Here is a 112276-nt window from a genome sequence, read left to right as displayed (position 1 = left end):
AAAACGACTTCGAATGAAGTCGCTCGTATTGAAACTTGGATGAATCACTATCCAAGAAAAATGTTCAAGTATCAGACACCTTTTCAGATGTTACAGGGTGGCTAGATTAAATTTGCAATTTGCCATTCTAAAAAAATATAGTAAAAATAAAAAAATGCCGTGAAACTTGTTCCTGAAGCTAAGACAAAACCAATAAAAAACTATAACGAAGAGACTACTGAAAATTCATAAGAAATGGATCATTTCTTTTTACAACCATTAGGAAAAAATACAGAAAAAACGAAATTAAAACGTCTTTTACTCACGAGTATTGTTGTGTGCAATCTCGATTGATCCCTTTGATTAAATTGTACGGGAAACAGTACTTCATGTCAAAAATACGGTTTGATAATTAGTGAACAAAGCAAAGAAAAAATGCCCTGTCAGAGCTGACAAAAGGCATTTTTACTGGGCTGTCAAAGTTTGCCACTGCACATCGCGTGTCATTCGTGGAATAAAAGCGCGGATTTCATCTTCATTGTAGCCGATCAACAATTTGTTGTTGTCCGTGATGATTGGTGCTTTGAAACACTCTGGATTTTCGTTGATAATGTCCAGCAATTCATCAAATGATTCTGATTCATCAACGAGCGTTCGGATATAGTGCGAATTGGCGGTGTTTGTCCCGCGGTTTTGTGTCTTGAGCTGGGTGACACCTTCGTCAGTCAATGACAAAATGTGAACCAATTCTTTCATCTTCAAATCCTTCAAATGAACCGTTTCAAAGGGAATTTTGTAGGCTTTTAACCATTTCAATGCAGAGCGGCAACTTCCAGAACCAGACTTTACAAAAACTTTAATCATGCTTGTTTCTCCTTTTTAGTGAGGCGTGAGCCTGTTTTGTAATATAAAAATAAATTAGATAATTTATTTGTTATATATATTATAACATAGTAATTTTAATAAACCTTAAAATAATCCAAAATAAACGAAAATAATTGACTTTGGTGAATTTTGTGGTATAATAAATTTATAAATAATTGATATATACCAATTTGCAATAGATTGATAAACAAAGGAGACCACAATGGAACTTATCGTTGTTAAAAGCCAACTCGAAGGCGCAAAAAAATGTTTTGATTTACTGAATGAAGCAATGGTTGGCGGGGCTAAGACGCTTGGCCTTGCAACAGGATCAACACCTGTCGAATTCTACAATCAAGTGGTTAATTCAGGACTTGATTTTACAGACATGACTTCTGTCAACCTTGACGAATATGTCGGACTTGATGGTTCAAACGAACAATCTTACCGTTATTTCATGAACAAACACTTCTTTGAAGAAAAACCTTTCAAAGAAAACTTCTTGCCCAATGGTAAAGCAACAGACCTTGAAGCAGAAGCGAAACATTACGATCAGATTATCGAGACGCATCCTATTGATTGGCAAATCCTTGGTATTGGGCAAAATGGACACATCGGTTTCAATGAACCTGGCACACCTTTTGAAGCAACAACGCACGTGGTTGATTTGACTGAATCAACAATTAAAGCCAATGCACGTTTCTTCGAACACGAAGATGAAGTGCCAAAAAAAGCCATTTCCATGGGACTTGCAAGCATCATGAAATCTAAAAAGATTGTTTTGATGGCTTATGGTGAATCAAAAGCAGAAGCAATCAAAGGCATGATAGAAGGCGAAAAAACAACGGCCCTTCCTGCATCAATTCTACAAGACCATGCACATGTGATTGTCATTGCTGACGAAGCAGCCGCATCACTCTTATCAAAATAATGATGATAAAACAAAAAAACTGAGGTTTTCCTCAGTTTTTTTTATTTTCGTTTTTATTTTTGGCGATAAATACGGTGATTATCTTTGATTTCTTCAATCGAATAATCTGCATCATCAGCAAATTTTGTATTGTGATTAAAGTCGATTTTTTCTTCAAACATGGCTTCGTAAGCTTCAATCGAAAGCTTGACACGGCTGTTTAACAGGGCTTCATGCTCAGTTTTACGCAAATGTTTTTCAAATCCAGGGACAAGAGTGGCAGTGAAAAATTCGGCTACCGTTCCTGAACCGTATGAAAAGAGACCAATTTTATCGCCGGCACTCAACTGCTCAGAGTTTTCAAGTAAAGAAATCAAACTCAAATACAATGAACCAGTATAGAGATTTCCAACGCGACGGTTATAAACAATGCCACTTTCAAATTGTGCCATCAAGTACTTTTGAACAGCTTCTGGCTCAGTTTCTAATTTTGGAAGCAGTGCTTTTTTACCCATTTTTGTATATGGCGTATGGAAAGCAATGGCTGCAAAATCAGCAAAATGCGCATCGTTACGGCGACAGTATTCGTCCCAAACTTGGCTGAAGGCATCAATATAGACAGAATTTGAAAACTTACCATCAACACTTGGATAAGCTTGACCAGTTGGACGCCAAAAATCATAGATGTCTTGGGTCAAGGCCACATTGTCCGCATTTAAGGCTAAGATGGCAGGATGACTACTGATGAGCATGGCAACAGCCCCGCCCCCTTGAGTAGGTTCACCACCAGATTTTAAGCCATATTTTGCAATATCAGTCGCAATGACCAATACTTTGCGATCAGGGTGCAAGGCAACGAAATCATGAGCCAATGAAAGACCTGCAGTAGCTGCATAACAAGCTTCTTTCATCTCTACAGACCGTGCAAACGGCTGAATACCTAAGAGTCCATGAACCACAACAGCACTCGCTTTGGATTCGTCAACACTTGATTCAGTAGCAACAATCACCATATCAACCGCTTTTTTATCTTCTGGGCTAAGAATTTGATCCGCAGCAGAAGTCGCAAAAGTGATAATATCTTGTGTAATCGGATTGACCGCCATCTGATCTTGACCAATTCCGATATGGAATTTGGCAGGATCAACATTTCGCGCAATCGCAAGGTCGGTCATATCAACATAATAATGTGGTACGAAAAAAGCAAGTTTATCAATACCAACAGTAGTTTCAATATTTTTCATAGCCATATTATAACATAAATATGATCAATAAAATGCACACAATCGATTTCGATTTTGTTTCTATTGTAAAACGAATGAAAAACAAATGAGAGATTTAAAAGGATTAAAATAGAATTTTTCTGTTATAATATGAGTGGAAAAGAATTTGAACGTAGAAAGAATAGACATTTTTAATGATGAATGAAACAGTTATTTTAGATAGTTGTCGTACGCCAATGGGCAAGTACAATGGGATTCTGAGTGATTACAGCAGTAGTCAGCTCGCAAGTCAGCTGGCAAAACAGTTGCTTGAAAAAAATCCTGTCGCCAAAGCTGCCGTTGACCAAGTCATTTTTGGTTCTGTTATCACAGCCGGTCAAGGTCAAAACATTGCGCGTCAAATCTCTATCAAAGCTGGACTTCCTGTTGAAGTCCCAGCCATGAGCATCAATGAAGTGTGCGGCTCAGGCATGAAATCAGCCATCTTGGCTAATCAATCCATCTTACTTGGAGAGTCACAAGTGGCTCTTGTAGGTGGCGTTGAAATCATGTCTAAAACGCCGAATGTCAGCACTGACAAGAATAATCAAGAACTGTCAGCCATGACTAAAGACGGCCTTCTAGATGCTTTTTCTGAACAACTGATGGGCAATACAGTTGAAGTGATTGCCAATCAGTATGGCATTACCCGAGAAGCCATGGACGCATTTGCCTATGCTTCACATCAAAAGGCGCTTCAAGCCAGAGCAGCTGGAAAATTTGACGCAGAAATCGTCAGCATTGACCAAGCAGTTGAGGACCAATGCCCACGGCCAGATACATCGCTTGAAAAATTGTCCACTTTAAGAACAGTTTATCAAGAAAACGGAAAACTTACCGCAGGAAATTCATCTCCTGTCAGTGATGGCGCAAGTGCCATTTTACTGGCTTCAAGTGAATTTGCTGCTCAAAATAATTTAGCTGTCTTGTCAATTATGAAAGCAACAGCAGAAGTTGGTGTAGAACCAGAAAACATGGGAATTTCACCAATTAAAGCCATCAACAAATTACTTAAAAAAGTGAACTTATCTGTTGATGACATTGATTTATTTGAAATCAATGAAGCATTTGCAGCGTCAAGCCTTGTCATTGAACAAGAACTTGGTCTTTCAAGTGATAAAGTCAATATTTATGGTGGCGCGATTGCCCTTGGACACCCGCTCGGAAGTACTGGAGCGCGCATGCTTGGAACTCTGAGTCATCAGCTCAATCAAGAAAACAAACGTTACGGCGTTGCCAGCCTCTGTATCGGTGGCGGTCTCGGACTAGCTGTTTTACTTGAAAATCCAAATGTAATATAAGGAGAAAGCCCAGAATTCTGGGCATTTTTTAAAAAATGGAAAAAAAATTCTATCAAATGACAGCCAAAGAGCGAATGGCAACACTCCAGATTTCTGAGGAAAGCCGTGAGACGCTCAAGAATATGGCACTTGATCCTCTTGTTGCAGACAATCTCATCGAAAATCAAATCAGCGAATTTGAAATTCCAATGGGAATTGCCCAAAACTTTGTCATCAATGACCAAAGCTATCTAGTGCCAATGGCGACAGAAGAACCGTCAGTCATTGCTGCTGCTAGCAATGGTGCGAAAATGGCTCAAAATTTTCATGCGGTGATTACAGAGCGACTCATGCGTGGGCAAATTGTCTTTTATGACGTGGAAAATCCGTCAGCGCTGACAGCCTTTATTGGACAGCAAGAAGCGGCTATTTTTGAAGCTGCAGCATCAAGTTACCCTTCAATCATCAAACGTGGTGGCGGTTTACGCAAACTTTCCACACGTGTTTTTGAGGAGGGATTTGTCTCTGTTGATTTTCAGATTGATGTCAAAGATGCCATGGGTGCCAATATTGTCAATGCCATTTTAGAAGGGGTAACGGCTTTATTTCACGACTGGTTGCCAGAGGCAAATATTTTATTTAGTATCCTGAGCAATTATGCGACGGAGTCTTTGGTCACGGTCAGCTGTGATATTCCAGTAGCGGGCTTATCTAAAACAGGTAACGGCTTAGAAGTGGCTGAAAAAATTGAAAAAGCATCGCAATTTTCAAAACTTGACCCCTACCGTGCGGCCACACATAATAAGGGCATCATGAATGGGGTTGAAGCAGTTGTGTTGGCAACGGGGAACGACAGTCGTGCCGTCAATGCGGGAGCGCATGCCTACGCCGCCAAATCTGGTCGCTATGAAGGCTTCGCCACATGGACAGTTGAAAATCAAGTGCTTCATGGCCAGTTAACCCTGCCACTTCCTGTAGCAACGGTGGGTGGAGGCACAAAAGTGCTTGCCAAAGCACAAGCCGCTCTTGATATTTTAAAAGTAACCAAAGCAGAAGATCTGGCCAAAATTATTGCAGCAGTTGGACTCGCTCAAAATTTAGCAGCCTTGCGCGCCTTAGTATCGGAAGGCATTCAAAAAGGGCACATGAGTTTGCAAGCCAGAAGTCTTGCCATGTCGATTGGTGCAACGGCAGCCGAATTGCCAGTTTTAACTGAAAAATTACGCCAGTCAAAATTGATGAACCAAGCCATTGCACAAGAATTGCTCAATCAAATTAGAAAACAAGACTAGTTCTTGTTTTTTGTAGAAAAAAGAATACAAAAGCTTGTATTTTGTTTGCAAATCAATTTAAATTGCGTTATGATAAGTTGGAAAAATTCAAATTGATGCCGCCAGTCACTAAATGAAGTGTAAAAAAATTTAGAAAATGGCTTGTATCAGATGACAGAAGGTCAAAAATTGAAAAAGAAATACTTATTCATGACTTTATTATTGACGGCGTTGATTTTTGGACTTGGTGCACCTAAAGCAATGGCTGCAACCATGGATTTCACGATCAATCCGCAAATCCCAAGCAATCAAGCCAATCCTGGCGAAGGTTTTTATGACTTGCTCATGCCGACGCCAGGAAGTCAGGAAAATTTGCAAATTGTCTTTAAAAATGTCAGCAAAAAGACAGTGACGGTTGAAACAGCAGTGGCTTCTGCCACAACAGCCACCTCAGGTGTCGTCCAATACACACCAAATAATATCAAAGCTGACAAAACACTGAAATATGACCTCAAATCACTCGTGCAAATTCCGTCAGAGATTACACTTAGTCCTGACCAAACCAAAATCGTTACGGTCAAGGTAAGTATGCCAAGCGAGAGTTTTCACGGGATTATCGCAGGTGGGCTGACCTTCAAGGAAAAAGGCAACAGTCAATCGACCAGCTCAAATAAAGGCATCATGATTACCAATGCCTATCAGTACATGGTCTCAGTCTTGATGCGCCAATTTCACGACAAGCAAGCGCCTCAACTGGTGCTGAATAATGTGGTTGCAGGCCAAGAAAATGCCCGAAATGTCATCAGCGTCAATCTGGAAAACACTGCAGCTTATTTCTTGAACAACATGAATGTCAATGCGCAAGTCGTTGGCCTCGATAACAGTTCGCTTAAATATAGCTTCAAAAATTCAGCCATGCAAATGGCACCAAACTCAAACTTTAACATGGCCATTCCCGTCAGTTTGCAAGGCGCTCTGACTGCCAATCAATACTCAAAACCGCTCCAAGCTGGAAAATATCGCATGACCATGACAGCTTATGGCCAAGAAGACAGCGCAGGGAGCTACAGCGCTCCTGACACGACAGGAACCACCCAGCACTATGATTATCGTTGGACTTTTACGAAAGATTTCACCATCACACAAGCCCAAGCAGCAGCGCTCAATAAAACGGACATGTCGCTTCCAAAACCCAATTATTTTTGGATTTATGTCATGAATGGCCTGGCAGTTGTTTTAGTTGCAGCATTTGTCACTTTCTTTGTGGTCTCACGCAAGCGTAAAAAAGCACATGCCAACGAAAAAGACCAATTACAAGCCAAGATTGATGCCATGCAAAAAGAATTAGAAGCAAAAAATAAAGATTAGGGCGCAAGTCCACAAAAAAAGGGCGGGAGTCCTTTTTTTGTGGACTTGTCAGAGCTGACAAAAAGGAAAAACAAGCTGTAAGCTCTTACTTTTGTTTGCAAATGTAAATAGTTTGTAAAAAACTTGTTAACAAATGTCAATACAAATAGGTCTAAAACTCTTGACATTTTTCATGAAAGGTTTATAATTGTCAATGCGTCGAACGTAATAAATAGATGACTCCGCACAGTCCGGGCTTAATACACCAGAAATGAATTTTGAAGCCCACGGGAAAGAGGATTAACACCAACACATGAAAAAATCACTTAAAGTAGCTTCACTTTCAACTCTCGCTTTAACCGTATTAGCATTAGGCACAGGCCTTGCAAGTGCAGATACTTTCGCTACACCTGTTACGACAACAACATCAACAGGTAACACAACTCCTGTCAGCTTGACTTTCCAAGCTGGTAACCTTCAACTGACTTCAGCTCCATCATTTGCTACAACTTCAAACTTGAGCATTCTCTCAAACACAACTTCAGAAAACTATACCATTCCTGCAGGTACAACAACACCAACGATTGCTGTTAGCGACTTGACAGGTGGAACAACTGGTTGGACAGTTTCTGCTCAAGCATCAACATTGACAGGTGCAGGTTTGACAACTATCGGTGCTGGCAACTACTTGACATTGAACATGGGTGCATTGACTGCCTCAGGTTCAGCTTCTAAAGTTGCAGCAGCAACATCAGCTACACAACTGACAACTGACGGTGCAACAACTGTTCCCGTTCTTACTGCCAGCGATGACAGCAACCAATCAGTCAGCCAAGCTGTAACATCAGCAACTTTAACAACTGGTGCTGGACAAGTTATAAATGCAGGTCACTACACAGGAACCATCACTTGGACGATTTCAAACGCTGCAGGTACTGTCAAATAAGCTTGATCAGATCATCAGCTGAAAACGAAAAAGCCGAAACGAAAAATGCTCCGAAGAGATTTACAAATGCAATAAAAATTAAAAAAGCGGCCAAATACAATCGGTCGCTTTTTATGAAATAAAGGGGCAGCCTCAAAAAGAAATGCAACAGGCTTGTAATTTATAAACTACTGGACTATAATAAAATGGAATAGAAATTTTTACCGCACTTATTTATCAAGAAAAGAAAAATGAAAAGAAAATTTAGAGAAGGAAGCGCATGAACCAAAACAATCGAAAAAAATGGAAATACGGCATCTTTATTTTCGTCTTATTATTGTTGCCACTTTTAGGACTGGTGAGTCCTTTTTTCCAAAATCAATCGCAAGCCCAAACCCTCTTGTCAGGGAATTTTGGAGGCGTGTCTTATGTTTTGGACGGGACAACAGGACAACTGACCATCAGTCCCAATACAAGCAGTAGTAATTATGCAGCGGGTGTCATTCCGACCAACAGTACGGATAGTCCAACTTACTATCCTTGGGCATACAATAATAATGTCAAGAGCATTGTTTTCACGTCAGGAACGACATATACCTCGCAAGCCAATGCTGATTATCTCTTTGCCAACATGCCAAGCCTAACCAGCATCAGCACCAATAATAGCTTGAACATGGTCTCAACGCCATATGCTTACCACTTGTTTGACGGCGACACAGCACTTGCTGCAACGCAAGCGGCTAAAACCAGTGGCACCACATCGACTTGTGCCGCAGTAGCAGCACAAGCAGCGACAACAACGACGCCTGCCATAGATGCCGTTCTTGCCAGTACTGGTGTTTCATGGTCAGTTTCAGGAGGCACTATGACTTTAGGCGCTGGAACATTGCCCACCAATACCAATGATGACCCGACCTTCTGGCCTTGGTATGATAATTCTGCTATAACCAAGATTGTGGTCGGCGGAGCAGCAGCAGGAGGCACGGTCTCAACGTCAAATAGCCTCCAAGGCAATCTCTCCATCGGCTATCTGTATGCCAACTTGTCAAATCTTGCAAGTATCCAATCGACAAATGGTGCAAACGACTATTTCAATGGGATTTTGACGGGTTCAACAACAACAACCGAAACCATGAACGACGTCGATAACATCATGATTAACGACACCAATCTGAACTTGAACCCCGTTGTCGGAACCACAGGCTCAACGACTTATACTTCGGCCATGGCATCCATCTCAAACGGCGTCATCACACTAAATGCCGTTGCACAAGCAAATAATGTCACGGATGACCCTACTTTTTACCCTTGGTACGGCGACTCAAACATCACCTCATTTACCACCAATGCCACATGGGTAGCTTCAAACGGTGTGGTCAATGCCAAAGGTGGAACGGCAGGCGGTTCAGGAACCATGGTTTCATGGACAACGGACGCTTCCTTTATGTTCGCCAATCTGCCAAATCTAAGTGTCTTTAACAAATGGATTACGCTTGACCTTTTGACAGGGCCAGCAGATGAAAGCTTCTTACTGGCAAACGACCAAAAATTCACAGGAAATCCGGGCTTAAACTCAAGCTCACTTGCCAATGTCAATGACTATTTTGCCACAGGTAATTCAACAGCTGCAACCATTGCGGGTGGTAATGGTATGATGTACATGCAGTTCAACGTTGTCAATAACGGGGCAAAAAACATGACCATTGCCTTAAACGGCATGATGCAAAATGACGCCCTCATCACGTCATTCTATTCGGCAACCAACTCAACGCCATCAGGGCATGGCTGTGTCCTTGATATGAATAGCATGTTCCAAGGGGACTCAAGTCTTGTTGCGGTCAACTTAGGTGGTGGCTTCTTGCTTGCCACAGGTGCAACATACAACACCATTGTGGCAGGTGCCACAAACCTCATGTCCTTTGTCGGAGTTTCTGGAACCAATACAGACTTTCTTGATGTCATCAACAATGCAATCACAGCTAATGGCGGGACAAACAATAACGGGACTGGTTCTGCAACCATCACCTCAACCGTCGAAGTCAGCGGTACAAAAGGCGCAATCTACACTGGTCAAACCTTCACACCAGGTTCCAATCTCTTGATGGCACAAGATGCCAATGGTGTCACTTACAAATGGCCAAGTAGCAGTTTACTGGTTGCGTACAGTACGACAAGTACTGGGACTTTTTCAACCTTTGAGCCGGGTGGTTCGTCGGCAAGCACGCTTGCTTCAATCTTGCCATCCAGTCTCTTTAACACAACGACAGGGATTGCCAAAGCCACAGGTACCTTATATGTCGAATACCAACTTTCAGTTGGTGGAAGCGTTGTGGCGACCAGTACGGCACAACCTGTAACCATTACTGCCAACCAAGCCAGTCTGCTTGCAACTGCAAGTACGTCTATCTATACCGGCTCGGCCGAGGCAGCTGCCTTTACGCCATTGAGTTTGGTGACAACGGCGACTGACTATGCAGGAACTTCGATTGATGACAGTTCGCACGTCAGCTATACGATTACCAATAGCTCAAGTGTAGCAGTTTCGACTGCGACCATGCTTGCGACGCCAGGTACTTATACCATTAACTATAGCTTGGCAGATACAACGGGTAATCCCATTGTGAGTAGTACAGGGGCGGTTTTGACGGCCAGTGCACAAGTCATCATTAAAAATGATCCAACTTTGACTTATGCCAACAGTCAAAATGCTTCTGTTGTGCTACAAAAAGGGGCAACCTATACGCCACCAACCTTTGCATACACCGGATACAATGGTGAAACGACAGGACTCAATGTTGTCTTGACAGCAACATCAGGCCCGACTGCAAGTCTTGATACTTCAACGACTGGCGTTTATTATTTGACTTATAGCTTAGAAGACGCTTCTGGAAATCTTCTCTATAATAGTGCCGGAAATGCAGTTAATCTGACACAGACCGTCACGATTGACGCGTCAACCATTCAAGCCATCAGTTCAAGTAGTATCGGTGATGCGGATACGAGTTTTGATCCATTGAGTTTGGTCAGTGCTACAGATGTTTCCGGCAATGCAGTAGCAAGTTCAGCCATTAGCTATACTTATAACTTGGTCGGCTCATCGAGTCTGTCAGGAACTCAGGCGGATTTCGCAACCAATTATGCCACATGGTTGGGAAGCTCAGGCACTCAAAGCGGTACGATGACCTTTACTTATAGCTATACAGATACGGCGACAAGTAAGGTCTTGACCGCAACAGCCACCGTTACCGTCTTAAATGACGGCACCTTATTTGAAACGAATAATTCAACGACTGATAATACGCTTGGCCCAGCAACAGCTTCAACATGGAACCCACTTGTTTTGATTTCTAAAATCACAGATACAACTGGCAAGACCGTTTATAGTACAACGGTTGGTTCAGGAACGGTTCCACCAACCAGCTTGTCATCAAACATTAGCTATACGATTTCAGATGCGAAAGGAAATCCTGTAGCTAATGTTGCCACCATGCTCAATCAGTCAGGAACTTACAAAATCACTTATACCTATAAGGATACAGCGTCCAATACTTTGATTGCCACCTCAAATGTGCAAGTTCAAGAAGGCTTATTCTTAAATACAGCACCTTCCTTTAACTTATCCTCGGCTTCGACCACAATTACAGGAACACCAATTACGGTCAATGGCACAGCAAATGGTAATTTGACCATCGTCAATTCGCCTGCCACAAGCAATGGCTGGAGTCTTGATGCAGCACTGTCTTCATTTACTGGGACAGACAGTTCAAACACAGTGTGGACTTTGAGTGGAACAACCTTAAGTTTTAACATTGCCAACAGTCAAACCGTTACGAATGGCCCAACGGTCATCACATCAAATGGGACGTCTAAATCAAGTTTAGCAGGTGATGGAACGTCAAGTACCTTGATTTCCGCACCTGGTAGCACAGGCATTGGCACAAGTACATTCACTGTTTCTTCACCTAGTTTGCTGATTTCAGGAAGTGACCTCTATAATATTGTCCCTGGTGTCAATTATCATGCTACGATTACTTGGACCATTTCCGATTCAGCAACCGTTGTTAATTAAAGGAGGGCGAAATGTCAAGAGCATTTGTTTTAGTTGGTTTTCTGATATTAGTTGTGGTTTATGGATTTTCCATTGCCAAGATGACTTATTATGAGTGTCCCAACTGTTAGGCACATTTTAAACGAAATGCTTGGGATTTACTCAAACCACATTTCTTTGGCAAACGCGAAGAAAGCTGTACACAATGCGGACAAAGAGCCATGATGCTTCGGCATTTTGGAAAAGAATAAAAGTAAATCTTTCGGGATTTATTTTTTTAATCAAAATGTTTACGTTTGTAAACAAAAGGTGTATAATAGAAATAACAAAACAGAAAAAGAAAAAGAGGATTAAAAATGAAAATTGGTGTGATTTCAGCAACAGGAAAACTTGGAAAAATGATTTTTGATGAAGCTGTCAAAAATGGAGATGATGTGACAGCTATCATTCGGGATTCCAAAAAAGCAGAGCAATTTGATGGCAAGGTTATTGTCAAGGACATTTTTGATTTGGAATATGAAGATTTAGCTCCATTTGATGTGATTGTTGATGCTTTTGGGACACATGGCCCAAGTGCCATGCATCTTCATACAGAAGTGATTGAAAAATTGGCCTCAATCCTTGAAAATAAACCCAATCGTTTGATTGTTGTTGGTGGTGCAGGAAGTCTTTATGTCGATCCTGAGCATCGCACGCAATTATTTGAAACGGACGGTTTCCCAGAAGCCTTTAAACCAATGGCCATGGCACAATCAAAAGCACTTGATCTTTTGCGGACTTACGCCTCAGTTAATTGGACATTCATTAGTCCAGCTGCCGATTTCCGATATGATGGAAAGAAAACAGGCAATGTTTTGGTAGCCGGCGAAGAATTTACTTTAAATAGTAAAAAAGAGAGTCAAATTTCTTATATTGATTATGCCGTAGCTCTATTGGAAGAAGCAAAAGCTGGTCGTCATCTCAAAGAAAGAATTTCATTTATCGAAAAATAGGCCTGTCAAGTTTTTTTCTTGACACCTTATACAAATCGTGTTATACTAATAAATGTAAAAATAATTCTAAAGAGGAACATAAACATGTCTGTAAAAATTCGTTTGACTCGTATGGGTTCTAAGAAAAAACCATTCTACCGTATTAACGTTGCTGATTCACGTGCACCACGTGATGGTAAATTCATCGAAACAGTTGGTACTTACAACCCACTTATCGCTGAAAACCAAGTTACTTTGAAAGAAGAACGCGTTATGGAATGGTTGAGCAAAGGTGCTCAACCATCAGATACAGTTCGTAACATCTTGTCTAAAGCTGGTGTTATGAAGAAATTCCACGACCAAAAATTTGGCAAATAATTATTAAAAACCGCTTTTAATGCGGTTTTTTTGAAAAAAACATCATTTGGATTTAACGAAGGTTAAATTAGAGTAGAGGAAAGAAAATGCAAACAGATGTTAAAGATTTAGTCTTGACTATCGTCAAGCCCCTTGTGACACAACCTGATGAGGTTTCACTTGAAATTGTTGATGGCGAAGAATTTGCTGAATACCATTTGAAAGTGGCTGAAACAGATATTGGTCGCATTATTGGCCGTCAAGGTCGTATTATTCAAGCCATTCGTACCGTCGTTTACTTTGTTCCTGTTGAAGGAAAAAAAGTGCGTCTTTTGGTGGATCAATGATAAATAGAGCAGTCCTCTTTTGAGTGCTGTTTTTTTATTGAAAAAAGAAAAAAGCGTCAAAAAAAGTGTTATAATGAGTGAACTAACTTGAGAGGATACCAAATGAAACTACAAGAACAATTCATTAAAGCAAAAGATGGACATGACATTCGCGTTGACATTTTTGAGCCTGAAACACAGGCCAAAGGGATTGTACAGCTGGTGCATGGTTTTGGCGAATATATCGGCCATTATGTGACCGTGATTGATTTTTTTCTTGGGCAGGGTTACATTTGCGTCATGCATGACCAAAGGGGACACGGGGCTTATGCAGCAAAAGATCCAAGTCAAAGAGGCGTTTCTAAAGCTTATGGTCTCTTTTTAGAGGATTTGGCGCGCGTGCGGGATTTGATTGCACAAGATTTTGAGGACTTGCCTGTTTACTTGATGGGACATAGCATGGGGGGCAATATCGTCTTGAATTTTTTGCTTCGTCAAGAAGAAAATCAACAGTCTTATGAAAAAGTGATTGTCGAGTCGCCTTGGCTTGACTTGGCAGAACAACCACCTAAAATGGCTCAAAAAATGGCTGCAATCATAGGAAAACTCAATCCGAAAATCCGTGTGCATGCGGGGCTTCGCGTGGATTTGATTGCGCATGATGTTGATATGGTCAAAAGTGTTGTTGATGATGGTTATTTCCATGATCTGCTTTCTTTGCGTCTTTTTACGCAGATTAAAGAAGCAGGCCAATTTGCCTTGGCGCATGCCCAAAACATTCATGTGCCACTGTTACTGCTCGGTGCTGAAGAAGATGGCATTGTTTCAATAGCAGCCATTCGTCAGTTTGCTGCAACAGCAAACCCCAATATCACTTATCTGGAAATCAAAGGAGGCTATCATGCCTTACATATCGATACCGAAGCGGAAACGACCATGAAAAAGATTTTGGAATTTATCCAAGCTTCAGAAAAAATACAAAAAAATAAGCTAAAATGAGACTAGGACATCTGCTTTAAAAATGATATAATATAGGATATGACTAAATTTTACAATGTGGGAACAATCGTGAACACACAAGGGCTTCAAGGTGAGGTTCGTGTGATGCCAACGACAGATTTTCCTGAAGAACGTTTTGCAAAGAACTCTGAACTTGCTTTGTTCGATACGAAAGACCAAAAAATGCTTGATTTGAGAGTCAAATCAGGAAAAGCTTATAAAAATATGTATCTGGTTAAATTTTTTGGCTATGATCACATCAATGACGTTGAAAAATTGAAAGGAATGAAATTAAAAGTTGCCGAAGAAAAGCTGTCAGCGCTGACAGATGGCGAATTTTATTATCATGAAATTATCGGTTTGGATGTCTATGAAAACGATGTGTTGCTTGGCCAAATTTCTGAAATTTTGCAACCGGGTGCCAATGATGTCTGGGTAGTCAAACGCAAAGGGAAACGTGATTTGCTCTTGCCTTACATTCCACCTGTTATTCTGAAGGTTGATGTGGCTGCAAAACGCGTCGATGTTGATGTAATGGATGGTTTGGACGATGATGCGACAAGTGAGGGTGACGAGGCATGAGAGTAGATATTTTAACCCTCTTCCCTGAAATGTTCGCCCCACTTAACCAATCCATCGTTGGAAAGGCCCAAGAAAAAGGCTTAGTAGAAATTCATACCCATGATTTTCGCGAAAATGCCAGCAATAAGCAAAGACACGTTGATGACATGCCTTACGGTGGCGGTCAAGGCATGCTTTTGATGCCACAACCCATTTTTGATACCATGGATAAATTTCCTCATGAAAATGCACGGGTCTTGCTCATGGACCCTGCAGGTAAGAAATTTGACCAAAAAATGGCAGAAGAACTTTCCAAAGAAGACCAATTGGTCTTTATTTGTGGGCATTATGAAGGCTATGACGAACGCATTAAGTCTGTCATTACTGACGAAGTGTCTTTAGGGGATTTTGTTTTGACAGGCGGAGAAGTGGCAGCCAATGTCATGGTTGATGCAGTCGCACGTCTCATTCCAGGTGTGCTTGGAAAACAAGCCAGCTATGAAGACGACTCTTTTTCAAGTGGCTTGCTTGAGTACCCGCAATACACTCGACCAGAAGATTTTCGTGGCATGAAAGTGCCAGAGGTCTTGATGTCTGGCCATCATGAAAACATCAGAAAGTGGCGCTTGACGGAAAGTTTAAGAAAAACGCTTGAACGCCGTCCAGATTTGCTTGAAAAATACGATGCCAATGAAGAAGAAATAAAAATTTTAAGAGACTTACGTCAATCAAGCAAAGCATCTGATGATGTGGTAGAATGAAGAGGTCTAAGAAATGAAATCTGAGGAAAATGGCATTGAAAGGAATCAAAATTCTCCTTTTTTAAATTATATTTGGGATTTTGATGGTACCCTTTTCAATACGTATCCGACGATGCTCAAAGCATTGAAAATGGCGATGGACAAGCACGACATTCATTATTCAGGAGATTTGGCAGTTTATATCAAGCAATTCTCGATTAAACAATTTGCCGAAAACTATGGCAATCCTGCATTTTTGGAGGATTATCATCAGCTTGAACATGACTTGCAAATGCAGACGCCGCCTGTCTTTTATGCTGAAATACCGCAAATCTTGCAAAATATCGTGGCAGACGGTGGTCAAAACTTTGTTTTGAGCCATCGTGATGCAACAACTTATGACTATTTAGGAAAATGGCAAACTTTATTTACCGAAATTATTACTTCAAAACAACCATTTGCCAGAAAACCTAGCCCAGAAGCATTGCTTTATTTGCTTGAAAAATATCAGTTGGACAAAGCAGTAACAGTCATGGTTGGCGACCGTCCGCTTGATGTTGAAGCAGGAAAAAATGCCGGTATTTCAACACTTTTGTTAGACGAAAACGACTTATTCGGCCAAATTGCCGATATAAAATATAAAAAATGGAGCGAGTGGAAATGACTTTAGTTATTGAACGTGAACAAGAATTTGTGAATCAGTTTCATTATGATGCACGCAACTATGAATGGGAAAAAGAAAATGGCACACCTGAAACATCATTGAATGTGCAATTTCAATTGGTTCCTGTGGAACAATTAGAAAAAGCAAATGACGGTGATACAGGAATTCACACCATTTTGACCTTCATGATTCCTTTGGAAAATATCGTAATTTCAGGCTTTGTTAGCCAATTAAATTACGTACGCGACCGCAAAATTGAAGAACAAGATGAACTTGTTCAAGAAGAAATGACACAGTTGGCTTCACCTCTGTTTGATTTGTTGAAACGCATGGTTTATGAAACAACTGAAGTTGCCTTAGACCAACCCGGAATTCAATTAGAATTCTAATTTATTTTTATTTCATCAGTACTGATGAAAATATACGGAGTTATTATTATTAAATGAAATTAGCCATTATCACAGATACGTCGGCAGAAATTGCTGATAAGTATAAAAAACGTGACGATTTATATGTGCTGGAAATCCCGATTTCGATTGATGGTGTGGATTATCAGCCTTCACAAATTGCAAATGAAAAATGGTTTGATTTGATGAAATCAGCCAAAGATGTACCGAAAACTTCACAGCCTTCTGTCGCAGCGTTGGAAATCTTACTTCACAAGCTTCAAGACGAGGGCTACACTCATGTGCTTGGCATGTTTTTGCCAGCCGGAATTTCAGGCTTTTATGCCAATGCCTTTTATTTACAATCTGAATTTTCAGACATGAAAGTTGAGTTTCCTGAAACTTATATCACTTCAAGCCCATTAGGTTATCTGGTTCAGACTGCCTTTGATGGCCTTGATGCTGGAAAATCTTTTGAACAAATCTTATCTGATTTTAAATTCCAAAGAGATAACGACAATGCTTTCATGTTGGTTGACGATTTGAAATGGTTGGCAAAAGGAGGACGTTTGTCCAATGCTTCAGCTTTTGTTGGGACATTGATGAACATTAAACCTTTGTTGCAATTCTCTGAAGAAGGTGAAGTTGTCGTTTATGACAAAGTTCGGACGACCAAAAAAGCCCTTCAGGCCATGAAAAATCTCTTGATGGAAAAAACAAAAGACGGCGATTATAAGATTTACGTTTTAAATGCTGGAGGAGATCTTGCTCACGCAAAAGAAATGTATGATTTTACATTGGAACAAGGCTTTACAGATGTTGAATACACTAGCTTTGGCCCAGTAATTGCCACTCACCTTGGTGTCGGTGCGATTGCTGTCGCTTTGACCCCAAAAATTAAAGCATAAAGCGATAAACGTTTCATTTGTCATGGGCAAAGAAGCGTTTTTTCTAAAATAAAGGAGAAACAAATGATTAAAGTAATCATTGCGGGTTACCGTGGAAAAATGGGTTCTACTGCTGTAAATATGGTTTTAGAACAAGAAGATTTTGAGTTGGTCGCTTTATTTGATACACGCGCAGACGTGACAGAAGCATTTGGTGTGCCTGTCTTTACTGACAAGAATGAACTTTTAACCGTTGAGAGCGATGTCTGGATTGATTTCACACAACCTGGTGTTGCTTACGAACACACACGTTTTGCACTGGAACACGGCATTCGTCCTGTTGTTGGTACGACTGGTTTTACTGATGAACAAATCAAGACTTTGACAGAAATTTCAAGAAATCAAAAGATTGGTGGCCTGATTGCACCTAATTTTGCATTGGGAGCAGTCTTACTCATGCAATTTTCAAAAGTGGCCGCAAAATATTTCCCAGATGTTGAAATCATTGAATTGCACCATGACCAGAAAAAAGATGCGCCAAGTGGAACGGCTGTTAAGACGGCCGAATTGATGGCAGAAGTCCGTCAAGAAAAACACCAAGGAGCAAGCGATGAGATTGAAAGCATTGCTGGTGCCAGGGGTGCTGATTTTGAAGGCATGCGCATTCATTCTGTCCGCCTGCCCGGTTTGGTTGCACATCAGGAAGTCATTTTTGGCTCAAAAGGAGAAGGCTTGACTCTTCGTCATGACTCTTATGACCGTGTGAGCTTTATGACTGGCGTTGCTTTAGGTGTTCGCCAAGTCATGACCGTGTCTGAGTTGAAATACGGTTTGGAACATTTCTTAGATTTGTAAAAATGAAAATCATCAACAGATGATTTTTTTATTTTGTAAAAAAATTTTAAATGCTTGCAGTTAACCTTGAGACATTCGGCTTGGCGTGGATTTGTGCTATAATAGAAGTTATGAAATTAGAAATGATACCTCAGGAGTTCAAGCAGGCGCTTCCTGTTTTAGAAAAAATAATTGAACACGGGTATGAAGCCTATTTCGTGGGAGGCTCTGTCCGTGATGTCTTGCTCGGACGAGAAATACATGACGTGGATATTGCCACCAGTGCTTACCCAGAAGAAATCAAAGCCATTTTTCCTTATACCATTGACGTGGGCATTGAGCATGGAACGGTCTTGGTTTTAGCTGGAAAAACGGAAGCCGAGCATTATGAAGTGACAACCTTTAGGACAGAAAGTCAATACACAGACTATCGCAGACCAGATCATGTTGACTTTGTCCGTGATTTATCCGAAGATTTGAAAAGAAGAGATTTCACAATCAATGCTTTTGCTTGTGGCATTGACGGAGAAATTGTCGATTGTTTTGATGGCTTGACGGATTTGAAAGAACGTCGCATTCGCGCAGTCGGAAAAGCGCAAGAGCGGTTTAACGAAGATGCACTTCGGATTATGCGTGCCATGCGTTTTGCTGCCAGTCTTGATTTTACGATTGAAGAAGAAACTTTTGTGGCCATGAAATCACACGCGCCACTCTTAAATAAAATCTCGGTCGAGCGTATTTTCATCGAATTTGACAAATTATTGCAAGCCAAATCTTATAAAAAGGGGCTTGAAGCCCTCATTCAATCGGAGGCTTGGAAATATCTGCCCGGATTTGATAAAAGAGGCTTGGAAGCTTTGCTGTCAGAGCTGACAGAAGGCTTTGTCTTTGAAAATTCGGCACAGGCTTGGGCAGCCTTTATGGTACGCATTGACCAGGTGGACGTGGTTCAATTTTTACGGCATTGGAAAGTGCCAAATGATTTTATTAAGGACGTGTCCCTGCTGACAGAAGCCTATCAACTTGACCAATGGACGCTTGAAAGTCTTTATAAATTTGGTTTGAGACGTGCCGAGTTGGTTGATGATTTGAAAATCGCCGAAGGCAAACACATTGATAAAGAGATTGCCAAAAAACTGGATGCCGCCTTACAAATCCATGATAAATTTGAATTGAAAGTCTCAGGAAACGACTTACTTCAAGCCTTTCCTGATGATATCAAACCCGGACCAAAATTAGGTTTCATTTTGAAGGAATTGGAAGTCAAAGTGGTTCGCAATGAATTAGTCAATACGCAAGCTTGTTTATTTGACTACATCAAAAATAATTGTCTGTCTCGCTGAAATAGGCGTCAAACAGCACTATAAATTAAAGGAGTAACTATGAAAATTGAAGACCGCCGCAAAGGCTCATGTACAACAATTTTAGTCGGAAAAAAAGCATCTTTGGATGGATCAACCATCATCGCAAGAAATGACGATGGTCATGAAGCACTTGATCCTCAACGCTTTGTTGTGGTAAGTCCAGAAGAACAACCCCGTCATTATGAAGCTGTTTTGTCAGGACTGACCATTGATTTGCCTGAAAATCCAATGGCATATACTTCAACTCCAAACGCTGTCTTGAAAGATGGCATTTGGCCAGCCGCTGGTATCAATTCAGTAAACGTGGCCATGTCAGCAACAGAAACAATCACGACCAATTCACGTGTTTTGGGACTTGACCCTTATGTTGAAGATGGACTTGGAGAAGAAGACATTGTAACCCTTGTCTTGCCATACATCCATTCAGCTCGTGAAGGTGTTATTCGTCTTGGCGAATTGTTGACGACTTATGGAACGTATGAACCCAATGGGATTGCATTTGCTGACCATGACGAAGTCTGGTGGTTGGAAACCATCGGAGGACATCATTGGGCAGCCGTGCGCATTCCAGATGATGCCTATGTTGTGGCACCAAACCGCATGAATATTGACAGCTTTGACTTTGACAGCGAAGATACTATAGCTTCAAGTGATTTGAAAGCCTTTATCGAAGATAATTTGCTCAATCCAGATGATTTGGGTGGCTATGAAACACATTACAATTTGCGCCATATTTTCGGTTCAGATTCAATCAAAGACTCTGTTTACAATAATCCAAGAACCTGGTACGGTCAAAATGTTTTAGGTCAAAAATCAGATGACCCACAAAACGGTGATTTGCCATTTATCTGCCAAGCAACAAAGAAAATTTCTATCGAAGATGTTAAATTTGTCTTGTCAAGTCATTTTGAAAATACAAAATACGATGTTTACGGCACGACAAATACCAAAGAAGAAGGAAAACTCTTCCGTCCAATCGGGATTAACCGTAACCACAGCGTTCACATTTTGCAAGTAAGAAACAATGTCCCTAAAGCAGCAGCTGGTGTACAATGGCTTGCCTTTGGTGCCAATACTTTTAACCATGTGGTTCCTTTCTACACAAACATTTCAGACACACCTGCAAGCTATCGTGATGCTAAAGCCACATATGACCCAACGAACATGTATTGGTTGAGTGCCACAACAGCCGTTCTTGGAGATACCAACTATAATTTGTTTGTTGACTTGCGTGATACCTATGCTTTAAATACCATGGGTAAATTTAGAAACATCCAAAACACGACTGATAAAGGCCTGTCAGCACTGACAAGTCCAGAAGCAATCACTGCTTATCTGACAGAAGCCAACGAAAAACTGGCAGCTGCAGCAGTTGAAGCACAAAACGAATTACTCGGACGCATGGTTGTTCTCGGTTCAGCAAACATGAACCTCCGCTACGACTTTAACGACTAAACAGTCTCAAAAGATAGAATTTTTCTATCTTTTTTCGTTGCCCTTTTTATGAGGTTTAATTTAATAGCCACTATAGCAATTTGTTGAGATTTTGTTTATAATAGTATCTATAGAATACGCGAAAAAGATAAAGGACGGATATGCTAATTTCAAATAACGAAGGAACAATAAATGCATTTAATATTTGGGTAGAAGGTTCAGGATATGACCGATATAAACTTGTGTCATTGAAAGGAAGTCATTATCTTGTTGACTTTGAAACGCATAAATGGCTTATGACAGCTCCTTGGCTGAAATGGGAATTTTCAGTAAATGCTTTGAAGATAACCGATCAACAATTTAATATGTTGAAATACAAGGAGGAAAACAGAATTAGTGGAGGAAGTTCAGCATTGGCATTAGGCTTTCTCCCATTTACTAAGATAATAACTAAAGAAATAATAGCATTACCTCCAACTAATAATTTCGTTATCCTACTGATGGCTATTGCTTTTCCTTATTTACTAAGATTGGTGCTATCGTCGTTCGAAAGATATCGGATGGCTAAATTTATGAAAGTAAAAAAAATAGCCTATACTGGAAAAATCCTTATTCAGAAATCTGAATGGAATCAGAATTATAGAAAAAACTATATTCCGAGAATGCTTTTTGGGTATGGATTATCCCTGATGACGATATTTATTTATTTCACTTATCCAGTTACAAGTGTATTGATTTTAATTATATTACCTCTCTTGATTTTAATAGTAATTTCCCAGGCGAATTCTAGACCATTTTCTTATATGAAATATTGTTATATAGAAAACGTAAATAATTAGAGGAAAAGCATGTTAACAGAAAGACAGCAAATTTTTTATAATAGAATTTCTGAATTATTAACTTTATCAAGTTCAGCAAAACTTAAAGAAAGGAATGTCCTTTTTTTAGCAAAAAATAATATTGAGATGGGGCAAAGTTTTAAATCAACTATTTATCGAATGAGTACTGATTTGTTAGAGTTATCAACTTATAGCAATTTAAGCCTAGATGTCCAAAAGCTTTTAGATGATTTAATTCAAGTTTATGACATTGAACTGCCTGACAAAGAAACGAAAGAGAAATATATATTAGTTAAGGGGAGAAGTCCATATAGTAGTCATTGGGAAAAAAGAGAGAACTTAAAAAAGAATAACAAAGCAATCCGCTTTAGCAAGGTTGAAATAATCAAAGGAGTTTTAATTTCAATAGTATTAGGAGTACTACTGTTCTCTCCGTTATTAAATAATTTGCAAAAAGTCTTAGGAAGTGTATTGTTTTTTTCACTGCTTTCCTTGATTATATTTTTGATGATGCTTTATTTTATCATACATGGAAGAAGGTTATAACTCAAAACTGGACAATAAAAATCTCAGTAAGGGTAATAAGGAACAACTTGTAAAAAATATTTCAAAAGCCGCTGAATGGCTTAAAAACTAGGAGGGGAAATACGATGAGATTATACATTAAAGGAAACTTCAACAAAAAAAACAGACTTGCATATCGTGACCTTGCGGAAAAAATGTGGTTTGACGAAAAAAATGGGAAAGAGCTTGAAATTTCACATGCTGGAAACGATGAAACCCTACAAGAAGATTATTCATTATCCCTCGCTAATGATAAGTGGTTAAATGATTATCGTTGGAATAAAGTTGGAAAAACGTTAACGGATTTCTCTCAAAAGCATGACCACATTACTATGGAATTTGAGGATACACAAGTTACCGACTATCACTCAAAACGAGAATTTCTCATGATAACAACGGAATTTTTGGAAACACTAACTGTCGATAAACGCGCGATGTATATTATGGCAATAGAAGTCGCAAATGCTGTAAATGGCCCAATTAGTGAAGACGATAAAGAGACATGGCTAGGTACTGAGGCGTTCGAAGGAATGCATGAAAAAACACTATCGCTTACTTATGACGAAGCGAATGAGCTTAGTCTTGTAGAAATTAAAACCATAAAGGCTGTTGACGAGCTTTACTATCAACAATTTGACAACGACTAAATAGTATCAAAGATAGAAGTTTTCTATCTTTTTTTGTTGCCCTTTTTTCTTGGTTGTATTTATGTTAGAATAGAAAGATATGAATTTTTTAAAGCATTAAGGAGCATATTTTGAAAAAATTTAAAGGAAGAATTGCAATTTTAGCGGCTATTTTCTTAGCGACTTTCATGACTTCGGTTGAGGTCACGATTGTTACAACAGCCATGCCAACCATTATTTCTGAGTTACACGGCTTAGAAATTCAAAGTTGGGTATTCTCGGTCTATCTGTTGGTTTCTGCCATCACAACACCGCTTTATGGTAAGCTATCAGATAATATCGGACGTAAGAAAATCTTCATGTTTGGCTTAACCATGTTTATCATCGGATCATTTATGTGTGGTTTCGCCAATAGCATGATGACATTGATTATCTATCGGTTAATTCAAGGAATTGGTGCAGGTGCAGTCATGCCTCTGACTTTCACCATTATTGCTGATTTATTTTCTTATGAAGAACGTGCAAATGTGCTGGCTTTCAATAATACGGCTTGGGCCATTTCGGCTTTGGCAGGGCCATTGCTTGGTGGCTGGATTGTTGACCAACTTAGCTGGCATTGGGTTTTTTTCATCAATGTCCCTCTCGGAATTTTGACCATTTTATTGACGGCTTTTGGATACAAAGATTTGCATGCCAAAGCCAGTAAAATCGATATGGACTGGTCAGGGCTTGCCAGCTTGTCTGTTCTTTTGGTCTCACTTTTGATGATTTTCCAAGTCCTTGGCACGACGCCAATCAACTGGGTTATGGAGGCTGTTTTACTTATAGTATTTATTCTCTCGATATTTTGGTTCATCCATAGTGAGAATAAAGCGGCTGACCCTATTTTCCAGTTTAGTCTCTTTAAAAACCGGACTTTTAGCATTCAAATCTTGGTTTCCCTGTTGCTGTCTGGTGCCTTGATTGCCTATAATATTTACTTTCCGATTTGGTTGCAAGCCATTTATCGGGTACCCGCTTTCTTAGCTGGTTTGACCTTGACGCCAAGTTCGGTCATGTGGATGATTTCAGGTTTCTTTGTTGGCTTTTTGATGCGTAAATTTATTGCCAAATATTTGTTCATGGTCATCACAGGTCTTTTGACCTTGGTTTCACTTCCTTTAATCTTTGTTTCTGTCAATTTCTCTATGGTTTATTTTTATATCATTGCAGGGATTGTCGGTGCATGTATGGGAATTGTTCTGACCATGTCAACATTGATAGCGCAAAATTTGGTTCCGAAAGAAAATATCGGGCTTGCCAGTTCGATGATTGTACTTGGTCGGACACTTGGGCAAGCCATGATGACGGGGATTTTTGGCCTTGCTTTTTCACTTGGTATCAACAGCGGACTTGGAAAACACCCTGAATTGAACTTCCAACAGGTCAATGAATTTATCAGTTCTTCGACCGCAAATGCAGTAGCAGCTCAATTTACGACTGCTTTAAATGCTGTGGTTCTGGAAGCCATTCACCATGTTTTCTTTATTGTGGCAATTCTCTGCGCCTTGACCTTTGTCGTTTGTAGCTTTGAAAAAGTAAAAGCTCAAAATGAACTTTAAAAAAGCCATTTACGCTTTATAAGTAAAGCTTATCCTTGCACACAAGTGCCTTAAGGATAGGCTTTTTATGTTATAATGATAAGAGCTGATAAGAAAAAATTAGAACTGGACAGAAAAAAATGGCAGATTTTATTGCACAAAATTTAACGAAAAGTGTTGGAGAAAAAACGGTTTTTGACGGCATTGATTTTATCATTCATGACCTCGATCGCATTGGACTTATGGGGATCAATGGCACAGGAAAAACAACCTTGCTCAATGTCATTTCGGGGCAGACAGGTTTTGATGGTGATGTGTCACCATTTGAGAAGCCGTCAAATTATAGCATGACATATTTGACACAGGAGCCTGATTTTGATGATGATGCCACTATTTTGGATACGGTGTTAGATGACCATTTGCCTCAAATGCGTGCCATCAAAGCTTACGAAACTATTCTGTCAGAGCTGACAGAAGGCAAGATGCCCCAATTTGAACGTATTCAAGCAGACATGGATCGCTTGGACGCTTGGAATGTGGAAGCAGATGTCAAAACCGTCTTGACCAAACTCAATTTGCCAGATGTCAAAAGCAAAATCGGCTCCTTGTCTGGTGGGCAAAAACGCCGTGTCCAACTGGCTCAAGCCTTGGTTAATCCTTCAGACCTGTTATTGTTGGACGAACCAACCAACCATTTGGACGTTGAAACGATTGCATGGCTGCAAAACTATCTGAAAAATGCCAAGAGAACCGTTTTGTTCGTGACCCATGACCGTTATTTCTTGGATCAAGTAGCGACACGTATTTTTGAGCTGGATCATTCACAATTAAAAGAATACCAAGGCAATTATCAAGATTATATAGCAAAAAAAGCAGAAGATGAGGAACGTGAAGCTGCCAGTTCACACAAGGCAAAACAGCTTTACAAGTCTGAACTGGTCTGGATTAGAAAATCGCCTCAAGCGCGTGGTACCAAGCAACAAGCACGTATTTCACGTTTTGAAGATTTGAAAGACAGCCTTCAAACTGAAAAGGCGCTGGGCGATTTGGACATGAATATTGCCAGTAGCAGACTTGGCAAAAAAGTCATTCATTTCAAAGATGCTAGCTTTAGTTTCCCAGATCGTCCAATTTTTAAAGACTTAGAGCTGATTGTTAAACCGCATGCGCGTATCGGGATTGTCGGCGACAATGGGGTTGGAAAATCAACCTTGCTCAATATCATTGCAGGGGAGTTGAGCTTGTCATCAGGCTTGCTTGAGATTGGTGAAACGGTCAACATTGGTTATTTTAGCCAAGAAGTGCGAGGACTTGACGAAAACAAGCGCATCATCAATTTCCTCGAAGAAGTGGCTGCCGCTGCGCATAATACATCAGGAGAAAACATCTCCGTGGTCAACCTGTTGGAGCAATTTTTATTCCCCCGTAGCACGCATGGCACATTGATTTCAAAACTTTCAGGTGGCGAAAAGAAACGTCTTTATCTTTTGAAAATCTTGCTTTTGCAACCTAACGTTTTACTGTTAGACGAACCAACCAATGACTTGGATATTGCTACATTGACAGTTCTTGAAAACTTCTTGGATCAATTTCCAGGCGCAGTTTTGACCGTCTCCCATGACCGTTATTTCCAAGATAAAGTCTCAAATGAACTTTTAGCCTTTGAAAATGGAACAATCGGTCATTATTTCGGCGCTTACAGCGATTATTTGGCTGTTAAAGCAATGGAGAAAGAAAGTGAAAAGGCGGTCAGCGCTGACAAAACGGTGCAGACTAGCCGGCCAGTCCAAAAAGACGCGACAGGTGCAACAGCCAAAGTCAAGTTGACCTATATGGAAAAGAAAGAATGGGAAACCATCGAGGACAGCATTGCGGAACTCGAAAACCGGATTGAAGAAATCGATACCGAGATGAACGAAAATGGCTCCAATAGTGGTCTTTTATTAGATTTGCAAAAAGAACTCGACCAAATCACCAAAACACTCGAAGAAAAATACGAACGCTGGGAATATTTATCTGAACGTGTATGATATTTTCAGTAGAGTAAAAATATGATGTGAAATTATCGATGATTTTCAATGAAGTGAAAATAAAAAAGTTCTAACTGAGAATAAGCAAAATCCTAGATTTACACAAGAAGAGCTTGCGGAATCAATTAAGTTAATGCGAGATTTTATCAAGAAAATTCAAAATGACCTTTAACGAAAAAATTCCCTACATTATTTCAACTAAGTTTCATGGTACAAATCCAAAATTTTTACGTATCATATAGTGGAGGACTGACAAATGAAAGAAAAACAAGATAATAAGATATTTCAAATCCGAAATTCTACCGCAGATTTTTTAATTTTTGCTAAGGAAAATGGCGTTGATAACATTGAAGTGCGAGTTGAAGATAATAATGTTTGGATGACGACGGAATCTTTAGCAAAATTATACGGTAAAGGGCGTTCAACGATTTCAGAGCACTTAAAAGCAGTTTATGCTGATAATGAGCAAGATGAAAATTCAACTTGTCGGAATTTCCGACAAGTTGCTAGTAATGGTAAAACCTATAATTTTAAATATTATAATTTGGAGGCAATCATTGCAGTTGGCTATCGCGTTAAATCCGATGAAGCTATTCATTTTCGTCAGTGGGCAACACGAGTCTTGAAAGCATATACCACGCAGGGATATTTGTTAGACAAAGAACGACTTAAAAATAATGAAATTTTTGATGAAGATTATTTTGAACATTTGCTGGAAGAAATTCAAGAAATTCGAGCGAGTGAGCGCAGAGTCTATCAAAAAATCACAGATATTTATGCTTTGAGCTTTGATTATTCACCACAGAGTTATCTTGCTCAAAATTTCTTCGCAGTTGTACAGAATAAACTTCATTTTGCGATTGTAGGACAGACTGCGGCAGAAATTATTTTTAATCGTGCGGATTCTGAAAAAGAACATATGGGGCTTGCGACTTGGAGAAATGCACCAAATGGAAAAATTGTAAAATCAGATGTTTCTGTGGCTAAAAACTATCTTTCTCAGCTTGAAATTAAAGATTTGAATGAAATCGTGAGTATGTACTTGGATTATGCCACACGACAAGCACGTCGGAATATTCCGATGAGTATGCAAGATTGGCAAGAAAAATTAGATGCCTTTCTGCTGTTCAACGATGAAGAAGTGCTAAAAAATGCTGGGAAGATTAAAGCAGAGGTCGCAAAATCTTTTGCCGAAAGTGAGTTTGAAAAATTTCGTGTGAGGCAAGATAAAGAATATTTATCTGACTTTGATAAATTATTATTGGATTTTGAGGACTAAAATTTGCTTTTTATAATTCTAGTCCATCAAAAGTGGCTCCACTTAACCAGCCAATGTTATTAAGTTAAAGCTAAAAAATCTCAACACGAAACTTATCGGTTGAGATTTTTCTTTTATTTATCGCTGTTAAGAAATAGTATTGCTTAACTGACGTTTTTCTATTTACAAATGAAATTTGGCTTTCAATTTTTTCATAGCCAAGTAGCGATTGCGGGCTTGGTGCATTGATTTTGCACGTTTGGGATTTTTTTTGAAAAAATCTTGATGATAGGCTTCCGCTGGCCAAAATTTTTCACTGTCCAAAATAGGAACCACGATAGGAGCGTTCCAAATGTTAGAAGCTTCCAGTTTTTCTTTGCTGGCTTGTGCAATCTTACGTTGTTGATCATTGTCCACAAAAATGGTTGGCCGGTAATTGTCTCCACGGTCATAGATTTGACCGTCCATGTCAGTTGGGTCAATCAGTGTCCAATACAGTTCGACCAAGTCTTCATAGGAAATCAAGGCATTATCAAATAAAATCTCAACAGCCTCGGTATGCCCACTGTATTTTCCAGTCACTTGATCATAAGTCGGATCATCAATATGTCCGCCTGTATAGCCGCTGGTAATCGAAATGATGCCCGGTTTTTCCTCAAAAGGTTCAACCATACACCAAAAACACCCGCCTGCAAATATTGCTTTTTCAATCATGTTCGCACCTCTTTCTTTAAGCCATTATATCATGAGACCGCTTTAAAAATGATATAATGAGCTCATGGAAAAATGGGATAAGACAGAACTTTTAAATGAACTGTACAATTTAATTTTAAGCAAACACATTCGTACGTTTGAGCGCCAATGTTTACTTGAAACAAAAAAAAATTGAGGCCCAAGTGCCAATCAACAAGGCCTTACGAGAGCTTGAAGTCATGCTCCGTCCGCTTGCGCTTCGCTATACTTTGACTCCAATGGTCACAGACTTTTATCATAAAATAAGTGATGATGGACTATTCGGTACAGGAGTGGGCCGTGTTTTATGATAGAATTGAAACCAAATAAATTCAAAAAAATTGAGTTCTTTAATAATTTGTTGTTTACTTTTAAAGTATCATTATAAACTAATTACATTAGGTTGACTCTCATACTGAAAAAATAACGTTATGCAATTTTTTGGGGGTACTATGTTGAAATAGCTTCTATCCTATGTCACATATATGTTACCACGTATAAAACGACAATTCATTTAGCACGAATATTTATATTAGTTAATTCTAGCTTATTTTTATCTTCGCTTTTTTTATGTATATCACATCATTCCAGTAGTTTGTGAAGCTGTCAGTAGGCCAGGACACAGTGTTGAGGCACCTGAATTTATCTAGCAATCTACGATTGCAAGTAATATTTTTTATTGTGGATGTAAAAAAATAGATCGAATTTCTAGTAGCCTTAACTCTCAAAATATCACACATATTTGAATGTAATTAAAAATACATACAAATATGTGTTGTAGTATTAAAAAGCATATGTTATAATTCATATATCATATTAACTACAAGTGAGAAAAAACGGAGAAACATAAATGACAAAATTAGTAAATTTTTATCTCAACACTCCAAACTCAGAAAAACTTCCACGGCTTTCTCGATATTTTAAGGAAGAAAATATGCTAGAAAGAGAAAATAGAATTTGGGTTATCAATTTAGCCATAAAAGAACTGTTTGACAAGTATGAAGATGAACTCAAAGAATTTGAAGAAAGAGTTAATTAAAGAGTAGAAGATGATTGCTATTGCCCCCAAAACATAGACTTTTCAAAAATGGAAAGTCTTTTCTTATTTCAAATTTGTTTATGATTATATAAATTATATTAGTAGTCACGTTTTACAATCAGGAAGAACCAGATAATATAGATTTTTGTGAGGCGATCTATGCTCCCAAAAATTTTAGTACGAATGTAATAATAAATGAAGTTAAAATCAGAATTATTTAAAGAATCCAAATATAATTCAAGTTTTCAGTAAATAAATCTTTATCATTCGGGACTTAAAAATTGATGTGTTTGAGAAACTTTATCTTAATCTTTCCCTAGATTTGTTTAACAATGAAATAATTCATAGTGACTCCATAGCTTCACCTTATCAATCAAATATAAACTCTCCAAATCTTACCGTACTACTTAAAATTCACTACATTATCAAGTCTTTGAGGTATAAAAAAATTTATATGACTACACAGGCGTCGATAAATTTTTTAGTTTACTAAAGCAGCAAGTATGAATTAGGCATGCATTTAATACTTATGATAAATTTTATAATGTGATAAGTTATTGTTTAGATAACGACAATGGTCCAACAATATCAGATATTGGTGGCCTCCATTATTTGATCGAGAATGGCCTTTTTACAGAAAATTAAATTTCTAAAGCATTTGTTATTAAATGACACGCACTGAATATTAAGAATCTCGGATATTTATTTAGAGGTACGACTGGTATTATAAAAAGCAGAAAGCTTTGAAAAATCATTATGACAAGCGAAATATAAACAAGCGCATACAGTGATTATTCAAGCTTTTTAAGCTTGAATTGTCTTAATATCTGGAATGAAATGGATTATTTGTTGTAAAGAACCGTAAATAGGCTTATATTTACTTCAAGAAAGGCCAAAATCTGATTAAAATGTAATCTAAACTAATGAACAAATAATTATTGAAAAAATTTCGTGGTAATAATACCTGAAGCCAATGAGTAATACTTAGTGACTTAGACGAAATTTTTGAAAAGTATTGAGATTATTCGTGAAATTATTGATAAGTCTGCTATATCGCTCAATATTATCTTGGATAGAGATTTAGTGGGTATTACTTTTGAAATATTTCACAACAGACAAGGGGCGTGAATTCTAAAAGGTCGGTTAATGTGTTTTATTGGAATGCTGATCCCAAACTAGTGGAAATTATATAAGACTATTTGCTGACTACTGTCACAAGATAAAGCAAAACGACTTCAGGCGAAGTCGCTCATATAGAAACTCGGATGAGTTATCATCCAAGGAAAAATATTTAAGTATCAGACCTCAATTCAAAAATTGTGGTGACTAGATTTAAATTATACAATACAGTGTAATTTAAAGTGGAGGAAATAAATAAGGATCATTATAATCCTAATATTATTCCTTATTATAGTTAGAGCATTAATGAAAAAAATTATTTACCATTGTGTTTACTTATGGTATGTAAATTTTTTGTGTGTTAGTCCTCGTTAGGATAGAAGTATTCCAATTCCCTAAGTACTTGCCACATTTCCTTATCCTGTGCTTTAGCTAAGGCGTCTATATCTCTTAAATTTAAGCTTGTTGAATTAGTCTGGGTCTTATTAAAGGATTGATGGAGAGTAGTATAACCATAACCAGAATCTTTTGCTACCCCATAAATTGTAAGAGAATTGTCTTTTAAATATTTTTTTAAGTTAAAATTCAAATAATAGTGTACCTCCTAAATTATTCTATGATATAAATTATATCATATTGCTACAGTGATATGATATAAATTGTATCATATCACTGTAGCAATATGATGTGAAATGCTTTCAGTCATTCATAATTTAAAATATGTAAAAGCCAGACAGTTAATTTTAGACTGAAAGTGATAATCTATGTAAAAATTGACGGGTGAATGTGAATAAGAATACCAATAATTTCAATTGAAATATGCTCATCATTTTTTTATAACCATCTTTATTCTAGGTGTAGGTGATATATAATTATTATTTAATATATTTATTTATTTCCTTTATTATTGTTCTAATATCATGAAAAAAGAAAAAAGACACAAAAATTAGTTTCGTTTAAACAAATCAAACAAAAAATATATAGACACAAAAAAGAAACAATAATGAAAAAAATAAATAAATTATTAAAAAAAGTGAATATTCAGAAAATATTTTTATGTAATATTCATGTATCGATTATTCTCATGCAAAATACACTTCTTGTGTGCTTATTATATAGATATTTTGCTTTTTTTGAAAGATATTAAATTCAAAAAAAGCAAATAAATACAGTTTTACCAATGCTTTTCAGCTTGTTTATAAAAAACAGAATATTTTATAAAATAATTAGTAATTTACTATTGTGTTTTTAAAAAAATATGGTACATTGTAATCATATAACACAATTATGTCATATGTTTGTGTTAAAATAGCTATTTAAAAAATAAAAATTTTGAGGAGGTAAATTACAAAATAATTAAAATATAACAAGAAAGGAAAATGTTATGAAACAGAAATGTCTAAATTATTTAAGCCTCTTAGTAATTTTGCTAAATTTTATTCCAGGGGTTTTGTTTGGAACTAAAGTAGTTTCAGATACCTTAAAAAGCACGTCAGATAATATTGAACTAATTAGTGCAAGCAACCTAAAGGTATCATACAATGTTACTGAAACAACCGAAAGGAATCTCTGGGAAGTTAAGTATCAAATAATTGATACTGATTTGATGTCTAAACAAAAACTGAAATTTAGTTTTAACTCGGATGCAAACTTGACTATCACTTCAAGTAATAATTGGAGTAATACGAGCCAATCAACATATAACTCAGAATTTACCCAATCGGAAGAAGGTACATTTCAAGTCTCATCGACTAAAGATATAGAAAATATTTTCCTAAGTATTCAGATGGATACTCAAAAAATTATCGGTAAAAATACAATTGTTGATGAGGATGTTTTGTCTGCTGATGTTGGAAAAACTTATAAGCTAAGTATTCCTGAGCAGACAGAAGAATCTAGATCTCAATCAGAAACATCATTTTCATCAGAGTCGAAATCTAGTACATCCACTCGTGAGGGGGCAACAAATAGCAGCACAAAGAGTGAAAAAAGCCAATCTTCCTCAACAAATTCAAGTGTAAAAATTACTCAATCTGTAGTTTATCCTTCAAACTTTGCTCTCAGTACTACACTTTCTGCGACACTTTTTGAAAATTTTTCACCAAAGTATACTCAAGATTCCACTGGAACATATCCCACAAATAGCTGGACATCTACTGGAAATACAACTGTAGTCAACCACCAAGGAAATAAAAATGCTTCAAGTACTTGGGATGGACTTACGAGTTGGAGTGGAGATCCTACTAATCAGACAAATTCATATATAGAATATGGAGGTATAGGGAGTAATGCCGATTTTGCAATTCGTAAATACGCAAAAGAGACAAGTACTCCAGGGTTGTATGATGTCTACTTAAATATTCGTGGAAACACACAAAAGAATATCAAGCCCTTGGATATTGTCCTCGTTGTTGACATGTCCGGATCTATGGAACCCGATAGGGCATCTGCAACACGAGCGGGAGTTAAACAATTCCTTCAGGCAATTCAAGATGCGGGATTGGGTGCGTATGTTAATGTAGGGTTAGTTGGATTCTCTAGCCCAGGTGAATATGCCACAGGAGCTAACGGTTATATTACAGTTCCTATGTCTAATGTATCAAATTCACAAGCAACAAGTATCAATAATAAGCTAAATGTAACTTTCTCAGGAGGAACATTCACACAGTTAGGAATTCGCCAAGGAACACAAATGCTACAAAGTGACACAAGTGGTCATGATAAAATGATGATTCTTTTAACGGATGGTGTCCCGACGTTCAGTTACCATATTAATAGTGCAGTTAATGAAAATTCTGTTGTTTTTGGTACAACATTCAACACGACGATTGAAGCTCAAGGTTTTACTTCTAAGTTTGTAACTCCTTATAATGTTTCAGGACAATCAATACCAGATACATGGGCAGCGACTTTGGGTGAAGCTAGATTATCAAAGAATAGTGGTATTCAGCTACATACACTGGGGATTCAACTTGGCCCAGATACTTCTAATAATGTAACCTATTTATCGACTGGGCAAGTAAGGGCGAAAGCTTCACTGATAGCATCTCCAGCTAAATATGAAGATGCACAAACATCTTCTGATATTCAAACGTATTTGATGAATCAAGCGAAAGATGTAGTTAGTAGTTTTAATACCGTAATAAATGGATCAATTTCGGATCCTATTGGTTCACAATTTATTTATAACGGAACCCCAGATATAAAGAGTGTTGGAACCACGGCAGTGACAAGCCTACCTAGTGTAACAGTAAGTAACGGCACACTAAGTTCTTCAGGAATCAATCTAGGCTCAGGTCAAGAAATTCAAATTCACTATCAAGTTCGACTTAACACAGAAACGAGTGATTTTGTACCAGGTCAATGGTACCAGATGAATGGTAGAACAACCTTTGCACCTAATATTGCGAATCCGGACAACAAAGTTGACTTTGGTGTTCCATCCGCAAAAGGTGAAGGTGTAAGCCTTACATTTAATAAAACTTGGGAAGAATATGATGGTGACACCTCCCTACGTCCATCAAGTATTACATATCAAGTCACTCGAAAGAATACCACGCAAACAAATGCATGGCAATTAGGATATATTGATGTCACCGGAACAAACCAACAAAACAGTTGGACGGTAACTACACAACAATTGGCAACTATAAAGGGTGGACAAAAAATTCTATGGTTACCTAAATACAATACGAATGGAGTCGCATTCACTTACTCCATCTCTAACGAAATTTCCGTACCTGGTTATGATTCTACTCAAGTAGATGCAACAACGTATAAAAATGTGAAACAATTTATCCCGCTTCAACTTACAGTTACTAAAAAAGATAATCTTGGAAATAATCTTCCTGGAGCAAAATTTAAGTTAACTTTGAATGGTACAGAAATTACAGGGACTACCGATTCAAATGGGTATACTTTTAAATACTCAGGACTTAAACCAGGCACCTATACTCTAGAAGAAACACAAGCACCTGATGGGTACACGATTTTAACCAAGACATTCACAATTGTTATCCAAAGCAACGGTAAAGTTTTAGTAGATAATAAAGAAGTTACTGTTGATAATCATAATATTCAAATTAATGTAACAAACCAGATGAAAGGTGTTTTACCTCAAACTGGTGGATCTGGTCCAATTATTTACTGGATTGTTGGAAGTTTGTTATTCATAATGTTTATCATCACTGGATTATTTTATCTTAATGGTAAACGCAAGAATGTGAAATAAAAACTTTTAAACATAATGTAATTAATTGAATTGTACCCGGAGTAAAAAATAAAAAATAATAATAATAATAATTCAAGCTTATTATTGGAGGATAGTATGAAAAAACCAAAATTTATCAAAGTAGCACTTACTTTGTTACTTGGAATCTCGGCCCTTGCTGCTACCCATAATATGGGATATGCCGATGATACCGTTACCGACACAACCACTAAAATTACGATCAATAAATTGATTTGGAATGACCAAGCACCAGCCGATTTTCAAAATACTGGGGAAACCATGACTTTTGATGGATCAGCTACTCCATTGAATGGATCCGAATTTACTGTTTATGATGTTTCATCGAAATATTATGAATACATTGCAGGAAGCGACCAAAAAACTGCACTGAGTAAGATTCAAACAGACGCTGCACAAGGTGCTCCGACTTATGCAACAGTTGTTACATCAAAAGTGACTGCTGGTGCAGGGCAAGCTGTCTTTGACAACTTACCTATGAAGACAACAGATGGTAAATACAAAGTATATCTCTTCTTGGAAACTAAAACTCCAGATAATATCACAGTTACGAAGTTGTCTGCTCCACTTGTCATCGCACTTCCAATTTACAAGTTAGATGCCAATCAAAAACCAACAGATACGCTTAATACAAACATTCAACTTTATCCAAAAAATGTAACTTCAAAGGATACTAAAGAGTTTGTCAATGTGGGAAGCTTTAGCCAAGTTACAATAGGTGATCAAACATTTGCGAACGTTTCCACTGGTGATACCTTAAACTATGCATTGACTGTTAATATTCCTGCTAACATTGGTAACCCAACAGCCGTTACTAGCTACAAAGTTTCCGATACACCAACAACTGGCTTAGCTTTAGTAAATGGAACTGTTGTAGTAACTGGCCTAACTGCAGGCACTGATTATAATATCACTTATGTAAATGGCGGATTCACAATTGACTTTGTTCTCACAAGTGCGAAAGTTAAAGCTCTTGCAGGTCAAAAATTGAAAATTACTTATGACATGAAGTTAACTGCAGAAGTAGATCCAAACTCACTTGAATCGAATAAAGCCAATGTTCAAATTAACAATGGCCCTAATCAAGAAATCACACCTCCAACACCCGTTGGTACAGGTGGATACCAGTTTGTTAAAAAAGATGCAAGTACTGGCAAAACACTTTCGGGTGCTGAATTTGTAATTGCGAATAAAGACCAAACTAAATTTGCCAAATTCCAAAGTGCAAAAAATTCCAGAGGCGAATATGTATTTGACCAATGGGTGACATCGAAAGCTGATGCAACGACAGTCGTTTCAGGTTCTGATGGTTCTTTCAAAGTAATTGGACTTACAAACGGGGATTACGTTCTTAATGAAACAAAAGCCCCATCGTCTGATTATGTTTTACTTAAAGATGGAACAATTACGTTCACTGTAGAGCATGGAAAATATGGTTCAGCCGTGTTAGAAGTTAAAAATACTCAAAAAGGATTGCTTCCATCAACCGGTGGTGCAGGAATCCTTGGATATCTTGCACTCGGCTTGCTTATGATTATGGTTTCAGTGCTTTGGTATAGAAAAAAAGGTAAAATTGCATAAAGGTTCGATTTAAGAATAAACTGGGGCCTTCCCAGTTTATTTTTTAATAAGATATTAAAAATGACTATGGAGGTAAAATGAAAAACCAAAAAAATGGAAAAAACTCGATAGTTATTAAATTAATTATGCTTTTACTCTTCGTTTCAGGCATATTAGTTATATCGTATCCATTTATTTCTAATACTGTTAATAATTTATACGACCAAAGTGTGATTACCAATTATCAAAAAGAGTATTCTAAGTTAACTGCTAAAGAAAAAAATGAACGACTAGCTGAGTTGGAAAGTGAAAACAAAAAAACTGATAAAAGAAAATGCTTTAACGAACATTCCAGGAATGGGAGATGTTAAAGATCCATTTTCTTCAGGAAAAGAAAAAAACAAATCAGTGACTGAAAAATACTTGAATTCACACTTAATTGGAGCAATATATATTCCTAAAATCGATGTGAGTTTACCTTTATACGATGAAACGAATGATGTTTTGTTAGATGAAGGAGCTACTGTATTGCAAGGCTCATCATTTCCTATAGGTGGGGATGGTACCCACTCAGTCATTACTGGTCACAGCGGTGTCCCCGAAAAGAAATTATTTACCGATTTAGATAAATTGAGTAAGGGAGATAAATTTTATATCGAAGTAGAAGGCAAAAAGCTGGCCTACAAAATTGTCAAATTTAAGACAGTTCTACCTAATCAACTGGACAGTTTAAAAATTGACGCAAATTTAGATCAGGTTACCCTTGTAACTTGCACACCTTATATGGTTAACACCCATCGATTATTGGTCACCGGCGTCAGAACTACATATGTGAACAATGAAACGACCAGTCAAATAAAAAATATTAAATACAAGCATATCAAACAGATGATAATAATTTTAGCATTGATATTCTTGATATTTGTGATATTTATATGGATTGTTGTGAAAAACTGCTTAGGTCATAATAAGGCAACTTAACGATAAGTAATGTCACAATCCTGTTAACTAAAGTTCAAATAGTATAGTTATAATGATAACAATGAGGATATCATGTATTCTTAAAGATGTTATAGAGTGGCTATTAAAAATAGATAAAATAATTTTAGTATATTATCTAGTACTTTTGAAATACAGATGGTTCTTTTGAATAGAACATCATTTATAAATTGGGAAGGAACTAAATTATGATATAATGTTCTCATAACTGTTTCTAAAATAATTATTTTTTTAAGAAGCACACGAACTCAAGCTCGGTGCTTTTATAAATTGAGAGAAGACTGAACTTAATTTAGGGATGAAAGTATTCGAGTTGTTCAAACTTTGATAAAAGCACGGACTTATTTTATATATACGGTCTTCCGTTTTTAACTGTTTTATTATAGGTAATATTTTGTGATAGAATACAAATAGTAGGATAAATGAAAAAATAATTATGAATGAGTTAAAATTCAAACAAATTTAGAATGAAGGAAAACAAAAATGGCTTACGCAGACCAGATTTTTAAAGGAAACATCCAAAATATCTTAGATAATGGTGTTTTTTCAGAGCAAGCCCGTCCAAAATACAAGGATGGTAAAACAGCAAATAGCAAGTATATCACAGGCGCATTTGCTGTTTATGATTTAGAAAATGGTCAATTTCCAATTACAAGTTTACGACCCATTCCAATCAAAAGTGCTATTAAAGAATTGATGTGGATTTATCAAGATCAAACCAGTGATTTGAGTGTTTTGAAAGAAAAATATGGTGTCAATTACTGGGACGAATGGGAAGTCGGAACGACAGGAACTATCGGTCAACGTTACGGTGCGACGGTCAAAAAATACGACATCATTGGGAAACTTTTGGCAGGTTTAGAAAAAAATCCCTGGAACCGCAGAAATATCATTAATTTATGGCAATATGAAGATTTTGAAGCTACTGAAGGCTTGTTGCCATGTGCTTTTCAGACCATGTTTGAAGTAAGACGTCAAGCCGACGGTCAAATCTATCTTGATGCGACCCTAATCCAACGCTCAAACGATATGTTAGTCGCGCATCACATCAATGCTATGCAATATGTGGCACTCCAAATGATGATTGCGAAACACTTCTCTTGGAAAGTCGGCAAATTCTTCTATTTTATCAATAATCTTCATATTTACGACAATCAATTTGAACAAGCCAACACATTATTATCACGTACACCGAGTGAAAAAGAAGCCCGTCTGGTTCTGAATGTACCTGACGGAACCAACTTCTTTGACATTAAGCCAGAGGATTTCGAACTCGTTGACTATGAACCAGTCAAACCACAATTACGCTTTGACTTGGCAATCTAATAGAGAAAGCTAAAATGACCAAATTACTTTTTGATATTGACAACACACTGCTTGATTTTGACCAGGCAGAATATGCTGCTTTAGGAAAAATATTTGAGGCCTATCAAATTCCAGATACGGAAGAAAATAGAGCCATTTATGACCGTGAAAACAAAGCCCTTTGGCTCCAGCTTGAACAAGGCAATCTTTCACGTGAAAACTTGATTGCGCAACGCTTCGTTCGCTTTTTTGAGGCGCTTGAGCTTGTTGGAGATTTCGACGGGCCTGCTATCGATGAAGCCTATCAAACCTATCTTTCACAGGGCCATCAACTGATGGAGCATGCGCAAGAGCTGCTTGACCATCTGTCTGAGACAGACCATCAGCTCTATATTGTTAGCAATGGCTTGTCACGTGTTTCGAGACCACGAATTGAGGCTTCGGGTATTTTACCTTATTTTTCAAACGTTTTTATTAGCGAAGAAGTAGGCGCGCAAAAACCGAGTTTGGCCTTTTTTGAGCATGTTTTTGATCAGATTGACTTTGACTCAAAAGACGAATTTATCATCATTGGGGACAGTTTAACCTCTGACATTCAAGGTGGTAAGAACGCAGGTATCACAAGCATTTGGTACAATCCCAAAGGACAGACTGCTGATCAGAACATCACAGCAGATGTCGAGATTTCGGATCTCTTAGACCTCTTGTCAGTACTGACAACAAAATAATAAATGAAAAACAGCTTAGGCTGTTTTTTTCTTTTGTAATTAATGAACTGGCTTAAACGCTAAAAATATGGTAGAATATATTTTATAGAATACAGAAGCTTATAAAAAAAACTTATGAAAAATTATCATTAAATTTGAATGAAAGCCTCATGATTGGACGAAATTTGGCTGATTTATTGTGCTATAATTCAAAGAATAAAAAAGGTGAGGTGATGCATGAATAAGCGACTAAATAAAAAAAGAATGAAAACAATTCCCTTGCTCGTCCTTATCATTATCATGATTGGACTGAGCTTTTTACTTGGCAGACAAAGTGTTGCGGCTCAAAAAAGGAGCACACAAGGAAAAACAATCGCCTCATCAAGTAGCAGCACAACAAAGATAATAACAGCAACAAGTACAAGCAGTAGCGTCATCCCGACTTTTTATATCACGGGTTCAGGAGGAACTGCTCATCCGTTAGACCGGCTTATTGAGGGCATGTTTCCAACCCTCAGCCCGCAAAAAGACTGCTTAAATTTACAAGTTGACATTTCTAAAAATGATAAATTGAACGTATCTGGTAGCATCAATCCGCTGGATAAAACGCCGATTATCGAGTTTGCTACTGTTAAAGGAACCATCAGCGGTGAGATTTATGCTAAAGCCATCAAAGTGGCCATGGATTATTTGGTCAGCAAATACCATTACCAAGCCATCAATTTGGTCGGTTATTCGTCTGGGGGAACTGGAGCAATCTACTACATGATGGATTATGCCAATGTAGCCAACTTGCCTAAAGTCAAAAAGTATCTTTCACTTGATGGCGAATACAATACGGAAGCACATTTTCAAGTGGGCGAGACTTTGACGTCGCTTTTGACCAATGGTCCAATTCTAAAAACGCCCATGTATGATTATATCGCTGCCCATTACAGCTAAATCAGTCCAGAGACGCAAATTTATCTCCTAGAAGGAAATTGGAATACTGCTGAACAAACGGACGGCGCTATTCCTTGGGCAGATACTTTTTCCATTTACCATTTGTTAATGGCAAATAAAAATCCTGTTTCCATTTACCTTTATCCGACCCAATACAAGCACGGTCGAGTGGTTTTAGAACCATTGGTTCAAAACTACATCAAGAAAATCATTTATTAAAGGCGAAATGGAGCAGTTGAAAATGAGTCAAGGAGAGAAATAAGAAGAGGTTATAAAATATGAAACATCAAGCATTCTGGAAATACATAGCAAAAACGCTCTTTTATTTTATCATCATTGTCGTTTTACTTTATCTCTATTCATACAGCCATACAGGTGGAGCGCACTTTATTTATAACGAATTTTAAACACCAAAGGGGGAAAAGAAATGACACTATTAGAACAAATTTTTGAAGTTGCCAAACAAAATCCAGATCAGATAGCATTATCAGAAAGTAGTCAAGATTATAGTTACAGCGATTTATTTCAAGCGATTGAAGCAATTTCAAACCAAATAGATGAGTCCCAAGGATCAAGTCGTCCAATAATGGTTTTAGGTAAAAATGACTTCTTGACTTTAGCTAGTATGTTGGCTGTTTCTAAGACAGGGCGTGCCTATATTCCGATTGATGCGCATACGCCACTTGAACGCGTTGAAATGATTGTGAATGCTTCAAAACCAAGTCTCATTTTGACGACAAGCCCAGTAGAAGAAGACTTGAAAAAGCTGTTGGGGCACACCTTGGCTATCTCTTATCAAGGCCAACCTGATTTTGATTGGGAGCAAGTGGACTTGCGCAAAAGTGTCTCAGGAAATGACAGCAACTATATCATCTATACATCAGGGACAACAGGAATTCCCAAAGGTGTTGAAGTGACGCATGATAATCTAGCTTCATTTACAGACTGGATGAACCAAGATTTCCAGAAAATTGAACATAATCATTTCTTGGAACAGGCCTTATACAGTTTTGATTTGTCTATTTTTTCAATTTATCCCTGTTTGACGACAGGTGGAACTTTGGTTTCTCTATCACGAGAGGAAACAACAAACTTTAAACGCTTGTTTGAGCGAATCAATAACAGTGAAATCAATACTTGGATTTCAACACCTTCATTTGTCGATATTTGTTTGCTTGATCCGTCATTCGTTGCCGAAAAGCACCCTGATTTACAACAATTTATTTTTTGTGGGGAAGAATTAACGGTTAAAACGGCAAAAAAATTACTGGAACGTTTTCCAAATGCCGCCGTTTATAATACTTATGGGCCAACGGAAGCAACAGGCGCAATCAGCCAGCTTTTATTGACGCCTAAACTCCTTCAAGGATTAGACCGAATTCCATTGGGCTATGCCAAACCTGGTGTCGAAGTCAAAATCTTGGACGGAGAATTGATTATCGTGGGTGATTCAGTTGCCAAAGCTTATTTTGAAAATCCTGAAAAAACCAAGCAAGCTTTCTTTGAAATTGCTAATCAAAAGGCTTATCATTCGGGTGACGTTGGAAGTATTGACGCTGATGGCTTGCTTCATTATCAAGGCAGACTAGATTTTCAAGTCAAATTCAATGGCTTTAGAATTGAATTGCAAGATATTGAAGCACACTTGCTTCGGATTGAAGCCGTTGAAAAGGCGATTGTCCTACCAAAAACAGACCCTCAACATAAAGTGGTTGGCTTAGTTGCTGTCTTAAAGGCAAGCCAAAAATTTGAAAACAAGGCAGAAGAACGGGCATATAGTAAAAGTTTAAAGGCAGAACTTTTGAAAAGTATCATGGATTATATGTTGCCCACACAATATGTCTTTGTAAATGACTTTCCACTAAACGCTAACGGAAAAATAGATAGAAAGCTGCTTGCGGCGCAAGTATTGGGTTAAAGCAATGCAACCTTATTCATCGCCTTTCTATTTTGTCTATTTGGGCTTGGCATTGTTGCCGATTGTGATTGCTCATGCGTTTGGGAAAAAGCTCATGTGGTATCAAGTCCTTTTTACCATCGCTTTTTTATGGCTTACCTTTTCTGGAACCATGTCCTTGTGGGCCTTGCTATTCTTTGGAGGATTTGAAACAGTCCTCATCAAGTTTTATGAGCACTATAAAGTAAAATGGAAGAAAAATCAATTCTCTGTCTTTCTGACCGTTTTACTCTTATCGATTTTTCCATTGTTTATGGTCAAATTAACACCTTTGATTGATCCAGCTCATCCGCAATCGCTTTTTGGATTTTTAGGAATTTCTTATGTTACTTTTAAAACGGTAAACATCATTTTAGAAATTCGTGATGGATTGATAAAAGACGTGCCACTCAAAGAATATTTCTATTTTCTTTACTTTTTCCCAACGATTTCATCTGGCCCAATCGATCGCTTCAGACGTTTTCGCAAGGAAATGGAAAGCCCCTTGACTAAAAACTATCCAGACTTGCTTGGAAAAGGAATTTTCTATATTTTTCAAGGTTTCTTGTATAAATATATCATTGGCTATTTGATTGACACGTATTTTTTACATCATTTAGCTATACAAGCGACGCTAAGTCCCAGTTTTCTAAACATGACTGGAAGTATGTATGCTTACGGGCTTTACTTATTCTTTGATTTCGCTGGCTATTCGCTGTTTGTTATTGGTGTGAGTGCCATCATGGGATACGATATACCGCATAATTTTAATCGGCCATTTATCGCCAAAAATATCAAGGACTTTTGGAACCGTTGGCATATGACTTTAAGCTTTTGGTTCCGTGATTTTGTGGCCATGCGGTTAATGAAAACCATCATGGTCCAGAAATGGACTAAAAATATGGTGACGGTAGCGACCTGTGGTTACTTGGCTTCAATGGGCTTAATGGGCTTTTGGCATGGTTTTACCTGGTACTATATTGTGTATGGTTTCTATCATGCCTTCTTGCTGATTGGATATGATGCTTGGCTCAGATGGAAGAAAAAGAGAGGCTTGAAAATTCCTGCCAATGCATTGACCAATGGCATTAGCATTTTTATTACTTTTAATGTTGTATTTATCGGCTTTCTGATTTTTTCAGGAATTCCGAACGATGCACTCATGTATGCGATGCATGTGAAAATTCCGCTTCCTAACTTTTAAAAATAAACGATTCAAGGAGAATTAAAAATGGAAAATGAAGTATTAGACGTCATCGAAAGCGTATCTGGAACAGATGAATTTCGAGATGAATTGGACATGGACTTGTTTGAAGAAGCCATATTGGACTCGATGAAGGCTATCATGCTGATTATCGAACTCGAAAACGCCTTTGATATTAGCTTGCCACCAAGTGAAATGGATCGAGAGGACTGGAATACTGCTAATAAAATTATCCTGCGCATAAAGGAAAAAATAGATGAAAAGTAATAAAATTCTGAAAGAACTTGCACCGCTCTTATCGGCATTTCTTTTAGTCTTCTTATTATTCTTTCTCCCTATCAATGTGAGTCCCAAATTTTCACAGAAAGAATTGTCAGAATTTGCGGCTGACCCGGGAAATCGGTTAAATTTTATTGGATATGCAGAAAAAGAACAGGCTTTTGCCAATCCCAAGCTCTTACCCATATTAGGTTCCTCAGAACTGGAACATGTCAATCCATATCATCCGACGGCGTTCTTTAGTCATTATCCGTCTAATTACACGCCCTACTTGGTTGGAATGCCAGGCACTTCATCTCTAACGCATAGTTTTTATCTGACTTCGATTGCTAATCAAATGAAAAATAGGAAAATTGTTTTCATCATTAGTCCGCAGTGGTTCACGCAAAGAGGCCTTTCTGAAACGGCTTTTGAGCAATTTGTTTCCAAAGGAGAAATCTACGCTTGGTTGGCTCAAGCCAATCCGAAAGACAGCAGTAGTCAGTATCTTGCCCGTCGGTTATTAGCCTTCAAGGGCAGTACTGATGATGCTTTGATTAAGAGTTGTTTAGTGTCATTGAGTAAGGGAAAAGCGATTGGGGCAACTGACAAAGTTATGGTTCTTGCGGCGGATCAATTTTGGAAACGTGAAGACAGTTTGTTTTCTCCGCTCAGTGCAGAAAGAAGCAAGCTAGTTGACGGTCTCGGACAAGCCAAAAAAGACGCGGCTCTCTTACCTAATGTACAAAATAATCCTTTACTGAGTGAATTAGCGGTTGACTATGCTCAAAAAAATCAAAATAATAACCCATTTCAAATCAATAATAAGGTTTGGAATACTAATCTTGGACATCGTTGGACCAAGTTGAAAGACTATCAAAAGTCCGTAAGCTATTTGCAAAGTCCGGAATATGCTGATTTTCAGTCTTTACTGAATGTTTTTGCCAAAAATCATGATGATGTTCAGTTTATCATTCAGCCGGTCAATGCCAAGTGGTACAATTATACGGGACTTTCCATCTCAATGCTAGAAGATTTTAGTCGTAAGATAACAGTTCAGTTGAGAAGTCAAGGGTTTAATAATATTGTGGACTTCACCAATCAATATAAGACCCCTTATTTTATTGGCGATACCGATCATTTTGGCTCATTAGGCTGGTTAAAAGCAAGTCTTTCTATTCAACAATTTATGAAAGAAAAGGCTGTTTATCCGACTTATAAACTTGATAATCAAACTTATCTTTCTCATTCTTGGGCCAATCAAAAATAAAAGCACTTTTTGTGCTTTTTTATTTTAAGAAAAGCTTATCTGCACTTATTCCAAAAGAAGATCAATTCGTGTTATAATTAGAAAGACAAAGAAAGCCTTTTCTTTTTTACCGCTCAATCAAATAACTAAATTTGAAATTTGTGACAAAAGTTAAAAAGGGCAGCTTACAGCTTTGGATTTCTGATAAAATAGAAAAGAAATAAGAGGAGAATTTATGTCATTACTGACCATTGATATTGGAGGCACATCCATCAAATCTGCTGTTTTTACGACTGGTAAATTGAGTGAAAACGAAAGTTTTAAGACTCCAGCAACACTTGATGTATTTTATGAGCGTTTGACAGCTCTTGTCAGTGCTTACAAGGAAAAATATGATTTGGAGGGCGTTGCTATCAGTGCTCCAGGTGCTGTTAATAAGCAAACGGGCGTGATTGAGGGAGCAAGTGCCCTGCCTTATATTCACCATTTTAATATTCATCAGGAACTAGAAAAGCGGTTCGGTTTACCCATCTCTATCGAAAACGATGCCAACTGCGCAGCACTTGCCGAAGTCGAATTTGGTGTAGCTAAAGGCTTGAGTAACGTTTTATTTCTTGTTTTGGGGACAGGCGTTGGCGGAAGCGTGGTGATGAATGGCAAAGTACATCACGGCAAGCATTTGTTTGGCGGTGAATTTGGTTTCATGATAATGGATGATGAACATACCTTCTCAGAACTTGGAACAACGGTTCGCATGGAAGATCGTTACACTCAACGTACAGGAACGAAGCTGACGGCGATTGAAATTTTTGATTTGGCTTTTTCTGGCGATCCTGTTGCCAAATCTGAGATGGATATATTTACATTCAATGTGGCTAAGGGCATTTACAACTTGCAATACTCTTTTGACCCCGAGTTAATCATTATTGGCGGCGGTGTTTCACAAGCAGATTGGCTTATTCCAGAGCTTGAAAAGCAATTAAGTGTCATTCTTGAACGGGTTGGCATGGCACCATTTATGCCAAAATTGGCAGTTTGTCATTATCGTAACAATGCCAACTTGATTGGAGCTGCGGTAGATTTTAAAAAAACTTATGAAAAGGACTAACAGATGAAATTAGGAAGTATTGAAGCAGGCGGAACAAAATTTGTGCTGGCAGTTGGGAATGAAAAATTTGAATGTGTCAAACGGGTTCAAATTCCAACCACAAGTCCAGACGAAACCATTCAAAAAACGATTGCCTTTTTTAAAGAAAATCCAGTCGATGCCCTCGGGATTGGCTCTTTTGGGCCGATTGACATTAACAAGAAGCATGAAACTTACGGCTTCATTACTAGTACGCCAAAGGTGGGCTGGAAAAACGTTGATTTGTTAGGTCAATTAAAAATGGCGCTCCAAATTTCGATGGCATTTACGACAGATGTCAATGCGTCAGCTTATGGTGAAATGATGGCAACTAACGAAAGCAGTTTGGTTTATTTTACAATCGGTACAGGAATTGGCGGTGGTGCCGTTCAAGAGGGACATTTTATCGGTGGTGTTTCGCATGCTGAAATGGGACATCAACTGGTTAAACGTCATGCGCAAGATTTGGATTTTGCAGGGGTGTGTCCTTATCATCAAGATTGTTTGGAAGGACTTGCGGCGGGGCCTTCTGTGAAAGCACGAACGGGCATTACTGGTGAGGATTTGCCTGCCGATCATCCTGTTTGGGATATTCAAGCTTATTATATTGCTCAAGCGGCAATGAATGCCACCTTGACTTTGGCGCCTGCAAAAATTGTATTTGGCGGTGGTGTCATGGCAAAAGAAGGCATGCTTGCGCGTGTGCAAAAGGAGTTTGTCAAACTTTTAAATGCCTACGTGGCTTTGCCTACGACTGTTGAAGAATATTTGGTTTTACCAGTGATTGCGGATAATGGTTCTGCAACGGTTGGGAATTTTAGACTTGCAAAAAATGAATTAAAATAAAAAAGTCCGAAAGGACTTTTTTATTAGCTTCTGTCAGAGCTGACAGAAAAGAAGTTGTTGATTTATTTAAAATCGTGGAAGTTCAAACATAGAATCCTGCTGTTTATTACAATTTTTAGTTTGAAGGTGTGTCTCCAAAATCGAGTCATGAATGGCTTGTAACCTTTCTTGCTTGCCATTTTTTGTCGCGTAGAAATAGTCATAATTTGAATCTAAGTAACGAATAACTTGCTCAACGGACTCCGTTGTTCCGTCAGAAAGTTGGACTTTGGTGATGATTTCCTTGTGAGTTAATGTGTCAGTACTGACATGAATTCCTGTAATTTGATAAGCCATTTTATTTCCCCCTATTATAATATAGCTAAAATCCACGATTGAATTTCATTTATATAGTATAACACAATTTTACGGAATTGAAATCGGATACATTTAGAAATGTTACAGGAGATGAAGTGATGAATTTGTGAAATAAATCATAAAATGTCATGAATTAGCATTTTTTGTGTTAAAATAGGACTATTGTAATGATAAATGTAAGATATTAGGAGTAACACGATGAATAGTATTATCAACTGGGTATCAGAACTTCCCTTGTGGCAAGCGACTTTGTTTATGTTTGCAGGCGTTTTTTGCCGCGCGCAAACGACATTTTGGATTGGAAAATTTGCACATCGCGGCATTATCAAGACAAATTGGGGCAAGAAAAAAGTCGATAGTGAGGATAAGATGGGTATGCTGATTCTCAAGAAATACGGCTGGCCGATTATTCCTCTGAGCTTTTTAACCGTTGGCCTTCAGTCTGTTGTCCAGCTTGGCGCAGGACTTTTGGATTGGAAATGGCTGAAATACACGCTGGCTGCATTGCCAGGTTATGTGGTTTGGGCCTTTGTTTATGCCTTTGGCGGTTTGTCTTTATTTAATTCGATTGTTAAAGGTTCCATTGGTCTTTTGATTACTGCCGTTATTGTCATTCTTGCTTTTTTACTGATTGGCAAAATTATTGTGAAAAAATTCAAAACCAATTAAAAACGCGTGGGCGTTTTTTTTCGTTTTTCAAACACCTCTTTTTCCTTAAAATTTGGTAAAATAATATCAATCTATAGAATACAAAGGTTAAGGAAAATGAATTATTTTTTGGGATTTTTACTGCGTCGGGGCATTGACAGTTTGCATCTGTCAGCACTGACAACATTGATTTTATTGGTCGGTTTGTTGATTACGTTTGCTTTATTTAGACGGGCAAAAAAAGTGAAGAAGCTGCAGCATTTATTGTACGGACTTGCCCTAACACTCGCAGCCGCCAGTCTTTTGACAAGCTTTTTCTTGCCTGAGCAACTTCAAAGTTTATCCGCCTATAGTCCCGCTTGGCTGCGCCCGGCTGTTGCACTTCCGATTGCTTTTATGATTGGGCTGGTTGCCCTCTTGATTGGACTGGTCAGAAGTAAAAGTCGTTATTTAATGCATGCGGTCGCTTTTAGTTTGGTGGGTTTATTTACGAGTGGAAGTTTGCTCTATCAAAGTTTTACCAGTCCTTTGAGCAATTTTGCAAGTGGCATACAGACAGCGAGTGCCAGTACGGCTTTGCTGAATTCGACAGCGATCAGCTATGGAAAACCGTCTGATCCAATGCCGACTCAAAGTCTTGCGCAGTCTGTTTTAAGTGCTGCAATCAAGAAAAATTTTGGCTCAGCCACGATCAGCTATGACAACCAAGGTTCTTTTTATATCAATGGCGATAAGGCAACTTTGACAAAGCCAACGGCGACTACAGCAGCATTTATTAAAGGTGGACACCTGAATGGATTGGGTCAGTTAAGTGGCTCAACGGCTGTCTTAATTCATGCCATGCACGCCGTCAGAGATACTTACACGAGTACTTGGAAACCTGCAGGCTATGCCCAGATGAAATTAACTGCACCAAAATACGGCAATTATCTTTACAATCGTGGACACTCGATTGGTGATGTTTTGGTGGCTGGCTGGTCATCTGTCAGCGCTGACAAAAATCCTGCCCAATACTCTAATGCAAGTCTTTCCAATCCACATTTTGCTGCAACAGCTTATAATCCCTACAATGTAACCTGTCAGACCTCATGGGCAAATCAAGCTGACGGCGGTCAATTTGGCACCGTCGGTTACGGACAAAATTATTTTGAAGGGCTTGTCAGAGCTGACGAAACAAATAATGCATCTGTCAAAATCGCTTACTCGGTTACTCCACTCTATGACGGAGCAAATAAAGTACCGTCAGGCAACTGGATACAAGCGGTATCGAGTGACAGCAAAGTTAACATCAATGTCTTTATTCCAAACGTCCAACCTGGCGTTGCCATCAATTATGCCACAGGAGTTGGGACAGTAAAATAAAATAAAAGAAAAGAAAAAGAACGTGTAAAAACATGTTCCTTTTTTATTGCATATTATCTTATTGCCACTCAACAGTAGCAGGTGGTTTACTCGTAATATCGTACACGATACGGTTGACGTGGTCCACCTCATTGACGATACGAACGGAAATCTTTTGAAGAATATCCCATGGCAAACGTGCAAAGTCAGCAGTCATTCCATCGATAGAAGTAATGGCACGAATGGCGATTGTATAGTCATAAGTACGACCATCACCCATAACACCAACTGAACGAACGTCAGTATTGACAGTGAAATATTGCCATACATCACGTTCAAGACCAGCTTTAGCGATTTCTTCACGCAAGATTGCGTCAGATTCACGAACTGTTTCCAGTTTTTCTTCTGTCAAATCACCAAGGACACGAATGGCAAGACCAGGACCAGGGAATGGTTGGCGCCAAACGATTTCGTCAGGCATACCGAGTTGAGTTCCCAAAGCACGAACTTCATCTTTAAACAAAGTGTTTAAAGGTTCGATAAGTTGGAATTGCATATCTTCAGGCAAGCCACCAACATTGTGATGAGATTTGATGGTTTGCGCAGTATCAGTTCCAGACTCGATAACGTCAGTATAAAGTGTTCCTTGTGCAAGGAATTCAATACCGTTCAATTTTGTTGCTTCATCATCAAAGACATAAACGAATTCGTTACCGATAATTTTACGTTTTGTTTCAGGGTCTGAAAGACCTTCAAGTTTGTCCATGAAGCGTTTTTGAGCGTCAACTTTAATAATGTTGAGTCCAAATTTTCCACCGAGAGTTTTCATGACTTGATCAGCTTCACCTTTACGCAAGAAACCGTGGTCAACGAAGATAGAAGTTAATTGATCCCCGATTGCTTTTTGCAAAAGGACACCAACAACAGAAGAATCAACACCACCTGAAAGACCAAGCAAGACTTTTTTGTCCCCAACTTTAGCGCGAATGGCTTCGATTTGCATTTCGATGAAGTTCTTCATTGACCAATCGCCTTTAGCACCACAAATGTTCAATGCAAAGTTACGCAAAAGGTCGTTTCCGTAAATGGAATGACGGACTTCAGGGTGGAATTGAATGCCGTAAAATTGACGTGCTTTGTCTTCAACAGCAGCATAAGGGCTGTTTGGACTTGTGGCAACAATTTCAAAACCTTCAGGAATAGCAGTGACTTTATCGCCGTGACTCATTAAAACTTGTTGTGGGCTTGGTGTGCCAGCAAAAAGTTTTGATTCTGTCTGCAATTCAATCATGGCTTTACCATATTCACGGTCGCTCGCAGCTTCAACGTTTCCGCCGAGTTTATAACTCATGAGTTGCATACCGTAGCAAATCCCAAGAATGGGAAGACCAAGTTCAAAGATTTCGGGGTCAATATCAAATGAGCCTTCATCGTAAACTGAATTTGGGCCACCAGAAAGAATAATTCCGACAGGCGCGATTTCACGAACTTCAGCAGCCGTAATCTTGTGGCTCTTGAGTTCAGAGAAAACACCAATTTCACGAATGCGACGAGAAATCAACTGGTTGTATTGTGAACCGTAATCTAGAACGATAATGGTTTCTAGTTTGTGATCTAACAAGGGAACCTCCATAAAAAAATACAAAAAATCATGTCAGGCATCATTTTTTGTTAAAAATTAGCTTCTTTTATTTTACCATAAAAGCACGAAAAGCACTTGATTGGAGGTCAGTGCTTTGAATTTTATTCTTTGATAATGACTGTAAGTGCTGACATTAAAATTTCTTAAGAAAAATTTTATCAATATGATGATTGTCAGTTTTGTGCAAGATGATTTCGGCGCGACTTTTGGTCGGCTCAATATACTGATGAAGATTGACACGATTGACTTTGACCCAAGTATCTCTTGCCAAATTTTCAACCTCATGATAAGGGAGTTTGGTAAATTGGTGATAATAGTTGGTCTCATCTTTTTCGGCCAGTTTTAAAAGGCTGTCAAAGCGTTCCAAGTACCATTTCTCAATCAATTCTTCATCTGCATCCACATAAATGGAGAAATCATAAAAATCACTGACATAAAGCATTTGATTTTGCGGACTTTGAAGGACATTGATCCCTTCGACAATCAGAATGTCAGGATTGACAATGCTTTGCATTTGGTCGGGTAAAATATCATAAATTTCATGTGAATAAATCGGAACCTGACAATCTTCGCCATTTTTGATTTGGTAAAGAAATTCAAGCAAGCGTTCCATGTCATAACTTTCCGGGAAGCCTTTTCGGTCCAGCATTTGCTGCTCAATCAAATACTGGTTTGGAAAGAGAAAACCGTCAGTGGTGACAAGCTCAACAGAAAGCTTTTTAAAGGCACGTGACAGCAGAAGTTGCACAAGTCGCGCCGTGGTTGATTTTCCGACAGCAACAGAGCCAGAAATTCCAATAATCAATGGCGGTGTTTTGACAATTTTCTGCAAGAATAAACCCTTTGAAAAACTCATATCTTCCAGATTTTTTTTGTACAATCGAACCAGATGAACCAATGGTAAATAGACATCTTGAACATCTTGTAGTGAGATTTCATCGTTTAAGGAGCGGATACTTTCTAATTCCTCTTTTGTCAGCGGCGCAATCGACGTTTTATACAAATTTTGCCATTTTTCACGGCTTATTTCGTCAAAATTAGTGAATTCATTCATGCCTCTATTCTATCACAAACTAAATTTTTTTAGCCGATTAAAAGTTGGTCTCCACCGTTTGAACATCAAAGCCAAAGCGCTTACGTATTTTTACCTTGTCAGCACTTACAAAAGAAAGCAAATGTGCTATAATGATAACAAATTATTGGAATAAATGGAGAAAAAAATGAAAAAAGATTAGTAACGGGAGCTTTCATATCTTTGCTTTTGCTCAGTGTCAACCCTGTCAGCGCTGACACGAGCAGTAGTTCTTCAAGTTCAAGCTCAAGTAATTCGAGTTTGACTACATCAGCTTCATCAGGAACTAAAGAAGCAGATGGGCAAAGCAGTCAGGCAGAACCAGCTCAAACAACAACCAGCTCAGATGATACAGCGACCCCAGCGCCTCCGGTTGAGTCTGAAGTGCCACAGTTGACCTTTACACCGCTCCTTGAAGCACGCTACTTTAAAACTAAAAGTGCGGGACAGCTGATTGACTTGAACAGTCAAACAGCAACAACAGAAACTTATAAAGCCAATCAAGAATTTTTTATCGTGGATAAAATTCTGATTAATGGCACATCATATTTCCGCATTGCTTCAGATCAAGCATTGGACAGAGCTTATGCCATTCCGAGTTCCAATTTGCAAGAGCTGACGTTCACTTCTATTGGTCAGAAAAAGTGGTTCGCCGTAAAATCAGCCACGGTAAAAAAATACAATCTCAATTCGGGACAGGCATTGACCACTACATTTACCAAAGGTCAGCAGCTCAGATTTGTTGATCAGTTTGCTTTAAAAGGGCAGGTCTATTATCGGACTGAAGCGGATGCAAAGGCTGGACTGAAACGCGGACTTTTACGTAGTGATTTGACCGCACTTACTTTCACAGCCATGCAAGGCACTCGCTTTTTGCAGGTCAATCGTAGCCTGATCTATAAAATTGATCCTGCAACGGGAAATAGAGTTGGTGCAGCTCTGACCAATGGTCAAGAAATCAAATTCACGAAAAAAATCACGGTTTCGGGCATTACTTATCTGCAAACGCAAACAGATGCGGCATCAGGAAAACAGATTGGTGTAGCAATGCAAAATTTGCGAGAACTGTCTGAGATTGGGCGTTTGGTACAAAAAATATTCAATTCTAATGGCAATATCACAGGGGCTTATTATTATGATTTACAAAGCGGACAAACAATCGGAAAAGCGCCGTCAGTACTGACAACTTCCGCATCAACATACAAATTGTTTATCGCGCGTTATGTTTTTTATTTGATGGAAACCAAACAACTGTCATGGAATTCTGCTTATCCTTATGCTTCAGGAAATGTACGTTCTGGCTTTTATGACATGATACATAACTCAGGCAATGGCTTTTCGGAATGGATTTTGGCAAAATATGGCAAGCAAAATGTGGACAGATATCTGAAATCTGTAGGCTATAAAGGCATTAGTACCCAATCAGGACGGGCAACAACGAGTCCTGATGACTTGCGGAAAGTCCTTGCTTATTATTACAGTCATGCCTCAAATGCCAACGTTTCTTATCTTTTGTCACTAATGAAAGGGCAGATTTATCGGTCTGGAATTCCACAGGGAACTGGAAAAACTGTTGCGGATAAAGTCGGCTTTTTATGGGATGTTAGAAATGATGCAGGCATTGTATATGGCACGCATCACTATGTCTTAGTGGTAATGACAAAAAATCAGTACAATTTCAATCTGGTCAATCAAGTTTCACGAGCAGTACAAACAGCAGTCAAATAATCTGACCGCTTACATTTTTGAAAAAAATCAGCCTCTTCATACGATTTTTTAAACTTTTTTTGGACATTTTATGTTAAAATAAGCTTAATGGTTAAAACAAATATGTATTATGAAGATAATCGCGATTTGGGACACGACTTGCATCAGATGAACGTGGAGCTTTTGGGGCTTTCCATGACATTTACAACAGATGCTGGCGTGTTTAGTAAATCAGCGATTGATTATGGCTCACGCGTTTTATTAGAGAATTATGAGCCGGAAATGGCAAAAAGTTTGCTTGATGTTGGCTGTGGCTATGGCACATTAGGTTTAACACTTTCAAAAAAATATGAGCTTGATTCGACCATGGTCGATGTCAACACGCGAGCATTGGACTTGACGGCTTTAAATGCACAAAAAAATGGCATTCAACACGCAAAAATTTTCAAATCAAACATGTATGATGAAGTGAGCGACTGCTATGATTCTATCGTCAGTAACCCGCCCATTCGTGCAGGAAAAGCAGTTGTTCATGGCATTTTGGAAGGCAGCTTTCAACATCTGAATGTCAATGGTCATTTGACCGTGGTCATTCAGAAAAAGCAAGGTGCACCAAGTGCCCAAAAGAAAATGCAAGAAGTCTTTGGAAATTGCGAAGTGATTGCAAAAGACAAAGGATATTTTATTCTTCGGTCTTATAAAACTAACTAAAAGGAGAAATTATGTCATACAGAATGGTTGACCTCATTCAAAAAAAACGTGATGGTGGTCAATTTTCAAAAGAAGAAATCGACTGGTTTATCGAAAATTATGTCACAGGTGCTGTTCCTGATTATCAAATGTCAGCACTGGCAATGGCCATTTATTTCAAAGGCATGACCACAGAAGAAACGGCCTATTTGACCATGGCAATGGTTGCCTCAGGCAAACAATTTGACCTGTCAGAAATTGACGGCATCAAAGTGGACAAACACTCAACGGGTGGCGTTGGTGACAAAGTAACCTTGATTTTGGCACCACTTGTAGCATCGTTTGGTGTTCCCGTTGCCAAAATGTCAGGGCGTGGCCTTGGACACACGGGCGGAACGCTTGACAAATTGGAGTCTATTCCTGGCTTTAATATCGAAAAAACGGAAGACGGGTTTATCGACCAAGTCAAATCGACTGGCATTGCTGTCATTGGACAGTCAGATGAACTTGTCAAAGCTGACAAACTCCTTTATGCCTTGCGTGATGTGACAGCAACTGTGGATATTATTCCTTTGATTGCAAGTTCAGTCATGAGTAAAAAAATAGCAGCTGGCTCAAACGCGATTTTGCTTGACGTAACAGTTGGTGACGGTGCCTTCATGAAATCAGTTGAAGATGCTCGCATTTTGGCACGGACAATGGTGGACTTAGGGAAATCTGTCGGCCGTGAAACAGTCGCTGTCATTACAAACATGAGTCAACCTTTGGGCTTGGCGATTGGAAACCGTAATGAAATCACTGAAGCAGTCAATACCTTGCATGGCAAAGGAAGTACAGAATTCCGCCATTTCATTGCTGAATTGGCTCAGCTGATGCTGTCGCTTGCAGGGCTTGAAAAATCAATTGACGAAATTTTGACCCATTTGGACAACGGTGCAGCATACGAAAAATTTGTTGCCATGGTTGAGGCACAAGAAGGGGATCCAACGGCATTTGATCATTTGACTGCGGACTTGAATGTGACTTATCGTCAGGAAATTCGCGCCGAAAAAGCAGGCTACATTACTGAAGAAAAAGCCTTGGGCATTGGTCTTGTCGCTATGAAATTAGGAGCTGGACGTGCAACCAAAGCCGATCAAATTGATTTTGAAGCTGGCATCAATTTGGCAAAGAAAGTTGGAGATCAAGTGGCCGTCGGCGATTTGATTGCAACGCTTTATAGCAATCGCCCAATCACTGAAGACCTGCTTGCCGAATTTGACGAAGCGCTTGTCATTACTGACAAACAAGTTCATCCAAAAGAAATTATCGAGATTGTACGCTAATGAAAGTAAATGATCCTATTCCAAAGAAGATAAAAGTCGTTCAGACCTTGCTATCCGTTGCTGTTGGTTTTTTGGCAATGGTTCTCTGGCATAGTGGAATTTCTGGCTTTATCGCCTTTCTGATCACTTATTCCTTCGTTTACGTAGGGATTGCCGTGATTTACATCAAAAGTCAATCTAATAAAAAAGAAAAATAGAAAGAAAACAACATGAAACTCAATACTTACATCGACCACACCATTCTTAAAGCAGACGCTAACCAAGCAAAAGTTCAACAAATCATTGACGAAGCTAAAAAATATGATTTCGCAAGTGTTTGTATCAATCCAACTTGGGTTGCCTTCGCTGCTGAAGCACTTAAAGACAGTAAAACTAACGTTTGTACTGTTATCGGTTTCCCTCTCGGTGCCAACACTTCAGCTGTAAAAGCATTTGAAGCAGAAGACGCTATCAAAAATGGAGCTGACGAAATCGACATGGTCATCAATATTGGCGCTGCCAAAGACGGCAACTGGGAACTTGTTGAGTCTGACATTGCCGCAGTAAATGCGGTTAAAGCAGGTCATGTTCTGAAAGTAATTATCGAAACATCATTGTTGACAGACGAAGAAAAAGTTCAAGCAAGTCTTGCTGCCAAACGTGCGGGTGCTGATTTTGTTAAAACATCAACAGGCTTCTCAACTGGTGGAGCTACTGTCGCTGATGTCAAATTGATGCGTGAAACAGTTGGCCCTGATATGGGTGTCAAAGCTTCAGGCGGGATTCATTCTGCTGAAGAAGCTGAAGCAGTGATTGCTGTCGGTGCTACACGTCTCGGCGTTTCTGCCAGCATTGCCATCATAGAAGGTGAAGTATCCAATGAAAGCTACTAATCAAGACTTGTTTGAAGCTGCTAGAGTAGCGTCAAGTCATGCTTATGTGCCTTATTCACATTTTCCAGTAGGAGCTGCGCTTGTCAGCGCTGACGGACACGTAATTAAAGGCTGTAACATTGAAAATGCAAGCTTTGGGCTGACAAATTGTGCCGAACGGACGGCTGTTTTTAAGGCGGTCTCAGAAGGCATTAAAGAGTTCAAAGCTTTGGCTATTTACGGCGAGACAGCAGAACCAATTTCACCATGCGGCGCTTGCCGTCAAGTCTTGGTCGAATTTTGTCCAGCGGATATGCCAGTTTATTTGGTCTCAAAAGACATGAAAGTTAAAGAAACAACGGTTAGTGAACTCTTGCCTTATTCTTTTCAAGATTTGACTTAACCATGTTCCGAAGTAAACCCTTTTCATTTTATAAATCAAACAAAAAGCACTGTTTTGATTAAATTGTACGGTTTTTTTTGTAACAATTAGTGAAATGTCATTAAAAAGTACGGAAAAACCGAACGATTAGCAAATACTTTTAATTAGTTTTATAATATGACTTGAAAAAATTTCAAATATAGCTTAAAATAGGCTTAAGCTAAAAAGTTTAGCCAATTTAAAATAAAATTTTGGAGGAAACCGTTTCCATGAACAAACGTGTTTTTGCTATCGGTGCAGTTGCACTAGCTTCAGTCGCAGTCCTTGCAGGATGTCGCTCAAATGGTTCTACTGGAACTTCTGGCAAAGCTAAGACAGATCTTAAAGTTGCCATCATTACAGATACAGGCGGAATCAATGACCGTTCATTCAACCAATCAGCTTGGGAAGGTTTGGAAGCTTGGGGTAAAGAAAACAACCTCAGCAAAGGTAATGGCTATAACTACTACCAATCAAACTCAGCATCTGATTACACAACAAACTTCAACTCAGCAGCTGCAGCAGGATACAAACTTCAAGTAGGTATCGGTTTCAGTTTGGAACAAGCAACTGAAGAAGCTGCTAAGAACAATCCAAAAAACGATTACTTGATTATTGACTCAGCTCCAACAACACCAATCAAGAACCTTGCATCAGCACTCTTTGCAGACAATGAAGCAGCATACCTTGCAGGTATCGCAGCTGCAAAAGCTACAAAAACTGATAAAATTGGTTTCATCGGTGGAATGCAATCTGACGTTATCACTCGTTTTGCTGTAGGATATGAAGCTGGTGCTAAATCAGTTAATCCAAACATCAAAGTTGACGTTCAATACGCACAAAGCTTTACAGATGCCGCTAAAGGTAAAACAATCGCTCACGCTATGTATGGTGCAGGCGAAGACGTTGTTTACCAATGTGCTGGTGGTGTAGGTGTTGGTGCCTTTAGTGAAGCTAAAGCACAAAACGAATCAAGAACTGAAGCAGACAAAGTTTGGTTGATTGGTGTTGACCAAGACCAAAAATACCTTGGTGATTACACATCTAAAGACGGTAAAAAATCTAACTTCGTATTAGTATCAACAATCAAAGAAGTTGGTAAAGTCGTACGCGATATGGCTGATAAGACTAAAGACGACAAATTCCCTGGCGGAACAACAACTACATACAACCTTAAAAACGGTGGTGTAAGTCTTGGCCTTGACAACGTAACATCAGAAATCAAATCAGCAGTAGATACAGCTAAAGCTGACATCATTTCAGGTAAAATCGTTGTTCCATCTAAATAAGTATAAATTAAAAACATCAGTTTGACTGGTGTTTTTTTTGTCCAAAATTTTAAATCAAAATTTTTTTGAAAAATAAATTTAGGAAGAAAAACTGTAATTTAAAACGTGCATAAATGGTTGAATTAAGATATAATTAATGCAGAAAATATTATGTTTAACTAACTAATCAATAAGAAGCAAGACTGAAAATGTCATTGCTGAATATATAATGAAAGGATATAAATATATTAAATAAAATGAAAATAGCACCTCAAAAAATAAGTGAAGAACAAAAAAAGAGGATAGGAAAAAAATTGTTCAGGTCATGTCAATAACCGAATTCATATTCTCGTTACTTTTTCCATGGTTTTAACAGGGTATTTTGAGTAAAATGGAGCTTATAATACTACCGATGATTAAGGATTTAGATTAAATAATAATGAAAAAATATATAAATATTGAAGCCAAGCCACTAAGTGACAAAAAAGGGATACACATTCTCACTATAGATGGAGAATACTATTTAATTAATATGTTCACTCACTATCTTGCAATGTTCATTCCTCTTTTGGGTTATCAATTCAAATACAAGTTGTACAAAATATCTGAAAGCGAGCTGATAAAAATATTACATCAGTATGGAGGATATCGAGATATTTCAAATCCAAACTCGTTACGTAAAAAAAGTAAAGGTAAAAATGGATTCCAGATAGGAGGATTAGGTATGTTCTTAGCAAATACGATAGGAAAAGAAATGTTAAAAAGTGCTTATCCTAGTTATCTTGCACTAATTTTTCTAACAATGGCTAGTTTGTTTATTTTGATTGGTTTTTTTTATGAGAATATTCAACTGGGAAAAATAGCTCCATTCACATACAACAGTGTTGATTTCGTTACAGTGAAACTGGCAGATACTGTAAAACATTCAGTATATAAGTTAACTTTTGCATGGGGAGGACTAGTTATTATAACGTTTTTTGGAGTAGTGGCGGCTATTGTCAGCCAAAATATTATTGTTGATGGTGGAGCTCTTTTCTTTCTGTTTGTTACTTTATCAGTTAGTCAATCAATAAGTCAAGGGGTTTATGATATTACGTTTTTGGAGAGTAAACAATGAAAGAATATATTACTATTCAAACAAAAGTATTAAATGGTAGAGCAGGAATAAGAATTTTTGAACAAAATGGAGAATACTACATTTTCAATATGTATTCTCATCTTATTGTCATGTTTTTACCATTTATGGGCTATATTCTAAAATATAAATTATTTAAGATTTCTCAAAAAGAACTAGAAGAGTTATTGCATAAACAAAATGGATATAGTGATAAGTATGGAGATGGTGCGAATGTAAAAACGATGCAACAAAATTCATCTTCTACAGGAACAAAAATATTTAGAGGAGGAGGTATTGGTTACTTGATAGTAACTCTTTTAGGTAAATATCTATTAAAAGTAGACTATCCATTTTGGGTAGGAAAAATGATTCCTATTGTTTCATTAATACTATTAATACTATACTTGATAACAGATTTTTTATATCAAGGGAAGATTAATATGAGCTCGTTTGAATATGAACAAAAAATACTTATTAAGCCAGATAGAAATTCAGGGAGTTTAATTATCTTGTTATGGTTATTCTTCTTGTTTGTAGGATTGGAAACATTTTTTATTGCCATATTGTCAGAGAATTTATTCATCAATATAGGGGCTTTGTTTTTCATTCTTTTACCTTTTATGGGAGGTAAAGATATCATGGGAATGAGTAGCTGTAAAATTTATCGTGTTGAAGAGGAGAAATAACGAATGGTTGAAATAAACTCCACACGATTTATGAGGTATAAAATAGTAAAATCTGTCGGGATTTATTATTTGATAGATATTTCAACTAATAAATCATCAATTTTTTCTTTGAAACAAACGTATAAAAAGGGGTATTCTGCTGCCAAATTATCAAAAAATCAATTCACAATGTTAGAATTAAAGAAATCAAAAAAAAGAAGAACCCCAATTTATTTGGGAGGTTTTGGTGGGGCTTTTTTAATGGCTGACGCACTTGTTAAATTTTTGGGTATTAAAAGTTTAATTAGTTTTTTTACATTCGGTCAAGGACATCCCTACTTACTAGCAGTTATTCTGCTTGTTTCCATTTTGTTAATTAACTTTTTCAAACTGTTCGTGTTGCAGATGGAGGAGAAAAAATTTGAGTTTTATAAAATAGAACTAAGTGATAAATTATACTTCGAGGATACCGTCCCTACTGATGGAAAAGATAAAATTACGCTGTTGGTAACGATATTATTCGTATTTACATGTTTTTTTGGTGTTTACATCAATGGTTATGCGTCAGTTTTTATTTACTGTGCTTTCATTTGGTTGACCTACTTACTTACATGGAAAAATTTTTCTGATGGTGTACATCATACACTAAAGGTAAAATATCTGAAAGGAAAATAAGGTAGGGGGAGTACACCAAATGACTAATGCTTCACTAAAAAGAAAATTCTTGGAAACTTTAAGCGGACTATTGGAATCAAAGGATTGTTCGCCTAATATGGCTTTGATCATTCAAATAGCGAACGTAAAACTTGATGAAGGATATAGTATCACTGAAGTAATACCCTATATCAGATACTTAGTGTTGAGATTATCTACCAAACAGTCTTTTAGCGACGATGAACGTACTTTTATGCACCAGCTCGACAGATGGAGTCCTCCATCACGAGGCTCAGGCTTTTCATCTCCATATCCTGGTAATATCGCTAAGTAAAAAATTTGGATATTCTTAAAATTACAGTTTTCTTGATTTTTGACAAAAGCTGCGTTAAAATATGAGAGTGAAAAATTTAACAGCATCGGTACCAATTCCGCTTGCGGGATTGATGTTGGCGACCGTCGCAACTGCCAACTTATTGAAGCCTTATTTTGCTTTCGCTTATCCATTATTCGGTGGGATTTCGGCGCTCCTTTTTATTATCTTGGCGCTCAAACTTATCTTTAACGGAAAGAAAGTGAAAGAAGAACTCCATCAACCTGTCATTGCTAGTGTTTCAGGTACATTTTTGATGGGAACCTGCTTTTTAGCGGTTTATTATCAATCGCTATTGGGCGTTTTCTCAATCATTTTATGGTATCTAGCAATGCTTTTGTTCTTTGTTTTGATGGTCTATTTTGTGAAGACTTTTGTGCTACATCTGGACATCAAACAGGTGTTTGCCTCTTACTTCATTGTTTTTGTAGGGCCTGTTGCCCTGACCAACACAGCAGCAGAGCTTCATCAATTTTTAGCAGGACAAATTATCTTTTGGATTGGTCTCTTTTTACTGATTCCGACCTTATTTTTGCTCCTCTATCGCTATATCAAATACCCCCAAATCCAAGCGGGTCAAGTTCCCATATTTGCCGTCTTTGCTGCGCCATTTAGTTTGTGCTTGGTGGGCTATCTCAAAGCTTTTTCAAAGCCAAATTCAGTTTTGATTCTTGTCTTATTGGTGTTTTCTTTAGTCTTTTATTTTATTGGACTGATAAAAGTGAACAGTATTTTCAAAACCGATTTTTACCCAAGTTTTTCTTCATACACTTTCCCATTCGTCAATAGTGCCATCGCGTTAAAGCTAACATTGGCGCATTTTCATTGGACGGGTCTTCTCCAGTTGGTCAATGAATTCCAGATTGTCCTTGCAGTTCTTTTGGTTCTCGTTGTTCTTTGGCGTTACCTGCTTTATTTTGGACAACAGTCAATAAAAGAAAAAACAGTATGATTTTAATTCAATGTAAAAGTAGTTTGAATTTTATAATAATTATGGTATAATATGTTTGACAATTTGTCAATTTGTATCGTTTTATTGGGGGAATTATGGTAGGAAAGAGAGTTCCAAATTATATTAGAATTCATGATGCATTAAAAGATGAAGTCGAAAATGCAATTTGGAAAATAGGACAAAGACTTCCGTCTGAGCGAGATTTGGCTGAACGATTTGGTGTCAGTCGAATGACAGCAAGACAGGCTGTTACCGCACTCGTTGACGAAGGGATTTTGGAACGCCGTGTAGGGTCAGGAACCTATGTGGCGAGTCGTCGGGTGCGTGAAAAAATGCGTGGCACGACTTCATTTTCAGATATTATCAGCAGTCAAGGCAAAGTACCATCATCAGAAGTACTAAGCTACGTGAAGACAGCACCAAATGATGTGGAATGTGAAAAATTACAGATTTCAAAAGAAGATTTGATTATCCGGATGGAAAGAATTCGGTATGCTGATCAAATTCCAATTTGTTTTGAAATTACGAGCATTCCCTATGATTTAGTCAAGAATTTTGATAAGAAAAATATCACAAGTAAGTTCTTTAAGACTTTAAGAGAAAATAATTATGAAATCTCACATAGTGAGCAGATTGTATCCGCTAAAAAGGCGAGTACAGAGCTGTCAGAATATCTTAAAACGCGTGTTGGCTCTGCCATGCTTGGCGTAACACAAACGTCTTATTTGGCAGATGGCCGTGCATTTGAATATGTTTTATCTCAATATGTCGGAGATCGTTTTGAATTTTACTTAGAAAGATAACATTGTTATCTTTTTTTGTTACCTGCTGTTTTATTTTACGTATAATAAAATGGAGGTAGTCATGTACGAAATCGCTGAAAATACTTATCCCTTGTCCCCTAGAGAGCGTCTGGTCGTGCTTGGTGCAGAAAAGTGTACAGATCAAGAACTTCTTGCCATTCTCTTGCGGACTGGTACACGTGAACAGTCTGCGTTGGCAGTGTCCACAGCAGCATTTAAAAAATTTCAAACCATCGAAAATTTCAGACGATCAACCATTACGGAGTTGAGTCAGATTAAAGGAATTGGCAAAACAAAAGCTATCGAAATTCGTGCCATGATTGAGCTTGGCAGACGAATTCAAACCAGTGAGCGACAGCGTTATGGACAGGTCATGAGTTCAGAAGAGTTCGGAGGTAGTTTGGTTGATGAGATGCAAAATTTTGATCAGGAGCATTTGGTTGCCATTTATTTGGATGCGCAAAATCGAATCATTGAGAAAAAAACGGTTTTTATCGGGGCAGTTAACCGCTCTATCGCTAATCCGAGGGAAATTTTACATTATGCGGTCAAACAAATGGCAGTTGGACTGATTGTGGCACATAATCATCCGTCAGGAAAAACGGCACCGAGCGATCATGATCGGATATTTACAGCACAGATTGCAGAAGCTTGTGATTGCTTAGGCATTCATTTTTTAGACCATGTCATCGTTGGGAAAAAAGAATATTTCAGTTTTCGGGAAGCAGCTTTATTAGATGATGATTAAACAACAATACATCTATCTTTTTGGAAGATTATAGTGTATAATTTTTTTAGAGGTGTATGAAGTGGAGGAGCGAGATGAGAAAAGGGGTTGTGGTTGCATTACTTGCGGCATTGGTTGTCTTGACGGGCTGTTCAAATGCGCAGGCTGCTAAGACGAATATATCAAAGGATAATCTTGTTGGAAAGTGGGCAGAAACACTTGCTCAAAAAGAAGGACTAAGTCAGCAATTAAATGACCTTCGTCAAAACAAAAATCTTTCATCTGTGACTTATTACAAAGCTCTCCTACGAGAAGCAGGGCAACAACTTTTGGATCAGCGCCAAACCTACTCAAAAGAAAGCGTTAGGACGCAGTTGGTCAATCAGCTTGATAAGTTGAACTTAGATAAGACAAAGCTTAAAGAATGGATTTCAGTGGACAATCTTCAACAACTTGAAGATTTAGCCAAAGAAAAAACCGAAATCAAGCTCCATTTGAATGATAAAATCAATCTGAAAATAAATGATAAATATAAACTTTATCTGAAAAATATTGATCGCCTGATTAAAGAATACGAGCAGTTGATGGATTAGATAAGACTAGAGATTACAGCGCTTACGTAAATCTTAATTTTTTTATCCTTATATCTCAATTATTTGTATCATTATTTAAAAATGTTATAATTATGACGAGAGATTGTTTGGCACACAGGTAATCTCTTACAATATTGGTACAATGTGGTATAATAACTACATAAACATAGATCGAAACAGCTCATTTTTTTGCACTGTTTTTTTGTATCTTCAAGAACCATATTTTTAAGGACATCAATTAAATTGATTAAAAAAATAGATTTGATAGAATGGAGATATACCTATTATATTACCCCCTTCTAAATACCGCCTTGTTGGCGGTGTTTTTGCTCAGCAAAATACTTGATTTGAGTCGCTCAAATGTTAAAATAGAGGTGGGTAAATCATTACCCAATAGATATTTCGGTGTAGAGCGCTCTTGTGGAGCGCTTTTTTGTGAGGGAAAAATCTGTTGCAACTTTACAACAAAACGCAAAAAATTAGCTCATTTGTTGTAAAGTTGTTGTAAGTAAAAATATCTACTAATCTTTTTAATGTTTCACAAAAGAAAAAAACAGCTCAACAGAGCCATTTTTTACTTTATAAATGTATTAGTTTTCCGCATTTCCATTCATGAAAAAGAGGAGGGTTTGAAGTTCTTTGGTTAAATCGATGGATTGAACGACGACGTCTTCTGGTACGTAAAGGCGAACAGGTGCAAAGTTTAATATTCCTTTAATCCCTGACGCAACTAAGATATCAGCGACTTCTTGGGCGTCTTCCTTACGGACGGACACGATGGCTGTTTTAATATCAGAGTTGGCTATATTTTTTTCTAAATCTGAAATATTATAGATGTGAATGCCACCATCTGTTTGAGTTCCAACCATTGGATTTCCTGCAATATCGTAGGCTTGCGTAATGCGCATTTTATTACGGTCTTGGAAACTATAGTTGATCAAGGCACGGCCCAGATTTCCGACACCGACAAGTGCGATGTGTGTCTCTTGGTCTTGTCCCAGCAATTCTGCGAAGAAGTCGCGCAGGACAATGGTTTCATAACCATAGCCACGTCGGCCTAATTCACCGAAAAGTGAGAAGTCGCGACGGATTGTGGCAGCATCGACACCAATTTTTTCAGAAATGATAGTCGAATTTGTGCGGGTGGTGTTTTCATCAACGAGTCCTTTAAAGAGTCGATAGTACTGAGGCAACCGACGTGCAGTAGCTTTAGGTAATTTTTTGTTTGATTTGATTTCTGACAATTTGATTACTCCACTTTCTTAAAAGGATAAAGTCCTTGTGATTATTTTATCAAATGCTTGTGAAATATGCAACCAATTTATATCGAGAAGCGAACATTTCTCATTTTCTAATGAAAAAAAGCGATGAAATATGATAAAATAAAAGAGATAGTAGAAAAAGGTGTAACATGATACTGATGCAAGGAAACAACATCGCCAGAACGTTTGGGGCAGATGTTTTATTTGAAGGAATAAATTTTAGTTTGCAGGACCATTCACGGACGGCTTTAGTCGGTCGCAATGGCGCTGGGAAATCAACATTATTGAAAATAATTGCTGGCGTGGAAGAAGCCAGTAGTGGAACAATTTCTAAGGTAAAGGATTTATCTTTGAACTATTTGGCACAAGACCAAGGTTTGTCGTCAGAGCTGACCATTTATGAAGAAATGCTTCAGGTCTTTTCTGGGTTACAAGCCATCGAAACGGACTTGCGTCAGATGGAAATGCAGATGTCAGAACTGACAGGAAGTGAATTGGCTGAACTGATTGAGCGATATGATGCGATTTCTGAACAATTTCGCAGAGATCACGGATTTACTTATGAAGCCGAGATTAGGTCTGTTTTAAACGGTTTTAATTTTAAGGAAGAACACTGGACACAACGGATTTCAGAACTTTCTGGTGGTCAAAAAACGCGCTTGGCCTTAGCTAAAATGTTGCTTGAAAAGCCAAATTTGTTGATTTTAGACGAACCGACCAACCATTTGGACATTGAAACTTTGGCTTGGCTGGAGAATTATCTCAAGAATTATGCAGGTTCTTTGCTGATTGTCAGTCATGACCGCTATTTCTTGGACAAGGTTGTCACAGAAGTTTTAGAGCTTTCAAGGGGCGAGTTAACCCGTTTTTCTGGTAATTATTCCCGCTATATCGAGCTTCGTCAACAAAAAGAAGCACTCGAAGCCAAAGAATTTGATAAGCAACAAAAAGAGATTGCAAAATTAGAAGATTATGTCGCTAAAAATCTGGTCCGTGCTTCCACTACAAAAATGGCTCAATCACGGAGAAAACGCCTTGAGAAAATGGAACGACTTGAGGCACCTAAAGCCAATGAAAAAGCGGCTCATATCATGTTTTCACAAGAAAAACCGTCAGGGAATATTGTCCTGACAGTCGAAGATGCCGCCATCGGTTTTGTCAATGATGACACAACAGAAATCTTGGCCGCTCCTATTTCGATTGATGAACGTAAGGGCGAAGCGATTGCGATTGTCGGGCCAAATGGCATTGGGAAAACAACCTTAATCAAATCCATTATCGGACAAATTCCATTTATTTCAGGCGAAGCAAAATTGGGAGCCAATGTTTCGGTCGGTTATTATGACCAAGAACAAGGCCGTTTGACGCCGTCAAATAGTGTTTTAGATGAGTTGTGGAATGACCATGCTTTGCTGCCAGAAGTGGAAATCAGAAGCATTCTGGGTTCATTTCTCTTTAGTGGCGATGATGTCAAAAAATCCGTTGCCATGCTTTCAGGTGGTGAAAAAGCTCGTTTATTGCTTGCCAAATTGGCCATGGATCATGATAATTTTCTAATTTTGGACGAACCAACCAACCATTTGGATATTGACAGTCGTGAAGCCCTTGAAAACAGTTTGATTGACTACGAGGGAACGCTTTTGTTTGTCAGCCATGACCGTTATTTCATCAATCGGGTCGCGACAAAAGTGATTGAGCTTTCTCCAGACGGTAGTCAAGTCTTCCTTGGAGATTATGATTATTATTTAGAGAAAAAAGCGGCTGATTTAGCCTCTGTCAGTGCTGACCAGATTGAAAAACCTACTGAAACTGCAGGACAGCTTGATTTTCAAGCACAAAAGGAAGTTCAAAAAAATCGTCGCAAGATTGAACGAGAAGCAGAACGTTTGGAAACGGAACTGGATCAGATTGATAATGAAATCACAAACATTACGACACAAATGCACAATATTTCGGATGACTTTGTGAAATTGGGTGAGCTACAAGCCCAATTAGATGCCTTAAGTGAGCAAAAAGATGCAGTTGAACTCGAACTTCTTGAAGTTATGGAAATGCTAGAAGATTGAGCAAGATGGATTGGCACTTGCAAAAATCAATTGACTTTGGTAAAATATGAACAATTAAACTTTTAAACGAGTCCAGAGAGGCTTGCAAGGTTATCACAGTGAAAGAGACATTCCGTTTTCTGACCTTTGTCAGTGCTGACGGTGTGATTTTTTCGAAAACTAACACTTGCAAGCGGCAAGTGTTTTTTGTTTAAGAGCTTAAATTTTGTTTTACAAGGAGAATATCATGTCACTTTCACAAAACATTGCACGCGGCTTGTTGGAGATTGAAGCAGTCAGCTTGTCACCTAAAACACCATTTACTTGGGCTTCAGGCATTCAATCGCCGATTTATACGGACAATCGCATTACACTTGCGTATCCTGAAATTCGCACGGTCATTGAAGATGGTTTTGTTGATTTAATCAAGGCTGAGTATCCAGAGGCTGAAGTCATTGCAGGGACAGCAACGGCAGGAATTCCTCATGGTGCTATCATTGCTGACAAGATGGATTTGCCATTTGCCTATATCAGAAGCAAACCAAAAGATCATGGTAACAAACGTCAAATTGAGGGGCCCGTGACCAAAGGGCAAAAAATGGTTGTGATTGAGGATTTGATTTCGACAGGAGGGAGCGTTCTTTCGGCTGTGGCAGCAGCTCAAAATGAAGGTGCGGAAGTGCTTGGCGTTCTTGCCATCTTTACTTACGAATTGGAAAAAGCGACGCACAATTTTGAAGCGGCAGGCGTTTCCTTGTCAACGCTGACAAGCTATACGGATTTGATTGAAGTTGCACATGAGACGAACCAAATCTCCAAAGAAGAACTTGAATTACTCCAAAAATTCAAGCAAAATCAAGAAAACTGGCAAGATTAACCAATAGGCTTAGCTAAAGGAGAAGGCATGCTTTTAATAAAAAATGGTCATGTGATTGACCCAAAAACCCAGTTCGACCAAGTGGCAGATCTTTTAATTGACGGGGAGAAAATCATCAAAATTGCTCCTCATATTCAGCTTGAAAAAGGGATGGAAGTGCTTGATGCCAGTGGCAAAATTGTTGCACCGGGCTTAATTGACATTCATGTTCATTTTAGAGAACCTGGTCAGACCCAGAAAGAAACCATTCATACGGGAGCTTTAGCGGCTGCCGCGGGAGGCTTTACGAGCGTGGTCATGATGGCAAATACAAGTCCTGTGTTATCGAGTCCAGAGTTAGTTGCGGATGTATTGGCGTTGTCTAAGATGGAATCCATTCATATTCATACGGTGGCGTCAATCACGTCCCAATTTGATGGCGAAAATGTGACGGATTTCAAAGCACTTGCGGAAGCTGGCGCTGTTGGTTTTTCTGATGATGGTGTGCCCTTGAAAAGTTCGAAAATTGTCGCGGAAGCATTGAAAAAGGCAAGTGCGGGCGATTGGTTGATTTCATTGCACGAAGAAGATCCTGATTTGGTGGGAACTTTAGGGCTGAATGAGTCTGATTTGCTAAAAGCCCAATGTGGAATTTCTGGTGCCTCAAATATGTCAGAATACAGCATGATTGCTCGAGATGCTATGCTTGCGCTTGGAACTCATGGACGCTTGCATTTCCAACATCTGTCAGCCGGTCAGTCGGTTGATGTCGTTCGATTTGCCAAACAAATGGGTGCAAGAGTCAGCGCAGAAGTAACGCCGCAGCATTTTTCACTGACAGAAGAGGCTGTCATCTCGGTCGGAAGCAATGCCAAAGTGAATCCACCCTTACGGAAATCAAGTGACATTGACCAAATCATCGCAGGCTTAAGGGATGGGACAATCGATGTGATTGCGACTGACCACGCCCCACATACCAAGGATGAAAAGGCACAAGCATTGGCAAAATCCCCATCTGGAATGATTGGTTTGGAAACCTCGCTTCAACTTGGGTTGACGCATTTGGTAGCTAAAAAGCACTTGACGCTCAGCCAGTTGCTTGAAAAAATGACCTGTAATCCTGCTGAATTATATGGCTTTGATGCAGGCTATCTCAAGGAAAACGGCCCTGCGGACATCGTGATTTTTGATGCCGAAATTGAACAAGAAATCGCCGACCATTTTCAATCCATGGGCAGTAACTCGCCATTCATTCGGCAAAAAGTGAAAGGACAAGTCCAGACGACGATTTGTCGAGGGAAAGTTGTCTATCAAAAATAAAAACGCCGCATGCGGCGTTTTGTTTATTTTCTAAACTTTAGCAATGGATAAATTCCTAAGAACAGGAGCAAACCAACCTTGCTTAAGTTGCTCGTTTGCGAACTTTGTCCTGTTTGAGGTAAGCTGTTTTGAAGGTGTGAATTTGCTGTCTTTTTATCCGTTGCTGTTTGCTTTTGGACAGCTAATGCTTGTGGCTGTTCTGTTTTGTCAGCTCTGATAGCAGGCTGTGTGTTCGGAGTATTGGAAGGGCCAGTAGGTTCTATATCGTCTGGAAGTTCAGGACTTACAGGAGAATTCAACAACTGATAGACATAGTAAATCTCAATCTGCTTATTTGGCTGATAAATTCCGTTGGCATTGCTTGGAATTTTGTTTGTTGCTAGCTGATAGGCCTGACCATTGAAGCTGATTTTTTCAGGGACCATTTCACTTTGCCAAGTCTGATAGTTTGGGGCTTGTTCAGAAGCCAGCCAACTTTCTGTCAGTGCTGACGTGCTTGCTGCAATCCGTTTGCCTTGCTCATCAATAAAGTGAACAATAATTGTTCCTGTATATTGAACTTCTGGCAGGATTTTTTCATAAAAATAGGTAACTTCAATCGTTTGTCCAGCCTGATAGTTACCTGTTTGATTATCAGGGAGGAGGGATTTGATGAGGCGATAACTTGTGCCGTCAGCTGTGTCAATGCTTTCAGGCGCACTGGTTTCATAAGTTGGCGCGGTTTGTCCTTCTTGCCATGTGGGCGAATTCAACGTTTGCGATGGCGCAATTGGCGTCTTACTTCCTTGTTCAAGATAATGAACTTTAACCGTCCCTGTCAGCAAATGCGGGGTGATTTGTCCAATAGCAAGCCCTTGATTGCCACAGAGATAGGGGCTGGCGTCAAGTTCGTATTGGCCCGCGCCACTAACCACCAAACGATAGGTGATGTACTGGTTGGCTTGCCCGCAGACATAGACAATCACTTCATCATAGCGCTGACTTCCATCAGCAGTGAACAGCCAGACGGGACTGCCTTCTTTGCCCTCGACCGTTAGCCCTTTCGACACGGGATAAACATGACCATTTCCAGCAATGGTTTTGTGGGGCTGATTTTCCAGAACAATGCCATCTGTCGTTGCGCTAATTCCGCTGCTGTCAGCGCTGACAGGCTGGAGAACGAGGAAAATGACAGCCATAAAAACGGAGAGGAACAGTGTTTTTAATAGAAACGTTCGATTTTTCATGAGAAACCTCCTTTAAAAATAAATTCGAGCAACCGAAATGATTGTGCAATCATTCACGAGTTGTTCTACTTTTATTTTAGACATTATCTACGGTTTCGTAAAGGGATGAAAAATTGACATGTTGACAATAAATTCTTTCATAAAATCAAGCAATACGGGCATTTATATGATCCTTTTGTGGACAATCTGACAAGTTTTAATTTTGATTGAGCGACCAAAACCAAAGTAAAAGTCACTCGATTTTGACGGTAAATCTATGGTATAATAATGTTATGACATACTATGAAGAATATTTGAGCGGGCATTTGATTTTACCAAAAGCCTTAATGGAACATTTTGCTCAGCTTTTTCCGAGTTCAGACGATTTTTTGGTTTGGCTTTATTTCTATGACAATCGGGATATTGCACCAAGCGAAATTGCGCATAAGACAGGTAAAAAGTTGACGCAGGTCAATCATTCAATAACAGCGCTGCAAAATTTTGGTTCTCTTAAAGTAACCTTGATTGATTTGGCTGGAGAAGTAGAGACGATTTTTGATGTGAGTCCGGTATTTAAACATTTGGATCAACTCAATGGCCATGCTGAGCCAGAAAACCAAAACGAAGAAGCCACAAGTCCATCTGAAGACAATCAGTTGAAGGATTTGGTTGAAACCTTTGAAGCTGAAATGGGTGTGATTTCGCCCATGCAAATTGATGAATTGAGAGCCTTACTTTTTGAAGACAAATACGAAGCTTCTCTCATCAAATTGGCCTTGAAAGAAGCAGTTTTGAACCGTAAATTGTCGTTTAAATACATTAAAGCCATTTTGAGAAACTGGAAAAATGAGGGCTTGACGAATGTTCAGGCAGTGGAAAACAAGCAATCTGATTTTCAAGCCTCTAAAAATCCAAAACAAACGAAAACACAAGACTTTTATATTCCGATGGATGGTATTTGGAATTAGAAAGAACAGCCATGTTAAGTAAGAAAAAATACCTTGAAGCGCTTGAAATCATCATGCAGATGTATCCAGAAGCTCGAGGAGAACTGAACTGGGAAACGCCGTTTCAGCTTTTAATTGCGACCATTTTGTCAGCACAGGCGACAGACATCGGTGTCAATAAGGCAACACCAGGCCTTTTTGCCGCTTATCCAGATGCAGAGCGTTTAGCCCTTGCTGACATTGGCTCGATTGAAGAAAAAATTAAAACCATTGGTCTCTATCATACCAAGGCAAAGAATATTAAGGCTGCGGCACAGATGTTGGTGTCTGATTTTGATTCGATTTTGCCAAGAGATAAGGCGACCCTGCAAAAATTACCAGGTGTTGGTCGGAAAACGGCAAATGTCGTGTTAGGCGATGCGTTTGGCGTGCCAGGCATTGCGGTGGATACCCATGTGGATCGCGTGTCAAAACGGCTCAACATTGTTCCTCAAAAAGCATCTGTTTTAGATGTTGAAAAAACGCTGATGCGGTATATCCCTGAAGAAGAATGGGTTTCGGCCCATCATCATTTGATTTTCTTTGGTCGTTATCACTGCACAGCAAAAAACCCAAAGTGTGAAGCATGTCCTGTTCTTTCATATTGTAGGTTTGGTCAGGAAAGATTAGGAGTAGATTAAAATTAAAATGATTAAAGCTCATTTATCATTGCGACTTAAAGAAGTCGCTTCTTTTGTGAAAAAAGACGCACGTCTTGCCGACATTGGTTCAGACCATGCCTTTTTACCCACCTATTTGATGGAAGAAGGGCAGATTGATTTTGCTGTTGCCGGTGAAGTGGTAAAAGGTCCTTTTGAAATTGCTAAAAGTCATGTGCTCGAAGCTGGCTTGGCTGACCAAATCCATGTGCGCTTGGCCAATGGCTTAGCTGCCATTCAAGAGGCGGACAAAATTGATAGTATTGTAATTGCTGGTATGGGTGGGCTATTGATTTCCGAGATACTGGAAGCTGGCTTGGATAAGATCCATGAGCAGACTCAGCTTATCTTGCAACCCAACAATCACGAAGATACCCTGCGGGAGTGGCTAATGGATAATAGCTTTGCGATTGAAGCAGAAAAAATAGTCCTTGACGCAGACAAATTCTATGAAATCATTGTCGCAAAAAAAACGAGCCAAGCTATCAATTATACGGCAGAAGATTTACACTTTGGCCCTTATTTGCGGAAAGAAAAATCCGACGTTTTTGTTAAACGTTGGACCAAAGAAATGAAGACACTACAGGCAATTTTACAACATTTGCCAGACTCAACCATGCCTAAATATGAGGCAGTTTTGTCAGAAATGACAGAAATAGAACAGGTTTTGAAATGAAATTAAAGAATTGTATTGCTAAATATGAAGCTTTTTGTCCTCAAAATTTGGCGCTTGCTGATGATCCCGTCGGCCTACAAATTGGAAGTCTCGACCAAGAAGTCAAGAAAATTTTGGTAACGCTGGATATTCGGGAACAAACGGTTCAGGAAGCCATTGATTTGGGTGTGGACATGATTTTTGCCAAGCACCCCGTCATTTTTCGGCCCCTGTCTGCACTGACAGCTGAAGATGTGCAAGAAAATATTATTTTGCAACTTGCCAAAGCTAATATAGCTGTCTATACTAGTCATACCAATATTGATGTGGTCGCTGGCGGATTGAACGATGATTTTTGTCAATTGTTGAACCTTCAAGATGTAGAGGCTTTAGAGGCTGAAACAGGCATGGCAAGGATTGGGAACATTGAGCCATTGTCGCTGTCAGAACTGACAGAAAAAGTGAAAACTGCTTTTGGCTTGACGCGTTTGCGGGTCATTTCCTATGATCATCAGATGAACCAAGAAATCAAACGGGTTGCCATTTGCGGTGGAACTGGTGGCAAATTGTGGGCTTTGGCAAAGGAGCAGGGCGCAGATGTCTTTATCACAGGTGATATATATTACCATACTGCTCATGACATGTTATCGCATGGCCTTCTTGCCATTGATCCGGGGCATTATATTGAGCATTTGTTCATTCCAAAAATTGCTCAATTTTTACGAGAGGCTGAACCTGAACTGGAGATTTTCGAAAGTCAGGCTTTGACCAATCCATTTTACGACATTTAAAAAAGAGCCGAGGCTCTTTTTTATTGTTCGTAAGGTTTGATGACCCATTCGTTGAGGGCGTATGCGACACCAGACTCAGCGTTTGATTTTGTGACATAAGTCGCAATTTTTTTGAGTTCTTCCTTGCCATTCGCCATGACAACTGGACATCCTGCCGCTTCAAGCATTGAACGGTCGTTTTCTTCGTCGCCAATGGCCATTACTTCATCGATATCGAGGAACAATTTCTTCGCCAAATGTTTTAAAGCAGAACCCTTGCTGGCTTTTTTATTCATGAATTCAAGATAGTAAGGGGTTGATTTAACCATATTGAAGCGTTCAAAGAACTCGAAAGGCATGTAAGCAATGGCTTCGTCCAATTTTTCTGGCTCGTCAACAGTCATCACTTTTGAGATTTCAAGTGCGCCGATTTCTTCAGGTAAGCGATAGTACAAAGGCATTTTGACCATGGCAGCTTCGTGAACCACGTATTTACCGATGTCACGTTGACTCGTATAAATCCCTTCACGTGTAATTGCCATCAAAGGCACATTGATTTTACGAGCCATTGCGTCAATGTCAAGGAAATCTTCACGAGAAATGGATTCTTTGATGAATTCTTCGCCTGTATCTGCACGTTGAACCAAAGCACCATTGTATGTGATGACATAATCACCGTGTTCAGTCAGTTCAAGTTCTTCTAAAATATCTGTAACGCCCATCAATGGACGACCGGTACAGATGACGATTTTCACGCCAAGCGTCTTGGCTTTTTTGACGGCTGCTTTAACTTCAGGCGTGATTTTACGTTCTGGGTCAAGTAGTGTTCCGTCAAGGTCAATGGTAACTAATTTAATCATGTGAGACTTTCTATGTAACTTATTATTTTATGGGACAAAAACTGTCATTTTTGATATGGGCAGTAAAAGTTTCATTTTCAAGCATGGCTTTTGGAAAATAGAAGCGCCGATTGCCATGAATGGTTCCTGTCAGTGATGACACGATTGGAGATAGCTCTGACAATTCATACAAACTGCCATCTTTTTGAATGATTTCAATTTGCGTTCGGGGACTTTTTGCATTGGGCCGGTAAAAGTCGTAGGGCAAGTCAAAGTTGCTATGAATGCCTGTATAATAACGTGCGTCATAACCAGACTCGTCAACCAACTGGCGCAAGATATCCAAATCCATTTCAGTTGCTTCATCAAATTGAATGGATTTGAGTAGATGTCGATTGATATATGCGTTAGCCAAATCAGACAAAATTGGGTCTTGACAGGTCATCCAAGCCTGAAAATAGGTATTCATCACGCCGTCATCGAGTGCCAAATAATCTTGCAAGCTATGTTCCTGCTCAAAAAATGGAATGAGACGCATACTGGTCATTGTAAAATAGTCACGATGCTCTGGATACAAATCTTTGGCCCGAGCCAACAAATTTTTTAGCAAGACTTCCATTGAGCGTGAAGCTGGGTGAAAGTAAACTTGCTGATACATTTGATAGCGACTGACCACATAATCTTCGACGGCATGCACGCCGTTGATTGCGAAGGCAATGCCATCTGGTACAGGGCGAATCACATGCAAAATTCGTGTCAAATCGAATTGACCATAAACAGCGCCCGTATAATACGAATCACGAAGCAAATAATCCATGCGGTCGGCGTCAATTTGACTGGAAATCAACTGCACCACTTGTGGATTAGGATATTCGTGTGCGATGACAGAGGCCACTTTTTCTGGAAAATCAGGCGAAACGCGTCTTAAAACCGCATTGACTTCTGTTTCGGGGGACGTGATAATTTGGCGGGTAACTGCCTCATGATCGGTGTCAAACAAGCCCTCAAAGGTATGTGAGTAAGCCCCATGGCCAACATCGTGAAGCAAGGCTGCACATTGAGTGACCAAGTTTTCATCTGGGTTCCACTCTAATGGATAATGGAGCGAGAAATGATCGGTAATGGTTTTAGCGATATGATAAACGCCCATACAGTGCGTGAAACGGCTGTGTTCTGCACCGTGAAAAACAGCGCTTGTTGTTCCTAGTTGTTTGATTCGTCGCAAACGTTGAAACTCTGCGGTATTGATAAGGTCATAAATGACCTTATGCTCCACATGTATAAAATCGTGAACGGGTTCACGGAAAACTTTTTCCATCTTCCCTCCTTTTCTTTCGTTGTGATTTAGAAAGATTTCATAATTTCATTATACTAGAAAATGAGACAAATTTCCATTTGGATTGAGCAGGAGTGTTCACTTTGGAAATGAGAATAAAATAAGAAGTAGAAAAGAGGAAAACAGTTTATTTCAAACTGAAAATAGTGTAAAATAGAAGACATGGTAACTATTAGAATAACAAATGAAATCCGCATTGGTGCTGAAAAAGAAGTAATTCATGAAGTTTTTTCAGGTCAGCAACATAAGCGTGCAGGAAAAACTGTTTTGATTTATAAAAATCAAGATGATGAGAAAGTCATGATAAAATTTGACAAAAATGAGCTGTCAATGACCAGATATGGTGCGTATCCAACCACCATGAAATTCAAACCGTCAATCGCCATGCCCGTCAATTATGAAGGCTTGGGCGCCCTGTCAGTAATGACAGAACTTTTGGCCATTGATGACATGAAACAGGCTCTGACCTTAAATTATCAAATAGCTCAAAACGAACTGAAAGTCGGAGACTACAAAATGCGTGTTTCCTGGCGAGAAGACTAGGAGTAAAGGGGATTATGGAAAAGATTAAACTGCCGAAAGATCTGTATGATAAGCTTGAATTGGGAGAGAACAAGCAAATCGAGGTAACAGATCTTTCAAACGATAGTTTTAAAATACGAGCAATCGATCGAAATCGAACAGAGCGTGCAGCAACGTGGTTTTTACTGCCGACCGCAATTTCTACCTTGCTTTTTATTTTGTCACTTCATTTTTTGGGAAAGAGTTCGGTTATTCCACTCACGGGGACGGATTCGATTGCTTCAGGAGTCATGGTGATTTCAAATGCGGTTGCGATGATTTCATTTATCGTGTCTTATCTGATGCGGCGTAAGGAACTTTCTCATCAGATGACCTCAAAAGTCTATTGGCGCACCATCATTACAGTGATTATCGCTGTTTTATTGCTCGTAACTTTGGTTTTATCCGCATTCTTTTGGTTCATCAGTCAAATTTTTTATGGTGTTGCCTTTGATACAATAACCTCGGTGCTTATTTTTGCTATTTTCACGGGAATTCTGTCTTTCTTCTTGCTTTTTGTGGTCGATGTTTTTGAGATTTCGATGCTGCTCAATCTTTTGATTATGGTGGCCATCGGTGGTTTGTTGTCAAGCATGGTTTCAAACGGGAATCAGTACTGGTGGCAACGAAATTTTAGTGTTTTAGGGACAAATAATTCAAATGCCAGTTGGCAATTTAATCTGACCTTGATTTTGTCTGCGGCCTTGATGATTAGTTTGTTCGATTATATTTTCGTTTCGTTAAGAATGAAAGTTGGTTTTCAAATTCGCCATGTGATTTTACAGCTTTTGTTGACGCTTTGCTCCCTTTGTATTGCATTTGTAGGCCTCATACCAAATAATGGATTGGGTCTTGCTCATTTGGCACACGATATCTTTGCCCAACTGATTGTATTATTTATGGGGCTGGCCATTCTTGGCATTCGCTGGTTTTTACCGCATATTGAAAAGAATTTTTACTATCTTTCTTATGCCATTGTGGCCATCTTGGCACTCTCATATTTTCTCTGGCATCCGATTTATTATTTAACGCTGACTGCCTTTGAAATCTTGTCCTTTAGTGTCTGTTTTGCTTGGATTATGCTCTTAATCAACAGCCTTTTGCGCATCATTTGGGAAGAAAAGAAAGTTTATCAAGTAGAAATTATCTCAGCAGAAGAAGATACAAAAAATAAATGATATTTAATGCAACATATGAGTTGCATTTTTTTTAACATTTTAGTATAATAGAGTAGTTGTCTTTGTGGTTTCCATAAAGTGCAACCGCACGAAGTTTCGTTCTTCAAGAATTAAGCGACGCAAGTCCACGAACTAAGGCGAGTCTGACAGCTCATGACTAAAATCAAGAGCAAAAATCTAATAAGGAGGAATCACAATGTCAAACTATGCAATCATCAAAACTGGTGGCAAACAACTTAAAGTTGAAGAAGGCTCAGTAATCTACATCGAAAAACTCGATGTTGAAGCTGGAAGCACTGTTACTTTCGACGAAGTTATCTTCGTTGGTGGTGACACAACTAAAGTTGGAGCTCCACTCGTAGCTGGTGCTACTGTTGTCGGTGAAGTTGAAAAACACGGTAAAGAAAAGAAAGTTGTTACTTATCAATACAAACCTAAGAAACACTCTCACCGTAAACAAGGTCACCGTCAACCATACACTAAAGTTGTTATCAAATCAGTTAACGCTTAATTATGATTGAAGCTTGTATCAGGTCGAAAAGAGGCAAAATCGTCTCTTATGAAATCTCGGGGCACGCTGAATCTGGCGAGTACGGACACGATGTTGTTTGTGCAGCAGTCAGTGTTCTGTCGATAACCACAGCAAATAACATTTACGAAATGGCTAACATTAAACCTGTGACGCACATGGAAGATGGTTATTTATTTGTGGAAATCCCATTGAGTACCCCTGAAAAACAAGGCGTATTGGCTCAAACCTTGCTCGAAGCTTTCGCAAATGCGATGACAGCAGTCGAGAAAAACTACAGCCAGTACATTACACTTAAATTTGAAAATGGAGGGCAATAACATGCTTGAACTTAATCTGCAACTCTTCGCCCACAAAAAAGGTGGAGGTTCAACTTCCAATGGTCGTGACTCACAAGCTAAACGTCTTGGTGCTAAAGCATCTGACGGTGAACTTGTAAGTGGTGGATCAATCCTTTTCCGTCAACGTGGTACACATATTCATCCAGGTGCTAACGTTGGACGTGGTGGCGACGATACACTTTTCGCAAAAATCGAAGGTACTGTTAAATTCGAAATGAAACGTGGTAAAAAACAAGTTTCTGTTTATCCAGCAGTAGCTAAATAAATCGAATTTTAAACTCTGTCAGTGATGACAGAGTTTTTTTATTGATAAATAAGGGAAAAATGTGGTGAGATTGAGCGAACATGACGAATTATGATATAATATGAGTAGAAAAATATGATTTGGAGCGTGCGTTTTGACTAAAAAATCCTTAGATTTTAAAATTGATAACCCCGAAGATATGGCTTTGATTTTTGGCACGCAGGACAAACACTTGACCCTTCTTGAACAGCAGTTGGCTGTTGAAATCAATTATCGTGGTGAAATGGTTCAGATTTTGGCTGATGATGACGCGGCACTTAAACGCGCAAGAAAAGCCATTCAAGCGCTTCAAGTTCTTGTTGTTCGTGGCATTCCTGTACATACATCAGATGTGATTATAGCGGCAAAAATGGCCATGAATGACGACATTGAAAACTTTACAGCCCTCTATGAAGTTGAATTGACCAAAGATGCGGTTGGCAAACCCATTCGTCTAAAAAATATGGTTCAAAAAATTTATGTGGATAGTCTCAAACATCATGACGTTGTTTTTGGCATTGGCCCTGCCGGTACTGGTAAAACATTTCTGGCAGTTGTCATGGCAGTCCAAGCACTACGAAATGGCCAAGTCAAGCGCATTATCTTGACACGACCTGCCGTTGAAGCAGGGGAAAATTTAGGTTTTTTGCCAGGAGATTTGCAGGAGAAGGTAGATCCTTACCTGCGTCCAGTTTATGATGCACTATACGCGATTTTAGGGAAAAATGCGACAGAACGCATGATGGAACGTGGCATTATTGAAATCGCACCGCTGGCTTATATGCGTGGCCGTACACTTGATGATGCCTTTGTCATTCTTGATGAGGCTCAAAATACGACCACCATGCAGATGAAAATGTTCCTGACACGGCTAGGCTTCAATTCAAAAATGATTGTCAACGGTGACAGCACGCAAATCGACCTGCCCAACCGCGTCAAATCAGGCTTGATTGATGCCAGCGAAAAGTTGTCAGGGCTGACAAGTATTGATTTTGTCTATTTTACAGCAAAAGACGTGGTCAGACACCCCGTGGTTGCTGAAATCATCAAGGCCTATGAAGCATAAAATGAACATGAAAGCGTGACTTTGTGTTTTATGAAATGAAAAATCTTAAATTGCATGTTGAGCGGATAGGGCAAGGACAGCCTTTGCTTATTCTTCACGGTTGGGCTGGACACATGGCTCCAATGAAAGCCGTCTTTGAACCCTCGTTTACCAGTGAATCTACAATCGAGCGCATTTATATCGATTTGCCAGGAATGGCTGAATCAGTCGCTACTCTGTCAGTGCTGACAACGGATTTTGTTTTGGAATCTCTTCTAGAGTTTATTCAGGCAGAAATCAAAGATCCGCTTTTATTGGCAGGCTATTCTTACGGAGGCTATCTGGCGAGAGCCATTAGTGCTCAAATACCAGAGCAAATCAAAGGATTGTTCTTACTTGTACCAATGATTGAACCAGCTCATGATAAAAGACAACTTCCCGATGTGGACTGGTTTTATGAAACAGCGATTTGTAAGCAGGCACGAAAAAAATCTGATGCATTTTGGCTTGTCCAAAATGAAGTAGCACTTGATCAATTACGTAAACACTACGGTCTCCAAAAAAGTATCGCTCAAGTGCCAGTTTTTGAGAAACCGACCTTGATTTTATTGGGCCAACAAGATGGTACGGTCGGATACAAAGACCAACTGAAAATGCTTGACGACTATCCAAGAGCAAGTTTTGCGATTTTGGATATGGCGGGGCATAATTTGCAAATGGAACAAAGTCAAGTTTTTAATTTTTTTGTTAAAAACTGGTTAGAAAGATGTGAGAAAAATGGCTGAAGGCTATATCATGGAACTTCGTGAAAAAATTGGACATATTCCCCTCGTAATTGCTTGTGCCAGTGTCATCATTTATGACGAAAAAAAGGGCCTTCTTCTCCAAAAACGCGTGGATAATGGCACATGGTGCTATCACGGCGGGTCAATTGAACCAGGTGAAACGGCACAGGAAGCAGCTAAACGTGAACTTTTTGAAGAAACAGGTTTGACAGCAGGTCAGATGACCTTATTTACGGTGGCTTCGGGAGAAGAACAACATTTCTTTTATCCCAATGGCGACGAGGTCTATATCATTGATTCGGTTTTTGTTTGTCAAGATTTTTCAGGACACCCTGAGCTTGAAGCAAGTGAGGTCTCTGATTTGAAATGGTTTAGTTTAGATGAGTTACCAGAAAATCTCAATCAACCAACACAAACACCAACTAAAGAATTTGTAACACACATTAAAAATAAGCATGGGCTTATTCACAACTAATTTAATTAAAGGAAATACAAAATGTACGTAGAAATGACAGACGAAACGGGAAAAGTCCCAGCACACATCATCGAACAATCAGAAAAATTGTTGGATTATGCTGCTGAATACATTCATTTGCCAGAATCAAAAGAAATGGCAGTGACTTTTGTTGATAACGAACGGAGTCACGCTTTAAATTTGGAATACCGTGATACAGATCGTCCAACCGATGTTATTTCGCTTGAATACAAGCCGGATGATGAAGAACTTTTCTTTGATGAGGATATGGAAATTCCAGAAGAATTGCTGGAAGAGCTTGACCCATTTATTGGCGAGTTATACATTTCGATAGACAAGGCAGCTGAACAAGCTCAAGACTACGGACATTCAATTGAACGTGAATATGGCTGGCTTGTTGTTCATGGTTTCTTACATATCAATGGTTACGATCATTATACACCAGAAGAAGAAGCAGAAATGTTTGGGCTTCAAGAGGAAATTTTAACTGCTTATGGACTCACACGATAAAGACACGAAGATTTACGACAAAGTCGATTTTCAAAATGGCAATACGCCAACAAAAAATGTTCGCGACCGTTGGAAAAACACTAATTTTTTATCCAGTTTAGAATTCGCAGTCACAGGGATTTGGACGGCATTTAAGCAAGAACGAAATATGCGTAAACACGCTGTTTCGGGCCTTTTAGCAATTGTTATGGGCCTTCTCTTTCAAATTTCGGCGACCGAATGGCTCTTTTTGCTGTTGTCAGTTTCGCTCGTTTTCATGGCGGAATTATTTAACTCTGCCATTGAAAATGTAGTGGATTTGGCAGCGGATTATCAATTCCATTTACGTGCCAAACGTGCAAAAGATATGGCTGCAGGAGCGGTGCTTGTGATTTCACTTTTTGCAGCAGTCGTCGGCTGTTTTGTCTTTCTCCCAAAGATTTGGCTTTTATTCTTCTAACGAGATGATCAAAATGAGGAAATCAGATGACTGATGAAGCGAGATTTATTGAGTTGTTACAAAAAAACGAAAAACTAATGGAAATCTTAGGTTTCATTGATCAGCTAAACCTAAAGGATTACTATTTGGCAGCTGGCTGTGTTTTTCAAACGATTTGGAACTTGCAAGAGGAGCAAGAGCCGATGGCGCATATTCATGACATTGATTTGGTTTATTATGATTTAACAAAAAGCTATGACACGGCGAAAGCAAGAGACAAAGCGCTAGAGACTTTGCTAAATCAGCGGTTTGCTTTGGAATTTGATGTCCACAATGAAGCCTATATGCATCAGTGGAAGGGCAGAAATCTGAAGCCTTATCAATCAACAGAAGATGCAATGTGCCGTTGGATTGCAACCGTTCATGCGGTGGGCATTAGAGGAAATCGGCAGCAGTTGACCGTTTTTGCACCTTTTGGGCTAACGGATATTTTTGAGCGCCATATCCGTCCCATTTACCATCTTGACAATTCTAAAAGTCTATACGATGCCAAGTGTGCCAAATGGCAAGCGCGTTTTTCTGATTTGAAAATAGAAATTGGTCAAACAAATGAGAGTTCTGGGGACAGGACTTTTTATTTTCATTCTTCGCCCAAAAGTGATTTAAAAATGCTATAATGAAATCTATAAACTACAGAAAGCCGCAGAAAATGAAACCTAAAAAAATGCTTTTAGCGCCAGCATTGCTCTTTTCCTTCTTAATCATCAGCTCAGAAGTTCAAGCGCAGACAGCAAGTAAGCTGATTTTACCTCAGAAAACCTCGACGGTCAAAAGGCTTGGCGCTTATCAAGTCGGAGGACTGACTAAATCCTTTAACTCAACCGACAAAATCGTATCCAATGTCCAATCCAATAGCTCAAATGGTTCCCTTGGTTCATCAGGAACGACAACACATAAGGTCATTTTGGCAAGTTCAAGCCTGCCTAGCTTGTGGAACCCGTTAGACAAAGCTTCTGCGAATTATAATCTTACAACGCCTGTTCTGAATCAAAATGATTTGAGTATCTGCTGGGAATATGCTGGTGTTGATGGCATTGCAACTAGCGCGCTCAAACAGCTCAATCAAACGGCGACTTTATTGCCCTCTTATTATGACTATCTTTCGGCTAAAAATGCCTTTACGGACGCCATCAATCCTCTTGCAATCATGGAGACAGACACGCAAGCCCGTCAGCTTGGTGATGGGAATACCTTGGACTATGTTCCAGAGATGAGCCTCCTAGGTTATGATCCTGTTTTGCCCTCTTCAAATTTCAAACAAGAAATTACTCAAGCAGAAGATATCCCTGTCTTGAAACAAAGTTTTTCAGCGCTACAAAAATCAAATTTACATGTCAATAATACTTATGTCTTAAATGGGATGGATACCAGCCAGTTACCTACAACAACCACAGGTATTATGAACCGCGTCAATCAAATTAAGCAACTGGTCTATCAATACGGTGATGTTCAATTTGGGGTGCAAGCGGAAGAAACACTGGACAAAACATTGACTCCTCGGACGGCACTTTATGCTCAAATCGCTAGCAATGGCGATTACACCTCTTATACCCCATACAGTCAGAAAACGAATGCAAATCTGCTTTCAACTTACAATGGAAAAAGTTATATTAATCAAGATCATGAAATGGAAATTGTTGGCTATGACGATGCTTATTCTGCTAGTAATTTTAAAGAAAAGCCAGCCATCAATGGGGCCTTTATCGTAAAAAATTCTTGGGGTTCAAGTTGGGGAAACAAGGGTTACTTTTATTTGTCTTATGCGGATTTATTTTTATCAAGTTCGGATATTTATGCAGATAGCGTTGTCGCAAGACAGGCAAATCAAACCATTTATAGCGCTACAAATACGACACCAAATTCAGCAGGCACTTATCTTGATTTCAATAAATCAGAGCAGACCACCTCAAACAGTGCCATTTTTGCAAATACTTATACCAGCCAAACGACAAGCAGCAATCAAATTGAACAATTAAATTCGGTTTCGACGGATATTGAACAAGCCGGTGCGACGGTAAAAATACTTTATAAGGCAGACGGTATAAGTAATTCGACCAAGTTAAGTGATTTTAAAGTCTTGGGAACTTATACCTTTACGCAGGCAGGTTATCAGACCATTCCATTTAGTCCTGTCACTTTGCCTCGCAATACCAAATACACGATTGCTTTTCAGGTTACCAATATGACTTCCTATTCGGATTTCCAGATTCCTGTACAAACCCCACAAACACAAAGTTCGGGTCTCTATCCTATCTTGAATCAGACCAATTCTTGGCTTTATGAAGATAACTTATGGACACACGAGTCTGTTTCTGGCCAATCTAACTTTTACTTAGACGCACAAACGCAACTTTCAACGATTGATACTTCAAATTTTGTTAAAATCTATCGTTTGTACAATAAGAAAAATCAAAGTTATCTTTATACTAAAGACGCTAACGAGGCCAATACACTTCCCAAAATTGCACCAGACTGGGTCAATCAAGGCGTGTCATGGACTGCACCAGCGACTTCTGACAGTGCAATTTACCGGGTCTATAATCCGAAGTCAGGTGAACATTTATATACTTTAGATAAAAATGAGGTGGCTGTTTTGACCTCAAAAAATGGCTGGAAGAGTGAAGGAATTGCCTTTTATTCAGCTGGTAACTATCCGATTTACCGCCTCTATAATGCCAAATACGGCGTTGGCTCTCACTTTGAAAGTTCGACATTGAGTGAGATGCAAGCTGCCGTTGCTAAAGGCTGGACTTATGAAGGCATTGCCTGGTATGGTATGAAATAGGAATTAAAAAAGACCAGACGGTCTTTTTTATCTGCAAAGGGAAAAAGTTTGAACAGACTTGACACCTGCTGCTTTGAAGATTTGGCTGGCATGGACAAGAGTCGCCCCAGTCGTGTAGATGTCATCAACAAGCAGTATTTTATCAGGAAGCTTGTCAGTTCTGACGAGTTGAAAAGGATTGCTGGTTTTGAGCCGTTCAGTCCGACTTAAACTCGACTGTTTAAGGCTATCGGTTTTTGTCAAAAGTTCCTGAAAGGGAAGCTTCCCTAATAAATGAGACACTTGATTGAAGCCTCGTTCTTGCATGCGCGCGCTAGAGACTGGAATGGGGACAAGGACGCGATCTTTCGGAAGCTGACGAAAGTCGGACTGAAAGACCTGCCCCAAGCGGTAATCGCCCATAAATTTGTATTGACTGAAGAAGGCTTTCATTGCTGAATTATAGTGATAAAGGGCAGTATGCTCAATTATGACGCCTTGAGCCTCCCAATTTTTGCAGTCTTGACAAAGGTCCGATGGGCCAGGTTTGTAGCAACGCGGACAATGATTTTTAATTTTGATAAAGGTCGCCTGACAGTCGTGACAGAGAAAATCTGATCTGTCAGCACTGATAAGCAGTTGTGAGAACAGCGGACGAAAAGCCAAAGGCTTGTGACAGAGGAGGCATGACATTAAAAACCACCTTTTTGATTCATTTTTTTTATTTCTTTTCGTGCCTTAAGCATGGCTCTCGTTTTGCCTTCGTGAAAAAGGAAAACCAAGCCAGTTGGGCGACTGGTACTGCGGCCCACACGACCGGCCATTTGAATCAGAGCAGAGCTTGAAAAGTGAGCATGGTGGGCTTGAACAATAAAAACATCTACCTTTGGAAAAGTAACGCCACGTTCCAAAATGCTGCTACTGACCAAAATGGATAATTTATTTTGCCTAAAATCAGAAACGAGTTGATGTCGATTTTCAGTCGTCGAAGCAACAAATCCTATCTTTTCTTTAGGAAATTGTATTTTTAACTGGTCAGTCAACCCTTGTCCTTCCTTAATCTCAGGTACAAAAATCAACAGTGGAAAACCGGATTTTCGTTGTTGTTTAAGCTGTTTAATGAATTGCGTTTGCCAGAAAAATTGTGGGACGACCAATGGGTTTTGATGAAAACGACGGGCCAGTTCTAGCTTTTTCATCCTTCCTTTCTGAACTTCCTTTTCAAGTTCCGCTGTCGAAGTTGCCGTCAGATAAATGCTACAGGCCGTCTTTGTCTTGGCTTGTGCGACCGCATGATGAAGCATGGCATTATTGACAAATGGAAAGGCATCAACTTCATCGATAATTAAGAGATCGAAAGCTTCTTTAAATCGCATCAGTTGATGCGTGGTTAAAATGGTCAGTGCTGACCGAAAATAAGGATCGCCGTCAGCATGTAATAAGGGAATGCGGCAAGAAAAATCCCTTGACAAGCGGGCGTGTAATTCGATACAGACATCGACCCGCGGACTTGCTATCGCAACCGCTTGCCCATTTTGCAAGGCCTGATCAATGGCCTGATAGATCATTTCTGTCTTGCCAGCCCCAGTTATAGCATGGATTAAAAGCTCTTGCTTCAGTGCAATTGCTTGAAGCAATTGGCTTGCCAGTTCATCCTGTTGGGGACTGAGTTTTCCTGCCCACAAAAGACAGGACTTTTTCTCAAATTGACCTTGTGGGAAATGGTATAAAAATTGGTCAGAACGAATTCTGCCAAGTTGGATACAACTGGGGCAATAATAAGCCCCAATCAGCAGTAAAACATCTGCCTTTGAGTGACTGCTGCCACAGCGATTACATATTATTTTGGAGCGCGAGACTTCTGTCATCGCTGACAGTTTTGTGAGGTTGTTAAAATCAGTAATAGCTGTGCATTCGGTCTCTAACAGGAGACGGCCTTGATAGTTTTCCATAATTTAAAATACGTAATTAGAGGTCAAATGTAACAGTCTCCGTCAAAAATTTTTGGAAATCGTTTCTGAAAGTGATATAATAAAGAAGTTGAAATTGGGATATAGCCAAGCGGTAAGGCGAAGGTTTCTGGTTCCTTTACGCGTAGGTTCGAATCCTACTATCCCAGTATTTGTGCCCTATGGCACTCTTTTTTTTCAGAAAATTCTTAGGGGAAACTCTAACAATTCAGATTTTCCGAAAGTTGACCGATTTACTAAACCGCTTTAACTAATCTCTTGACGGGATATGGTCGGCATTCGTTAGATATAAAATCGACCCAATCTCGAAAAAAGGAGTTTTAAGAGATCCCCATAGAAAATAGAGGACTTCATATGACCATTACCATAAAAACTGATTTCACAAGTGAAGAAGAAATCAAAAAGTCACGCTTCATTTGCCATTTAAAGCGTATTTCCAATGAAGAAGAGGCACGTGATTTTATCGCGCAAGTCAAAAAAGACAACCGAACGGCCAATCATAACTGCATGGCATATACGGTCGGCCTCCGTCAAGAAATCCAACGTACCAGTGATGACGGGGAACCGTCAGGTACTGCAGGAGTTCCCATGCTTGAAATTTTGAAGAAGAAGGAAATTACTAACGTTTGTGCCGTTGTGACCCGTTATTTTGGAGGCATTAAATTGGGAGCGGGTGGTCTCATTCGGGCATACGCAGGCGCGGTCAATCACGCTGTCGAAGCAGTAGGCTTGGTTCAATTTGTTGAGCAAACAGAACTTATTTTGAAGCTGGAATACGGTCTTTTTGATCAGTTACAACGTTTCATTGGCAGTCAAAAATTGACCATTTCAGAGACAGAATTTTTAGCTGATGTGACGGTTAGCGTGTTTGTTGACGAAGCCAAAATCGAGACATTTCTGTCAGAGCTGACAGAAGCCTTTTCAGGAAAAATCACAGCTCAAAAAGGTCAGGAACAGACGGTCGAAATCGATTATATTGAAAATTAAAATTGAACAAATTTTTAATTTAATTTAATTAAGACGAAACATTTTTATGGTATGATAAAAGGAGTGTTCTCCATGGCTTGAGAGCAAAACGAAAAAGAAAGAGTTTAATTTTGAAAAATTTTTATGGTTCAATCATTGTGACAGCGGTCGCTTTGATTATTGCTTATATTTACGGTGGTTTCAATGCCGTTTTTATCACAACTATCCTAGCCATTTTGGAAATTTCCTTGTCCTTTGACAATGCCATTGTCAATGCAAGAATTCTTGAAAAAATGAGCAAATTCTGGCAAGAAATCTTCCTGACGGTCGGTATTTTGATTGCGGTTGTCGGAATGCGTTTTATTTTTCCATTGGTGGTCGTTTCTGTCACTGCTGACATGAGTCCGATGAAGGCAGTTCATTTGGCATTGGCGAAAGGAAATCCTGAAACACCAGGAACATACGGCTATATCTTGCAAGCGGCTCATCCTTCTATTGCAGCCTTTGGTGGCTTGTTCTTGCTCATGCTTGCCCTTAACTTTTTCTTCAATGAAATGGAACATCACTGGCTCAAATTGCCAGAAAAAATGCTCTATAAAGTGGGACAACTCCCATTGGCATCGGCTTTGATTTCATTGATTGCCCTAGGCGTAACCGCAGAATTTTTCGCTGAAAATCCTTATACTGTTCTTTTATCAGGTGTTTTTGGGATTATTACTTTCTTGTTGGTTGACGGACTCGGTCAGGTCATGAGTAATCATGGTGCGCTCGCTGAAGCAGAACATCAGACCGGTAAAAAAATACATACAGCAACCAAATTGACTGGTAATGCAGCCTTTGTCATGTTCTTATATCTTGAAGTCATTGACGCTTCCTTTAGTTTTGACGGCGTCATTGGTGCATTTGCCATTACAGCAGACCCAATCATTATCATGCTTGGTCTTGGCTTGATTGGTGCCATGTTTGTCCGTTCGCTGACTGTTTTCTTCGTTGAAAAAGGCACGCTTGATGAATTGGTTTATATCGAGCATGGCGCTCACTGGGCAATCTTAGCCTTGGCTATTTTGTTGCTTTTGAGCATTCACATGGAAATCAATGATGTCATTACTGGCGTACTTGGTGGCATCATCATTCTGCTTTCCTTTGTTTCAAGTATTATTTACAACAGAAATCACTAATTTATTCGCCAATCATTTTTTCTTGACAAACTCTTGATTTCTACATATAATGAGTTTCCAACTAAATAGCGTTTCACTTGGCAAAGTGACGCTTTTATGATACATCTACCAAGTGAAAATCAATCAAAAGAGGATCCAATGAAAATAACAAATGATTTTAGTGAAATCATGACAGGACGAAAGTCCGTTCGAGTTTATGATGAAAACGTAAAGATTTCAAACGAAGAATTTCTTGAAATGTTTGAAGAAGCAGCCCTTGCACCAAGTTCTGTCAACATGCAACCTTGGCAATTCATGGTGCTTGCTTCTGACCAAGTCAAAGCAGAAATCTTGCCTTTCATGCGTTTTAATGGCAAACAAACGGAAACATCGGCTGCCATGATTTTAATTCTTGGGGATACGCAAGCTGATGAAAACAATGAAAAAATCTACCGTCAGCTGCCCTTGCCTAAAGAAATGCAAGACAAATACATTGCCGGAAATGCAGCAGAATATGCCACATATACGGCACAAAAGCGGATTGACATTGCCAACATTGACGGTGGCCTTGTTGCCATGAATTTGATGTTGGTGGCACGTGAGCATGGCTATGATACTAATCCGATTGGTGGTTTTGATCGTGATAAGATTTGTGCGCTTTTAAATATTGATGCGACACGTTTTGTGCCAGTCATGTTTTTAGCGATTGGAAAGGCCCTTGAACCTGGCCATGATCATTTCCGCCGAGATGTTCATGACTTTGTTTCCTTTAAATGAGTTTGTTCATTAAAAATTTGCAATAATTTTAGAAATGGCATATAATCATCTTATAGTGAGTGTTTTCACAAAATGAATGCTCAATCCCTTAGATGATTTAAAAAGCCATGAAATAAAGATAGAAATGTGCGTGCATATTGTAGGTCTTTGGCTTACAAGTGGACGCATTTTTATTTGGCTCACTCAAAAGAATACCGAAATTCGGTTTTTAGGAGAAGGAGTAGTTATTATGATGAATCCAGCAGAAATATTATCTGCCACCATTCACCACGGGACAGAAAAGGTCAAAAGACCCATGCTAGAAAAAGCAGTTCTTGGTTTCATTGGGGGAGCAATGATTTCAATGGGTTATCTGCTTTATATTCGGGTAGTGTCAAGTGTTGTTGACGAGCTGGGAAGTCTTGCGAGTTTTATTGGGGCAGCGGTTTTTCCGATTGGTTTAATCGTGATTTTAATGGGTGGCGGAGAGCTGATTACGTCAAATATGACTGCTGTTTCAGTGTCCTTTTTTGCCAAGAAGGTTAAATTCAATCAGTTATTAAAAAATTGGTTGTTTATCACCTTGTTCAATCTGCTTGGAGCCATTTTTGTCGCCTTTTTCTTTGCGCATTTCGTTGGATTGACGGAGGTCAGTGTTTATAAAGAAGAACTGTTTGCGATTGCGGATGCCAAATTAAATATGGGTTGGCTTCAAACCATCGTTTCTGGAATTGGCTGTAACTGGTTTGTTGGGATTGCCATGTGGTTATCCTTTGGTGCGAAAGATACCGCAGGAAAGTTACTTGCCATTTGGTTTCCAACCATGGCCTTTGTCGCAATCGGTTTTCAACATAGTGTGGCAAACGCCTTTGTTTTGCCGGCAGCGATTTTTGCGGGTCATGTCAGCTGGCTCCAATTTATTCAAAATTTTGTCTTGGTTTATGCAGGAAATATCATAGGTGGCGTTGTTTTTGTGGCTGGATTTTATTATCTCGGCTATCGCCGTCAAATGAATGAGCTAGAAAAATAGTTTCTTGCAAAAGTTGAGCAAAAGGACTATAATAAAACTATAGCGAATTGGGGATGGTGAAAGCCCAATATCTAAAATGGCCTAACAACTGAACGCTATACAAAAGTAAAAAATAAAGGTGGAACCGTGCAGATGCACCCTTTGTAAGCAATATGCTTACAGGTGTAGCTGGACGGTTTTTATTAACCTTTGGAAAAACCATTTTTCCAAACAAAAGGAGATCAAATGACACAGAACAACAAACTTTCATTTCAAGACATTATCTTGACTTTGCAAGGCTTTTGGGCAAAACAAGGCGCAAACCTGATGCAAGCTTACGACAACGAAGTCGGAGCTGGAACCATGAGTCCTTACACATTCTTGCGTTCAAACGGGCCAGAACCTTGGGCAGCCGCTTACGTGCAACCTTCACGCCGTCCAGCTGACGGTCGTTATGGTGAAAATCCAAACCGTTTGTTCCAACACCACCAATTCCAAGTGGTCATGAAACCATCTCCAAAAAATATTCAAGAACTTTACCTTCAAAGTTTGGCGGAACTCGGTATTGATGCGCTTGAACACGATATTCGTTTTGTCGAAGACAACTGGGAAAATCCATCTATGGGTTGTGCTGGTATTGGTTGGGAAGTTTGGATTGACGGGCAAGAATGTACGCAGTTTACTTATTTCCAACAAGTCGGCGGAATCGAAGTGGACTCTGTTACGTCAGAAATCACTTACGGTTTGGAACGTTTGGCAACAGCCATTCAAGAAGTCGATTCTGTTTATGACTTGGAATGGGGCAATGGCGTCCTTTACGGTGATATTTTCACAGAACCTGAATACGAACACTCAAAATTCGCCTTTGAAGAATCAAACCAAGAACTCTTGCTCAAATTATTTGGCGAATTCGAAGCAGAAGCCATGACCTTGCTTGACAAAGGCTTGGTTCACCCTGCTTATGACTACATTTTGAAGTCATCACACACCTTCAACTTGCTCGATGCACGTGGCGCTGTTTCCGTAACCGAACGCGCAGGCTACATGCACCGCGTCCGTGCAATGGCACGTAAAGTAGCCAAAACATTCATCGAAGAACGTGCCAAACTTGGCTTCCCATTGTTGAAAGATGAAGCCTTGCGCATTAAGTATTTGGGCGACGGTGGGAAGTATGCGGATGTTGTGAAGGTTGATGAGGGTATGTAATGGCCGAGAATGAAGAGTTTGAATTAATAGAAATAACTAATCAAGAAATTCTAACAGAATTACAAAAAAAGATACTCCAAAGCTTTGAATTAACTGCCAAAGCTTTGGAAGATAGCTTAGTTACAATTAGTTCAGAAAATAATAAACTCGCCATTTCGCAAAACCTTGGTCTTTCAATTCAGAATGCTGAAAAACTAGGATTGGATAAGATAGTCCAATCTGGAACGAATACTGTTACTAAACTTGCCAGTGAAGACGGCTCTAAATTATTCATTGCTTTAGATAACAATAAAAATATAATTAGAGATACTACGGAGATGTTTCAGGCTAAGGGTGAATCAGGTGCTGATTTGTTTAGGAATATATTTAAAGGTAAGAATGGGATTGGAGGACATGGCTATATCAAAGAAGTTGATCCAAATTCACTTGTTAAAACAACTGAAACTACTGTTTCTAAGGGAGCAAAACTTGCTACAGTAGGGGCAGCTTCTTTACAAATTGCTAATGTCGTTGTTGGTCAAATTAATATGACTGAAATTAGTGGAAAATTAACAATGATGAATCAGTCATTGAGTAAACTTGACCATTTTAATCAATCAAAAATATTAAGTGAGTTACAGACAGCAAATGATGAGCTTAATATTTTATCTAGTTATCAGAATGAGTTATTAGCTAATGAAAAAGTTAGAAACAATAATTTACAAAAAATTGATCGAATTAAACACGATTTGATGTTACTAAATAACCAAGCAACAAATAATATTATTACGATTTCGGAAAATGGAGTTGATGACGAACAAAAAGAAATTTCAGATATCAAAGAGCTATCAGAATGGCGATTTGTTGCCGTTTCTAGTCAGAATTTGATGATTTTAGCTTCTGAATTGGAATTTATTTTTGGTCAAGGAATACTGTCGAAAAATTACTCGGATGATTTGCTTAAAACAGTGCAGGAACGTTTTATCAATTCTGATAAAAAAATTCAATCTTATTTCGAGAATCTTCAAGAAAAATTGAAACTTTCTGAGAAAAAAGCGGAAGCACGTAATGAAAAAAATGATAAATTCTTTGAAAAAGTTGATGTTAATTTGGGGTTACCTTTGATTAACTTTAAAGTTGGTGAAATTAAAGTGGATAAACATATTCATCATCTTGCTAAGAACGTCAAAAATTTTATTGATGAACGTGTGGACTATGGTTTGAAGTTTAATATGTCTGACAAACGAGTGACTGAAGAGATTATTAAACCCATGCAGCTGATAGCACAGAATCAACCGATTCCGTCAGCGCTGACAGAAATAAAAATAGCATTGTCAGAAGATACTCAAGTTTTAATAGGTGATGATGACAAATATTATTATGTGAAAGAATTAAAAAAGTAAAAATAATATAATATTTGAAAAGAGCATTTTTACTCAGATCTTGAAATAAAAGAGGATTGAAATGGAAAAAACTCCAAATCCAAACGCGCTTTATTCCAATAGGTCTATCACTTCAATGACCAACATTAAACCGACACTCAAGAATAAAAAGATTGAGGTTGGAGATTTTACTTATTTTTCAGATGATGATTTTGAGTCGCACGTGACCCATCACTATGATTTTATCGGAGATAAGCTTGTGATTGGCAAATTTTGCCAGATTGCAAAGGGTGTCGAATTTATCATGAATGGTGCAAATCATCAAATGAATGCAGTATCGACCTTTCCTTTTTACATTTTTGATGGCTGGACGCAAGAAGCACCTAGCCTTGATAAAATGCCGCTGAAAGGCGACACACGAGTTGGCAATGATGTCTGGATAGGGCAAAATGTGACTGTTATGCCAGGCGTTCACATTGGCGACGGTGCTATGATTGGTGCGAATTCTACTGTTGCAAGCGACATTGAAGCTTATTCGATTGTGGCTGGAAATCCAGCCAAGCTCATCAGAATGCGATTTGATGAGGTATTGATAAACTTGATGGCGCAGCTGAAATGGTGGGAAAAACCCATTTACGAGATCAATCGACTGATTCCATTATTGACAGATAATGATTTAGAAAAAGTAAAAGTAAGCATAAAAAAATACTTAGAACAGGAAAAACAAAAATGAATTATTTATTAGAAATTGGTCTGGAAGAAGTTCCAGCACACTTGGTGACGCCAAGTATCAATCAGCTTGAAGAACGCATGTCAGCGTTTTTGACAGAACATCGTGTCAGCTTTGACCGTATTGTTAAATTTTCAACTCCTCGTCGCTTGACGCTTTTGGTTGAAGGTTTGGCGGAACAATCAGCTTCTTCTGATGAAGAAGTCAAAGGGCCATCTGCGAAAATTGCCAAAGATAAAGAAGGCAACTGGTCAAAAGCCATTCAAGGTTTCTCGCGTGGACAAGGGGTTAATCCTGACGATTTGTTGCTTAAAGGCGATTACTACTACGCTGAAAAACATATCGAAGGTGTCGCTACAAGCAGCATTTTGACAGCTGTCAGTCGTGATGTGATTGAAAAAATGCAGTTTTCAACTTACATGAAATGGGCAAATAACAGCTTTTTGTTTGTTCGTCCTATTCAATGGTTGGTCAGCTTACTTGACAATGAAGTGGTGCCATTTAGCTTGCTTGATGTGACTGCTGGCAATCAATCTCGTGGTCACCGTTTCCTTGACCATGACGCAACATTTACGATTGAAACAGCAGAAGATTACTTGTCAGCGATGACAGCACACTTTGTCATGGCTGACAGCGAAGCGCGTAAGGCAGCTATTTCTGAACAAATCTTGACATTGGCTGCTGAACACAACTGGGACGTGATTTTGCACGAAGGCTTGCTTGAAGAAGTCAACAATATCGTTGAATATCCAACAGCTTTTGTCGGTTCATTTGACGAAAAATATTTGGAAGTGCCAGCAGAAGTTTTGGTTACGTCAATGCGTGATAACCAACGTTATTTCGAAGTTTATACCAAAGATGGCAAGCTCGCACCGCACTTCATTTCTGTTCGAAATGGGAACGGCGAACACATGGAAAAAGTGATCGAAGGAAATGAAAAAGTTCTCGTTGCCCGTCTTGAAGATGCTGAATTTTTCTGGAATGAAGACCAAAAATTGAAACTTGAAGATTTGGTTGAAAAACTTTCAAAAGTTACTTTCCACGCTAAAATTGGTAGCATTACAGAACACATGGCAAGAACAAAAGCAGTTGGTCATAAATTAGCGGATTTGATTGGTGCTTCAGCGACTGAAAAAGCTGATTTGGCGCGCGCGAGTGAGATTTACAAGTTTGATTTGTTGACAGGTATGGTTGGCGAATTTGATGAACTTCAAGGGGTGATGGGTGAAAAATATGCCCGCCTTGCAGGTGAAAACGAAGCAGTTTCTGCTGCGATTCGTGAACATTACATGCCAACTTCTGCCGATGGCGAATTACCAGCGACAAAAGTAGGAAGTTTGCTTGCTGCAAGTGACAAATTGGATAGTTTGATGAGTTTCTTTAATGCAGGCTTGATTCCAAGTGGTTCGAACGACCCGTATGCTTTACGTCGTGCAGCTCAAGGTTTAATCCGAATCATTGAAAAAATGAATTGGCGTTTTGATTTTGTTCAATTTATTGACCAATTTGACTTTGAAAACAAGGCAGAATTACGTGAATTCATGAAAGCAAGAATTCAAAAATTGTTGCTCGAAGATGGCGTGCGTTACGATATTGTGGATGCCGTTGTTGAAGCGCAACCGATTGACCTTGCTGCAATCATGGAAGCAGCACACGTGATTTCAGCACACCAAGAACACGCACCATTTAAACCAGCAGTTGAAAATGTGGCCCGTGTGATCAATTTGGCTAAAAAAGTTGAAACAAGCCAACCAGTTGATGCCAGCCTTATGGAAAATGAAGCTGAAACAGGTCTCTATGAAACTGTTGAAAATCTCAAGTTGGAATGGGACGGTCTTGAAACTGAAATGAAATTCAGAAGCATTGTTCATCAGTTGGCACCAGCAATTTCAACCTTCTTTGAAAATGTCATGGTCATGGTTGACGATGAAAAGGTTAAGAACAACCGCTTGTCACTGCTGACAGAAGTTGTAACAATGACCAACCAACTAGGTGATTTCACAAAAATTATTACAAAATAAAAAGAAGCAATCAGAAAGGAATGAACATGGCGATTAGTAAAGAACAAATCGAAAGAATCAACGCATTGGCTCGTAAGAAAAAAGACGGTGGCCTTTCTCCAGAAGAACAAGAGGAACAAGCAGTTTTGCGTCGTGCATACATTGACTCTGTCAAAGAAAACTTCCGCTCACAAGTTGAAAATGTAAAACTTGTGGACGATGATGGGCGTGACATCACTCCTGACAAACTTAAAAAGCTTCAAAAAGAACGTGGCTTACGCGAATAAGTAAACGACCGTAAGGTCGTTTTCTTTTGAGGAATTATTATGAATATCATCATTGTCTTTGTTTTCGGCTTTTTTGGCGGGATTTCTCGTTATCAACTCAATCAATACCTGCCAAAAATCGCTGATTTTCCGCTTGCCACATTGCTTATCAATCTTGCTGGTTGCTATCTTTTTACTTTCTTAATTAAGAACGTCTTGGCCGCAAAAAATGTCCATCAAAAATTGATTTTAGGGATTGGAACGGGATTTATCGGCGCATTTACAACGTTTAGCTCCTTTATGCTAGACAGCGAAATTCTTTATCTCAATGCGCATTATCTGGCGCTTGCCCTTTATGTTTTCCTATCTATCTTTGGTGGGCTGGGCATGGCCATGTTAGGAATGGCGCATGGAAGAAAGCTGGTGTCACATGGTTGAGACCATACTTATTGGACTTTCTGCAGCCTTGGGCGCAGTTGTACGTTATCTTTTTAGTCAACTCAATGTCAGTTTTAAAAAAATCGGTTTTCCAATCGGAACCTATCTGGTAAATATCATCGGATGTTTGTTGATTGGTTGGCTTTTTGGCCATTTTGGCAATCAATCAGACACGTTTAAGATTTTCGCAACTGGTTTTTGTGGCGGCTTGACTACATTTTCAACTTATAATTTTGAACTGTTTGATTTGATTGACCACAAGGATTATCGACATTTTGCAGAATATTTTTTGCTCAGTTACGGATTAGGCTTTGTGGCGCTTGTCATCGGCTTAATGCTTGCAAAATAAAAAATCAGCTTATTGATAGAGCTGATTTTTTTTGATGTAAGCAATGACAGAAGCTGGCAAAAGATAATTGGGTGTCCGTTTGTCTTTGAACATCTGGCGAATTAAAGTCGATGAGAGGGGCATCACTGGTGCCTCAATCCAAAGCACTGGATAAGGGCTTTCGTTGACCACATCTTCACGCTTGAAGGCGACAAACTGAACCATCTGCATTAGCTCATCAATCCGATACCATTTGGGCAGATAATCAACCATGTCACTCCCTATGATAAAGTAAAATTCCATATTGGGATGTGCAGCTGTCAGCACTGACAGACTGTCAAAAGTAAAAGATTTGCCTTTGCGCTCAATTTCCCCAAGTTCTAAAGCCAAATGCGGATTGCCTTCGATTGCAAGTTCCAACATGGCAATGCGATGACTAGCAGCAATGGTTTCTTTCTCATCAACATGAGGGGGCAAATACTCAGGCATTAACCAGACCTGATCCAAATTTAAGGCTTGAAGCGCCTGATCGGCCAACATCAAATGGGCAAAATGAACTGGATTAAAATTGCCACCTAGAATCCCAATTTTTTTCTTCTTTTCGTTTCTCATACTCAAATTATAACATAAGTCAAAGAAGTCATGTAGGCCTACTGACATTAGCTGGTTTTTTTGGTAAAATAGAGTGAGAATAAAATGAGAGAGGTGAGCAAGTGCCATATCAATATCCAGATGACAGCTTGACATTACATACTGATCTGTACCAAATCAACATGATGCAGACCTATTTTGAACTCGGACGACATAATAAACGTGCGGTTTTTGAGGTTTTCTTCAGAGAAATGCCTTTTAATAATGGTTATGCGATTTTTGCTGGTTTAGAGCGAATTGTTGATTATTTAAAGGACTTGCGTTTTTCCAAGTCTGATATTGAATTTTTGAGAACATTAGACTATCCAGAAGCCTTTTTGACCTATCTTGAAAATTTAGAATTTACGTGTACCGTTCGTTCGGTCAAAGAAGGGAACTTGGTTTTTGCGGGTGAGCCGATTGTTCAAATCGAAGGCCCACTTGCCCAATGTCAATTGATTGAAACAGCGCTTTTGAACATTGTTAACTTCCAAACCTTGATTGCAACCAAGGCAGGCCGTATCAAGTCTGTCATTGGTGACGATCCGTTGTTGGAATTTGGGAGTCGTCGGGCGCAAGAACTTGATGCTGCCATTTGGGGAACACGTGCCGCATATATTGGTGGTGCAGATGCCACATCAAATGTCAGAGCTGCCAAAATGTTTGGCATACCTGCCAGCGGAACGCACGCGCATGCCTTGATTCAAAGCTATGGTAATGACTATGATGGATTTAAAGCCTATGCTTTAACCCACCGCGATTGTGTCTTTTTAGTTGATACTTATGATACACTACGTTCAGGTGTTCCTGCAGCCATCAAAGTTGCACGTGAATTTGGTGAAAAAATCAATTTCCAAGGCGTCCGCATTGACTCAGGCGACATGGCTTATATTTCGAAAAAGGTGCGCCAACAACTTGACGATGCAGGCTATCCAGATGCCAAGATTTATGCCTCAAATGACCTTGATGAATCAACCATCTTGAGTTTGAAGATGCAGAAAGCCAAAATCGATGTTTGGGGTGTTGGAACAAAACTCATCACTGCTTATGATCAACCTGCATTAGGTGCCGTTTATAAACTGGTATCAATCGAAGGTGAAACAGCAGAAGAAGGCATGCGAGACACCATTAAGATCTCTTCAAATGCTGAAAAAGTAACAACACCAGGGAAGAAACAAGTGTGGCGCATTACAAGAGCGTCAGATGGCAAATCTGAAGGGGATTATATCACATTTGATTCAGAACGTCCGGATTTAGCAGAAGAAATCTATATGTTCCATCCACTTTATACATATATCAATAAAAATGTTCGTGATTTCAAGGCAAGTCCTTTGTTGCATCTTATTTTTGACCAAGGCCAACTTGTTTACGATTGTCCGAGTCTCGAAGAAATCAAAGCCTACTCTAATGAAAACTTGATTGAACTTTGGGACGAATACAAACGTGACTTGAATCCGCAACCTTATCCAGTAGATCTTTCAACAGAACTCTGGAATCACAAAATGCGCCTGATTTCAGAAGTCAGAGCAAGAGTTTCTCAACAAAAATTGGATTAGAGAAAGGCAAATTCGATAGACTGTTTTTCATGTGTGAGTCATCAATTTGTGTACGAAATGATGAAAATAAGAAGAATTGACATTGGCGATACAGAGGCCTTTTGGAAACTGCAAAAACAGCTGGATCAAGAAACGTCTTTCATGATGTTAGAACCGGACGAGCGAAAATATGAACTTGGGCAAGCAGTTGCTAAAGTTGCACATACGGACTTCATTATCGGTGCTGAGGACAATCGACAACTCATTGGTTATTTGAGTGCCGAGCGTGGACATTATCACCGTGTGAAAGACACAGCTTACGTAATTATCGGAATTTTAAAAGTTTATCAAGGCCAGGGGCTAGGCCACCAATTTTTTAAGGCCTTGGATGAATGGTCAAGAGAAGAAAAAATACATCGCGCAGAGTTGACCGTCATGATTAACAACACTCAAGCGATTGCCCTTTACCAAAAAAATGGTTTTGCGATTGAGGGCGTTCGAAAAGACGCCATGTGTATTGATGGCTGCTATATTGATGAATTTTACATGAGTAAAATCTATGAAAATAATAAAGGAACAAACGAAGAAAACGAGGTTTAGGCTGTCGTTTTTTTTATTGCAAGTATAAAAATTAAAGCACTTCAAAAAGAGTTCGAAGCATGATAATTAAATTCAAATCTGCATTTTTAAATGTTATAATTTAAAAAGGAGAAAAATAATGAAAAAAATACTCATTTGGGGAACAAGTCTTCTTGCTGCATTGACACTGACGGCTTGTAGTTCAACCGAAAACACATCGTCAAGTCAATCAAGCAGTAGTGTTGAGTCGAGCATTAGCCAATCAAGCACGTCCTCGACAAGTCAGTCAAGTACGTCTTCGACAAGTCAATCAAGCACAGCAAGTCAAGCGAGTATAACAGCCAATCAAGCGACAATTCTCTCACAATTAGTTCAATATACGAATGCAGAGTCAGCTGGCCCAACAAAAAATTATTATTATGAAAATGGCAAAGCTAAACTCAGTTCTTTTGAAAATCTTTCAGCTGGACAGACAAAATTTGTGAGCGACGCTCAGGGCAGATCAGCGACAGCAAGAGCAGTATTGACTTATGCTCAATTTGAGGCATCAAAAGGCTCAAGACAGGGAGAACCACTAGATCCACCTTACTGGCCAAGCAATCAAAAAGTGGCCATCAGCTATGCTTTGACTGGGAGAACTTATCACGGTTATCTGTGGAATAGAAGTCACTCGATTGCAGATAGTCTGTTAGGAAATGCTTCTTACACTTCTCCTTATAACTTCACCACAGGAACGCGTAGCCAAAATGTTGGTGCCAATCAAGACGGTGGCATGCGCTTTGCTGAAGAAACAGTTGAAAATTATTGGAAAGCACATCCAAATACGTCGGTTACGGTTCAATATCAAACCACGCCCTTGTATCAAGGAAGTGAGAAAATTCCTCGTGGCTCGCTTGTGGACATCAAATCCTCTGACGGAGTTCTTGATACTGAAATTGTAGTGATCAATAGCGCTGAAGGAAATAAAATCGATTATACGAGCGGTAGCAACAAGGCAACTGCTCAGTCCTCCGTAAAAGCTAGCAGTTCATCGTCGTCACAAACAGCAGCAGCCGCGCCTGCTCAAAAAAGTACGACAACAGCATCGACTGGACAAGCCACAACAAGTGATGGTTGGACAACAGCGGCATCTGGCATGGTCTATGTCAGCAAGAGTGATCGTTACTATCGTTCAGTTTTAAACCCAGGTAATTATCGTTACCTGACACTTGCAGAAGCCCAAAATGCTGGAGCGGTTGAAGGCCGTAGCAATGGTTATGCTAGAAATTAAAAAAGCTCACATGTGGGCTTTTTATTTTACTTGGGATAGGAAAATGAAAAGAATTCAGATAAAGGTTACAAAAGCATAGGGGTGGCATTATTTGCTTTATCATGTTAAAATGTGTAGTGCGGTTGTTGATACATTTTGTCAATCAATCGCTTTTTTAGGATAAGAGAATAGCGATAGAGCAGACTTCAATCTTCCAGTTAACATGAAAGAGTGCCTGCTTTATCTTTTTTTGAGGGGGAATATGCATAAAAAAAGTTCAATGTATTTGGTCATATCTAATCTTTTTCTGGTCTTTCTTGGAGCAGGTTTAGTCATTCCGATTTTACCTGACTTAAAAGAGCAGATGAATTTTACTGGCACAACAATGGGGTTGATGATTTCCATTTTCGCATTTGCTGAATTAGTCGCATCTCCGATTACAGGGGCCTTATCAGACAAATACGGACGCAAGAAATTGATTGCGCTCGGCATGCTTGTCTTTGCCTTTTCGCAATTTTTATTTGGTATTTCTGAGGTCAAAAGCTGGTTTTATGTCTCTAGAGCATTAGGGGGAATTGCGGCAGCAATGGTCATGCCAGCAGTTACTGCTTATGTGGCAGACGTGACGACTTTAAAAGAACGAACCAAAGCCATGGGCATTGTTTCAGCGGCCATTAGTGGCGGCTTTATCATTGGCCCTGGTATCGGTGGGTTTATCGCACAATTTGGCATTCGTGTTCCTTTTTATTTTGCGGCAATTTTATCCTTGCTTGGTTTTATTTTGACTTTGACCATGCTCAAAGAGCCTCAAAGAGCGGAAATGCACCATGAAAATGACCCCGAAGCAAATTCTATGATGAAAATTCTTAAAAATCCCATGTTCGGTGCTTTGTTTGTCATCATTTTGATTTCTTCATTTGGTTTACAGGCTTTTGAGTCGATTTATAGCATCATGTCAAGCATTAACTTTGGCTTTAGTTCTGGCGAAATTGCCATGATTGTGACGGTTAGTGGGGCGCTGGCTTTGTTTTTCCAACTGTTTCTATTCGATAAAATCATTAGTCACATTGGAGAAATTGGGCTTATTCAACTGACTTTCTTTGTGAGTGCGATTTTTATCGCAGCGATTGCGTTTACAAAATCAAATCTGGTCGTTATCTTCTCGACATTCATCGTCTTTTTGGCCTTTGATTTATTCAGACCTGCGGTAACGACTTACCTGTCTAAACATGCGGGCCATGCACAAGGAGCAATCAATGGATTGAATTCCGCATTTACAAGTTTTGGGAATATTTTGGGTCCGATTGCTGCGGGTGCTTTATTTGACTTCAATCATGTTTTTCCTTATTATGTGTCAGCAGTTATCTTGCTGCTTACTGGCTTTTTATCTCTCTTTTTAAGCAGAGGAAATCTCAACACAGCAATAAAAAATTAAAAATGATACTGGCGATGGAGACTTTCTCCATCGTTTTTTTATTATCTGGCCAACTCAAAAGTCCTAATGATGCATACAAGGAAAGTTCAAAAATGACTGAGAAAGTGATATAATAAAAGACAAATTACTTAATCAATAGCAGGATGACAATTTTGTCAGCTATGAGCAAAAATGAAAGAAGATAAAAATGACATTGCAAGATGAAATTGTTAAAACATTAGGCGTTAAGCCAGAAATTGATGCAAAAGAAGAAATTCGTAAATCAGTTGATTTTCTTAAGGCCTATCTCAGAAAGTATCCATTTATTAAATCTTATGTTTTGGGAATTTCGGGTGGACAAGATAGCTCGCTTGTCGGTCGCTTGGCTCAACTTGCCATTGAAGAAATGCGTGCAGAAACAGCTGATGAAAGCTATCAATTTATCGCTATTCGTCTGCCTTATGGTGTCCAAGCTGACGAAGATGATGCTCAAGCTGCGCTCAAGTTTATCAAACCTGACCAAAGTATCGTTGTTAATATCAAGGCTGCCGTAGATGGTCAAGTTGAAGCGCTTGAAGCAGCTGGAATCAAGGTTTCTGATTTTAATAAAGGAAATATCAAGGCCCGCCAACGCATGATTACACAATATGCAGTTGCTGGCGACTATAAAGGGGCAGTTCTTGGGACTGACCATGCGGCTGAAAATATCACCGGTTTCTTTACCAAGTTTGGTGATGGTGGAGCGGATTTGATTCCAATTTTCCGTTTGAATAAACGTCAAGGAAAAATGCTTTTAGCTGAATTAGGCGCAGATCCTGCCATTTACGAAAAAGTACCGACTGCAGACTTGGAAGATGGCAAACCAGGCCTTGCTGATGAGGTTGCTCTTGGGGTAACTTATCAAGAAATTGACGACTATACAGAAGGCAAAAATATTGCACCAGAAGCTAAAGAAAAAATTGAAAATTGGTACCTTAAAACCGAGCATAAACGCCACTTACCAATCTCAATTTTTGATGATTTTTGGAAATAAAACAGATAAAAGAATTAAGAAAATCTTAAAGAAATCTTAATTCTTTTTTTACGTTTTAATTACCGTAAGCTTACGCTGAGTTTTTTTTTCGGTTAAATCGCCCAATGAAAGCGCATGATTGAGCTTTTGGCTAGACAAGGTTAAGAAAGCTTGTTATGCTATATATAGGCGCAGTAAACGGAGACCGCCTTACCACCTTACGTTTAATCCGTCTGTCAAAGTTCAGGTTCTTATATGATCGACGGCAAGTAATCTTGATGACCTTACGTGAAACGCCATCGGATTTCTCAAAGAATTAAACCTCTTAAATGATAAATCCCTTGCACGCCATGTTTGCCAGAGACGAAAATAAAAGAATTATTTTTTGAAATTTAAATCAAAACTTACCGCAGTTTCAGCATCACTTCTCACCGCATTTGCTTTAAGCTCAGGCCCTGTCGCAGCTGCTGAAACCACAACTGTTGCTCAATCAAATCTTTACGACCAAGTCAATATCAAGTTCACTCAAGCTTATCAAACGCGATCGAGCGAACTGGTCAAAGAGATTTCAGAAGATGTTTCCGATCTTTCGGGGACAGCTTATCATGAGCCAGTTGAAGCAAGTTTATTGCATTTGAATCAATTTATCGCAGATTATAATGAAGCAACAGATTCAGTTAAAAAAGCTGAAACAACACAACTTCAAAGCGATATCGATGCTGCAAAAACTCAAATTGCCGAGTTACCTTCGTCAGAAGTCGCTCACAAGTCAACATTTACCAGTCGTGTAAATGCTGTTGTTAAGGCAAATGAAGAAAAAGCAGCAGCGAAGAAAGCAGCAGAAGCAAAAGCTCAAGCAGAAGCCGAGGCAGCCGCTCAAAAGGCAGCCGAGGAAGCAGCAGCTAAGCAAGCAGCACAAGAAGAGGCAGCCGCTACAAAAGCGAGCGCACAGGAAATGAGCGTATCTACCTCTTCAAATAACCCTTACGGACTAAAATATACCGGTTATTCTTCAATTGATTCAGCGCGTGCGCACCGAAATATGATTGAGCAAGGTGGAAATATGAACATTCATCTTTCATTGAGCTATGATTATATCGGAGGCTACGGTTTTGCTCGAAGTACATGGATTGCACTTTGTCAAGTTACCGGAACAAGCACGACTGATTTCTCAGTCGCTCACCAAAATTTATTAGCGGACACTTTAGTGCGTGATTACTTTGGTGGTGATTGGGGCAATGTACCAACCAGTGGAGGTTGGTAAGCACATTGTTTAACCTGAAATGTGATAAACCCCACGAACTGACTTGAACCTTTCAAGTCAGTTTTTTTGTCTTCAACAGCTTTGTAACTTTGTTTTTCCATTCACAAAAATGTGTTATAATGAAAACAAATGACTAGAAATGGGTGATAAAATGGCATATATTGAAGTAAAAAATGTGACGAAGCGTTATCAGACGGGCCACCAGATGATTTACGCCAATCAAGACGTGAATTTTTCAATTGAAAAAGGGGAATTGGTCGTCATTTTGGGTTCATCTGGGGCTGGTAAATCAACCTTGCTCAATATTTTAGGAGGCATGGATTTTTGTGATGAAGGGCAAGTCATCATTGATACAGTCGATATTGCTCAATTTTCCGAAAAAGAGCGCATCACTTATCGCAGAAATGATGTCGGTTTTGTCTTTCAATTTTATAACTTAATCAATAATCTGACGGCGCTTGAAAATGTCGAATTGGCATCAGAAATCGTAGCGCACGCGAAAGATGCAGCGGCTGTCATGGCTGACGTTGGCTTGGAAAAGCGTTTGGATAATTTTCCTTCACAACTTTCAGGTGGTGAGCAACAAAGGGTGGCAATTGCACGTGCCGTTGCCAAAAATCCCAAAATTTTACTGTGCGATGAACCAACGGGAGCGCTTGATTACCAAACTGGAAAACATATCTTGAAAATCTTGCAGGACATGGCAAGAAAACAAGGCAGTACAGTCATTATCGTGACACATAATGCTGCCATTAGCCAAATCGCAGATTGTGTCATTCAGATGCATGACGGCTCTGTCAGTAAAATTGTACGCAATGCAATGCCAACAGATATTGAAAGGATTGACTGGTAAGTGATGACAAAAAAAATTCGAACCCGCCAATTAAACAAGGACATCAAGCGGTCAATTACTGGTTCAATGGGACGTTTTCTGTCAATTTTCTCTTTAATGTTACTGGGCGTTTTTGTCTTTATTGGCTTAAAAGTAGCTGGACCAGACATGAGGGAAACTGCAGACAAGTTTTATCGCACCCACCAACTGGCAGATTTAACGGTCACCTCAACCTGGGGGCTTGATGAAACCGATGAAAAGGCGCTTGTCAGTGCTGACAATGTCAAAAAGGTAGAGCTCGGAACTTTTCAAGATGTCTTGATTGAAAAGGATAAAAAAGCCATTCGCATTTTTAGTCAGCCAGAAAGCCTGTCTACTTATGAAGTCATGTCAGGTCAAATGCCTCAAAATAAAAACGAAATCGCACTGGATTATCGTTTTGAAGGGGACTACCAACTGGGCCAGAACTTTGTTTTGGAGACTGAAAAAAAGGATGCCGTTAATCTTCTTGAGTCGTCGGACTTTAAAATTGTTGGCTTTGTCAAATCGAGCGAATATGTCGATAAAAATGATTTTGGGCAAACCACTGTCGGTACTGGTCAATTAACTGGCTATGCAGTGGTCAGTCCGTCCGCATTCAATGGTCAAATGAGTACCATTGCGAGAGTGACTTTTGACAATCTGACCAACTTATCACCTTATGATGACCGTTATAAAGAAAGGGTCAGCACTGACAAATCACATTTGCAGGCGGTCCTTGATAAAGAAGCACTGCTACGCTTGAAGGAGAAGAAGGCAGAAGGTCAAAAACAGATTGATAGTGGACAAGCCGAACTCACGCAAGCTCAGCAGGAATTGACCCTTCAAAAAAATAATCTAGAAAATCAAAAGTTACAAATGCAAGCAGCCAAAGCTGCTGGTATGGCTGTTCCAGAAAGTCAATCTGCACAAATTGAAGCGGCGGCAGAAAAGCTTTCAAATGCACAAAATGAACTGACTAAAAATCAAAAAAAATTAGATGAAAAACAGAAAACGCTGGATCAACTTTCAGCGCCAGTTTATACGGTGAGTGACCGCAATGCCTCTAATCCTGGTTATCAAAACTTTGTCGATAATTCAACACGGATTGATCAGTTATCCAATATTTTCCCGGTAGTTTTATTTGCCATTGCAGCACTGGTTAGTTTGACGACCATGACCCGTTTTGTCGAAGAAGAACGCACCAACCTTGGCATTCTAAAGGCTTTAGGCTATACCAATGGACAAATCAGACGTAAATTTATCATTTATGGTTTGGTTTCAAGCACGCTAGGCGCACTGGTTGGTGTTGTGTTGGGCCATTATCTCTTGCCACCACTGGTCTTTAATGCTTATACGGCCTCCTCGACCATCAGTAATTTAAGCTTGATTTTCTCTGTAAAATGGACGCTGATTGCCGTACTTATCGCCATTGCCTGCACCGTTTTGCCTGCTTCTTGGACCAGTCGTGAGGTTTTGGCCCATGAGCCAGCCACATTATTTGTCGCCAAAGCACCTAAGGCAGGGTCGAGAATTCTTCTTGAAAAAATTCCATTTATTTGGAAACACATGAGCTTTAATTACAAAGTGACGGCCAGAAATCTCTTTCGTTATAAAAAACGCATGCTGATGACCATTATAGGAATTGCGGGCTGTACCGCTTTGCTGGTCATGGGATTTGGGATTAGAGATTCGATTGCGGGTCTTTCAAGCAAACAATTTGGCAATTTGATGCACTACAATCTGATTGCGGTTGAAAAAGATGATTTGACGAGCCAACAGAATGAAGCTTTAAATGCACGCTTATCCGATGAAGCCGTGAAAAATCATACCGCCGTTCATTTCGAACAGCTGTCATCACTGACAGAAGACAATGAAAATCGGCAAACAGTGCAGTTGATTGTGCCAGAAGAACCACAAAATATAGGAACATTCATTCGCCTCCAAAACCGTCAAAGCAAGCAAAGCTTGAAACTTAATGACGACGGCGCCATTATTACGGAAAAACTTGCCTGTTTATTGGATAAAAAAGTGGGTGACAAAGTCAGTTTGATAACGGCAAATCATCAAACTGTTACGGTGACAATCTCGGCTATTACCGAGATGTATATGGGACATTACCTTTATTTGTCGCCGACTGCTTATGAAAGTGCCTTTAAAAAGGACTATGACACCAATGCGCAACTGGTCAGTTTGAAAAATCCGACCTCAAAAGAAGTTAATCAATTTTCGTATGATTTGATGCAAACGGGAGGTATTCTGACGGTCTCTCAAAATACTAGCCTTCAAGCAACCATCAATTCCTTCTTGTACGGTATCAATTCGGTCATGTTTGTTTTGATTATCTGTGCGATTTTGTTGGCAGTAGTGGTAATTTACAATTTGACGAACATCAATGTGTCTGAACGCATTCGCGAGCTTTCAACCATCAAAGTTTTAGGATTTTATGACCGTGAAGTGACGCTCTATATCTATCGTGAGACCATTTTGCTAAGTGTGATTGGGATTGTCTGTGGCTTTGGTTTAGGTGCTTATTTCCATCATGTCATCATAACCATGCTGCCGACCGATATGGTTATGTTTAGTCCGTCATTAACAGCGACTAATCTATCCTTGTCTGCCGCCACTACGATGGCTACCACTCTGGCACTTAGCCTGATGGTTCACCGAAAATTAAAGCATGTCGATATGCTAGGCGCATTAAAATCAGTCGATTAAAAAAAGCTGTCAGTTCTGACAGCTTTTTATGCTTTTCTTTTGGCATCGCTAATGGTTTGACCAGCTTCCTCAAGGGCTAAAATATCCTCAAAAGCGGGCAATTCAATGGCTTCGCCGTATTTCTGTTTGAGTGCTGTTGTTACCAAACGGTAAGCAATTCGTGCATTTCGTGACAACAATGGACCATGGAAATAAGAACCAAAGGTATTTTTATAAATAAAGCCTTCTTCGCCAGATTGACCGTTGTTTCCACCGCCATAAATGACTTTTCCGAGAGGCTTTTCATCTGCCGCCAAATAGGTGCGGCCCCCGTGATTTTCAAAGCCATAATAAGTTTCATCAAAGTCTTCATTGTAAATTTTGACATCGCCAATGATACGGTCATTGCCTGGATTTTCAGTAACATGGCCAAGAATACCCGTGCATTTAATGGGACGTCCGTCAGCCAAGGTATAGGATTTGCCGAGCATTTGGTAGCCTCCGCAGATGGCAAGCATGGGTTTTCCTGCCTCGATAAACGTGCGAAGTTGGTCTGTCAGCTCTGACAGATGTTCAGCAATGATGCCTTGCTCATAATCTTGTCCGCCACCCCAAAAGGCCAATTGATAATCGTCGGCTTTGAAATGGTCATCAAGACTGACAATATCAAAAATCATTTCGCAGTTCAGTTTACTTCCGACATATCGGAGCATCAAAATGTTACCATTGTCGCCGTAAGTATTCATCAAGTCGCCGTAGAGATGAGCCACACGCAATTCATAGGTTGGATTTTCTAAATGTGATTGTATCGATGTATAAGTCATTTTTTCCTATTCTAATCCGTTTTATTTTAAAACTCGCTGAACATAACCCTTGCTTGCCAATAACTCACGCATTTGGAGCATGGCAGTGTAAGTCGCCAAGATGTAAATGTGGTCGCTTGCTTGATTTTCAATCGCCGAAACAACGTCTGCCATTTGGTCTAATTCCTTAATCTTAGCTTCGTCAAATCCAGCCACACGGTAACGTCTTGCCATTTCGCTATGACGCACGCCGCCTGTGAAAATCTGATCAATGGCCATGTCATGAATGAGTTCAAATTTTGCATCCCAAATCCAACTGGTATCAATTCCATCAGCATAATCGGCGTTGAGCAGGGAAATCAGCGTAAATGGATAAGGAGCTAATTTCATCATTTCAAGTGCCTGATTGGCTCCAACTGGGTTTTTAATCAACACAATCGTTGCTGTTTTATCACCCACTTGGAAGGTTTCTTGACGGCCAAAGACAGCCTTGCTTTCATTGAAACCTGCTTTAATAATTTCTGCTGGAACATGATAATATTCAGCAACAGCGACAGCGGCGAGCGCATTGTAAATGTTGTAAAGACCACCGACATTGATTTTATAGTCATTGTCATCAATGACAAAATGCGAAGTAGTGTTGGTAATCTCTGTCAAGGCAGTCAGTTTGTAATCAAGCTCCGGTCTTCCAAAGCCACAATTTAAACAGACATAATCTCCAAGATTGGCATAAGTGTTCATTTTGAAATCCAAAATGCGATGACAGTTCGGACAAAGGACACCTTCAGTATTGTAATGGGCACGTTTTGGCTGGTGGCTTTCGTGGTCAAAGCCATAATATTTGACCTGATTTACCAGCTTTTTACTATTAAAAATAGTACTGTCGCCGTTGAGTAAAACCGTTGCTTCAGGACTATTTGCTGCCCCTTTAACAATGAAATCATAAGTGGTATAAATTTCGCCATACCGATCCATCTGATCTCGGAAAATATTGGTAAAAACAAAAAGACTAGGTTTTAAATATTGTGTAATCCTAGGCAGGCTCGCTTCATCAATCTCAAGTACGGCGTATTTTTTACTGCCAGCTTTTGCTTTTGGTGCCTTCAAGAAAGTAGCCACGATACCGGTAATCATGTTTGCACCAGACGGATTCGTCACTACTTTGCCAAAGGCCTTTTCCAAAATACCAACGGTCAGTGCAGTAGTTAGCGTTTTTCCGTTGGTTCCCGTAACGACGATAATCTCATAATTTTTTGTCAGCGCTGATAGAATTTCAGGGTCAAATTTTAGGGCGATTTTACCTGGTAAAGTTGAGCCACGTTTGAAAAATTTTTCCAAAACAAATTGTGACGACTTTCCAGCCATTTTCGCAAATGAAGTTTTAATTGTCATGTTCCTATTATAGCAAAATCAAAAGCATTTTGAAATCTACGACCACGAAAATTAGCTAGATATATCAAACTAATTTTAAGGGGGATGAGAAAGATTGTGCTATAATAAAACAAATAAGATTAGAAAGATTAGAAATTTATGAAAACGAGTAAAATATTTCAACATAATTCACACACCACCCTTCATGGCGGCTTTTACGAAGGAACAATCAGCGCAAAAGAAGTATTAAAACATGGGTTAAATGGGATTGGAACGCTTGACGGAGCAGATGGCGAAGTCATTATTTTAAACGGTCATGTCTATCATGGCTCAAGTGAAAACCAAGTGCGTCTGGTCAGCTATGACGAAACCATGTCCTATGTTGCCGTTGTGGATCACCAAGTTTCTGTCAGCTTTGACAGCCTTGATGTGACATTAAGCACGCTTAAAGCTGGCCTACTTTCACGGATTGAAAATGCCAATGTTCCTTATACTGTAGTCATTTCTGGTCAATTTAAGTCTGTTGAAATCAGTTCAAAACCAGCACATAATACAGCGCCTTATGCCGAAATTATGACCACTCAACCTCATTTTACAAAAAAAGATGTCTCAGGAACAATCGTTGGTGTCTGGTCACCGAAACATCTTGAAAGCCTTTATGGTGATGGCTTCCATCTGCATTTTATCAGCGATGACAGAACTTTTGGCGCGCACCTCGTTGATTTTGAAGCAAAGAATGTGTCCGTGGAATTTGGTATGGTTGGACAAATGGAGCAAGAATTTGCCTTGGAAAGCAATCAATTTAATAGCATTAACTTTTAAAAATCAAAACAGCTTAAAAGCTGTTTTTTTTCTCATTTTTTAACATCCGAAATATAATGTTTTATTTAAATTACCCGAATTGCTAGTTGATTTTAATGCAAAATAAAACCAGCCATGCTATTCTATTCTTAACCAACTAAGTTTAGAAAGGGCATGACTGATATGAACGATTATAGCACACTTCCCAAAGTTTTTGTT

At 39.1% G+C, this 112276-nt stretch carries 109 protein-coding genes, 1 tRNA gene, 2 pseudogenes and 1 other annotated feature; of the genes and pseudogenes, 96 read left to right on the top strand and 16 right to left on the bottom strand.

What is annotated here, in order from left to right; genetic code table 11:
* Positions 1-444: 444 nt before the first annotated feature.
* Positions 445-843 (bottom strand): ArsC/Spx/MgsR family protein, encoded by a 399-nt coding sequence (locus GHI45_RS06490; RefSeq protein ID WP_147780001.1) that lies wholly within the window; start codon positions 841-843, stop codon positions 445-447.
* A gap of 223 nt (positions 844-1066) precedes the next feature.
* Here GHI45_RS06490 and GHI45_RS06485 point away from each other — a divergent pair, with 223 nt between their 5' ends.
* Positions 1067-1774, top strand: coding sequence for a glucosamine-6-phosphate deaminase (locus tag GHI45_RS06485; protein WP_147780000.1), 708 nt, complete (start codon positions 1067-1069; stop codon positions 1772-1774).
* A gap of 53 nt (positions 1775-1827) precedes the next feature.
* Here GHI45_RS06485 and GHI45_RS06480 read toward each other — a convergent pair whose 3' ends face one another.
* Positions 1828-2997, bottom strand: coding sequence for a hydroxymethylglutaryl-CoA synthase (locus GHI45_RS06480; protein WP_147779999.1), 1170 nt, complete (start codon positions 2995-2997; stop codon positions 1828-1830).
* A 176-nt stretch (positions 2998-3173) separates the two neighbouring features.
* Here GHI45_RS06480 and GHI45_RS06475 point away from each other — a divergent pair, with 176 nt between their 5' ends.
* The 23 genes from GHI45_RS06475 (at position 3174) to GHI45_RS06365 (ending at position 28327) form a co-directional block, all read left to right on the top strand.
* The gene (locus GHI45_RS06475) at positions 3174-4316 is read left to right on the top strand and encodes a thiolase family protein (protein ID WP_147780008.1); all 1143 of its coding nucleotides are present in this window, start codon (positions 3174-3176) and stop codon (positions 4314-4316) included.
* Positions 4317-4351: 35 nt separating this feature from the next.
* Positions 4352-5587 (top strand): hydroxymethylglutaryl-CoA reductase, degradative, encoded by a 1236-nt coding sequence (locus tag GHI45_RS06470; RefSeq protein WP_147779998.1) that lies wholly within the window; start codon positions 4352-4354, stop codon positions 5585-5587.
* 189 nt (positions 5588-5776) lie between these two features.
* Positions 5777-6934, top strand: a complete 1158-nt coding sequence (locus GHI45_RS06465; RefSeq protein ID WP_187230090.1) for a DUF916 and DUF3324 domain-containing protein — start codon at positions 5777-5779, stop codon at positions 6932-6934.
* A 292-nt stretch (positions 6935-7226) separates the two neighbouring features.
* Positions 7227-7859 carry a WxL domain-containing protein gene (locus GHI45_RS06460; protein WP_147779996.1) on the top strand — a complete coding sequence of 211 codons (633 nt, stop codon included), beginning with the start codon at positions 7227-7229 and terminating at the stop codon, positions 7857-7859.
* Positions 7860-8118: 259 nt separating this feature from the next.
* Complete coding sequence (locus GHI45_RS06455; protein WP_147779995.1) at positions 8119-11907, top strand: hypothetical protein; 3789 nt, start codon at positions 8119-8121, stop codon at positions 11905-11907.
* Positions 11908-12242: 335 nt separating this feature from the next.
* The gene (locus GHI45_RS06450) at positions 12243-12878 is read left to right on the top strand and encodes an NAD(P)-dependent oxidoreductase (RefSeq protein WP_147779994.1); all 636 of its coding nucleotides are present in this window, start codon (positions 12243-12245) and stop codon (positions 12876-12878) included.
* Positions 12879-12962: 84 nt separating this feature from the next.
* Positions 12963-13235 carry a 30S ribosomal protein S16 gene (gene rpsP / locus GHI45_RS06445; RefSeq protein ID WP_147779993.1) on the top strand — a complete coding sequence of 91 codons (273 nt, stop codon included), beginning with the start codon at positions 12963-12965 and terminating at the stop codon, positions 13233-13235.
* 86 nt (positions 13236-13321) lie between these two features.
* A complete protein-coding gene (locus GHI45_RS06440; RefSeq protein ID WP_054638866.1) occupies positions 13322-13561 on the top strand; it encodes a KH domain-containing protein in 240 nt (79 codons plus the stop codon).
* A 102-nt stretch (positions 13562-13663) separates the two neighbouring features.
* Positions 13664-14539: an alpha/beta hydrolase gene (locus GHI45_RS06435; RefSeq protein WP_147779992.1), complete on the top strand. Its 876-nt coding sequence runs from the start codon at positions 13664-13666 to the stop codon at positions 14537-14539.
* Between the two features lie 39 nt (positions 14540-14578).
* Positions 14579-15121, top strand: a complete 543-nt coding sequence (gene rimM, locus GHI45_RS06430) for a ribosome maturation factor RimM (protein WP_147779991.1) — start codon at positions 14579-14581, stop codon at positions 15119-15121.
* Entirely contained in the window at positions 15118-15861 is a 744-nt protein-coding gene (trmD, locus tag GHI45_RS06425) for a tRNA (guanosine(37)-N1)-methyltransferase TrmD (protein ID WP_147779990.1), read from the top strand. The genes rimM and trmD overlap by 4 nt, the downstream gene beginning before the upstream one ends.
* Positions 15862-15874: 13 nt before the next feature.
* A complete protein-coding gene (locus GHI45_RS06420; RefSeq protein ID WP_147779989.1) occupies positions 15875-16504 on the top strand; it encodes an HAD-IA family hydrolase in 630 nt (209 codons plus the stop codon).
* Positions 16501-16893: a DUF1149 family protein gene (locus GHI45_RS06415; RefSeq protein WP_147779988.1), complete on the top strand. Its 393-nt coding sequence runs from the start codon at positions 16501-16503 to the stop codon at positions 16891-16893. The genes GHI45_RS06420 and GHI45_RS06415 overlap by 4 nt, the downstream gene beginning before the upstream one ends.
* Positions 16894-16946: 53 nt before the next feature.
* Entirely contained in the window at positions 16947-17798 is an 852-nt protein-coding gene (locus GHI45_RS06410; RefSeq protein WP_147779987.1) for a DegV family protein, read from the top strand.
* A gap of 63 nt (positions 17799-17861) precedes the next feature.
* Positions 17862-18632, top strand: a complete 771-nt coding sequence (dapB, locus tag GHI45_RS06405) for a 4-hydroxy-tetrahydrodipicolinate reductase (RefSeq protein WP_147779986.1) — start codon at positions 17862-17864, stop codon at positions 18630-18632.
* Positions 18633-18742: 110 nt separating this feature from the next.
* A complete protein-coding gene (locus GHI45_RS06400) occupies positions 18743-19954 on the top strand; it encodes a CCA tRNA nucleotidyltransferase (RefSeq protein ID WP_147779985.1) in 1212 nt (403 codons plus the stop codon).
* 39 nt (positions 19955-19993) lie between these two features.
* Positions 19994-21430 (top strand): C69 family dipeptidase, encoded by a 1437-nt coding sequence (locus GHI45_RS06395; protein WP_147779984.1) that lies wholly within the window; start codon positions 19994-19996, stop codon positions 21428-21430.
* 140 nt (positions 21431-21570) lie between these two features.
* Positions 21571-22248, top strand: a complete 678-nt coding sequence (locus tag GHI45_RS06390) for a DUF443 family protein (RefSeq protein WP_147779983.1) — start codon at positions 21571-21573, stop codon at positions 22246-22248.
* A 9-nt stretch (positions 22249-22257) separates the two neighbouring features.
* A complete protein-coding gene (locus tag GHI45_RS06385) occupies positions 22258-22794 on the top strand; it encodes a hypothetical protein (RefSeq protein WP_147779982.1) in 537 nt (178 codons plus the stop codon).
* 104 nt (positions 22795-22898) lie between these two features.
* Positions 22899-23459 carry a hypothetical protein gene (locus GHI45_RS06380; protein ID WP_147779981.1) on the top strand — a complete coding sequence of 187 codons (561 nt, stop codon included), beginning with the start codon at positions 22899-22901 and terminating at the stop codon, positions 23457-23459.
* 110 nt (positions 23460-23569) lie between these two features.
* Positions 23570-25039 carry an MFS transporter gene (locus tag GHI45_RS06375; RefSeq protein ID WP_228386034.1) on the top strand — a complete coding sequence of 490 codons (1470 nt, stop codon included), beginning with the start codon at positions 23570-23572 and terminating at the stop codon, positions 25037-25039.
* A 119-nt stretch (positions 25040-25158) separates the two neighbouring features.
* Positions 25159-27048 (top strand): ABC-F family ATP-binding cassette domain-containing protein, encoded by a 1890-nt coding sequence (locus GHI45_RS06370; protein ID WP_147779980.1) that lies wholly within the window; start codon positions 25159-25161, stop codon positions 27046-27048.
* A gap of 256 nt (positions 27049-27304) precedes the next feature.
* A complete protein-coding gene (locus tag GHI45_RS06365; protein WP_147779979.1) occupies positions 27305-28327 on the top strand; it encodes a virulence RhuM family protein in 1023 nt (340 codons plus the stop codon).
* A gap of 162 nt (positions 28328-28489) precedes the next feature.
* On the opposite strand, the gene msrA is transcribed toward GHI45_RS06365, so the two are convergent.
* Entirely contained in the window at positions 28490-29020 is a 531-nt protein-coding gene (msrA, locus tag GHI45_RS06360) for a peptide-methionine (S)-S-oxide reductase MsrA (RefSeq protein WP_147779978.1), read from the bottom strand.
* Positions 29021-29084: 64 nt separating this feature from the next.
* Between msrA and GHI45_RS06355 the strand changes: the two are divergent.
* Together GHI45_RS06355 and GHI45_RS06350 are read left to right on the top strand one after the other, a co-directional pair.
* Positions 29085-29349 (top strand): annotated as a pseudogene (locus GHI45_RS06355) (bacteriocin immunity protein).
* Between the two features lie 539 nt (positions 29350-29888).
* On the top strand, positions 29889-30077 hold the full coding sequence (locus GHI45_RS06350) for a hypothetical protein (protein WP_147779977.1): 189 nt from the start codon (positions 29889-29891) through the stop codon (positions 30075-30077).
* Positions 30078-31557: 1480 nt separating this feature from the next.
* Here the strand turns inward: GHI45_RS06350 and GHI45_RS06345 are convergent.
* Positions 31558-31785, bottom strand: a complete 228-nt coding sequence (locus GHI45_RS06345) for a transcriptional regulator (RefSeq protein ID WP_147779976.1) — start codon at positions 31783-31785, stop codon at positions 31558-31560.
* Positions 31786-32580: 795 nt separating this feature from the next.
* Between GHI45_RS06345 and GHI45_RS06340 the strand changes: the two genes are divergently transcribed.
* From GHI45_RS06340 to scrK, 14 genes and pseudogenes are all read left to right on the top strand, one after another.
* Positions 32581-35427, top strand: coding sequence for a SpaA isopeptide-forming pilin-related protein (locus tag GHI45_RS06340; RefSeq protein WP_147779975.1), 2847 nt, complete (start codon positions 32581-32583; stop codon positions 35425-35427).
* Positions 35428-35523: 96 nt separating this feature from the next.
* The gene (locus GHI45_RS06335) at positions 35524-37026 is read left to right on the top strand and encodes a SpaH/EbpB family LPXTG-anchored major pilin (protein ID WP_147779974.1); all 1503 of its coding nucleotides are present in this window, start codon (positions 35524-35526) and stop codon (positions 37024-37026) included.
* Between the two features lie 77 nt (positions 37027-37103).
* A complete protein-coding gene (locus GHI45_RS11395; protein ID WP_228386033.1) occupies positions 37104-37376 on the top strand; it encodes a hypothetical protein in 273 nt (90 codons plus the stop codon).
* Positions 37363-37986, top strand: a complete 624-nt coding sequence (locus GHI45_RS06330; protein WP_255471393.1) for a class C sortase — start codon at positions 37363-37365, stop codon at positions 37984-37986. Before GHI45_RS11395 ends, GHI45_RS06330 begins: the two co-directional genes overlap by 14 nt.
* 501 nt (positions 37987-38487) lie before the next feature.
* The gene (locus GHI45_RS06325) at positions 38488-39330 is read left to right on the top strand and encodes a thymidylate synthase (protein WP_147779973.1); all 843 of its coding nucleotides are present in this window, start codon (positions 38488-38490) and stop codon (positions 39328-39330) included.
* A 14-nt stretch (positions 39331-39344) separates the two neighbouring features.
* Positions 39345-40037, top strand: a complete 693-nt coding sequence (locus GHI45_RS06320; RefSeq protein WP_147779972.1) for a YjjG family noncanonical pyrimidine nucleotidase — start codon at positions 39345-39347, stop codon at positions 40035-40037.
* A gap of 216 nt (positions 40038-40253) precedes the next feature.
* A pseudogene (locus GHI45_RS06315) lies at positions 40254-41177 on the top strand (alpha/beta hydrolase).
* Between the two features lie 59 nt (positions 41178-41236).
* A complete protein-coding gene (locus tag GHI45_RS06305; protein WP_147779969.1) occupies positions 41237-41365 on the top strand; it encodes a teichoic acid D-Ala incorporation-associated protein DltX in 129 nt (42 codons plus the stop codon).
* A 20-nt stretch (positions 41366-41385) separates the two neighbouring features.
* Positions 41386-42876, top strand: a complete 1491-nt coding sequence (dltA, locus tag GHI45_RS06300; RefSeq protein WP_147779968.1) for a D-alanine--poly(phosphoribitol) ligase subunit DltA — start codon at positions 41386-41388, stop codon at positions 42874-42876.
* 4 nt (positions 42877-42880) lie between these two features.
* A complete protein-coding gene (gene dltB, locus GHI45_RS06295) occupies positions 42881-44098 on the top strand; it encodes a D-alanyl-lipoteichoic acid biosynthesis protein DltB (RefSeq protein ID WP_147780006.1) in 1218 nt (405 codons plus the stop codon).
* A gap of 27 nt (positions 44099-44125) precedes the next feature.
* Entirely contained in the window at positions 44126-44365 is a 240-nt protein-coding gene (gene dltC / locus GHI45_RS06290; RefSeq protein ID WP_147779967.1) for a D-alanine--poly(phosphoribitol) ligase subunit DltC, read from the top strand.
* A complete protein-coding gene (dltD, locus tag GHI45_RS06285) occupies positions 44355-45626 on the top strand; it encodes a D-alanyl-lipoteichoic acid biosynthesis protein DltD (RefSeq protein WP_147779966.1) in 1272 nt (423 codons plus the stop codon). Before dltC ends, dltD begins: the two co-directional genes overlap by 11 nt.
* Positions 45627-45840: 214 nt before the next feature.
* A complete protein-coding gene (locus tag GHI45_RS06280; RefSeq protein WP_147779965.1) occupies positions 45841-46713 on the top strand; it encodes an ROK family protein in 873 nt (290 codons plus the stop codon).
* Positions 46714-46716: 3 nt separating this feature from the next.
* Positions 46717-47577 carry a fructokinase ScrK gene (gene scrK, locus GHI45_RS06275; protein WP_147779964.1) on the top strand — a complete coding sequence of 287 codons (861 nt, stop codon included), beginning with the start codon at positions 46717-46719 and terminating at the stop codon, positions 47575-47577.
* Positions 47578-47643: 66 nt separating this feature from the next.
* Here scrK and GHI45_RS06270 read toward each other — a convergent pair whose 3' ends face one another.
* Positions 47644-47913, bottom strand: a complete 270-nt coding sequence (locus tag GHI45_RS06270; RefSeq protein ID WP_147779963.1) for a hypothetical protein — start codon at positions 47911-47913, stop codon at positions 47644-47646.
* 219 nt (positions 47914-48132) lie between these two features.
* On the opposite strand from GHI45_RS06270, the gene GHI45_RS06265 reads away from it, so the two are divergent.
* Together GHI45_RS06265 and GHI45_RS06260 are read left to right on the top strand one after the other, a co-directional pair.
* Positions 48133-48603 carry a DedA family protein gene (locus GHI45_RS06265; protein ID WP_147779962.1) on the top strand — a complete coding sequence of 157 codons (471 nt, stop codon included), beginning with the start codon at positions 48133-48135 and terminating at the stop codon, positions 48601-48603.
* Between the two features lie 96 nt (positions 48604-48699).
* Positions 48700-49944: a DNA/RNA non-specific endonuclease gene (locus tag GHI45_RS06260; RefSeq protein WP_147779961.1), complete on the top strand. Its 1245-nt coding sequence runs from the start codon at positions 48700-48702 to the stop codon at positions 49942-49944.
* Between the two features lie 58 nt (positions 49945-50002).
* On the opposite strand, the gene guaA is transcribed toward GHI45_RS06260, so the two are convergent.
* Together guaA and coaA are read right to left on the bottom strand one after the other, a co-directional pair.
* On the bottom strand, positions 50003-51556 hold the full coding sequence (guaA, locus tag GHI45_RS06255) for a glutamine-hydrolyzing GMP synthase (protein ID WP_187230091.1): 1554 nt from the start codon (positions 51554-51556) through the stop codon (positions 50003-50005).
* A 142-nt stretch (positions 51557-51698) separates the two neighbouring features.
* Entirely contained in the window at positions 51699-52619 is a 921-nt protein-coding gene (gene coaA, locus GHI45_RS06250) for a type I pantothenate kinase (RefSeq protein ID WP_147779959.1), read from the bottom strand.
* 201 nt (positions 52620-52820) lie between these two features.
* Here coaA and GHI45_RS06245 point away from each other — a divergent pair, with 201 nt between their 5' ends.
* From GHI45_RS06245 to GHI45_RS06180, 14 genes are all read left to right on the top strand, one after another.
* Positions 52821-54365 carry a serine hydrolase gene (locus GHI45_RS06245; RefSeq protein WP_147779958.1) on the top strand — a complete coding sequence of 515 codons (1545 nt, stop codon included), beginning with the start codon at positions 52821-52823 and terminating at the stop codon, positions 54363-54365.
* An 87-nt stretch (positions 54366-54452) separates the two neighbouring features.
* A complete protein-coding gene (locus GHI45_RS06240; protein WP_147779957.1) occupies positions 54453-55055 on the top strand; it encodes a class I SAM-dependent methyltransferase in 603 nt (200 codons plus the stop codon).
* An 11-nt stretch (positions 55056-55066) separates the two neighbouring features.
* On the top strand, positions 55067-56359 hold the full coding sequence (locus GHI45_RS06235) for a pyrimidine-nucleoside phosphorylase (protein ID WP_147779956.1): 1293 nt from the start codon (positions 55067-55069) through the stop codon (positions 56357-56359).
* Positions 56359-56556, top strand: coding sequence for a hypothetical protein (locus tag GHI45_RS06230; protein WP_147779955.1), 198 nt, complete (start codon positions 56359-56361; stop codon positions 56554-56556). The genes GHI45_RS06235 and GHI45_RS06230 overlap by 1 nt, the downstream gene beginning before the upstream one ends.
* A 12-nt stretch (positions 56557-56568) precedes the next feature.
* Complete coding sequence (gene deoC / locus GHI45_RS06225) at positions 56569-57231, top strand: deoxyribose-phosphate aldolase (protein WP_147779954.1); 663 nt, start codon at positions 56569-56571, stop codon at positions 57229-57231.
* Positions 57218-57613, top strand: a complete 396-nt coding sequence (locus GHI45_RS06220; RefSeq protein ID WP_147779953.1) for a cytidine deaminase — start codon at positions 57218-57220, stop codon at positions 57611-57613. The genes deoC and GHI45_RS06220 overlap by 14 nt, the downstream gene beginning before the upstream one ends.
* 248 nt (positions 57614-57861) lie before the next feature.
* The gene (locus GHI45_RS06215) at positions 57862-58920 is read left to right on the top strand and encodes a BMP family protein (protein WP_147779952.1); all 1059 of its coding nucleotides are present in this window, start codon (positions 57862-57864) and stop codon (positions 58918-58920) included.
* A gap of 418 nt (positions 58921-59338) precedes the next feature.
* Positions 59339-60016 carry a DUF443 family protein gene (locus GHI45_RS06210; RefSeq protein ID WP_147779951.1) on the top strand — a complete coding sequence of 226 codons (678 nt, stop codon included), beginning with the start codon at positions 59339-59341 and terminating at the stop codon, positions 60014-60016.
* Complete coding sequence (locus GHI45_RS06205; RefSeq protein ID WP_147779950.1) at positions 60013-60702, top strand: DUF443 family protein; 690 nt, start codon at positions 60013-60015, stop codon at positions 60700-60702. The genes GHI45_RS06210 and GHI45_RS06205 overlap by 4 nt, the downstream gene beginning before the upstream one ends.
* A gap of 3 nt (positions 60703-60705) precedes the next feature.
* The gene (locus GHI45_RS06200) at positions 60706-61356 is read left to right on the top strand and encodes a hypothetical protein (RefSeq protein ID WP_147779949.1); all 651 of its coding nucleotides are present in this window, start codon (positions 60706-60708) and stop codon (positions 61354-61356) included.
* Between the two features lie 380 nt (positions 61357-61736).
* On the top strand, positions 61737-62660 hold the full coding sequence (locus tag GHI45_RS06195) for a TDT family transporter (protein WP_187230089.1): 924 nt from the start codon (positions 61737-61739) through the stop codon (positions 62658-62660).
* 95 nt (positions 62661-62755) lie between these two features.
* Positions 62756-63463, top strand: coding sequence for a GntR family transcriptional regulator (locus GHI45_RS06190; RefSeq protein WP_147779947.1), 708 nt, complete (start codon positions 62756-62758; stop codon positions 63461-63463).
* A gap of 61 nt (positions 63464-63524) precedes the next feature.
* Positions 63525-64211: a DNA repair protein RadC gene (radC, locus tag GHI45_RS06185; RefSeq protein WP_147779946.1), complete on the top strand. Its 687-nt coding sequence runs from the start codon at positions 63525-63527 to the stop codon at positions 64209-64211.
* Positions 64212-64285: 74 nt separating this feature from the next.
* Positions 64286-64783, top strand: a complete 498-nt coding sequence (locus GHI45_RS06180; RefSeq protein ID WP_147779945.1) for a hypothetical protein — start codon at positions 64286-64288, stop codon at positions 64781-64783.
* A gap of 590 nt (positions 64784-65373) precedes the next feature.
* On the opposite strand, the gene GHI45_RS06175 is transcribed toward GHI45_RS06180, so the two are convergent.
* Positions 65374-66027 carry a redox-sensing transcriptional repressor Rex gene (locus GHI45_RS06175; RefSeq protein WP_147779944.1) on the bottom strand — a complete coding sequence of 218 codons (654 nt, stop codon included), beginning with the start codon at positions 66025-66027 and terminating at the stop codon, positions 65374-65376.
* Positions 66028-66194: 167 nt separating this feature from the next.
* Between GHI45_RS06175 and GHI45_RS06170 the strand changes: the two genes are divergently transcribed.
* From GHI45_RS06170 to GHI45_RS06160, 3 genes are all read left to right on the top strand, one after another.
* Positions 66195-68111 (top strand): ABC-F family ATP-binding cassette domain-containing protein, encoded by a 1917-nt coding sequence (locus tag GHI45_RS06170; protein WP_147779943.1) that lies wholly within the window; start codon positions 66195-66197, stop codon positions 68109-68111.
* Positions 68112-68337: 226 nt separating this feature from the next.
* Entirely contained in the window at positions 68338-68967 is a 630-nt protein-coding gene (gene pyrE, locus GHI45_RS06165) for an orotate phosphoribosyltransferase (RefSeq protein ID WP_147779942.1), read from the top strand.
* 27 nt (positions 68968-68994) lie between these two features.
* Positions 68995-70266 carry a dihydroorotase gene (locus GHI45_RS06160; protein ID WP_147779941.1) on the top strand — a complete coding sequence of 424 codons (1272 nt, stop codon included), beginning with the start codon at positions 68995-68997 and terminating at the stop codon, positions 70264-70266.
* 23 nt (positions 70267-70289) lie between these two features.
* Here the strand turns inward: GHI45_RS06160 and GHI45_RS06155 are convergent, their stop codons facing one another.
* Positions 70290-71492, bottom strand: a complete 1203-nt coding sequence (locus GHI45_RS06155) for a MucBP domain-containing protein (protein ID WP_147779940.1) — start codon at positions 71490-71492, stop codon at positions 70290-70292.
* Between the two features lie 272 nt (positions 71493-71764).
* On the opposite strand from GHI45_RS06155, the gene GHI45_RS06150 reads away from it, so the two are divergent.
* The 4 genes from GHI45_RS06150 to GHI45_RS06135 are packed head-to-tail and all read left to right on the top strand — an operon-like array spanning position 71765 to position 74562.
* Positions 71765-72439 carry a DnaD domain-containing protein gene (locus GHI45_RS06150; protein ID WP_147779939.1) on the top strand — a complete coding sequence of 225 codons (675 nt, stop codon included), beginning with the start codon at positions 71765-71767 and terminating at the stop codon, positions 72437-72439.
* A gap of 11 nt (positions 72440-72450) precedes the next feature.
* Positions 72451-73098: an endonuclease III gene (gene nth, locus GHI45_RS06145; protein WP_147780005.1), complete on the top strand. Its 648-nt coding sequence runs from the start codon at positions 72451-72453 to the stop codon at positions 73096-73098.
* A 7-nt stretch (positions 73099-73105) separates the two neighbouring features.
* Positions 73106-73792 (top strand): tRNA (adenine(22)-N(1))-methyltransferase TrmK, encoded by a 687-nt coding sequence (locus GHI45_RS06140; protein ID WP_147779938.1) that lies wholly within the window; start codon positions 73106-73108, stop codon positions 73790-73792.
* The gene (locus GHI45_RS06135; protein ID WP_147779937.1) at positions 73789-74562 is read left to right on the top strand and encodes a Nif3-like dinuclear metal center hexameric protein; all 774 of its coding nucleotides are present in this window, start codon (positions 73789-73791) and stop codon (positions 74560-74562) included. Before GHI45_RS06140 ends, GHI45_RS06135 begins: the two co-directional genes overlap by 4 nt.
* Before the next feature lie 20 nt (positions 74563-74582).
* Here GHI45_RS06135 and yidA read toward each other — a convergent pair whose 3' ends face one another.
* Positions 74583-75401 (bottom strand): sugar-phosphatase, encoded by an 819-nt coding sequence (gene yidA / locus GHI45_RS06130; protein WP_147779936.1) that lies wholly within the window; start codon positions 75399-75401, stop codon positions 74583-74585.
* 22 nt (positions 75402-75423) lie between these two features.
* Entirely contained in the window at positions 75424-76698 is a 1275-nt protein-coding gene (locus GHI45_RS06125; protein ID WP_147779935.1) for an HD domain-containing protein, read from the bottom strand.
* Positions 76699-76878: 180 nt separating this feature from the next.
* Here GHI45_RS06125 and GHI45_RS06120 point away from each other — a divergent pair, with 180 nt between their 5' ends.
* The 12 genes from GHI45_RS06120 to GHI45_RS06065 all read left to right on the top strand — a co-directional run bounded on the left by GHI45_RS06120 (position 76879) and on the right by GHI45_RS06065 (position 85686).
* The gene (locus tag GHI45_RS06120; protein WP_147779934.1) at positions 76879-77259 is read left to right on the top strand and encodes a DUF1934 domain-containing protein; all 381 of its coding nucleotides are present in this window, start codon (positions 76879-76881) and stop codon (positions 77257-77259) included.
* Positions 77260-77273: 14 nt separating this feature from the next.
* Positions 77274-78455, top strand: a complete 1182-nt coding sequence (locus GHI45_RS06115; RefSeq protein WP_147779933.1) for a DUF998 domain-containing protein — start codon at positions 77274-77276, stop codon at positions 78453-78455.
* A gap of 72 nt (positions 78456-78527) precedes the next feature.
* Positions 78528-78610 (top strand) — a sequence feature (ribosomal protein L21 leader region).
* A gap of 41 nt (positions 78611-78651) precedes the next feature.
* The gene (rplU, locus tag GHI45_RS06110; RefSeq protein ID WP_147779932.1) at positions 78652-78966 is read left to right on the top strand and encodes a 50S ribosomal protein L21; all 315 of its coding nucleotides are present in this window, start codon (positions 78652-78654) and stop codon (positions 78964-78966) included.
* Positions 78967-78968: 2 nt separating this feature from the next.
* Positions 78969-79304, top strand: a complete 336-nt coding sequence (locus tag GHI45_RS06105) for a ribosomal-processing cysteine protease Prp (RefSeq protein WP_147779931.1) — start codon at positions 78969-78971, stop codon at positions 79302-79304.
* 1 nt (position 79305) lies between these two features.
* Complete coding sequence (gene rpmA / locus GHI45_RS06100) at positions 79306-79590, top strand: 50S ribosomal protein L27 (protein ID WP_096818533.1); 285 nt, start codon at positions 79306-79308, stop codon at positions 79588-79590.
* A 178-nt stretch (positions 79591-79768) separates the two neighbouring features.
* A complete protein-coding gene (locus GHI45_RS06095) occupies positions 79769-80674 on the top strand; it encodes a PhoH family protein (protein WP_147780004.1) in 906 nt (301 codons plus the stop codon).
* A 35-nt stretch (positions 80675-80709) separates the two neighbouring features.
* Complete coding sequence (locus GHI45_RS06090) at positions 80710-81438, top strand: alpha/beta fold hydrolase (RefSeq protein ID WP_147806225.1); 729 nt, start codon at positions 80710-80712, stop codon at positions 81436-81438.
* Positions 81431-81913, top strand: a complete 483-nt coding sequence (locus tag GHI45_RS06085) for an NUDIX hydrolase (protein WP_147779929.1) — start codon at positions 81431-81433, stop codon at positions 81911-81913. Before GHI45_RS06090 ends, GHI45_RS06085 begins: the two co-directional genes overlap by 8 nt.
* A 21-nt stretch (positions 81914-81934) precedes the next feature.
* A complete protein-coding gene (ybeY, locus tag GHI45_RS06080) occupies positions 81935-82423 on the top strand; it encodes an rRNA maturation RNase YbeY (protein ID WP_147779928.1) in 489 nt (162 codons plus the stop codon).
* Entirely contained in the window at positions 82407-82862 is a 456-nt protein-coding gene (locus GHI45_RS06075) for a diacylglycerol kinase family protein (protein ID WP_147779927.1), read from the top strand. Before ybeY ends, GHI45_RS06075 begins: the two co-directional genes overlap by 17 nt.
* A gap of 26 nt (positions 82863-82888) precedes the next feature.
* Complete coding sequence (locus GHI45_RS06070) at positions 82889-83518, top strand: nucleotidyltransferase family protein (protein WP_147779926.1); 630 nt, start codon at positions 82889-82891, stop codon at positions 83516-83518.
* Between the two features lie 32 nt (positions 83519-83550).
* Complete coding sequence (locus GHI45_RS06065) at positions 83551-85686, top strand: C1 family peptidase (protein ID WP_187230087.1); 2136 nt, start codon at positions 83551-83553, stop codon at positions 85684-85686.
* Positions 85687-85713: 27 nt separating this feature from the next.
* Here the strand turns inward: GHI45_RS06065 and GHI45_RS06060 are convergent, their stop codons facing one another.
* Both GHI45_RS06060 and GHI45_RS06055 read right to left on the bottom strand, forming a co-directional pair.
* Positions 85714-86358 (bottom strand): ComF family protein, encoded by a 645-nt coding sequence (locus tag GHI45_RS06060; protein ID WP_147779924.1) that lies wholly within the window; start codon positions 86356-86358, stop codon positions 85714-85716.
* Entirely contained in the window at positions 86358-87617 is a 1260-nt protein-coding gene (locus GHI45_RS06055; protein WP_147779923.1) for a DEAD/DEAH box helicase, read from the bottom strand. Before GHI45_RS06055 ends, GHI45_RS06060 begins: the two co-directional genes overlap by 1 nt.
* A 95-nt stretch (positions 87618-87712) precedes the next feature.
* Here GHI45_RS06055 and GHI45_RS06050 point away from each other — a divergent pair.
* The 12 genes from GHI45_RS06050 (at position 87713) to crcB (ending at position 97873) form a co-directional block, all read left to right on the top strand.
* Positions 87713-87784: transfer RNA gene (locus GHI45_RS06050), tRNA-Gln, on the top strand.
* A gap of 205 nt (positions 87785-87989) precedes the next feature.
* Positions 87990-88622, top strand: coding sequence for a YigZ family protein (locus tag GHI45_RS06045; protein ID WP_147779922.1), 633 nt, complete (start codon positions 87990-87992; stop codon positions 88620-88622).
* A gap of 110 nt (positions 88623-88732) precedes the next feature.
* On the top strand, positions 88733-89779 hold the full coding sequence (locus GHI45_RS06040) for a DUF475 domain-containing protein (protein WP_147779921.1): 1047 nt from the start codon (positions 88733-88735) through the stop codon (positions 89777-89779).
* A gap of 138 nt (positions 89780-89917) precedes the next feature.
* Entirely contained in the window at positions 89918-90535 is a 618-nt protein-coding gene (locus tag GHI45_RS06035) for a nitroreductase family protein (RefSeq protein ID WP_147779920.1), read from the top strand.
* Between the two features lie 229 nt (positions 90536-90764).
* Positions 90765-91544 carry a formate/nitrite transporter family protein gene (locus tag GHI45_RS06030; RefSeq protein WP_147779919.1) on the top strand — a complete coding sequence of 260 codons (780 nt, stop codon included), beginning with the start codon at positions 90765-90767 and terminating at the stop codon, positions 91542-91544.
* A gap of 225 nt (positions 91545-91769) precedes the next feature.
* Positions 91770-92729 carry a glycine--tRNA ligase subunit alpha gene (gene glyQ, locus GHI45_RS06025; RefSeq protein WP_147779918.1) on the top strand — a complete coding sequence of 320 codons (960 nt, stop codon included), beginning with the start codon at positions 91770-91772 and terminating at the stop codon, positions 92727-92729.
* Positions 92729-94111: a hypothetical protein gene (locus tag GHI45_RS06020; protein WP_147779917.1), complete on the top strand. Its 1383-nt coding sequence runs from the start codon at positions 92729-92731 to the stop codon at positions 94109-94111. Before glyQ ends, GHI45_RS06020 begins: the two co-directional genes overlap by 1 nt.
* Positions 94112-94172: 61 nt before the next feature.
* Entirely contained in the window at positions 94173-94823 is a 651-nt protein-coding gene (locus GHI45_RS06015; protein ID WP_147779916.1) for a CatB-related O-acetyltransferase, read from the top strand.
* Entirely contained in the window at positions 94820-96841 is a 2022-nt protein-coding gene (glyS, locus tag GHI45_RS06010; RefSeq protein WP_147779915.1) for a glycine--tRNA ligase subunit beta, read from the top strand. Before GHI45_RS06015 ends, glyS begins: the two co-directional genes overlap by 4 nt.
* 26 nt (positions 96842-96867) lie before the next feature.
* Positions 96868-97107: a DUF896 domain-containing protein gene (locus tag GHI45_RS06005; protein WP_147779914.1), complete on the top strand. Its 240-nt coding sequence runs from the start codon at positions 96868-96870 to the stop codon at positions 97105-97107.
* Positions 97108-97146: 39 nt separating this feature from the next.
* Positions 97147-97524 (top strand): CrcB family protein, encoded by a 378-nt coding sequence (locus tag GHI45_RS06000; protein ID WP_147779913.1) that lies wholly within the window; start codon positions 97147-97149, stop codon positions 97522-97524.
* Positions 97496-97873 (top strand): fluoride efflux transporter CrcB, encoded by a 378-nt coding sequence (gene crcB / locus GHI45_RS05995; RefSeq protein WP_228386030.1) that lies wholly within the window; start codon positions 97496-97498, stop codon positions 97871-97873. The genes GHI45_RS06000 and crcB overlap by 29 nt, the downstream gene beginning before the upstream one ends.
* A 9-nt stretch (positions 97874-97882) precedes the next feature.
* On the opposite strand, the gene GHI45_RS05990 is transcribed toward crcB, so the two are convergent.
* On the bottom strand, positions 97883-98464 hold the full coding sequence (locus GHI45_RS05990; protein WP_147779911.1) for a nicotinate-nucleotide adenylyltransferase: 582 nt from the start codon (positions 98462-98464) through the stop codon (positions 97883-97885).
* Between the two features lie 101 nt (positions 98465-98565).
* On the opposite strand from GHI45_RS05990, the gene GHI45_RS05985 reads away from it, so the two are divergent.
* From GHI45_RS05985 to GHI45_RS05950, 8 genes are all read left to right on the top strand, one after another.
* Positions 98566-100038 (top strand): nicotinate phosphoribosyltransferase, encoded by a 1473-nt coding sequence (locus GHI45_RS05985; RefSeq protein WP_147779910.1) that lies wholly within the window; start codon positions 98566-98568, stop codon positions 100036-100038.
* Between the two features lie 33 nt (positions 100039-100071).
* Positions 100072-100617, top strand: a complete 546-nt coding sequence (locus tag GHI45_RS05980) for a GNAT family N-acetyltransferase (RefSeq protein WP_255514376.1) — start codon at positions 100072-100074, stop codon at positions 100615-100617.
* A 118-nt stretch (positions 100618-100735) separates the two neighbouring features.
* Positions 100736-101866, top strand: a complete 1131-nt coding sequence (locus tag GHI45_RS05975) for a DNA/RNA non-specific endonuclease (protein ID WP_147779909.1) — start codon at positions 100736-100738, stop codon at positions 101864-101866.
* Positions 101867-102107: 241 nt separating this feature from the next.
* Positions 102108-103280, top strand: a complete 1173-nt coding sequence (locus GHI45_RS05970) for an MFS transporter (RefSeq protein WP_147779908.1) — start codon at positions 102108-102110, stop codon at positions 103278-103280.
* A 187-nt stretch (positions 103281-103467) separates the two neighbouring features.
* Positions 103468-104292, top strand: a complete 825-nt coding sequence (nadE, locus tag GHI45_RS05965) for an ammonia-dependent NAD(+) synthetase (RefSeq protein WP_147779907.1) — start codon at positions 103468-103470, stop codon at positions 104290-104292.
* A 364-nt stretch (positions 104293-104656) separates the two neighbouring features.
* Positions 104657-105535 (top strand): hypothetical protein, encoded by an 879-nt coding sequence (locus tag GHI45_RS05960; RefSeq protein ID WP_147779906.1) that lies wholly within the window; start codon positions 104657-104659, stop codon positions 105533-105535.
* Between the two features lie 151 nt (positions 105536-105686).
* The gene (locus tag GHI45_RS05955; protein ID WP_147779905.1) at positions 105687-106388 is read left to right on the top strand and encodes an ABC transporter ATP-binding protein; all 702 of its coding nucleotides are present in this window, start codon (positions 105687-105689) and stop codon (positions 106386-106388) included.
* A gap of 15 nt (positions 106389-106403) precedes the next feature.
* A complete protein-coding gene (locus GHI45_RS05950) occupies positions 106404-109103 on the top strand; it encodes an FtsX-like permease family protein (RefSeq protein ID WP_147780002.1) in 2700 nt (899 codons plus the stop codon).
* Positions 109104-109129: 26 nt separating this feature from the next.
* Here the strand turns inward: GHI45_RS05950 and gatD are convergent, their stop codons facing one another.
* Both gatD and murT read right to left on the bottom strand, forming a co-directional pair.
* Entirely contained in the window at positions 109130-109906 is a 777-nt protein-coding gene (gatD, locus tag GHI45_RS05945) for a lipid II isoglutaminyl synthase subunit GatD (RefSeq protein WP_147779904.1), read from the bottom strand.
* Between the two features lie 21 nt (positions 109907-109927).
* Positions 109928-111277: a lipid II isoglutaminyl synthase subunit MurT gene (gene murT / locus GHI45_RS05940; protein ID WP_147779903.1), complete on the bottom strand. Its 1350-nt coding sequence runs from the start codon at positions 111275-111277 to the stop codon at positions 109928-109930.
* Positions 111278-111415: 138 nt separating this feature from the next.
* Between murT and GHI45_RS05935 the strand changes: the two genes are divergently transcribed.
* Complete coding sequence (locus tag GHI45_RS05935) at positions 111416-112078, top strand: acetolactate decarboxylase (protein WP_147779902.1); 663 nt, start codon at positions 111416-111418, stop codon at positions 112076-112078.
* The last annotated feature ends 198 nt before the right edge of the window (positions 112079-112276 follow it).

Origin of the sequence: Lactococcus sp. dk101 (genome assembly GCF_009601055.1) — a bacterium.
Taxonomy (GTDB): Bacteria; Bacillota; Bacilli; order Lactobacillales; family Streptococcaceae; genus Lactococcus.
The sequence above is the reverse complement of the archived record's forward strand: the minus strand, read 5'-3'. Positions and strand labels throughout refer to the sequence as shown.

Excerpts from the sequence above, each read along its gene's own strand:
- GHI45_RS06490 (WP_147780001.1), bottom strand. The coding sequence starts at position 843 with ATGATTAAAGTTTTTGTAAAGTCTGGTTCTGGAAGTTGCCGCTCTGCA.
- GHI45_RS06485 (WP_147780000.1), top strand. The coding sequence starts at position 1,067 with ATGGAACTTATCGTTGTTAAAAGCCAACTCGAAGGCGCAAAAAAATGT.
- GHI45_RS06480 (WP_147779999.1), bottom strand. The coding sequence starts at position 2,997 with ATGAAAAATATTGAAACTACTGTTGGTATTGATAAACTTGCTTTTTTC.
- GHI45_RS06475 (WP_147780008.1), top strand. The coding sequence starts at position 3,174 with ATGAATGAAACAGTTATTTTAGATAGTTGTCGTACGCCAATGGGCAAG.
- GHI45_RS06470 (WP_147779998.1), top strand. The coding sequence starts at position 4,352 with ATGGAAAAAAAATTCTATCAAATGACAGCCAAAGAGCGAATGGCAACA.
- GHI45_RS06465 (WP_187230090.1), top strand. The coding sequence starts at position 5,777 with ATGACTTTATTATTGACGGCGTTGATTTTTGGACTTGGTGCACCTAAA.
- GHI45_RS06460 (WP_147779996.1), top strand. The coding sequence starts at position 7,227 with ATGAAAAAATCACTTAAAGTAGCTTCACTTTCAACTCTCGCTTTAACC.
- GHI45_RS06455 (WP_147779995.1), top strand. The coding sequence starts at position 8,119 with ATGAACCAAAACAATCGAAAAAAATGGAAATACGGCATCTTTATTTTC.
- GHI45_RS06450 (WP_147779994.1), top strand. The coding sequence starts at position 12,243 with ATGAAAATTGGTGTGATTTCAGCAACAGGAAAACTTGGAAAAATGATT.
- rpsP (WP_147779993.1), top strand. The coding sequence starts at position 12,963 with ATGTCTGTAAAAATTCGTTTGACTCGTATGGGTTCTAAGAAAAAACCA.
- GHI45_RS06440 (WP_054638866.1), top strand. The coding sequence starts at position 13,322 with ATGCAAACAGATGTTAAAGATTTAGTCTTGACTATCGTCAAGCCCCTT.
- GHI45_RS06435 (WP_147779992.1), top strand. The coding sequence starts at position 13,664 with ATGAAACTACAAGAACAATTCATTAAAGCAAAAGATGGACATGACATT.
- rimM (WP_147779991.1), top strand. The coding sequence starts at position 14,579 with ATGACTAAATTTTACAATGTGGGAACAATCGTGAACACACAAGGGCTT.
- trmD (WP_147779990.1), top strand. The coding sequence starts at position 15,118 with ATGAGAGTAGATATTTTAACCCTCTTCCCTGAAATGTTCGCCCCACTT.
- GHI45_RS06420 (WP_147779989.1), top strand. The coding sequence starts at position 15,875 with ATGAAATCTGAGGAAAATGGCATTGAAAGGAATCAAAATTCTCCTTTT.
- GHI45_RS06415 (WP_147779988.1), top strand. The coding sequence starts at position 16,501 with ATGACTTTAGTTATTGAACGTGAACAAGAATTTGTGAATCAGTTTCAT.
- GHI45_RS06410 (WP_147779987.1), top strand. The coding sequence starts at position 16,947 with ATGAAATTAGCCATTATCACAGATACGTCGGCAGAAATTGCTGATAAG.
- dapB (WP_147779986.1), top strand. The coding sequence starts at position 17,862 with ATGATTAAAGTAATCATTGCGGGTTACCGTGGAAAAATGGGTTCTACT.
- GHI45_RS06400 (WP_147779985.1), top strand. The coding sequence starts at position 18,743 with ATGAAATTAGAAATGATACCTCAGGAGTTCAAGCAGGCGCTTCCTGTT.
- GHI45_RS06395 (WP_147779984.1), top strand. The coding sequence starts at position 19,994 with ATGAAAATTGAAGACCGCCGCAAAGGCTCATGTACAACAATTTTAGTC.
- GHI45_RS06390 (WP_147779983.1), top strand. The coding sequence starts at position 21,571 with ATGCTAATTTCAAATAACGAAGGAACAATAAATGCATTTAATATTTGG.
- GHI45_RS06385 (WP_147779982.1), top strand. The coding sequence starts at position 22,258 with ATGTTAACAGAAAGACAGCAAATTTTTTATAATAGAATTTCTGAATTA.
- GHI45_RS06380 (WP_147779981.1), top strand. The coding sequence starts at position 22,899 with ATGAGATTATACATTAAAGGAAACTTCAACAAAAAAAACAGACTTGCA.
- GHI45_RS06370 (WP_147779980.1), top strand. The coding sequence starts at position 25,159 with ATGGCAGATTTTATTGCACAAAATTTAACGAAAAGTGTTGGAGAAAAA.
- GHI45_RS06365 (WP_147779979.1), top strand. The coding sequence starts at position 27,305 with ATGAAAGAAAAACAAGATAATAAGATATTTCAAATCCGAAATTCTACC.
- msrA (WP_147779978.1), bottom strand. The coding sequence starts at position 29,020 with ATGATTGAAAAAGCAATATTTGCAGGCGGGTGTTTTTGGTGTATGGTT.
- GHI45_RS06350 (WP_147779977.1), top strand. The coding sequence starts at position 29,889 with ATGACAAAATTAGTAAATTTTTATCTCAACACTCCAAACTCAGAAAAA.
- GHI45_RS06340 (WP_147779975.1), top strand. The coding sequence starts at position 32,581 with ATGAAACAGAAATGTCTAAATTATTTAAGCCTCTTAGTAATTTTGCTA.
- GHI45_RS06335 (WP_147779974.1), top strand. The coding sequence starts at position 35,524 with ATGAAAAAACCAAAATTTATCAAAGTAGCACTTACTTTGTTACTTGGA.
- GHI45_RS11395 (WP_228386033.1), top strand. The coding sequence starts at position 37,104 with ATGAAAAACCAAAAAAATGGAAAAAACTCGATAGTTATTAAATTAATT.
- GHI45_RS06330 (WP_255471393.1), top strand. The coding sequence starts at position 37,363 with ATGGGAGATGTTAAAGATCCATTTTCTTCAGGAAAAGAAAAAAACAAA.
- GHI45_RS06325 (WP_147779973.1), top strand. The coding sequence starts at position 38,488 with ATGGCTTACGCAGACCAGATTTTTAAAGGAAACATCCAAAATATCTTA.
- GHI45_RS06320 (WP_147779972.1), top strand. The coding sequence starts at position 39,345 with ATGACCAAATTACTTTTTGATATTGACAACACACTGCTTGATTTTGAC.
- GHI45_RS06305 (WP_147779969.1), top strand. The coding sequence starts at position 41,237 with ATGAAACATCAAGCATTCTGGAAATACATAGCAAAAACGCTCTTTTAT.
- dltA (WP_147779968.1), top strand. The coding sequence starts at position 41,386 with ATGACACTATTAGAACAAATTTTTGAAGTTGCCAAACAAAATCCAGAT.
- dltB (WP_147780006.1), top strand. The coding sequence starts at position 42,881 with ATGCAACCTTATTCATCGCCTTTCTATTTTGTCTATTTGGGCTTGGCA.
- dltC (WP_147779967.1), top strand. The coding sequence starts at position 44,126 with ATGGAAAATGAAGTATTAGACGTCATCGAAAGCGTATCTGGAACAGAT.
- dltD (WP_147779966.1), top strand. The coding sequence starts at position 44,355 with ATGAAAAGTAATAAAATTCTGAAAGAACTTGCACCGCTCTTATCGGCA.
- GHI45_RS06280 (WP_147779965.1), top strand. The coding sequence starts at position 45,841 with ATGTCATTACTGACCATTGATATTGGAGGCACATCCATCAAATCTGCT.
- scrK (WP_147779964.1), top strand. The coding sequence starts at position 46,717 with ATGAAATTAGGAAGTATTGAAGCAGGCGGAACAAAATTTGTGCTGGCA.
- GHI45_RS06270 (WP_147779963.1), bottom strand. The coding sequence starts at position 47,913 with ATGGCTTATCAAATTACAGGAATTCATGTCAGTACTGACACATTAACT.
- GHI45_RS06265 (WP_147779962.1), top strand. The coding sequence starts at position 48,133 with ATGAATAGTATTATCAACTGGGTATCAGAACTTCCCTTGTGGCAAGCG.
- GHI45_RS06260 (WP_147779961.1), top strand. The coding sequence starts at position 48,700 with ATGAATTATTTTTTGGGATTTTTACTGCGTCGGGGCATTGACAGTTTG.
- guaA (WP_187230091.1), bottom strand. The coding sequence starts at position 51,556 with ATGGAGGTTCCCTTGTTAGATCACAAACTAGAAACCATTATCGTTCTA.
- coaA (WP_147779959.1), bottom strand. The coding sequence starts at position 52,619 with ATGAATGAATTCACTAATTTTGACGAAATAAGCCGTGAAAAATGGCAA.
- GHI45_RS06240 (WP_147779957.1), top strand. The coding sequence starts at position 54,453 with ATGGTTAAAACAAATATGTATTATGAAGATAATCGCGATTTGGGACAC.
- GHI45_RS06235 (WP_147779956.1), top strand. The coding sequence starts at position 55,067 with ATGTCATACAGAATGGTTGACCTCATTCAAAAAAAACGTGATGGTGGT.
- GHI45_RS06230 (WP_147779955.1), top strand. The coding sequence starts at position 56,359 with ATGAAAGTAAATGATCCTATTCCAAAGAAGATAAAAGTCGTTCAGACC.
- deoC (WP_147779954.1), top strand. The coding sequence starts at position 56,569 with ATGAAACTCAATACTTACATCGACCACACCATTCTTAAAGCAGACGCT.
- GHI45_RS06220 (WP_147779953.1), top strand. The coding sequence starts at position 57,218 with ATGAAAGCTACTAATCAAGACTTGTTTGAAGCTGCTAGAGTAGCGTCA.
- GHI45_RS06215 (WP_147779952.1), top strand. The coding sequence starts at position 57,862 with ATGAACAAACGTGTTTTTGCTATCGGTGCAGTTGCACTAGCTTCAGTC.
- GHI45_RS06210 (WP_147779951.1), top strand. The coding sequence starts at position 59,339 with ATGAAAAAATATATAAATATTGAAGCCAAGCCACTAAGTGACAAAAAA.
- GHI45_RS06205 (WP_147779950.1), top strand. The coding sequence starts at position 60,013 with ATGAAAGAATATATTACTATTCAAACAAAAGTATTAAATGGTAGAGCA.
- GHI45_RS06200 (WP_147779949.1), top strand. The coding sequence starts at position 60,706 with ATGGTTGAAATAAACTCCACACGATTTATGAGGTATAAAATAGTAAAA.
- GHI45_RS06190 (WP_147779947.1), top strand. The coding sequence starts at position 62,756 with ATGGTAGGAAAGAGAGTTCCAAATTATATTAGAATTCATGATGCATTA.
- radC (WP_147779946.1), top strand. The coding sequence starts at position 63,525 with ATGTACGAAATCGCTGAAAATACTTATCCCTTGTCCCCTAGAGAGCGT.
- GHI45_RS06180 (WP_147779945.1), top strand. The coding sequence starts at position 64,286 with ATGAGAAAAGGGGTTGTGGTTGCATTACTTGCGGCATTGGTTGTCTTG.
- GHI45_RS06170 (WP_147779943.1), top strand. The coding sequence starts at position 66,195 with ATGATACTGATGCAAGGAAACAACATCGCCAGAACGTTTGGGGCAGAT.
- pyrE (WP_147779942.1), top strand. The coding sequence starts at position 68,338 with ATGTCACTTTCACAAAACATTGCACGCGGCTTGTTGGAGATTGAAGCA.
- GHI45_RS06160 (WP_147779941.1), top strand. The coding sequence starts at position 68,995 with ATGCTTTTAATAAAAAATGGTCATGTGATTGACCCAAAAACCCAGTTC.
- GHI45_RS06155 (WP_147779940.1), bottom strand. The coding sequence starts at position 71,492 with ATGAAAAATCGAACGTTTCTATTAAAAACACTGTTCCTCTCCGTTTTT.
- GHI45_RS06150 (WP_147779939.1), top strand. The coding sequence starts at position 71,765 with ATGACATACTATGAAGAATATTTGAGCGGGCATTTGATTTTACCAAAA.
- nth (WP_147780005.1), top strand. The coding sequence starts at position 72,451 with ATGTTAAGTAAGAAAAAATACCTTGAAGCGCTTGAAATCATCATGCAG.
- GHI45_RS06140 (WP_147779938.1), top strand. The coding sequence starts at position 73,106 with ATGATTAAAGCTCATTTATCATTGCGACTTAAAGAAGTCGCTTCTTTT.
- GHI45_RS06135 (WP_147779937.1), top strand. The coding sequence starts at position 73,789 with ATGAAATTAAAGAATTGTATTGCTAAATATGAAGCTTTTTGTCCTCAA.
- yidA (WP_147779936.1), bottom strand. The coding sequence starts at position 75,401 with ATGATTAAATTAGTTACCATTGACCTTGACGGAACACTACTTGACCCA.
- GHI45_RS06125 (WP_147779935.1), bottom strand. The coding sequence starts at position 76,698 with ATGGAAAAAGTTTTCCGTGAACCCGTTCACGATTTTATACATGTGGAG.
- GHI45_RS06120 (WP_147779934.1), top strand. The coding sequence starts at position 76,879 with ATGGTAACTATTAGAATAACAAATGAAATCCGCATTGGTGCTGAAAAA.
- GHI45_RS06115 (WP_147779933.1), top strand. The coding sequence starts at position 77,274 with ATGGAAAAGATTAAACTGCCGAAAGATCTGTATGATAAGCTTGAATTG.
- rplU (WP_147779932.1), top strand. The coding sequence starts at position 78,652 with ATGTCAAACTATGCAATCATCAAAACTGGTGGCAAACAACTTAAAGTT.
- GHI45_RS06105 (WP_147779931.1), top strand. The coding sequence starts at position 78,969 with ATGATTGAAGCTTGTATCAGGTCGAAAAGAGGCAAAATCGTCTCTTAT.
- rpmA (WP_096818533.1), top strand. The coding sequence starts at position 79,306 with ATGCTTGAACTTAATCTGCAACTCTTCGCCCACAAAAAAGGTGGAGGT.
- GHI45_RS06095 (WP_147780004.1), top strand. The coding sequence starts at position 79,769 with ATGGCTTTGATTTTTGGCACGCAGGACAAACACTTGACCCTTCTTGAA.
- GHI45_RS06090 (WP_147806225.1), top strand. The coding sequence starts at position 80,710 with ATGAAAAATCTTAAATTGCATGTTGAGCGGATAGGGCAAGGACAGCCT.
- GHI45_RS06085 (WP_147779929.1), top strand. The coding sequence starts at position 81,431 with ATGGCTGAAGGCTATATCATGGAACTTCGTGAAAAAATTGGACATATT.
- ybeY (WP_147779928.1), top strand. The coding sequence starts at position 81,935 with ATGTACGTAGAAATGACAGACGAAACGGGAAAAGTCCCAGCACACATC.
- GHI45_RS06075 (WP_147779927.1), top strand. The coding sequence starts at position 82,407 with ATGGACTCACACGATAAAGACACGAAGATTTACGACAAAGTCGATTTT.
- GHI45_RS06070 (WP_147779926.1), top strand. The coding sequence starts at position 82,889 with ATGACTGATGAAGCGAGATTTATTGAGTTGTTACAAAAAAACGAAAAA.
- GHI45_RS06065 (WP_187230087.1), top strand. The coding sequence starts at position 83,551 with ATGAAACCTAAAAAAATGCTTTTAGCGCCAGCATTGCTCTTTTCCTTC.
- GHI45_RS06060 (WP_147779924.1), bottom strand. The coding sequence starts at position 86,358 with ATGTCATGCCTCCTCTGTCACAAGCCTTTGGCTTTTCGTCCGCTGTTC.
- GHI45_RS06055 (WP_147779923.1), bottom strand. The coding sequence starts at position 87,617 with ATGGAAAACTATCAAGGCCGTCTCCTGTTAGAGACCGAATGCACAGCT.
- GHI45_RS06045 (WP_147779922.1), top strand. The coding sequence starts at position 87,990 with ATGACCATTACCATAAAAACTGATTTCACAAGTGAAGAAGAAATCAAA.
- GHI45_RS06035 (WP_147779920.1), top strand. The coding sequence starts at position 89,918 with ATGAAAATAACAAATGATTTTAGTGAAATCATGACAGGACGAAAGTCC.
- GHI45_RS06030 (WP_147779919.1), top strand. The coding sequence starts at position 90,765 with ATGATGAATCCAGCAGAAATATTATCTGCCACCATTCACCACGGGACA.
- glyQ (WP_147779918.1), top strand. The coding sequence starts at position 91,770 with ATGACACAGAACAACAAACTTTCATTTCAAGACATTATCTTGACTTTG.
- GHI45_RS06020 (WP_147779917.1), top strand. The coding sequence starts at position 92,729 with ATGGCCGAGAATGAAGAGTTTGAATTAATAGAAATAACTAATCAAGAA.
- GHI45_RS06015 (WP_147779916.1), top strand. The coding sequence starts at position 94,173 with ATGGAAAAAACTCCAAATCCAAACGCGCTTTATTCCAATAGGTCTATC.
- glyS (WP_147779915.1), top strand. The coding sequence starts at position 94,820 with ATGAATTATTTATTAGAAATTGGTCTGGAAGAAGTTCCAGCACACTTG.
- GHI45_RS06005 (WP_147779914.1), top strand. The coding sequence starts at position 96,868 with ATGGCGATTAGTAAAGAACAAATCGAAAGAATCAACGCATTGGCTCGT.
- GHI45_RS06000 (WP_147779913.1), top strand. The coding sequence starts at position 97,147 with ATGAATATCATCATTGTCTTTGTTTTCGGCTTTTTTGGCGGGATTTCT.
- crcB (WP_228386030.1), top strand. The coding sequence starts at position 97,496 with ATGGAAGAAAGCTGGTGTCACATGGTTGAGACCATACTTATTGGACTT.
- GHI45_RS05990 (WP_147779911.1), bottom strand. The coding sequence starts at position 98,464 with ATGAGAAACGAAAAGAAGAAAAAAATTGGGATTCTAGGTGGCAATTTT.
- GHI45_RS05975 (WP_147779909.1), top strand. The coding sequence starts at position 100,736 with ATGAAAAAAATACTCATTTGGGGAACAAGTCTTCTTGCTGCATTGACA.
- GHI45_RS05970 (WP_147779908.1), top strand. The coding sequence starts at position 102,108 with ATGCATAAAAAAAGTTCAATGTATTTGGTCATATCTAATCTTTTTCTG.
- nadE (WP_147779907.1), top strand. The coding sequence starts at position 103,468 with ATGACATTGCAAGATGAAATTGTTAAAACATTAGGCGTTAAGCCAGAA.
- GHI45_RS05955 (WP_147779905.1), top strand. The coding sequence starts at position 105,687 with ATGGCATATATTGAAGTAAAAAATGTGACGAAGCGTTATCAGACGGGC.
- gatD (WP_147779904.1), bottom strand. The coding sequence starts at position 109,906 with ATGACTTATACATCGATACAATCACATTTAGAAAATCCAACCTATGAA.
- murT (WP_147779903.1), bottom strand. The coding sequence starts at position 111,277 with ATGACAATTAAAACTTCATTTGCGAAAATGGCTGGAAAGTCGTCACAA.
- GHI45_RS05935 (WP_147779902.1), top strand. The coding sequence starts at position 111,416 with ATGAAAACGAGTAAAATATTTCAACATAATTCACACACCACCCTTCAT.